Origin of the sequence: Capnocytophaga canis, assembly GCF_000827555.1 — a bacterium.
GTDB classification, from domain to species: domain Bacteria; phylum Bacteroidota; class Bacteroidia; order Flavobacteriales; family Flavobacteriaceae; genus Capnocytophaga; species Capnocytophaga canis.
The window spans coordinates 1-85,733 of record NZ_CDOI01000133.1; the positions used below are offsets into that span (position 1 = coordinate 1).

Sequence of the window (85,733 nt, forward strand, 5' to 3'; positions counted from 1 at the left end):
TTTATTACTGCCCATTTCCCAAAGAAACGGCTGTCTCGCTGTTGGGCTTTAAAATGTTCAGGGGTCATATCTTTATCTTCCGAACAAGCGAATACACCCAATAATGCGAATAAAAAATAAAGTTTTTTCATCGTACCTCTCGTATTAAATAAGTGTTACAATCCGTAAAAAGACCACTGGGTGTTACCAAAGGGCTATACCAACTGGATACATTCACACCGTATGCTTTTTTGGAACACCACCAAACCAAGGTTGTGCAAGTAAAACGTCTTGGAGCAGCCCATTTGGCAGTTGCAAACTCATACCATTTTACGTACTCTTTTCCTAAATGATGTCTTGCTTCATCGGCTAAAGCATTTGTGTTTGTCATTCGAGTTACTTCTCGGTACAATCCACTTCTAAAACCACGCCATCTCCAAACCCAGCAGGTTTTTATTGAACAAGAAGTTTTTAGCAAAATAGCTGATAATGTCAAAGCTATTGCCTTTAATTGAATTTTGGTAGTAAATCGAATCATGTTGTTTTTATTAAAATTATCCGTAAGCAAAGGTATACGGTTTATTCCAATAAAACTATTCTAATTTAGAATAATTCCATTAAAATTTAAAATAATTATAAAAATAACTTTTTATTTCATTATTTTTTTCGTATCTTCGTACAAACCTAAAAAATGACACTATGAATTACTTAACTAAAATCAAAAAAATCCGATTGGAGAAAAAAATATCCCAAGAAGATATTGCTTTTCAATTAGGTATTTCCCAATCAGCCTATGCTAAAATTGAGACAGGAAAACAAAAACTTTCAGCTGAACAACTTATTAAAATTTCTAAAATTCTTTCCATTGACTTAAAAGAGCTTAGTGATTCGTCTTCTTAACCCATATTTACGCATTAGGTTAGGGCAACGTATGAAATATTATCTTTAGAGTTACTATCCTTCAAACCACATAGGAACATAGATTTTACGCTGTGTCTCTATGTGGTTTTAGATTTAATTTACAGGGCTCTATTTCTTTACAAGTTTTTAGAGTTGGAAACTATTCAAATATATGCATTAATGATTGATAATAAGTAAATTTTGTCATGCTTTGTGTTAGTTTAATATTTTAAAAACTGACAAAAAGTCATTTTTTATCCAATGGTATATAACTTGACAATAATTGAGTGAATCTAAAAAATGTAAACGATGAATTTTAACAACTATACCATTAAATCGCAGGAGGCTATTCAAAGAGCCCAGCAAATTGCTCAAGGTTATGGGCATCAAGATTTGCAAATTGAACACATTTTCAAAGGAATTGAAGAGGTAGATAATAATGTACTTCCGTTTCTCTTGAAAAAACTGAATGTAAACGTAAGTATGCTGAATCAAAACGTTCAAAAAGCATTGGATTCTTACGCTAAAGTCAGTGGAGGTAGTATGTCGCTATCGCGTGAAAGTGCCGAAATGTTGAACAAAGCGAGTAATATCGCCAAGGAAATGAACGACGAGTACGTTTCTGTGGAGCATTTGTTATTAGCTATTTTAAAAACAAAAAATAAAGTATCGCAATCGCTGAAAGACCAAGGAGTTACCGAAAAAGAATTGGAGAAAGCCATTAGCGAACTGCGTAAGGGTGAACGGGTTACGTCTGCTTCTGCCGAAGAAACCTATAATTCGCTGAATAAATATGCTAAAAACCTAAATCAATTAGCCGATAGTGGAAAACTCGATCCTGTGATTGGTCGAGATGAGGAAATACGCCGTGTGCTACAAATCCTTTCGCGAAGAACCAAAAATAACCCTATGTTAGTCGGTGAGCCTGGAGTTGGGAAAACGGCTATCGCCGAAGGTTTGGCTCATCGTATAGTACAAGGTGATGTTCCTGAAAACCTGAAAGATAAGATTATTTTTTCTTTAGATATGGGAGCCTTGATTGCAGGAGCGAAATACAAAGGAGAATTTGAAGAAAGGCTCAAATCGGTTGTGAAAGAAGTAACAACTTCCGATGGCAATATCATCTTGTTTATTGACGAAATCCATACTTTAGTAGGTGCTGGAGGAGGCGAGGGAGCTATGGATGCTGCCAATATTTTGAAACCTGCCTTGGCACGAGGCGAACTCAGAGCCATCGGAGCTACGACTTTGGATGAATACCAAAAATATTTTGAGAAAGATAAAGCCTTAGAGCGTCGTTTCCAGAAAGTTATGGTGGAAGAACCTGATACGGAAAGTGCTATTTCTATCCTCCGAGGGATTAAAGAAAAGTATGAAACCCACCATAAAGTACGTATCAAAGACGAGGCTATAATCGCAGCGGTAGAACTCTCAGAACGATATATCACCAACCGTTTTCTGCCAGATAAAGCGATTGACCTAATGGACGAGGCAGCTTCAAAATTGCGTATGGAAATCAACTCCAAACCCGAAGAATTAGACGTGCTTGACCGAAAAATTATGCAGTTAGAAATTGAAATTGAAGCGATTAAACGTGAAAATGATACAGAAAAACTCAAAACACTTAATGCTGATTTGGCAAATTTCAAAGAGGAACGCAACCATATTTTTGCACAATGGCAAAGTGAAAAAACCTTAGTTGATGAAGTGCAAAAAGTGAAAACCAATATTGAAAATTACAAATTGGAAGCCGAAAAAGCCGAACGTGAGGGCAATTACGGAAAAGTAGCCGAACTTCGCTATGGCAAGATAAAAGAAGAACAGGACAAACTTGAAACTCTGCAAAAAGAGCTGGACAACCAAAAGGATAAAGCCCTTGTTAAAGAAGAAGTTACTCGCGAAAACATTTCAGAAGTCATCGCCAAATGGACGGGCATTCCTGTAACCAAAATGATGCAAGGAGAACGTGAAAAATTACTCCATTTGGAAGAAGAACTTCACAAACGTGTGGTTGGTCAGGAAGAGGCTATCGAAGTGGTTTCTGATGCTATTCGCCGAAGTCGTGCAGGTTTACAAGATGTTAAAAAACCGATTGGATCATTCCTTTTCTTAGGGACAACAGGAATCGGAAAAACCGAACTTGCAAAAGCTCTTGCTGAATATTTGTTCGATGATGAAAATGCTATGACCCGAATTGATATGAGCGAATACCAAGAGCGTCACTCTGTTAGCCGATTGATAGGAGCTCCTCCAGGATATGTGGGATATGACGAAGGAGGTCAACTCACTGAAGCTGTACGACGAAGACCTTATTCGGTAGTGCTGTTGGACGAAATTGAAAAAGCACATCCTGATACCTTCAACATTCTATTGCAAGTACTGGATGAGGGACGATTGACCGACAACAAAGGACGTACTGCCGATTTCAAAAATACCATCATCATCATGACTTCCAATATTGGTAGTCATCTGATTCAGGAAAGTTTCGAAAATCATAGCAAGGATATTGAAAAGGCTACTGAATTGGCTAAAAATGCTGTTTTACAGTTGCTTAAACAAAGCGTACGTCCCGAGTTTATTAATCGTATTGATGATATCGTAATGTTCACACCTCTTTCAAAGGCAAATATTAAAGAAATCGTGCAATTGCAATTCCGAAATATCATCAGGCTCGTTGCACGTGAAAATATCGTGCTAGATGCTACCCCTGAAGCAATTGATTACTTAGCTGAAAAGGGTTATGACCCTGAGTTTGGAGCAAGACCCGTAAAACGCGTATTACAAAAAGAACTGCTCAACAAACTTTCAAAAGAAATTTTACAGGGAAATATTACCACCAACAGCGTGATACTTGTAGATTCTTTCAATAGTCAATTGGTTTTTAGGAATATAAAATAAACCAGTGAGGTTATCCGAAAAGTCAGTATTTGTAAAATTTTGTCATTCCAACAAAAGGGAAAATCTTTAAAAGAAGCACAACTTATAAGGATTTATCCCATCTCAGAATGATATTACTCTGACTTTTCGGATGCCTCTATTTTCATTTATTCGATAAAAGTTATACCTTTGCTACATCGAAAAAATAATTAAATGAAAATCAGTATTCGGCAAGATTTGTATTGGTCTTTTTCCTATTTTTTAATTATTATAGGATTCGGGACTTTCATGCGATTAACACATGCACTGCCTGATTTATTTAGTTATAATTATCGATATGTTCTACATACACACTCGCATATCGCCATTTTGGGGTGGATTTACACAACCCTTACAGCCTTACTTAGCTACTCATTTATTCCCCTTGAAAAAGCTAAGCAACATCGTCGTATTTTTTATCTGACACAAATCTCTCTATTGGGGATGCTTTTCAGTTTCCCTTTCCAAGGATACGGAGCTATTTCGATTTCATTTAGTGTCTTGTTCCTTCTATTTTCATATTACTACAGTTATTTTTTCCTTAAAAATTCAAATACACAAGAGCATAAGCAGTTGATTTCATACCGGTTTGTACGAATGGGTATTTTCTATTTAATTCTTTCAAGCGTAGGTATTTGGATGATTCCTGTAGCCATTGCAATCACTGGAAAAGATTCAAACCTGTATCAAGCATCCATTTTCTTTTTCTTAGATTTTCAATATAATGGCTGGGTTTTGACAACCCTGATGGGACTTTTTCTTAAAAAAAATCATACTGATAGAATTACATCTCCTTGGATTAATAAAATTTTCTATGGCTTTCAAATTGGTGTTTTTGGGGCAATAGCTGTTTCATACATAAGTATTTTTGATAGTATATTCTTACATCTTATTGCTACAATTACCTCTCTAATTTGGATGCTTTCGATAGGAGCTGTCATCTATTTCTACATACAGAAATATCCCTTTAAAAATGTTTTAAGCAACGGGTTTCTCTTTTTGTTTATTACTAAGGTTTGTATGATGTTTTTCGCTTCTATTCCTTATTTCAAAGAGATTATTTTTTACAATAATGACTTTATAATGAGTTATTTGCACTTTAATTTCTTAGGAGTTATCAATTTTGGGTTGTTATATCTTTTGAAAGAAAATAATCTTTTGAATTTGAGTAGAATATCAATACTTGTGTACATTGCAGGATTTCTCGCTACTGAATTTTTAATTGCTTACAAAGGTATTTGTCTTTGGTTAGGTTGGGCTTTTTTTGAAAATTACTTTCTTTTACTGAGTTTGGCAAGTGGTCTTTTCTTAATTTGTGTAAGCGAATGGTTATTCAGAATAAACCGAAATTAGCTTCTAAATATTGTTATAACTAACTCTTTGTGAAAATATTAACTTTTTTTTAAGTATAACTTTTTTTTCATGTAAATAAAAGGTCTTAATTTTGCCTAAATTAAACACACCAAGCACATGAAAAAAATATTTTTTTTACTACTGATGCTGAGTACTTTTAGTATAAGAGCTCAGCAGTCTTTTTCGGGGTTCAGAGTCAGCCCGTACGGAGGTATTTATTCAATTATCAATAACCCAGCTGAGGCTGTTGGTGGAATGCACAAAAAAGGAGTTAATCTTTTATCATTTGATGGAATTTTTTCCAATAATAAGGTGCCTTTATCACTCAGTGGTTTGTCTGATAGTTTTGAAAAATTTACAAAAACAGGAGAAGGTTCCGTGTTTTCTCACAATGACCTTGATGCGGATTTCAATCTAGACATACTTGGTCCTTCCGCTTTCTTTAATATAGGGAATAAAAATGCGATTGCTATTACCTCACGAGTTCGTGCCATTGCCGATGCAAGAGGAGTAGATGCTAAAATCTTGGAATCTTATTTTTCTGACACAAATTTAATGGATTTAGCAGCTTATCCTTCTATTAAAATTGATAATCAGCATATTTTGGTAAATGCTTTCTCCGAAGTGGGAGTTTCATGGGGAAGTATTGTTTTTAGTAATGAAAAACATACAATCAAAGTTGGAGTTACCTTGAAAGCTATCCAAGGAATTATTAGTTCGCGTGCAGGTTTTGATGATTTTTCTGGAGCTATTAAGTTGGAGCAAAAAAAGGATGATGTTATTCTAAACATCTCTGGTACAGGTGATTTTAGTATCAATAACGGAGGAATTAATATTTGGGGAGAAGATTCAGACTCTAAGTTTAGACTGCAATCAAGTGCTTCAACTTTTGTTTTTGATGCTGGATTTGCATACGAATACCGAAAAGAACCTTGTCCAGATTGTGAAAAGACTCCTTACGACTTTAAGTTTGGATTAGCTTTCACCGATGCAGGAAGATTGAATTATACAACCACTGAAAATTCAAAAAAATACTCAATTAATTCGTCAGTAACATCCGTAGCATTGAACTTAGACAATTTGCAACGTGATCTGGATAGAAGCAATTTGGTTAGCCAAACTTCGTTAAAAGGGAAAACTTTTACTTCATCTCTTCCCGTGGCTTTGCGAATTTATGCGGATGCTCGTATTTTGCGAAAATTTTTCGTTGATTTTTCAGGGCAATTTGCTTCATCTGACAAGAAAGATAAAATCTACAACGCTGCCTACGCTAATAGCTTTGTACTAACACCTCGATACGAATCAAGATGGATAGGATTTTATTTACCCATTGCTAATATACAACAAGTAGGAACAACAATAGGTACAGGACTTCGTGTAGGGCCATTAGTAGTTGGTTCAAGTAGCATTATAAGTAATTTATTTTCAAACAATACCAAGGGAATCAATGTTTTTGCAGGTATAACTTACCAGTGGCATTAATTTTTTTGAGTTCAGTACTTAATTGATATATTTTTTAATGGTTCAACACTGATTTTTCAGTATTTTGGCCACTTTTCATCGGCATTGAAGATTTGGCGTTAGGAAAATCAACAAATAAAACAAAGTAAGCGAAAACTTGGAGCTTAGTATGTGGAAAATTTTCCATTGTTCGAAGCGACCGCAGAAAGCAAGTTTGGAAAAATTTGTCGGAAGCTGATTGCTTATTTTTTAATGCCCGTGCGGATCGCACTTTTGGTTCTTCTTCATCTAAGGAAAAGAACAGTGTGTGAAAATAAATAATGAACTCAAAAAAATAATTTTTAAGAATGAAAAATATAGGCTGTCCGATTTTTTATGGACAGCCTTCTTTTATAGACAATGTGGTAAAAATGGAGCTTAAAAACCTTGTAAATTATTGTTTTTTATAGATTTATAAGAGTTATAGTGAAGCCTTTTTTATTATAACTTTTTATCTCCAAGAAGAAATTAACCTTGCATAGAGGGCTTCGTTTTGGGGCTAAAAGAACTTTATAAAGTGGTACTTATATTTTAAAAATCTATAAGTATAAGTTTTTTTAGCCATAAGGGTTCATCCGATAGTTTTAATAAAAAGAAGCTGTTGGAAAAGTCTCCAACAGCTTCCTTACTATTTCCTATTATCTAAACCCTACCGCCTATTTGGACAGATACATCTTCCTTCTTCTGCACAATTCACAGAATTGGTCATGTTTGAGGTCGTCTATGAAAATAGGTTTATGTGTGGTAAAAGTTTCACCCTTCAAAAATAATCATCCAAGAGATTCCGAATTTATCTTTAAAATCTCCGAAATAGCCAAAAAATTGCTCTTCCATAGGTATTTCTATTTCGCCCCCTTCGGAAAGTGCGTGGAAAAGGCGGTCGGCTTCGGCTTTGCTATCTACGGCTATGCTCACATAGTTGTGATTGCCCGTAGTAAGTTTCTGCTCAAGCGATTCGAAAATGTCCGAACCCATTAGTTTATCGTTTTCGCCTATCGGAAGCTCAATGTACATCAAGCGGTTTTTCTCATTTTCAGCCACTTCCATCGGAGTTTCATCAGAACGAACCACCATTGTAAAATCGCCTCCGAAAGCCTTTTTGTAAAAATTGAACGCCTCTTCGCAATTCCCGTTAAAATTCAAATACGGATTGATTCTTGTTGCCATTTTTATCGTTTTTAAATTATTCTGAGCAAAGATAGTCAGAACAAATCAAAAAAATATTGCTATAAGACATTTTTTAAGGATTACAAACTGCGAATAATCATTTTAAGATTTGAAAAAATATTATAAAAGCAAAACAAATATCTTTGGATATTACGAACTCTGTTCTATTTTTTTATTCGGATTGGGTCTATAGCCTTCTATCAGTTGATTATTTTCAAAGATAAAGGGTGCGGCTGTAGGTTGGTTCCATTCCACATCGTAACGGTTCATGAGGTAATCATTAAGTTCCGTTCGGTTGTTGAATTTCAATGTTTGATAAGGCTCTTGGAAAGATAATTTTTCAATGAAAATAAGTTTTCCATTTTCAGAAGGTACCAATACCCCGATATGCCCGATAAACAAATGATTGTCTTCCTTACTAAAAAACGAATGAAAAAATACCGAAATTAAAGAAGCCTTGGTCTTATCGTTGTTATGAATAAATGAAATCCCTTTCTTTTGCCAATCTTTTTGCACCATGTCTATATGTTTTGAAATATCCTTGCCCTCTACGGTAGGAATTTGCGAAAAGAAAGCCATAAAAAGGTCTCTCTCTTTACTAGAAAACACTTTTTGAGGGTTGTTTTCTAGAGCATCTTCATCTACAAATAGATTTTTAGCATTTTCTAAAATCGGGTTTTCAATGTGAACAAAATCTCTTAACATATCAAACGAAGTAATACGACAGTTATAGCCTACAAAGACAGGATTTTTTTCTTCCCATTTTTCTTGTATTTTTACTTTATCATATTCAGGAGTTAAATTTTGTGAGGTAGCAAATCCCTCTTTTACCATTCCTACTTCGCCAACGGTCTGGTTAAAAGTACTTACATTGTCCAAAAAAGTTTGGATATTTCCCTCCTTGATTCCTGCAGCAGAGAGTGCCTTTTTTACTTCTTCTTGGCTGGCTTTATCTACCAAATTAGAATATTCTATACTGGAAATAAAAGGCTGTGAGATATTTTCTGATGCCGTTTGTGAGGTTTCGGTCTTGGGCGTGGTAGTTTTATTACAACTGCATAGTGCCGCTAAAGATAATGCAGTAATCAATATGTTTTTTTTCATCATGTTCTATTTTATTTGAAGCAAAGGTACGAAATGAATAGCGTTCTTAATAAACGCATACAAAAGAAATGATTGGAAAAAATTCCAATCATTTCATAAATTTAAAAAAGTCCTTCCACCGACCAATATCTTTCGCCGGTATCATAGTTTATGGTGAGAATGGTGGCGTTTTCAGTCAACTCATCTATTTTTTGTGCAATGGCTGCGAGAGATGCTCCTGTGGAAATTCCGGCTAAAATACCTTCTTCTTGAGCTAATTTTTGTGTAAAAGCAAAGGCATTTTCTTTACTCACCTGAAGGGTTCCGTCTAAAATTTCAGTATTGAGAACTTTGGGTACAAAACCCGCACCAATGCCTTGTATAGGGTGTGCTCCTGGATTTCCGCCACTTAGAACTGGGGAAAGCTCTGGCTCTACAGCAAAAGATTTTAACTGAGAAAATTTCTGTTTTATAATCTCCGAAATTCCTGTAATATGTCCACCTGTGCCTACGCCCGTGATGAGGTAATCAATTCCCTCTGGAAAATCATTAAGAATTTCTTGAGCAGTTGTATTACGATGAATTTCAGGGTTTGAGATGTTTTCAAACTGCTGTGGAATCCAAGTGTTTTCGTTTTGCTGTGCCAATTCCTGAGCTTTTTCAATGGCTCCTTTCATACCTAATTCTCTTGGTGTTAATACGATATTGGCACCATAGGCAGACATTAATTTTCGGCGTTCTATACTCATACTTTCAGGCATTACCAATGTTAAATGATAACCTTTTACGGCTGAAACCATGGCTAATCCTACTCCTGTATTTCCCGAAGTGGGTTCTATGATTTGAGTATTTTTATTGATTTTTCCTTCCTTTTCAGCGGTTTCTATCATTGCTAAAGCAATTCTATCTTTGATGCTTCCCCCTGGATTGCTTCGTTCTAATTTTATCCAAACATTATGTTTAGGAAAAATTTTACTCAATCTGACTACCGGCGTTTTCCCAATAGTTTCTAATACATTATTGAATTTCATATTCTGTATGATTTTAAATATTAAGAATGTTTTTTGTTATATTTTTTCCTTTTTACAGGAAAATTTATCGGTGTATCCATATCATTTAATAGGTTTATATGGAAAAATTAATCGGTTCGGGTGAATTTTCTTGGCTTCTGATGATGGTTTTGTCTTTATAATATACTAAACTATAAGGGAATATACTTTCTGTAATCCAAACATTTCCTCCGATGGTAGCCCCCTTACCAATGATGGTTTTTCCGCCTAAAATAGTAGCTCCTGCATAGATGGTTACTTCATCTTCTATAGTAGGATGTCTTTTGGTATTGGCAATGCTTTTAGATACAGCCAACGCCCCTAATGTTACATTCTGATAGATTTTTACACGATTTCCTATTTGAGTGGTCTCTCCTATTACAATTCCTGTGCCGTGATCAATAAAGAAATATTCTCCAATATTTGCCCCTGGATGAATATCTATTCCCGTTTTGCTATGGGCAAGCTCTGTCCAAATTCTTGGGATGAGTGGGACTTTCTGAAGGTACAGCTGATGTGCAAATCTATAAATTGCAATGGCATAAAATCCTGGGTATGAAACTTTAATCTCTTCTATATGCGTAGCAGCAGGATCACTTTCTAAGAAAAATTGAGCGTCTTTTTCTAATGTTTCATAAATGCTAGGAATCTCATTAAAAAAAGTTTCGCATACCTGTACGGTATTTTCTTGTTTTATATCGTTTATTATGTCTTTAAACTGATTTTTAAAACTGACAAATCGGCTTTCAATCTCCGTTTGAGAATCACATCTTTGAGGCTCTAAGAAAAATATAAACCGAAAAAAAGAATCTATAAATTGTTCTATTTTCTGTTTGTTTAAGTCATATTTTCTATCACAATAGCCTGTTTTTAAGTACTCTAAAAAATTGTTTTTCATAATATCAGATGTGAAATAAAAATGTTTTTTTTTAACGAAAGGAGTATTTTCCAAGATTTTTTCAAACTAGGCTTCAACTTAAAAAACGCCCCAATTAAGGAGCGTTTTGTTATTATTTTATTTGTTTTAATCCCACTGATTATTCGTAGATACAGCGTATTTCCCACCGCCTGTAAAGGCTAATGCCAAAGCTCCGAAGAGGAACAGCCCTACAAGTTCTGCCACCCAACCGCCGTGCTGTGTGAGGGCAAAAAGGTTGTCGTACCCTAAGAACAGAATCATCAAACCTGTGGCTGCCAATACCAATGCCGAGATACGCGTACGGAAACCAATTACGATGAGGAGCGGTGCAATAATTTCTCCTACAAAAACACCATAGCTGATAAACGCTGGTAATCCTTTGGCTTCCAAGAGCGACTGAATGTATCCCAACGCTCCTGAATTCAGTAATTTATGGATTCCGTGTGGAATCATTAGCAATCCTACGGAAAGACGAAGAATTAAAAGTCCTAAATCTTTGTTTTGAAATATGCTCATCGTAATTTAATTTTTATGGTAATTGCATTGGTACTTCCATCAATAGAATTTGTGAATCTTCAAGAGCCTCTAAATCAAATTCTGAAGTATCGTAAATTCCGTAACCATCTCTTTGGTCTAATACTTGGTCGCCTATTTTTGCTTTTCCTTTGATAACAAATACATACACTCCATTTCCTTGTTTGTTTAGTTTGTATGTTTTTGAGTTTCCTGCGGTAAAGTTTGCCATATTGAACCACGCATCTTGGTGAATCCATACGCCTGCATCATCAGGGTTAGGGGATAGGATTTGTTGGAAATCGTTGATTTTCTTATCTTTTTCGATGTCAATTTGGTCATAGCGAGGGGTAACTCCCATTTTACGAGGTAAAATCCAAATTTGCAAGAATTTCACGGTTTCACCTTGGTTACCATTCATTTCGCTGTGCATAATTCCTGTTCCGGCACTCATCACTTGGATTTCTCCTTTGCGGATAATCCCTTCGTTGCCCATACTATCACCGTGTTTCAGGTCGCCCTCCAAAGGAATACTGATGATTTCCATATCGCGGTGGGGGTGTGTTCCGAAGCCCATTCCACCTTTTACGGTATCATCATTCAATACACGAAGAACACCGAAGTTCATTCTCTGTGGGTTGTAATATTCTGCAAAGCTAAAAGTGTGGTAACTATTTAACCATCCGTGGTTTGCGTGTCCTCTGCTGTCTGCTTTATGATAAACTGCTTTCATTTGATTGTTATTTTTATTGTTTGAATTTGTTTTTTGTCCGAAACTGCAACTGCTCAAAAGAGCTACACTTAAAAAGAATAAAATTTTTCGCATCGATTTAATTTTTTAATACTTTGTTATTGATGATGCAAAGATACTACGGACATCCACTGCCAAACATTGATATAAATCAAGAAAGGATACTCTTTGAAATAACTTATCTTCTTTGTATTCTAATTTATTGAAATATAAATAATTACTTATTCGTTTTAAAAGAACAGAATTTATATGGACAAGGCAAATGTAGAGGTTTTATTGATTATATGCAAGAGTTTGTTTTATTAAAAACAATTATTGTAACTTTGTATGTTCATAAAACTCTTTAGAGAAAAATCATCATAAATGAAATTTATTGATTTATTTGCAGGGTTAGGAGGTTTTCATTTGGCATTGTCTAAACTGGGGCATCAATGCGTTTTTGCCAGTGAGCTTGACCCTGATTTAAGAAAGCTATATACTGAAAATCACGGCAATGAAATTCAAGGAGATATCAATGAAGTAAATATAAACAACATTCCAAAACACGATATTTTATGTGCAGGTTTTCCTTGTCAGCCTTTTTCACAAGCAGGTTCACAGCAAGGGTTTAATGACGAACAAGGAAGAGGAAATTTGTTTTATAGAATTATGGACATATTGGAGGCTCACAAACCTGAATTTCTGATTCTCGAAAATGTACCGAATCTAAAATCGCACGATGGGGGAAATACTTATAAAGTAATTCAAGAGTCCTTAGAAAAACATTACGAAATTGCTGATGCAATTATTTCACCACATCATTTTGGTATTCCACAACATCGTTCTAGGATTTATATTGTAGGTCGATTAAAGAAAAAAGGAGGATTAAAAGACTTTAAATTTCCTGACCATTCCGAGCGTCCAGAGTGTAGTATTAAAGATATAATAGTAGAAGACGATACTGATTATATGACTTTAAAATCTGTTACACGCAATCATTTAGAAGTATGGCAAGAGTTTTTGGATTTGATAAAAGAAAACAATGCTAAATTACCTACTTTCCCGATTTGGGCTATGGAATTTGGGGCTGAAATAGAAAAAAATAATATAAAAAATGCAGCGTAAATTATGGAATACCAATTAGTTTATCAGTTGTTTCCTCGTTCTTTTGGAATTACAGATGAAATTGCAGCAGTTATTTCTTGTTTTGAGAAAAATTACGAACAAATAAAATCTTCTGAAAATAATTTGAGTAGCGATGGTGTTTTGCGTATTGTTGGTGAAGATTTGGAGAAACTAAATTTTAGAGTTGAAAAAAGTAAAGCCAGTATAGATAAAATAAAAGTTCCTGTTCTGTTTAGTATAAATAACCGCATTGATAAGTTCTTTGATGCAGATGCGGTAAGTGCAGATGGTAAAATTGTAATAGAAGTAGAAGCAGGAAGAGCGTATCGAAACAATCAATTTTTGAAGGATATTTTTCAGGCTTGTATGATGCCAAATGTAGAATATTTGGTAATTGCAGTAAGAAATCATTATCACAATAGTGATGATTTTAAATCAATTTTTCAGTTTTTAGAAACACTTTACATCAGTGGAAGATTACAACTCCCACTAAAAGGAATAGTTTTAATTGGGTATTAAGAAATAAAATATAAAAATGCAACTGAATTATTTTCCTATCAATATTGAGTTTGAAAAATTTCAAATTCTGACAGAACCATATAATGAAGAACGTCTTAGAGAACTAAGAAATCTATATAATACCACACATTCATTTTTCAGAAGTGGCGACAGCATTTATATATCAAATAAAGATGCTGACGAAAGTGTTACAATCGGAAATATTACCGAACTAAGCACTTATGGCAATGCTAATATAACAGCTTCGCTCATTAAGCATTTATTCTTTCGCACATTTAAAGATCGTTTTCCGAAACATACTCCTCTTGATTTTTATCCGTTTCGTTTTTTTTCAGGGCAACAAAAAGACGATATTATTCACGAAGCTCTGCCTAATGAACTAAAAAACAAAATTGCTTACAAGAAACTAATTGAATTACAATTACGCTTAACTGAAATAAACGGCAAAAAACAATTCGGTTTTTTAATAAACATCAAACGCAATTGGGTTTTTACAAAATCGTGTGCTGATTTGCATACCGAAAATTACAATTTAATTGGCGTTGAAGTTTTGTATGCAGAAACATTGTCTGCACTTCATAACATACTTGCTCCTAACGAAGAATTTGTTGGAATTATAAAAGAAATTGTTGGAACAAAAGCAATAGTAAACACCAATGAAGGCGAAAAAAAATATGAGTTGAAAGAATTGTTTATTCGTAAAACAAAATTCAACATCGGCAACTATTTAACTTTTGCTACTTCGCAACAAAAAAGTGATGAAATATTAAGCATCATTGAACATAAGCGTGAAGATATTTATAATCCTAAAAAACTTTACAATGAGATTATTAAAATTGCAAATGCATTATTTTCCTATAAAGGTATACCCGTCCTCTTTCAAAATAAAGATGGTTTTTGTTTTACCATAGATACAACACCATTAACAGTAACAAATACTATTGAACTTAAAATCCCAAATTTTATTTTTGACCCTGCTGCAACAAAAATAACAAATACCTATCCTGACAAAGGACTAAATGATTTTGGTCCTTATGACAGTAATTTTTTTGATATAAAATCACCAAATATTCTTTGTATTTGTAAAAAAACAATTAGAGGTCAATTCACGCAGTTTCTTTCCAACTTAAAGAATGGTTTACCGCAGTCAAGGTATTTTAAAAAAGGGTTACTAAAAAAATATGATTTACAAAACATTAATTTTGTTATAAAAGAAACTCAAAGTAACACTTTGAGCGAATACTTAAATGTAATTCGCGAGTATGACGAAAACAAACCTCATCTAGCTATTATTGAAATTCCCGAAAGTTTCAAATTACAAGCTGACCAAAACAATAATCCGTATTATCAAATAAAAGCAAAATTATTGTCTCTTGAAATACCTGTACAATTTGTTACAACACGAATTGTAAACGAACACAATGAATATATTTTAAATTCTATGGCATTGCAAATTTACGCTAAATTGGGTGGTACACCTTGGGTTTTACCAACTCAACGTTCGGTTGATAGAGAGTTGGTAATTGGAATAGGACATAGTTGGCTTAGAAAAAATCAATATGTTGGTGCAGAAAATAATCGCGTTGTTGGCATTACCACTTTCCTTTCGAGTGATGGACAATATTTACTTGGAGACAAAGTAAAAGATGTAGCATTTGAAAACTACTTTGAAGAATTACTAAAAAGTTTGAAGAAATCCATTCAACGTCTTTCTACCGAGCAAGGTTGGAGTGATGGAGATACAGTGCGTTTGATATTTCATATTTTCAAACCAATTAAAAATGTGGAGTTTGATGTTATCAGTCAGTTGATTAAAGAAACTTCTCAATACAAAATAAAATTTGCTTTTGTTACCATTGACAATACACACCCAACAATGTTGTTTGATCCAAATCAACAAGGAGTAATATCCTATGGGAACAATACACCAAAAGGCGAATACATTCCAGTTAGAGCGAGTAATATTTTTCTTGATGCGGAAACTTGTATTATACAAATGTTAGGAGCAAACGAATTAAAAACATCAAAACACGGAATGAGTAAGCCTGTTCAAATAAAAATTCGTACACCACAAGGAAATTACCAAAATACCGAACTGAACGATATGTTGTTTTATGATTTAAGTTATATCACTCAACAAATTTTTTCATTCACTTATTTGTCGTGGCGAAGTTTCTTACCTGCGGAAGAACCTGCAACAATGAAATATTCAAACCTCATTTCAAAATTACTTGGAAAAATGCGAAATGTTCAAGGGTGGGACGCTGATAAATTAAATTATGGTTTAAAACGTAAAAAATGGTTTCTATAATTGATAGAGTTTCATATATGGCAAGAATAAATGAAAGCCTGAAATTAAAAGCATTTCATTATTTTTTGTTGGGCAAAGAAATAGCTTCTTTATCTTTTAAAAACGTTAGTGAAACTGACGAAATATTTTTAAATATTCTTACGACAATTCAAACAAATAAAAAAACAACATTTGAAGAAATTTATGCTAAAAAAAGTAAAAGAAACCCAACAAAAGAAATGCCTGCACCATTTGTAAACGATGATTATTTAATCTTTTGTTTGATTATTGGTATTAATAAATTTGATATAGATAAAACTTGGATTAAAAACATTATTTCTATTAGAAACAGAAACATCATAACAATTACTTTTGAAAATATATTAAATGAAAACTATGCAAGTACAAGTAACCAAGCAGAAGTTATTTTAGTGTATTTGCATATATACAATCAGTCAAAAATCAATAATGATTTGCTTAATACTGCATATAAAAGTATTACAGAAAATACAGCCCTACTTGAAAACAAAAATGATTTTCAAATTTTGTGTGCATTGACAGCATACGATTTAATCATTTATCATAAAGAAGCGAGTCAAGGGAACGAAGTAAGTGCATTAAAAAGTTTCAATAGTAATTTCATTGATCGTATTAAAATTTTGTCTTGGATTTTGCAAACAGTAATCTTTTTTGGGGTAATTTATGGTTTATTTAAACTTCGGATTTATACATCCGAAACAGTTACTTTTATTGAGGAATACAATTATGTATTCACGCTTTTAGGCGGTTTGGGCTTTACACTTTTAGGTAATCAAATACCTCTTTTTAAAAACAAGTCACAAGAATTATTAATGAAATTATTTGGTTATCCGAAAGCATTGTTTGAAATAAAAGAAAAACAATCTCGTTAAAAAACCAATCGTTTACAAACGAAAAAGACTATGGGACACCTGACAGAAATCATCTTTATGTAAAGTTACCTATACAAACAGTAATAGAGTTTTTGTCGAATTTCAAGTTTTCAAATATGCCTGATGCCGCAAGAAAACAAGCAACTATTCGCTATTTGAAATATCTCGCCAACAAAGAAAAATCGCCTTTGCAATACGCATACATTATTCAAATGGCATACGCAGGTGATGCTCGTGAGCGTGCTTTTGATGAAAATACAGAACGATTAAAAGAATTGCATTCAGGGCGTTCAGGGACTGCTACCTCAAATCCTTACCCTGGGGATTCTCATATAAAGTTTGAAGATTCAATTTGTATTCAAATTCACAAAGTAAAACTCAAATCCGAATCTATGAAATGGAACGGAAAAGAGGCTTATACTTTGGCTATTTATTACCCAAAAGATTTCGCTGTGGATTATGTAGCAAATGAAAATTAATGTAAATGAAAGATTCTATTTTTGAAATATTCAGAAAATTACAACAACAACCGAGTAAAACAGGTCTTTATTCGGTTGCTTCCTTGCCTTTCAGTAAAAAACACAAAATAGGCATTTCAATAGAGGGTTATCCACTATTTTTTATTTCTTGCAATGATGTGAATCCGATGATTGATGTCAATCTTGAAAAAATATCGGTTCAATTTTATCGTTCGTGTAAGTTATATGAATATGATTTTCAGTCAGAAAATGTATATTCAATCATTTCTTTAAAAACAATTAATATTGATTTTCAAAAATATTTTATTGACATTGTAGCCTTAGTCATTGCAAAACTTTCGGACGAGCCAACACACAAGCAATTAAAGTCCGAAATACAAAAGTTGGTGGAATTGTTTAGTAAATTCAGCCAACCACCACGCAAAACACTTCAAGGTCTTTGGGCAGAACTGCTTGTAATAGAACAATCCAAAAATCCCGAATATCTCATTCAGTCGTGGCATATTTCACCTCAAAGCAAATTTGATTTCAACGACGGAAAAGATAAAATAGAAGTGAAAAGCACCTCAAAGTCAAACAGAATACATAGGTTTTTATCAGAGCAACTCAACCCAAATGTTCATTCCAATTTGTGGATTGCTTCCGTTTTTGTAATAGAAACAGGACAGGGAAAAACGATTTTTGATTTGATAAACAATATTTGTAAAAGACTAAAAAGTTCTGACTTACAAATAAGATTAAAGGAAGTTGTAGCCTATACATTAAGCAATAATTTAGAAAACGCATTTGATACCTATTTTGACTATCAGCAAGGTATTGATACTTTGGCATTTTACGATTTTAAAGATGTCCCTTCGATTGACTCCAAAACCATTCCGAAAGGAGTAAATAATGTAAGATTTGATGTCGATTTGTCTTACTGTAATACATTAAAAGAGAAGCAAATATACTTTTCAGATAGTTCACTTTTTAAGAGTTTAAAAATATGAAGATAGAGAAAATTTACCCTGAAACACTAAAACAATTGATGTTGGAAGTATTAAAAAAATCATCTGATTTTCAGTTTATTAGTGGAACACAGCCTTTTTTAATGAAATTTAAAGAGGTTGAGTATTATGTATATGTAAAAAATCTATCTTCGGCATATTTTAAAGACCGCCCAGACACCACACGAGCTCAATTGCCTATTCGTGATGAATTTGATGAAATCAAAAAATCGCCAAATCCTTTTGTGTTTTTTGGTTATGACCAAAAAAATGATGTATTGGTTTGTTGGAATTTTCACATTGCTAAATCAAGATTGAACGAAAAGAAAAGTGTATCGTTCTATTCCCGTCAATTTTTTCAAGACGAAGTGGTTTTCGGAGAATTTTTACGCAAAAAACTAAAAAATAATGACGAGCCTATATTATTTAAACGTTGGGATTTAGTTTCGTTTTTTGAACAAATAGATTCGTTCTTTCCTCTTGAAAACGAATCGCCAAAACCAAAAAACACAATCGTTAAAAGTAACAAATTAGAAAAAATTACTGACCAAAAAATCATCAATCAGTTATTGCCACTCATCAAGGAAAACCGAACTCTGACAGCAATGCAATTAGTTGCAGAGTTTTACAAAAATAAATATCCAGAAATGCAACTTAGGGATTGGAGAAACTTAATTCTAAAACTATCAAAAAGTATTAGTTAATTAGTAAAAAAGTCGGTTTTTAACCGACTTTTAAACCTTACGAAACTTATACGATTTCGGTTTGTATTTCTATCTGATTGGTAAGTAGCTTGTGTATTGGGCAAGATTCCGCTACTTTGTGCAGTCTTTCGATTTGTTTTTCGTCCAGATTGCCGTTGAAATGTATTTTTCGGGTAAATACCGCTTGGCGTTCGGTGGCGTTGTTTTCTACATCTACATCTATTTCAATGCTTTCCACTTCCCATTCCTTGCGGTCTATGTACATTTTCAAAGTGGCAGCGGTGCAACTTGCCAATGAACTTGCTAACACTTCCAGCGGGTTAAAACCCTTGTTTTGTCCGCCCAAACTTACGGGCTCGTCGGTAATTATCTTATTTTCACCTGCTACAATTTCCGTATAGAAATTTGTTTTTCCTAATGTTGCTTTTACACTTGCTTTCATTTTTTTTAAACTTTGAGCTATATGCCATAAGCAATAAGCTAATTATACTAACTATTTTTATTGCTTTTTGCCTACAATTTATCGTAAGCGGGGAATTTTGGACTTACGATGCGTTTCCATTCGGGATGTTTTTGGATGAATGCAAACACATATGGGCAATAAGGCATCAGTTGTTTTCCGCTTTCTTCAATGTAGTGTAGCGTTTTTTCTACCAATGCTGCCGCAGTTCCCGTTCCTGCCAATTCCGCTGCGGCTTCGGTGTGTGTCAGGGCAATGAAATGGTCTCTTTCCTCAAATTCAATAAAGGCAAGACGACCATTATTTTCCAGTTCAAAACGATTTTTTTCATCGTTTTTTACCAATGGTAATTGCTCTAATTCAGGTTTCACTATTGTGCGATTTGTTGTTTAAAGTTTTCTATCGTATTGATATGCTCTCCTTTTAATTCAGGATTGGTAATTCCTTCGTTGGTATCAAAATTTTCACCAAACTTTGGCAAAGAAAACACTCCTTTGATATTTCCACCATAGTGAGGAAGCGTTTTTTGAGCCACATCTAAAACATTTTTTCCGCCGTATCCACCTGGTGAAGTTGCCATAATCAGCATTGGTTTGTTTTGGAAAACGCTCTTGTTAATACGCGAAGCCCAATCGAAAACATTTTTGAAAGCCGTGGCAAAATTTGAATTATGCTCTGCAAACGAGCAAACGATGGCATCGGCTTCTTCTATACACTGCAAAAATTTATGTGCCTGTTCCGGAGTCCCTTTTTTCTCCTCATCGGAAGAGTAAATCGGCATAGAATAGTCGTTTAAATCCAACAAGTTGATGTCGCTTTCCCCGAAATGCTTTAGGGTGTGTTCTACTAATTTTTTGTTGATGGAAGTAGAAGATGTACTTCCTGCAAATGCTACTATTTTCATTGTTTTAATATTAAATTTTTCAGGATGTAAAGGTACTTCTTTTCGTTAGATTTTTCATTGATATGGGTCAAGAAAGTTCTTTAGCAATATGATATACAAATTTCAAAAGCTTGTTAACGAATATAAAAATGGGTGTAAGTTTTAAGAAAAATGGATGTGAATTATCAAATTATGTTCAATACCCGAATATTTTTACCTCATTCGGCTCAATTACTTTTTCCATTTTATCAATCCTTTGTTGGTCGATTATTGGAGTACTATTTACTATATCTTTGATATCATTATTAACCCAGTTGAAATTCCATATTTCGATATTATTATCAATCAGTTTCTGACACAGTGTTTCTTGATATTTTTTTTCTTTTTCCTGATGTATTGTTAGTCTTTGAAGCCAAATTTGTAAATGTCCAACATTTGGAAGTTTATCAAATTTTTTTCAATTGAATTGAGTATTTGTTTTACAAAATTGGATTTAATGAATGTATAAATCCTGATGCATAATCCAATGATTTCTCTCCATATTATAATATATTTTTTATTAATAAATTGAAATAGACAAACTTTCATAACTTCTAAAACCATTAGCTACTAAATAATAGATTTGTGTATAGGTTTTGCAAAAATAAATATACTCTCTTACCAAAAACACTTCAATATTATAAAATGCACCAAAAATTAAAAAACCATCCCTTTCAGGACGGTTTTTAGTTAAAATTACTTACTTTTCAGCGGATAAGTAGGCAGTGGCACGAAATCGTCTTCATCGTCAATGACTTTTGGGAAGGCTTCGTGGTTTTGTTCTTTCCAGTTTTGTTTAGCTTTTTCTATTTTCTCTTTGTCGGAGCTCACGAAATTCCAAAACATAAATCGTTCTTCAGGAAAAGGCTCTCCACCGAAAATATACACCACCGAATTTTCACTCATCTCAAACTCGCATAACTTACTGTTTTTAGCCACCAACAATTGTTTAGAGCCATAGTCGTTCCCCTCAATGTTCACCGTGCCTTCCAGTACATACATTGCCGCTTCTCCGTAGAGGTCTTCGCCGATGTGGAGTTTGGTTTTCTCCTTGGCTTTCAGTTCAATGAAAAACAATGGGCTATGCACAGGCACGGGCGATTTTTTCCCAAAAGCCTCTCCAGCAACTAGTTTTACCTGTACGCCATTTTCCTCCCAATGCGGAAGCTCCTCCGCTTCGATGTGATGAAAACTTGGATCGCAATCTTCCAAATGTTTCGGTAGAGCCACCCAAATTTGGAGTCCGTGTAGTTTTTTCTCCGTATTTCTTAGGTAATCAGGTGTTCTTTCGGAATGCACCACACCTTTTCCTGCCGTCATCCAATTGACCGCTCCAGGCTGAATTTCCATTTGCGAACCGATGCTATCTCTGTGAAAAATAGACCCTTCGAACAGATAAGTGAGCGTAGAAAGCCCAATATGCGGATGCGGTGCCACATCCAAATTCTGATAATCTTTCAGGTCGGCAGGTCCCATATGGTCGATGAACACGAAAGGTCCTACTGCTCTTTTTTCGCGAAAAGGAAGTAATCTTCCTACCAAAAAATTGCCGATATCTGCTGCTTTTTCTTCTAATATAATTCCGATGTTTGACATATTTTTTTGATTTTAATCGTTCTATGATGCAAAACTAGCGTATTTTTCATTCCCAACCATTGACATAAGGCAATAACGGAAATTACATTTTTAAACCACATATAGGCATAATTTTTTCTATGTTTCTATGTGGTTTTACAAAAATAAAAACTTCGCTTTTATGGATTTTTCTTCTTTATTTCTTAGTTTGTTTGGCTCTTATACGACTTAGAGTTTCGGGAGTTACCCCCAAAAAGGAAGCGATAGAGTACTGCGGAACGCATTGTACCAATTTGGCGTATTTTTCTAAAAATCGTTCGTAGCGTTCTTGTGCGGAGAGTGCCAATACAGAATAAATTCGCTCCTGATAATTTTGCAGATGTCGTTCTAAAAGTATGCGATAAGCTCGTTCCAATTGCGGAATATCTTTGAGGAGCTGTTGTTTTTTGTTATAAGAAATGGTGTACACTTCGCTATCTTCCAAAGCCTCTACAAACATTTTACTCGGGGTACGACGATTGAAACTTTCAAAATCACCAATCCACCAATGCTCTATAGCAAAAGAAAGAATAATTTCATTGCCTTGAAAGTCGATATAATAATTTTTAAGACAGCCCTGTTTTACAAAAAATTCAGATTCACAAATCACTCCCAAACGCAAGGCAAAATCTCCTTTGGAGAAGGATTTCAGTTCAAAGCTCTTATCTATCAAGTTTTTTTCCTCTGTGGAGAGTTGCACCAACTTTGAAAAATATTCACTAACCATCATTGTCTATCAATTTTGGAGGTAAAGATAATACAAATTTGGTTAGAAATTTTCTGTTGAAACAAAAAATTAGAAAAGCTATCCGAAAAAAATCGGACAGCTTTCCTGAAAATCAGTTAGTGATTGAGTTTTGTTTATTTTAGTTTTGTTTTGCAAATTGCAATTCTCCTTCGATTCTTACTTCATCGCTTACCAAAACACCCCCTGTTTCCAAAGCGGCATTCCAGTTCAGTCCAAAATCCTTTCTGTTGATTCGTCCTCTTACAGAAAATCCTAATTTTTCATTTCCCCAAGGATCCTTGCTAATTCCTCCAAAATCTACTTCTAAATCTATCTCTTTGGTAATACCTTTTATAGTAAGGTTTCCTACCAAAGTGTACTCATCGTCCGATTTTTTGGTAAGAGAAGTTCCTTCGAATTTCATTTCTGGGAAGTTTTCTACATCGAAGAAATCGGCACTACGCAAGTGGTTGTCTCTGTCTTCGTTGTTGGTAAAAATAGAAGTAGTTTTTACCTGTGCATTTACTTTTGAAGTTGCAAAATCTTCGCCAAGAATTTCTACTGAAAAATCTTTGAAACTTCCTTTTACGTTAGAAATCATAAGGTGTTTTACCCTGAAATTCAATTCACTGTGAGCGGTATCTAATGACCATTTTACTGTTGACATATCTTGTTTATTTTTAAATTCGCTGCAAAGGTATGCGGTTTTTTCTACCCTGTCATTGATGTAAGTCAAGAAGTGATTTTTGCTTTTTATGATTGGTTAAAAGAAATTGTACTTAAGGGGTAAATGTAGTCACAACAAATAGTTTCTTGCTCATTTGGTTAATAATAAAAAACTACTGAAATTTGCACCTCAATATCCTTAGTACGTTGATATAGCCGATAAAAAAATATTTATTTATGAAAAATAACACCCTGCGAAAATTCCTTTTTTTGATACTCGCGGTATTTTCATTATCTCCTTGGGTGTCTTCGCCCATTGCTTTGGCGTTAGGAATTGCTTTTGCTTTTACACTGAAAACACCATTTCCACTGCCTAAAATCAATCCAGTCATTCATCGATTGTTAAAGTTTTCCATCATAGGATTAGGTTTTGGATTGCAACTCAATGAAGCACTCAAAGCAGGGCAAAACGGATTTTTGATTACCATTATGAGTATTGGTTTTGTACTGATACTGTGCGGATTGTTGGGTAAAATATTAAAACTCGATAAAATACTCAGCTACCTCATCGGTGTGGGGACGGCCATTTGTGGGGGTAGTGCCATTGCAGCTATTTCGCCCATTATTAAAGCCAATGGCAAGCAAATTTCGGTGGCTTTAGCGGTTATTTTTACGCTCAATTCCATTGCTCTTTTTATTTATCCTCCTGTGGGGCATTTGCTTGGACTGAGTCAGGAACAATTCGGGTTGTGGTGTGCCATAGGGATTCACGATACGAGTTCGGTGGTGGGTGCCGCTAATAATTATGGCGAAGAAGCCCTAAAAATCGCTACAACGGTAAAGTTAGCCCGAGCCCTTTGGATTATTCCGCTGAGTTTACTGACGATGTGGCTATTCAAGGGCAAAAGTAACCGAATAAAAATTCCTTGGTTTATAGGTGGTTTTGTGTTAGCTATATTGGTAAATACTTACCTTCCTATTCCCGAGGTGATTACAAATACCATTACCTTCACAGCAAAAGCAGGATTGCATCTTACGCTATTTCTTATAGGCAGTACACTCTCTTATGAAACCCTACGAAATGTAGGTGTAAAACCTCTGATTTTTTCCGTTTTACTATGGATAGGCATTAGTCTTTTAGGGCTCTTAATGGTGTATGAAATGATGTGAATATTCTGAGAAAACACGTAATCTATTCCTAAAAGAACTCCCAAATTAAGTTCTAAACCCCATAAAAACATAATAATTCTATGTTTCTATGGGGTATAGCTCAAAGGTATTATTTTCCTTTTGCTTAACTTATATGTTAACAGCGATTATTTAAAATCAGCATCAGAAACGCCTTCATTTATCTTTACGCCAGAAGTCTTGAATTCAAAAGTCATTCCTGCAGATGAAACCGAAATTGCATATGGAACTTTTACTCCTTTCACTTCACGATAATCATCATAAATAACGATATTTTCAATTTTTTGACCTCCCATTTCAACTGTGGTTTTCTCTCCTACTTTAAGTCCTGAAACTACATCATAGTACAAATTCTTTTTATCTGTCAAAGCGATAACATAGGCATCAGCTCCATTAAATGATTCAATAGCAACTAATTTTATATTGTTATTTTTCAGCATATTAATTTCTGGGAAAACACCTGATTCCATTTGAGCTATTGCCACTTCGTCATCTGAAACCGGTATTTTTTGTCCTTGAGCCTCGACCGAAACTGTTTTACCATTAACGATTTGCTTTGACAAGGTCATACCCATTCCTGTGATAAGTTGTAAAAATTTATCAGTACCACTACGTTTGATTTCAAAATCAAGAGCAATTCCCTGCATCTCACCTTTCGCTTGGATAGCAATGGTTTTAACGCTTTGTGTCTTCCCTACAGATTTTAGATAATTTTCCAATACCGTTTTAGCCGTCACACCTGCTGGAATCTCCTTAGTATATACAGCTTTAGCTGTTGGATTACCTAACTTATCGAAGTAGTACACAGGAATTGACTTCCCGTTGAAAGTAATAGCTTCTAATTTGTCTGCAACTTCACTTCCTTTACTTACTACTGTGAAACGTAAATTGTTGTTTTTGAAATATTTATTAGCTACTCGTTTAATATCTTCTTTGGTAACGGCATTAATATTTGCTACATAATTTTTGTAGAAATCAGCAGGTAGGTTTTGCGTTTTGATGTTAATCGCGTATCGAGCTATAGTTTGTGGGTTTTCTGTTGCCATGATGAAGCTACCTAAATAGCTAGCTTTCGCTTGTGCAATAAGATCATCTGCAACTTCTTCATTACGAATGCGTTGTATTTCTTTTAATATTTCAACAATAGCTTTGTCCAATACATCGTTTCCTACTTTAGTAGCACCTTCAAAATCTCCTCTTGTCCATTTATTGGCACCTACAGAAGTACTGGCTCCATAAGTAAATCCGTTTTTCTCACGCAAATTCATATTGATATAGCTTCCGAACCCTCCTCCTAAAATGTAATTAGCAATCAATACAGGAAAATAATCCTTGTCAGATATTTTCAAATCTACTAAATTGTTAAAGCGTATTTCAGATTGCACTGCATTTGGCAGATCTACAAAATTGATTTGGGTAAATTCCACATCCGAAGGAGTAGTAATAGGTTTTGGAGTAGATTTTCCTGGTTTCCATTTTTTGAAATATTTTGTAACCAAGTTCTTAGCTTCTTTGACCTTGATATTTCCTGAAACCACAATGTAGGCATTTGTAGGAACAAAGTGTTCTTTGTAGAAGGCTTTTACATCATCTAAGGTAATACTGTTGATACTTTCTTCGGTAGAAAACTCCCCATAAGGGTGATTTTTACCATAAACTAACGCTCCTTGTACACGTCCTACGATAGATTCAGCACTATTTTCGCCAAACTTAATTCCTTGGAGTAATTTCGCCTTTTCTTTTTCAAATTCTTCTTGCGTGAAGTTTGGATTCAGAGCTGCATCAGCCATTAACTCTAACACACGTGGAAAATATTTTGACAACGAAGATGCATATCCTCCACCTGCTGATAATGAAATATTTGCTGCCAAAAAGTCTACTTCTTCATTGAAAGCATCTTTCGAAATAGAAGTGGTTCCATTACCCAACAAAGATGAAGTAAGGTCTGCTATTCCCATTTTATTCCCCTCAAGCACAGGCGGTTGGTCAATACTCAGACTTATACTGACACGCGGTAATTTATTGTTTTCAACCACCAAAAGGGTCATTCCATTTGATAGTTTGTAAGTATATGGAGTTCCTAAATTAATGACAGGAGTTTTTCCCGAAGCGGGTATTTTGGATCTGTCAATTTGAGCTGTTGCCATTGTTATTATTGATGCAAATATTAACGTTATAACAAATTTTATATTCGATTTCATACGTACTCTTTTTTCAATTATTGTTTTGCATTTTCTGGTAAATAGTCAAGATCTAAACGCTGATTAGCACTTAGATATTTTTTAGCCACACGCTGAATATCCTCACGAGTGATAGAACGATAAATATCTATTTGCTTATTAATCAGATTTGTATCTTTGTAGAAAGTGTAAAAATTCGCCAATGACAACGCAATTCCTTCCATGTTAGAATTGGTGCTCACAAAACGATTTTCAATCTGATTTTGTAGTTTTTCAAACTCACGTTGCGAGATAAGACCATTTTGTAATTTTTCAATTTCTTCATCCATTTCTTTTCCAACGGTTTCAAGAGAAATTCCAGCCATTGGCAAAGCCCCCATAATGTAGGTACCGTAATCCTCTTGTGAATCGGAAAAAGCTAATACTTGCAAAGCGCTTTTATTCTCATCTACCATCTTCTTGTAGAGACGAGAACTCTTTCCTCCTGTCAAAATAGAAGAAATAAGGTCTAAAACATACGCATCCTTTTCATTCATACCTGGCGTCCGATAAGCGTATATTTTTATTGGCAACTGAATATTAGGATCATAGTCTGTTACTTTAATTGTTTGATTAATAGGCTCTTCCTCAATTTTTGTGCGTACTATTTTATCACCTGTATTTGGAATAGAAGCAAAATAATCATGAATCCATTTTTTAGTTTGAGTTTTCTCAAAATCTCCCGCAACCACCAAAACAGCATTGTTTGGATTGTAAAATTTCTTTTTGAAGGCGATAAATTCTTCCAATTTTGCAGCATCTAAATGCTCAATTTGCCCGATAACAGACTCTCCATACGGATGTTTTTTAAATAAATGTGGATTGATTCCCGTTCTATACATAATTTTTCCGTAAGGAGCATTATCCAAACGTTGTTTCTTCTCTTCCTTAACCACCGAATTTTGCGTACTCACCCCAATTTCATTTATTACGGGATGTAATAAACGCTCTGATTCCATCCAAAGTCCTAATTCTAAATTGTTTGAAGGGAATATTTCATAGTAATAGGTTTTATCCTGTGTGGTGAAAGCATTGTTTTTTCCACCGTGTGAGGAAACGATATCGAACCATTTTCCTCGCTCAATATTCTCTGTTCCTTCAAACAAAAGGTGTTCAAAAAAATGGGCGAACCCTGTACGAGAACGATCCTCATCTTTCGCTCCTACGTGATACATCACCCCCACAGCCACCACAGGTGCTGAATTATCCTGATGTAAAATGACGTGCAATCCATTGGGCAGGTCATATTCTTCAAAGGCAACTTGTTGTGCCATAGCAAAACTTCCTGAAAGCATCATTGCTGTTACAAATAATTTGTTTTTCATATATGATAAAAGTAAAAATTTCTATGAATATTTAAGAATACGTGTTAAAAAATATATTTACTAACAAATCTTTCCTGTTAGTATCAGAATATTTCATTTTGTTACAAAATAATTTGTAAAATGATTACTAGTATGGTTAAGACTTTAAATTTGTTGGTAATATATCTCCGTTTCAAGCCTTAAATTGATATTAAAATCAGATGTAAAGATTTGTATCTTAGTTTTTTATGCCTTAAATTTTAAGTATACGATATTTTTACATTATAAAATTCGATGGATTTGCTCCACAATCGTATCTAATTTGAGTATATTACAGCTCCTAAAAAACAGATAAACAAGAATTTACAATGAATTTATAATATATTTTGCTTTGTTGACTGTTTCTTTAGCAGGGATTTTCGGGATACCATATTCATCAAAGGTCTGTAAGACTTCTTCTATTTTTTCCAACGCCTGAATGTTTCCCGATTTCTTAAATTCTTCACGGAGAATACGAACTTTTTCATAATTTTGGATACCTTCAATCATTCGTTCCATACGAATAGAACTTCGACCTAAGGGATAAGTTAAATAGGTGTCGCCTGCCGCCCAACTTACAAAACGACTATCAAGAAGGGGTTCAATTGTCCAGCTATTCAATGCCCAGCGTAGGTATCCATCTAAGTTTTCTTTGGCTACAAACCAACCTAACCACTCACTTTCAGCAGGTTCACTGAACGTAAAAGTGTTTGGGTAAGGTTCAGTACAACATGTATAATAAGTAGAAATTTTACCTTGCTCTCTACGCTTGTTTTTTACATCGTCGGAGAATTTTTTCCATAGAGCTACACAATAGTCATCCAAATCGGCTTCAATTTCCTCATGCCAATCACCAGCAAAAGATACTTTGAAATTAGGATCAGCTTGTTTAATAACTTTCAGGGTTTCTAACATCACTTTCATAGGACGCTCATCCATAGAAATATACGTTTTTTCAAACCATCCCTTACCTTTTAAGTGTTTCGCAAAGGCGGTGAGCATAGCTCCCCAAACCTCGTTGTATTCAGGTTTTCCTGGTTGTGTTTCAATTTTTTGCACTTGGTTAGTAGCTTGATCAAAATACTGAAAAGACAACTTCCAAGGAACCATCGAATAGCAATTGATTTGTTTGGTTATTCCCATTTCGTGCATAAATTCGACCCATTTGTCGAACACCGCAAAATCAAAATGCCAAGAGCCATCTAGCTTTTTAAACCACGTAACCATGGAACCGAAAGCGTCGTAAGTTTGTCCTCCCCATGGCTTATGCATGATTGATGCAGTGATTGATTTTCCTCCCGCTTCCACATAGGGTTGCATCTCTATTCGCAATTTATCGAAATGCTCCTTACTCCACGGTCTTAGATTGTGATAACGAGATACTGCATACGGATTTTGCCACAAATCTAAATGAAAGTGCCAGTCTTTTGAGGCAGGTAAAACTCGGTCTAATACTTTTATTTCCAACGGAAGTTTTTGGAATACTTTTCCTTTATTTTTTACCGAAATAAATCCTTTGTAGCTTCCTGAGACTGCATTTTGAGGCACTTGCACCTTTACCCAAATTCCTCGGGAGGTTTGTGCAGGGATGACCAATTTTTTAGCGTAGTGATCAATTGCATCTGCTACAAGAGTAGAATCAAAGTTAATTGCGGTACGATAACCACAGCCTCCTTTGCCATCCTTATTGAGTTCGTCCGTCATCACATAACGAATAAAATCAGCTGAAATATGTTCTTTTTTAAGGTTATTTTTAAGTTTCGTATGCCTAAAATCACTGATGTCAACTGAAATTTCAGCATCTTTGTTGGCATTAACTACTACAATTTGTCCGGAAATACGCTCTCCTTTCCAAGCGGTTAAAGTTTGAGCCAATTTTAAGTCCTTAGCTGGAGTTTCTTTTTTATAGCGGACATCCGTAGAACCCCAACCTGCAGTTGTTCCCTTGAAGTTTTTCCACTCCTGAGGGTTGGCTTTCACAGGATTTGGCAATTCTATAAAAGTTTTTTTCGGAAAAGGAACTTGTCCTGTAAGCTGTTTGGAGTGAGTAATACCTTGATTTTCTTGAGCTTTCATCGAAAGTATAAGAAATAACCACAGAAGAAAATAACATTTTTTCATCACCTTAAATAGTATGTTTAGATGTCCACAAAGATATAATTTTTCGCTGAATTTTCATAGTAATTTAAGGCTACTCAAAATACTAAAAATCGATGTCTCCGAAGTCGTCTTTATCATTTTCCAAAGCTTCCACTTTTTTACAATCCATCGGAATTTCAATATTTTGTGGTGCAGGGAACGGTGATTTAGACACATTCAAATCTTTGTCAGCATAGCATTTTTTCATGTAATTTCCCCAAATAGGCAACGCCATAGTTGCTCCTTGCCCATAGGTAATTCCTTTGAAGTGGACGGCTCGGTCTTCACCTCCAACCCAAACACCCGTGACCAAATTTGGTACCATGCCCATAAACCAACCATCACTGTTGTTTTGCGTAGTTCCTGTTTTCCCTGCTATTGGATTGGTAAAAGCATACGGATAGCCCGTAATTACGTTTTTATACATACTGTTATAAGAATCCGCTCCTTTGGTTCTCAATCTGGCACCTGAACCATACTGTGTAACTCCTTCCATAAGGTTAACAACAGCTCTGGCTACTTCGGCACTCACCACATCGCGTGTTTGAGGCGTATTTTCAAAAAGTACGGTTCCGTTTTTATCCTCAATACGCGTTACCAATGTGGGTTTCACATATACTCCTTCATTTGCAAAAGTTCCATAAGCTCCAACCATTTCATAAACCGTAATATCTGCTGTCCCTAATGCGATGGACGGCATCTCAGGAATTTCTGCTGAAATTCCCAATTCACGAGCCAAATTAATCACAGGAACTGGTCCAACTTTATCCATCAAGTTCACCGTAATGGAGTTAATTGAGTTTGCTAAGGCATACTTCAAAGTCATCATGTCACCTGAAAATTTTCCGTTAGAGTTTCGTGGGCACCAAGCAGTCAAGTTTTGATATTTCCCTGCTTCAATACATGTCTGAATATCAGGAAGTTCATGACAAGGTGAATAGTGTAACTGGTCAATGGCGGTTGCGTACACAAAGGGCTTGAAAGTAGATCCTGTTTGTCGAGCACCTTGAATCACTTGGTCGTATTGAAAATGTTTATAATTGATTCCTCCTACCCATGCTTTGATATGTCCAGTTTGAGGCTCCATTGACATCATTCCCGTTCGCAAAAAAGCTTTATAATACAAAATAGAATCTAAAGGTGTCATAATCGTATCTCGTTCACCTTGCCATGAGAAAACACGCATTTCGGTTTTTTCTTTGAACGATTGCTCTATTTCTTTTTCGGAATAGCCCAAAGATTTCATCTTTCTCCAACGCTCCGATTGTTTCATAGCTCTATTAATCAAGGAATTAAATTCATCTTTTGACACTTCTACAAATGGAAAGGTTTTGTTTTTCTTTGGATTGTTTTCAGCATCGAATACTTTTTGCAGTCGTTGCATGTGCTCTTCTACCGCCAATTCAGCATAGGTCTGCATTTTTGAATCAATGGTGGTGTAAACTTTCAAACCGTCCAAATAAAGATTATGTTTCGTTCCATCAGGTTTGGGATTTTGGTCTATCCATGTTTTCATAAATGAGCGTAAATACTCACGAAAGTAAGTTGCTATTCCTTCATTATGACTTTCTGGAGTAAAGCGTAATTCCAAAGGCAATTTTTGCAATGAATCTTTTTCTTTCTGAGTGATATAATTATTTTTTGCCATTTGTGCCAAGACTACATTACGTCGGTTAGTAACCCCTACAGGATTTCGTACAGGATTGTAGAGCGATGAATTTTTGAACATTCCTACCAATACAGCACTCTCCTCTAAACTCAGATCCATAGGTTCTTTATCAAAGAAAATACGTGCTGCCGAACGTATTCCATCTGCTTGATATCCAAAGTCATATATATTAAAATACATTGTAAGAATCTCTTCCTTGGTATATTGTGTTTCCAAGCGAGTAGAAATTATCCACTCTTTGATTTTTTGGGTATATCGCTCCAAACCACGAGCCTTCGTACCGTGAAATAACTGTTTTGCAAGTTGTTGCGTGATTGTTGACGCTCCTCCTTTACTTCCGAGATAAGCAAAGGCACGAAGAGTTCCTCGCACATCAATTCCTGAATGGTCATAAAAACGCTCGTCTTCCGTAGCTATCAGAGCATCAACCAAATGTTTTGGCAAATCCTTATATCTTACAGGAGTTCGATTGTCATCCAAATAGAATTTTCCTAATGTTTTTCCGTCAGCGGTAACAATCTCTGTTGCCAAGTTTGTTTCTGGATTTTCCAATCGCTTGAAATCAGGCATCTCTCCTAAAAAACCCCATGAGCCAAAAGCAAAAAGTAGACACACAAACCCAATGCCTCCGAAAAATACCAACCAAAACAGTTTAACTAACTTGTTTTTACTTCCTTCTTTCGTTGTATTCTTTTTCATTATGTATTTTTGTAATATCTTGATAATTATATTTTTAAATAATAAATTCGAACATCAAATAAACTTTTTTCATTCCTTTTAAGCTAATGTCAAAATTTATCTAACAGTAGATTATCTTTCCTGAATATTTTCTATTTGCAATCCGACTTCGGTAATACCATTGAGCTGTTCCAAACCGTCTGTTTCTCCTATTTTTCGCATGGCTTGTTCTACCTTTATAGTATATGTTCCATTGGCTGAAAACACAAAGTTTTCTTTATACCACAACTTATTTTCCTTTACAGATGAATATCCATAACCTAACCATTTCCCTTCTGGGGTTGCCATTTCGTATTCCAAAGTGTCTATAATGAGCCTTCTGTCAGGCAATTCCATGTGAGTAATAAGAAATAAATTACTAAACTCATACTTTTCATTATTTCTCAGCATGATGAATATGTTTTTTTTAGCAATAGAATCGGAGTGTTGAAATTGAAACGACACAGGCGATGCCTTTTGCCAACCTTCTCCATCTGAAAGTGAAACATATTCGCTATATTCGATGTTTGACTGACAGCTACTCCACATCAGGACGGCTAAAAATAGGGTTAAAAATCTCATTATTTATTATTATCGGTGCTATTCTTATTAAAATGGTTCGATTTTCGTTTTGCATTTGGATTTTTTTCCTTCAAATGCTTTGGATTTTTTGAATTTTTCTGATTTGCGATATTATTCTTCTGTTTGTCCTTCTCGTTTTCAATAGGAATATTGTGTTTTTGAGATTGGGGCTGTGTCTTTTTAATTTTTACCTGTTGATTTGGTTTTCGCTGCTCATTTTTATGTTGAATATTTGCATCTACCTGTTTTTCAGGAATCTCTACTTTACTTTCTGATTTTCCTGTTTCATTACCATTTTGGTTCCCTGCCTTGTTACTCTTGGAACGCTTGTCATTCTTCTTTTTCTTGCGTTTGGGTTTGTCGAATCGAGTGAGACTATCCTCCGTATTTTCCTTGATCATTGTCATTCCAATTCCAGAACCTATTCCATCTGCTTCGGCTGTGATGGCATAATCTTCTAATACGACATCTTTGTCACCTGCACCATTCTTGGCAATAATTTCTTTGACACTTTCTACCGACAATTTATGCCAATTTATAGGGTCTTCGTCATAAGAATACCACATCAAACGTTTGAAAATGTCTATTTTTTGACAACTTGCTTTCCCTTTTTCCGTATGTAATTTAGTTTCTGTACGAGGGAAATCCTGCAGAGCATCCACGTAGGAATCCAGCTCAAAATTGAGACAGCATTTCAACTTTCCACACTGTCCTGCTAATTTCTGTGGATTCAGTGAAAGTTGCTGATAACGAGCCGCTGAAGTGGTTACAGTTCTAAAATCAGTGAGCCATGTTGAGCAACACAGTTCACGCCCACATGAACCGATCCCTCCTAATCGAGCCGCTTCCTGACGGAAACCTATTTGTCGCATTTCAATGCGTACCGAAAAGGCTCGTGCCATATCCTTAATCAATTGACGGAAATCGACTCGACCTTCAGCTGTATAATAAAACGTAGCCTTAGAACCATCTCCTTGGAATTCTACATCTGAAATTTTCATTTCCAATCCTAAAGCAATCGCTAATTCTCGCGAGCGTTTTTGCACTTCAATCTCTTTATCCCGAGATTCTTGCCAAATATCAATATCTCGCTGATTTGCCTTTCGGTAGACTTTAGGAATTCCTTCTCCATTCCAATCGATTTTTCGCTTTTTCATTTGCAAACGAACCAATTCACCTGTGAGGGTAACCACTCCTACGTCATGTCCTGAACTGGCTTCCGTAGCAACTACATCACCTATTTGTAACGATAATTTCTCTGTATTTTTAAAGTATTCCTTACGGCTATTCTTAAAGCGGACTTCTACGCAGTCAAAAAAATCTTGTCCCCCTGGTAAGCGCACATTTGATAGCCAATCAAAGACAGCTAATTTTCCGCTATTGCAACCTCCAGAACTACATCCTCCACTGCATCCATCACCTTTTTTATTTTTTGTTGTGCAACTATTGCAACTCATTCTTTGTTATTTATTATATTGAAAAACAAGGTTTTGAATAGATATTGTTAGAAAATAACCTTGTTCGATTAGTATTTGTCTTTTAGTCATTTGCTATTTTATACGAATAGCTTCAATTTGCAAAAATACATTTTTTATTTTTACGTACTATAAAATATAACAGATTTTTTTCTAACAGAATTTCTTTCCTAACATGAAGAAGACAAAATAAATACGGTTTAATTGATAATTACATCAACTTGTGAATTGTTAACAAAAAATAAAGTAAAGATTATAGGTCTTCTGTTTGAAATATAAAACTCATAATATCAATAATTTATATCTTATAATTATGAGATAAACTATTCAGATTAGATTGTTTTTTTATTTTACAGAGAATATAACCAAGAAAAGAAATATCATTGCTGTAATTAAATAAGCATGTCACAAGGCTGTCGAAAAGGTTTGTTTTGGGCAAAATATTAAAAATAAAATGTTTATTTTCAAGGTGTTAAGTTTTGTAAAATTACTAAAACTTGACTTTTCGGACAGCCTCGTGTTCTTAAACATAAGTTAAATGACCAGGTGCTATAATTTATAGGAGGTTATATACTTAATATTTGAATATTACTGTTGTATTTTTTCGAAGTATAATCAAATGAGGCTCTTTTATTTAGATTTTTATTTAAGAATATATTCACAAAAAAATAGAACTTTTTTTGTGTAAAAAGAAAAAAAGGTTTACCTTTACACCTCAATTTAATAATTAATCAAACAGCTTATGAAATTTAAAATTTTAACATTGTTCACGTTTGTGTTCAGTTGGTGTTTAACACTTTCTGCACAGACGGTGTCAGTAAAAGGAACTGTTACTGACGAGAGTAAAGTGCCACTACCAGGCGTAAGTGTTTTGATCAAAAACACTACTCGTGGAGTAGCTACTGATTTTGATGGTAAGTACGAAATCAAAGCAAATCAAGGAGATGTACTTGTCTTCAGTTACTTAGGTTTTGTAACACAAGAAAAAACTGTAGGGGGGGGTAGTTCGCTGACAATCAACGTATTACTTGCCGAAGAAGCTCAACAATTAGAAGATGTTGTAGTTGTTGGGTATGGAACTCAGAAAAAAGAAAACTTAACTGGTGCTATAGCTACAGTTGATGCGAAAGTACTAGAAAGTCGCCCATTAACTACCATTGGACAAGGGTTACAAGGGTTGGTGCCCAACTTAAATATTGGTGTAGGTAATGGTCGTCCTGGGTCTGGCGCTAGCTTTAATATTCGAGGTTTTACCTCTATTAATGGAGGAAGTCCATTAGTTCTTGTTGATGGTGTGCAAATGGATCCTAATCAAATTAACCCTAATGATGTAGAGAATGTAACCATACTTAAAGATGCTGCTTCTGCGGCTATTTACGGAGGGCGTGCAGCATTTGGGGTTATACTTATCACTACTAAACAAGGTAAAAAAGCAACTCCTCTTCAAGTGAATATATCTACAAATTATTCACTTACACGACCTACTCGTTTACCTAAATTGGTCAATTCATTAGAATATTTAACAATGTATTTATTGGCCGATGAAACTGGAAGTATTTCAGGAGGTTCTAGAGGTAGTCAAGGATTTGGACAAGAGGATATTGATAGAGCAAAAAAATATATTGCAGACCCACGTCCTGAAAATGCGGTTTACATCGACCCTACCAACCCAAGAAGATATCGCTACGTAGGTAATACAGATTGGATTGAAGAGATGTATCCTAGTTGGGCTCCACAGTCACAACATAACATTTCTCTTTCAGGAGGTTCTGAGAAAACTACTTATATTGCTTCTGCCGGTATGTTCGAGCAAGAAGGTCTTTTCAAAGTTTCTAAACAAAAATTCAATCGTTACAACTTGAATCTGGGTTTGACTACTGATGTTACTAAATGGCTTACTGTTGGAGTAAAGACAAGTTTGAATCGTAAGCAGAACGATCAACCTTCAAACGGGCGTAACGGTGTAGAAACAGAGCGTTTTGCAAGTGATTTAAAACCTTTGATGCCTGTATATCACCCTGATGGGAATTTTTCTGGACAAGGAAATTATACGAACCCTTTTGCTATGATTGCCACAGGAGGAAGAGATAAATATACCTCCGATGATATATGGGTAACTGGAAACTTTGTGTTAAAACCTATTAAAAACGTAAAAGTGGTAGGAGACTATACTTGGAACTCTTACAGAAATAATAGCAAAACGAACGTAAAACGTTTTAAAGAATATGGAGCTCCTACCGATGGTGTTAGCATTTTTGACCCTACAAAAGCTACCGATTTAGGTTTCTTCCCTCATACCAATACTTCCCGAGTAGATGAAAATAGTTACCATGACCTTTATAAGGCGGCTAATATTTATGCTCAATATGAAAATACCTTTGCTGAAAAACATTATTTCAAAGCAATGGTGGGATATAGCCAGGAAGAAAAACACAATGAATCTTTTTGGGCGAGTGTAAAAGATCTTATTAATCAAGATTATCCATATTTGAAGTTAAATAACGATGAAAAACCTCGTGTAGGTAGCGGAATTTCTGATTGGGCATTGATAGGTTCCTTCTTCCGTTTAAATTATATATTTGCTGAGAAATATTTATTAGAGATTAATGGACGTTATGATGGTTCTTCTAAATTCAGCAAAAATAACAGATATGTGTTCAGCCCTTCTGCTTCATTAGGATGGCGTATTTCTAAAGAAGGGTTTTTTGAACCTCTAACTCAAGTGGTAAGTGACCTGAAACTTCGTGTTTCCTATGGTGATTTACCCAACCAATACGTAGGAGGAAATTATCCATACTTAGCAACAATGGGCTACGGAGCACAAACAGGTTATTTGTTTGGTAGTGCAGGACTTCCTTACGTAAACGCTCCTGGACTAGTAAGTGATAACTTTACTTGGGAAACCGTAGAAACGCGAAATATTGGAGTAGATTACGGCTTCTTTGATAATCGTTTATCAGGTTCGTTTGACTATTACATCCGAAACACTAAAGGAATGTTGGTAAACGGAGTTCCTCTGCCAAAGGTGCTGGGAACAGGTGCACCACAACGAAATGCTGCCGATTTGGAAACCAAAGGATTTGAATTTTCTATTGGATGGAAAGATCAAGTTTCCGAAGATTTCGGTTATAACATAAGTTTTAATTTGGCTGATAGTAGAGCATTCATTACCAAATTTGACTTGAACCCAACAGGAAATATAGGGCAATACTATGTTGGTAGAGAAATTGGTGAAATATGGGGATATACTTCCAATGGCTTGTATCAAACCAATGAAGATGCTGCGAAAATTGATAACAAAAGATTAGCAGGATATAAATGGTTAGCAGGTGACGTAAAATTTGAAGATTTGAATGGTGATAATAAAATCGACTGGGGAGATTATACCCTTGAAAAACCTGGTGATTTGAGCATTATAGGGAACAACCGTTCACGTTATACTTTTGGTTTAAATATGGGAGCTAATTATAAAGGATTCGATTTTTCATTATTTTTACAAGGTACTGCAAAAAGAGATTATGCTTTGGGAGGTACTTACTTTTGGGGGTTCACCAATCAATGGGCTGTACCTACTACCGAACAATTGGATTATTGGACACCTGAAAACCCAAATGCTTATTTTCCAAGACAGCGTTTCGGAGGAGGAAACTTCCAAACCTCTACCAGATATTTGCAAGATGCCTCTTATGTACGCGTAAAACAAATCACATTGGGTTATTCCTTGCCTAAGGACGTAATGCAATCCATTGGAATGAACAATTTAAGGGTTTATGTAACAGGAGAAAACGTGATGGAGTTTACTAAACTTATTAAATCATACGACCCTGAATTGCTTAATCAGATTTACCCGCTTAACAGAGTGTTTACTTTTGGGGTACAAGCACGATTCTAATAATTTTAAAAGAACAAAACAATGAAGAATAAAATTAAACATATAGCAATAGGATTATCGGCTGTGCTGACAGTTGTTTCTTGTAAAAACGACGATTTTTTGGATAAATATCCTCCTGATGCGTTTACCGAACCTTCTTATTTTAAAACAGAACAAGAGTTGAGTTTTTTTGCTAACCGATTCTACGGAAGTTTGCCTTTGAGCATCTTACAACATAGAGATACACAATCGGATAATATGGTACCTAATAGTCCTGATAACTTCTTGTTTGGAACATATACAGTTCCTTCAGAAGGAGGAGGTTGGGATACGGGAGCTTGGAATGGTATACGAAACTGTAATTTCTTTTTAGAAAACTATCAAAAAGTTCCTGGAAATACCAAAGAAAAATATGCTGCGGAGGTTCGTTTTTTCAGAGCGTTGTACTATTGGGAAAAAGTTGTTCGTTTTGGAGATGTTCCATTAATATTGAAAAAGGTAGGAGATGCTTCACCTGAAATATATGGACCCAGAGAGCCACATAAAAAAGTAATGGATGAAGTACTGAAAGACCTTGATTTTGCTATTCAGCATCTGCCTGAAAAAGCAAGTGCCGAGGCAGGAAGATTGCATAAAGACGCTGCCCTCGCTCTCAAATCAAGAATTGCACTTTGGGAAGGGACTTTCCGTAAGTACCACAATTTGGGCGATGAACGTGTATTTTTGGAGGCAGCCGTTGACGCTAGTGAAAAGTTGATGGCAAAAGGGTATGAGATCTATTCTACAGGAAAACCAAATCAGGATTACCGAGATTTATTTATAAAGGATAATTTGGCAGGTAACAAGGAGGCTATTTTCCATAGACATTATTTACGTTCTGTTGAAACGGGAAGACATGAATACAGCCGTTATGCTAAAGGTTCTAACAATGGATGTAGTAAGGATTTTATGGAATATTATCTTTTCAAAGATGGAAAACCAATTAGTACTACGTCTTACGCATACGATGACAGCACTCCTAGTAAAGAAGCAGAAAACAGAGACCCTCGGTATGCACAAACGATAGCTACTCCTGGTTTTGTAAAAACAAGTTCTAATCCACCTTTGATTGTAAATCTTCCAGAAATAGGTACTCCAGTAACTACCACAGGATATTGGTTTATAAAAGGAATGTCAAGCGATCCAAAACAAGAAGAGGCGTACAGTAGCGATACAGATATGTTTATCTTCCGATATGCAGAGGTACTGTTAAACTATGCAGAGGCTAAATATGAATTAGGAACATTGTCTCAAGCAGATTTAGACAGAACAATCAACAAGATAAGAGACAGAGTTGCAATGCCCCATTTAACGATGGATGCAGTAGCAGATGCTAACGCTAGTGATTATGGGTATGACGTAGCTCCCATTCTTTACGAAATACGTAGAGAACGTCGTGTAGAACTTGTGGGAGAAGGATTCCGCTTTAATGATATTTTGCGTTGGAAGGCAGGAAAATTATTTAATAATCCGAAAACTATAAGAGGAATGAAATTGACAGATGAATTAAAAGCAGAATATGCTACAGATGCTGTTAAAAAATTACCTGTAGATAGTGATAAATATTTGATTGTTTATCCTGCATATCCTAACGGACGTACGTGGAATGATAAAATGTATCTATATCCAATACCAACAGATGAGTTAAAATTGGTTGGGTATAAACAAAATCCTGGATGGGACTAATTTTTTCATGAATATACACAAGATAGTGCATGGAAAAGTTTAGACAAAATTAAAACAAACTATTATCGAAAATGAGGCTGACCTTTTTGGACAGCCTCATTTTTTTGTTAGTAATAAATATTTATCAAGGAATATACAGCTAATGTCAAATAAATCGAATTTACGTATTTTTTGTAGCAAAAATGATTAGCTAACCTTAAAACTCGTAAGACCTTTCCTTATTTTTATTATTACAGAAAATATAATGTCTTTTTAAAACGAAAATTACTTTCAAAATTTGCTTTTATCTGAACAGAGCTTCGTGTTTTTTTTCAAATGTCGAAAAAAAATAGTACATTCGCAGAAAATATTTAAAATTATGGATAACCTTGCATTTAATTTACGTATTCAGAAAGCGAAAGAAAGTCGTATTAATGAAGTAGATTTTTCGAATCTACAATTCGGAAAAATTTTTTCAGATCATATGTTCGTATGCCACTACACCGATGGAATGTGGCAACAACCTGAAATTAAGCCATATTCAGCTATAACTTTAGAACCTTCAGCAAGTGTTTTTCACTACGGACAGGCTATTTTTGAAGGAATGAAAGCTTATAAAGATGATGCTGGAGACATCTTTTTGTTTCGTCCGCAAGAGAATTACAAACGAATGAATAAATCAGCGGTTCGGTTAGCAATTCCAGAGTTTCCTGAAAGTTGGTTTGACCAAGGGTTGAGAGCTTTGTTGAAAATTGATAGTGAGTGGATTCAAAAAGGGTTTGGAAATTCACTATACATCCGCCCCTTTATGATTTCTACCACATCGGGGATAAAAGCCTCTCCTGCAACGGATTACATGTTTATTATTATCACTTCGCCAGTTCAGGCCTATCATTCAGGCGACGTGAAAGTGAAAATTGCAGACTACTATAGCCGTGCTGCTAATGGAGGTTTTGGTGCTGCCAAGGCTGCTGGAAATTACGCAGGTCAGTTCTATCCAACACAATTAGCGATTGAAGAAGGCTACCAGCAAGTTATATGGACAGATGATGCTACACATGAATTTTTAGAAGAAGCAGGAATGATGAACCTATTTTTTAGAATCAATGATGTATTGATGACCTGCCCTGCAAGCGAACGTATTTTGGACGGTGTTACTCGTAAAAGCGTACTTACAATTGCTGAAAAAATGGGAATCAAAACCGAGGTACGCCCAGTAAGAGTCAAAGAGTTGATTGAAGCTGCTGAAAATGGAACTCTTCAAGAAATTTTTGGTAGTGGAACGGCAGCCGTTATAAGTCCAATTTCTGGATTTGGTTATAAAGACAAAAAATATACGTTTATACCTCCAGCTGATTTATACGCTTCAAAAATCAAAGAAGCCATTTTGAATATCCAATATAACAAAGTTGAAGACCCTTTTGGTTGGAGAGTTAAAGTCGATTAATAACGGAATATCTCTACGATTTGAAATGAAAAGAGGCTGTCAAAAAAACTAATTTCGAAGATTTAAAAGACATTTATAATCAAGATTTTATAAATATACTTTTGTTTAAAAACATTTTTTTTGACAGCTTCTATTTTTTTAGAACATTAATGAATTATTATGAGCGAACAGATGCCTGTAATTTTTCCTTGAAACGTTCTTGTAAATTGTGCATTACCTTTTCTATCTGTTTATCCGTGAGTGTTTTAAAATCATCTTGTAGGGTGAAACTAATTGCATAGCTTTTCTTGCCTGTAGGAAGTTTCTCGCCTTGGTATACATCAAACAGGCCTACATTTTTTAAGATGGATTTTTCGGTTTCAAATGCTATTCTATGAATGTCACTGAACGAAACAGCTTCATCAAGGAGTAATGCTAAGTCACGCCTTACTTCTGGGAATTTAGCAATTTCTTTGAATGTATTTTTCTGATTTTTAATGCTCTCAAGAACTATATCCCAGCAGATGTCGGCAAAAAAGATTTCTTGCTTGATACCAAATTTTTTCAATATTTTACCTTTAACAACGCCTATACTTCCAAGCAATTTTCCATTGATAATCCATTCAAATCCTTCTCGAATAAAGAGATTATTATCTAGAGGTTGCGTATGAATATTTTTTAGTTGCAATCGTTCAAAAACAGATTCAACAATTCCTTTCAAAAAGAAGAAATCTGTTTTCTGAGGAATAATGTTCCAATTTTCAGGAAGTTGATTACCTGTGATATAAACCATTAGGTGTTTATTTTCTACAAAATTATCACCTATTTTGTGATAACTTTTCCCAAATTCGAATAGTTTCAAATCGGAACGCTTTCGGTTAATGTTGTATTCAATAATCTCCAATCCAGAGGGTAGGAGATTTTTACGCATAAAATTTAAATCACTACTCAAAGGATTCAGAATTTTTACCACTTTTGTAAGATCTTCTTCAAAATCAGTAATTGTTTTTTCAGATACTAAGCTATTGGTCATTATCTCAGAAAACCCTTGTCCGGCAAGTTGGGAAGCTATTACATTTTGAACGTTGTGATCGTCAAATTTTGAAGCGTGTGACATTGAGGCATTAATTTTTTCTGAAAAATTAATGTTATTGTATCCATAGACACGCAAAATTTCCTCAATAACATCCGCTTCACGTTGTACATCTACACGATATGAAGGTACAACTAATCCTAAACCGCGCTCTGTAACTGAGTTGATTTTGATATCCAATGAATGTAATATACTTTTAATGGTGTCATTTGGAATGATTTGTCCAATAACTTTATGAACGCGTTCGAATGCTAAAAATACCTGAAAATCATCATGTTTTTTGGGGTATAAGTCGATAATATCCGATGAAATCTGTCCTCCTGCGACATTCTCAATTAAGATAGCAGCGTACATTAAAGCGTGTTTTACTTCGCTAATGTCTATTCCTCGTTCAAAGCGGAAAGAAGCATCGGAGTTGATAGCATGGCGTTTGGCGCTTTTTCGAACCGAAACAGGGTTAAAATAGGCACTTTCTAAAAAGATGTTGCGAGTGCTGCTGGTTACTCCAGAGTTGAGTCCACCCAAAACTCCTGCAATGCACAAAGGTTTTTCAGCATCACAAATCACCAGATCTTCCGCATCTAAGATTCGTTCAACACCATCTAAGGTTTTGAATTTTGTACCAGCTTCTGCCGTTTTTACGATAATTTTTTTCCCTACGATGTGATCTGCATCGAAAGCGTGTAACGGTTGTCCCAGTCCGTGGAGTACATAGTTGGTAATATCAACGATGTTGTTTTTAGGAGTAAGTCCGATGGCTTTCAGTTTGTTTTGCAACCACATGGGGGATTCGGCTACTTTTACGTTGCTGATAGTCAATCCCGTATATCGAGGTGCGAGTTCTTTGTTTTGAACATCTACATCAATTTTTGATAGTCGATTGTCAATGTGAAATTTTGTTACCGAAGGGGTTATCAACTCCAAAGAAGTACCTCTTTGTATCAATCCTGCACGTAAGTCACGCGCAACACCGTAGTGACTCATGGCGTCTGCACGATTTGGAGTTAATCCGATTTCAAAGACTTCATCGTTTTCTACTTCAAAAATTTCACTGCATAAGGTTCCAGGTTCGTACTTATCATCCAAAACCATGATTCCTTCGTGTCCTTCACCTAGTCCGAGTTCATCTTCGGCACAAATCATCCCGAAACTTTCTTCACCGCGTATTTTTCCTTTTTTGATTTCCCATAGGTTTCCGTCCTTATCAAAAAGTTTTGTTCCAATGGTCGCAACAGGTACCTTTTGCCCTTTAGCAACGTTTGGAGCTCCGCACACAATTTGCACGATGTTCCCCTGACCTATGTCTACTTTGGTAACTTTCAATCGGTCAGCGTTGGGATGTTGTTGGCACTCCAATACGTGTCCGACAACAACTCCTTTCAGTCCTCCTTTGATGCTTTCGAAAGATTCAATTCCTTCAACTTCAAGTCCTAAGTCGGTAAGTAAGGCTCCAGTTTGTTCTGAAGGTAAATCAATTTTGATGAATTTTTTAATCCAGTTGTACGAAATTTTCATAGTTTGATTACACTATATGTATGTATGATTTCAAGGTTGCAAAAATACAATTTTTACCGAAATATAATATTTTTATGTAGAAAAACTTTCTTAAAGAGTACTATACTATGCTGTACATAGTTCTTTTACATTTTAAAAGTCAGTCAAAAAGAGATTCTTACTCGGTGTTGTTTCAATGATTTATAAGTCCACATTTTGGAAAAGAGTCTTAAATTTTAGAGCGTTTAAAACTGTCAAGTTTTGTAAGAGTAGACAAGATGGCATCGTATTAGGATTAATTCTTTTTAGAAGTGTTTTTATTTTCGCAGAAAATAGAGTTCTGATGGAACTATTTTTATATTTAATTTCATACTAAAAAAGTTAAACAATGTTAAATAAACTCTCGTGAGCTCATATTTTTCATATTTCAACTGTTATTTTTTAGTTATAGAAATGTTATTCTTTTTTTTATTGGAAGGCATTTTTTTAATTTTGTCGCCTGTATACTTTATTTCCAACTTAGTGGGGAAAAAATCTTAATATAACAGTACTAACTGAAAAACTAACTAAAAACGAATACGTTATGAAAAAGTTGTTTATTTTCGTTTCGTTCATGATGCTAACAACCTCATGGATATATGCACAATGTGATTCAACTCATCCTATTAACAATTTCCAGCTTGTAACGGGTGATATTCAGTGTGAGAATCGAGGTCTCATAACATTGAATGCACCTCCAGTTTCAGCAGAACATCCTGCAGGGACGGAGTTTAGTGTTTACTGGATAAAACCAGGAGCAACTTCAGCTTCATTACGAGGTACCGTTCTTGCTGGACAATCCATGACCATTCCCAATTTGGCAGCAGGGACTTATACTTTCACATTGGAAAACGATGTAAATATGTCCTGTGAAAAGCCTGTAACAATCAATGATCTGTATCCTCCTTTTGAGATAAAGACCCTTTATGCTTTTCCTGCAACCATTCGTAGAGATCCTGTGACCAATGCCAATGTTGATGAGGGAAACGGAATTATTGTCATTGGACTTAAACGATTTACTGTGGGACAATCAAAGTTTCAGGTTCGTGTCGTATCAGCTGATACGGGGGCTGTGATAGTTAATGATAGAACTTTCTCGTCTGCAACTGCAGACCCACTATTTTTTGTCCACCCTGAACCGGGAAAACGCATTTCGCATGCTGATCATCCAAATGTGAGTGTTTTTATTAGAGAGATTCCGCCAGGAGCTTCTGATGATGATTGTCGAAATTATCCTTCACACCCACAGCAAATACCTATTCCAGAATCGGTTCATTTACCGGGAACTTATTCCTTAACTTTATCCGACTTGACGTTGAGTTTACATACTCAGGCAAGGACGATAGCAGGAGTTTCAGTGCCACAACCTACAGGCAAATTCAACTTAAGAATCCCATTACGGAGAGGTGTTGATGGTAAGTCTGTTATGGCAGGTTTTATAGGAGGGCACGCTAATCTTGATATTCCTAGGAATCATTTCAAAGGATTAGGGACTTCTAATGCAAAAGCTACTGTTCAAATCTTGAATCGAACAGTACCTATAGCGGATATTACATCAAGTTTCAATGGAGATGCTTACTCATATAATGGTGCTGATTTTCAAGAAAACGATCAGGTTCAAATTGTTGTTGATGATGGTTTAGGAAATATAGTTACTAATACGTTTACATTGACAGGCTTACATGATGTACATAATGAAACACCTACGCAAGGATTGGGTTTCTCACATAATATTTCCCCCTCTACTCCCGTTTGCCCTGGAGCACCTCTTTTTTTGCAAATTAGAACGCACCTATCAAGATCAGAGAGATTTATGCCTGTTCAAGAAGGAGGAACTCTAAAAATTAATTACAATTGGTATTTATCTAATTTGGAAGATATTTGGAATGCGACCTCTTCGACCTCTTCGTTGACATATCAGTATAAAGTTTACAAAGAAACCGCACCAAATTCGTATGGACCACCATTGACCCAAGGGACTGACTATACAATAGTGGATTATCGAACCATTGACGTACATCCCTCTGGAGCAGGTAGATATAAGATTCGTATGGAGTTTTTAAAATCCAATGGAACTGTTGTTTCTGCATTTGAACGAACTACAAATATAAATTATTTACCAACTCCGACAGATCGTTTTGCATTGATGTTTAACACTTTGCAGTCCAACTATGGAATCGCTGAAGGAACGACATCGTTTCGCATTATTAAAAGAAACGAGCTTATGTATGAAGACCCAGCCAATCCAGGGGTTTCAACAGTAACGATCTCCTTAGGTCGAGCAGATGGACAGCCTTCCGTCTCCTTTGAAACAAGGCTTCCTTTTGGACAAACCAAAACAGAAACTATTATTTTTCCGATAACAGCCACAGTAACACCTACCTACATGGGAGATCTTAATCATCATATAGGATTTGGAGACTTGCCTCCTGGGAACTATATCTTGACTATCAAGGATGCTTGTGGTAGTGCCTCAAAAACAATTACATTGGGAAATGAAATAAGATATGGAGTAACAGAAGCCGAGCGACCTTTCTATAAATTAGTACCACGATGTGGGTACTACGATTTGGAGTTTACGCATGATGCATTACATGCTAATTTCCCTGGTTTTACTCAAAGAATGTTCACAGGGTTGGTGGGAACTTATGTTGATTATTCAACAGTCCAACTTAAACGGATTCAAGGAAGAAATGGGGTGTTCACAGGATTGAAGCCTGGAGAAACATATAAAATATACACCCATGAGTTTGGTGGATATACGATTCATGATAACCTTTCTGTGGCAACAACCGTTCCATGGACATTGTTATCTACTTTTACAAATGAGATAGGACCAGGAAAGCCACATTCTGTTTATTATATGAATCGACATAGCTCTAACGGTAGTCCAGATTTGTTACGCTATTTCACAGAAATCCAAGTTCCTTCACAAACTATGGATCCTGTGGTTACGTCCATTGCTTGCGGTTCGGACGGAACATCTATGATTTTGGTGGATCTTCCGCATGATACTAATGTTGGGATCGTTGGGGATGTTACTTATGTACTGAAAAGTGTTTCGGGAACTACTGAAGCAGAGGTGGCAAGCGTAACGATGACGGGTGGACAACGAAACTACGAATTTAAAAACCTACCCGATGGAACCTATAAAGTATACGTAAAAGATGAGTGTATAGCGGGATCCCCTGTTGTTAGTGTACAGGAGATAGCCGATTCGAGTGTATTTCCAACTCCTCATATTATCAATTATGACCATCCCAATGGATTATGTCCAGGGGAAACGACTCAAATGCGATTGAGAGGAGTTTCAATAAATTCCTTTGATGCGGAGTGGTACAGAATCAATCCTGATGGTTCAAAAGTGATGGTAGCAACTAATACCCAAACTTTTGGGGAGGCAGTGTATACCAATACCACCTATGAGGTAAGAGTAAAGTTGAAAGACCGATTTGGATGTGCAACAAACGTTTGGCTAACGGCTACCTCCACATCAGTACTTGCTATTGATACGGGAGTGCCGTCAGTTACGTATTTCCCAGCTGATTTGGTTGACTATCCAAGTATAGGGGGGTGTGATGTTATGGTAACTTGGAATGAACCGAAAGTAACGGATGAAAATGTTCGTTGTGGAGTGCAACTGACTGTTACTTCCACAGTTTCAATTGATACCAATTTCAATGGAGGAAAGCAACATCAAGGAAGATTCGGTGTTGGGGTGCATTCTGTGGTATATACATTTACCGATGCTTTCGGAAATGCCGTTTCACGAACCTTGATTGTAACGATCCAAGATCCTAAGATGGAAATGCAATTAACGGAAGGGTATTCATTGAATTCATTGCAAGTAGAAAATGAATTTTATTATATCGTAAAATATAGAAATACAGGAATTGTAACCCTAACATCGGCAACTTTGGAAGTGCAATTGCCTTCTAATGCTAACGTACAACCTGATTTAAGTAAACAAATAGACTTTACAAATTCGGGAGTTTCTAATGTTACATATACCTATGATTCAGTAGCTAAGAAATATACCTTTACCTATCCCTCTGCAGCATTACCCTCTACAGGAGGTCACGAGGAAAGAAGCATAGGAATACCGTTAAAAATAGTAGGTGGATATGGTTTGGCTCAGCAACCATGTATGAACCAAGTAAATATAATCCCTACAATGGTTTACACCGGAGGAGTCGCAGGTTGTACGCTTCGTACCCAAACAGCTACAATACAGACATCAACCGTAGTAGAAATTAAAACTAACGAAAACAAACGTACTGAGATTTATTGTGTAGGCAACCCAATGACGTTGAGTGTGACACCAGGTTTTGATGAGTACAAGTGGTTCCTCAATGGAACGCCTATAGGAACCAATACAAGTACATTTGTTGCGACTACTCAAGGGGAATATCGCGTTGAAAAATATAAATTTGACTGTGGAGTCGCTACAATAGTAAGCTATGAAATTATAGACTACCATGAACCAGGAAGTTCTGCTGACCCAATTAAGGCATTGGCAGGAAATGTGGGTGTGACTTGTCGAAATGACAATAGAACGTGGACAAGCCATTTCTATCTATGCGGTGGTACATCTAAAACGATAGCGGTCAATTTTGTAAATTCAACCTTGACATGGGAGAAATTAAACCCATCAGCCAGTGGATTGAATTGTCAGCCACGTCACGAAACTTGTCCAGTGGTTATTGACGGATGTTGGGAAGAAGTGAGTAACAATACAAATACTTTCACTCTTTCACAAGGAGGACGCTATCGATTGAAAGTAGCAGGGGCAAATTGTTACGACTTCTATTATTTTGATGTGTTTGATAGTAATACTCCTGCTGCTACCGTAACTCACGGAGATGAAACGGGATATGTGGATGGATATATAAATATCAACATGTCTACACAAGGAGTTAATTATAACTATACGTATAAAAATCTTACTACAGGAGCCACAGGAGCGATGACCACCAATACTACACAGTACCGCTTTACAGGTCTGAAAGCGGGAACGTATGTAGTGGAAGTAACTTCTTCTGAGGCTTTATTATCATGTCTTGCATATACGCAAACTATAACTATACAAAAGAATACAAATTTAAAATTCACTGCGGAATTTGTTGAATGGGAAAGTTGTAACCGAGCGAAAATTAAATTTAAAGGTGAAGGCGGTAATCCTCCGTATCAATTTGCTGTATGGTCGGTAGATGGCGAGGTACTTGCTCCAGGAGGTTCTCACATGAATATTCCAGATTCAGAATGGGTAGGCAACCAAGGTGAGTTTGATGCTCACTATGAAGGGTTAATGAATCTTACTCGTATTGGTAGCTATGTATTTGTGATGAGACATCAACAAAATGGAGAACGAGCATTTTCAGCTCCAATTAACATACTACCTGTAGGAGTACACAGCGTTACTTTTGCTGTTACCGATTTGGATTGTGCAACGGCAACAGGAACAGGGGAAATTCAATTAGTATTCGAAAATTCGGCTGTTCAGCGTGAGGTTAGTTTGTACAAATTAGATGATACAGGAGCCAGAATATTACCTGCACGTTATCAAGGAAGTAATCTTTCTTTATTTACTAATTTGGAGGTAGGAAATTATGAAGTAGCTTACACAGCACAGGTAGCTTCACAAACGTGTAGTTTTGTAAAAAGACCTATAAGTATCAACCCTCCAGCCAATCCGTTACGTGCCTTTGTCGGTGTAACTAAAGATAAAACTTGCGATACTAACGGGAAATATACCGTTTCGGTAAATAATGTAATTGGAGGTTCTGGTTCTTATCAGTACGATTTTGGTACAGGATACCAAAATCAGCCGACAGCTCAAGTGGACGGGAATGTCACTGTAAAAATTAAAGATCTTTCACTTTCAGGTTGTGAGTTGACAATACCTGTAACGATGCAATCGCCACAAGCACCAACGGTGAATGTTTCTACACCTACCTATGATTGTGTTGGCTTTGGGACTGTGTCAGTTACAGCTATTGCACCACCAGGGCAGACCCATTCCTATACATATAGTGTTAATACAACTACGGGAGCTGTACAAGCGTCGGTATTTACATTATCACCAGGGGCTCACACTATTTACGTACATTACAAACCAACAGGAATTACTCCAAATATATTGTTCAAGGAAGACTTTGGTGTAGGTAATGATGTTTGTGGTAGTGATTTAGGGTATCCTACAGGGGCAAACGCTATCAATGATTTGGTTTGCGAACAAAATGTAGCTGTGGGAGCGGGTAAATATGCCATTACTAAACAAGCACATCCTGTAGGAACTTGGGTTGTTCCAAGCGATGCACAAGGAGTCAATAACGGACGTTATATGGTAGTCCAAGCATCGGTACAAAATGCTGTAGTATTCAGAAAACATATCAAAAATGTGGTGCCTAATGAACCGTTACGAGTTTCTGTGCGTCACTTTAATATGCTTACAACAGCAACTCCTCAGTTCAATGTTGAGTTGGTACCAGTAGGCGCATCATCGGGTATTTCCAAACAAATTATAGTAACGAGCACTGGAACACCTACTTGGGTACAATCATCGGCAGATTTCACAGATGTGGAAGTAACACAAAGTGAGTATATTGTTCTAATCAAAAATGTCCCTGGTAACGGTGTTGTTGCGTTGGATGCTATAGGGATTGAGCAAGATATTAAACTTTGCGATACTACAGAGTCTGTTCCTGTAGTTATAGAAGATGGTAAAAAATTAGAATTAGAGGTATTAGGAACTACTGCTGTAAGTTGTCACGGAGGTAATGATGGAAGTCTACGCATATTTGTACATAATCCACCAACGAACGTTGAGTATTCAACTGATAATGGAGTTACGTGGACACCTACAATTTTAGCTGGTGGAATTTTTACCGTAACCAATTTAGAGGCAACTCAAAGTAGAACAATCTATGTTAGAGATATTGATAAAAAAGTTTGTAAGGTAGAAACAACCTACGTCATCACACAACCTGAGGCTCCTCTTTCATTAAAAGTGGTAGAGCCTATTAATCCAGTGCGTTGTGATGCAGGAAACATAGCATCAATTACCTTTGAAGCAATTGGTGGTAACTCAGAGTATACACAATTTACGTACCAAAGCACGACCATGCCTACACCACAAGTTGTAGGAGTTTACAACGGTCGCTATTCACAGCCTATGCCTTTATCACCTGGCGTTTATACTATTACGGTTACCGATGTGAAAGGTTGTTCAACAGAGACTTCATTTGAGGTAGAGAAAAAAGAAATTGAATTTGAGGTAGTTTACAATCCTTGTCATGATGGTAATGGAACAGATGTTACGGTTAATATTTTAAATGGTAACGGAGGATATGTTGTAAATCGTTCTGGTGAAACAACTTGGCATGCCGTTTCAAATCGCGTACATACGTTTGAAGGTTTGCAGGTAGGAACTTACACCATTACATTAAATGATAACTCAGGATGTAAAACAAGTACTGTAGTCAATATTTACCCGCCATTGACTTTGACCGTTTCGCAAACATCAGTGATTTCTTGCTTGGGTTCGCCTAATTCAACCTTTGTACTAACTGCCAATGGAGGAGTGCCTGGTGATAGAACTTTTATTATCTACACCACAGACCGAGCTAATGTATACACCGAAGTAACTACTGTGGGGTCAACCTATACGTTTACTTCAACCGATTTTGGAGTCACTTATCTATTTGATGTACAATACACTGAAAAAGGACATACATGTAGTTATCAACATTCACAACCTTTCAGAGTAGCTTCAAAACCTGCATTCAATGCTACACCGTTATTTAATGTCAAAGGAGCTTACTGTGCAGATAACGGATATATCAATACGTCCGTTCCTGATATAGTGAATCAATCGACAGGAGTAGCACCGTTTAATGTTGAGGTATACGCCAACGATGGAACTGATAATCCAACAGGAGCCGCGCTCAATAATCCAATAGCTTTGGCTGCGGGTAACTATGTGGTTGTTATTACCGATGCACGAGGTTGTAAAGCTACGCGACCAGTAACCGTTCCTTCATTACCTAAGGCAACCGTAGTAACGGTAACAACAACGCCGATTGCCTGTGGAGTGTTGGCTCAAGCAAATATTGAAATCTCAGCAGGAGGTAATGCGAATAGTAATTTTTCATTGATTGTAAAAACAGCTTCGGGAACGGTGTATAGTACAACAAACATACTCTCAAGTCAGTTGCCAAGAACTATTACAGTGTCAAATTTACATTATGATGAGTATGAAGTTATCTTACAAGATATGACTTCGCCATCCTGTCAAGATATACAGACATTCAAAACAGGATTAGCCCCCGATGCCATTGTGACAGCTTCTACAACAGTTGTAGGATGTACTCCAAATTCAGGAGAACTTATTGTACAGTCATACCGAGCGGGAACAGGATTAACACATACTGGAAATTATGTAGCCATCTATAAGACTACTATAGATGTGAATGATCCTACCTCTCCAGGTTGGTACCAGTTCAATCCTCCAGTAGCTACAACTTTGCCAACTACTGGGCAAGCAGGAGAAAAGTTGGAGCATACATTTACAGGGTTAATTCCAGGAGCGTGGTACGAATTTATAATTGCAGCTCAAACCCCTTCAGGGGCTTGTACGTTACGCGGAGGAGCTACGATTCCTGTGCCTACGAGTTCAACCTTGTCTATGACTACAACGAAAGGAACCATAGCTTGTTCAGGAACATCAAGTGGAACTATTTTCTTTACTTTGAAAGATTGGAAGTCGTCTACTACTGGTATTACTTGGCAGGTCTATACCTACCCTGATTATGACCCTGTAGCAGGAGTAGGAATGTCAGGAAATATAACTGTAGGTAGCTCAATGACTTCAGTAAGTGGCAACGTAAATGGATTAGCACCAGGACGCTATGTGATTGTTTTTGAAGAGAATAATGGAGGTTGCGTTAATGCAACTCCACCTATTGCTATTCCAGGGCCGGAGCCATTGGTAGTACATCAAGTAAGCATAACAAAAGAGCATGTGTACTGTACAACAGATATTGGAGATCAGGCGGAAATCACGGTAGATAGAGTTTCAGGAGGAGTAGCAGACTATTTGTTCTTGGTGCAACCAACTTCATTTACTACACCTCCAGCGGTGGGTGATTTTACAAATCCTCGGTCAGGACAGTTTGTTTCTGCTTTAGGTTCTCAAAAAATTATCGTATCAACATCAGGAACGTATGATTTGTATGTGAAAGATTCTGGAGATTGTATTGTTAAATACCAAGGTCCAAGTTTAACGATTAAGTATGCACCACAACCAAAAATCAATAGCGTTCAAGTGCAAGTTTGTCAGGCAATTAATAACCAATATAATGTACGTTTGAATGTAACCCAAAGTCAATCGTCCTTAATCCACTTCTATAAGTTAGAACCAGGAGGATTAACACCAGTACAACAACAATATCCGTATAACGTTATTTTGTTGGAAGGATTAAATCCTGGAGTTTATACCTTGACATATTCAAATATCAGAGGTTGTGAAACATCAACGACCTTTGAGGTGAAACCTCCTGTACAGGCAGGAAATGCTAACGTAACCCGAGCATTAACCTGTTCAACGACATCCCCAGCAGAAGTCGTTATACCAAATATTACTGGAGGTACAGGTACTTACACCTACGAAGTGGTTCGTGTGGAAAGTGATGGTTCAAAAAATCAAATCATACCACAAACCACAACCACAGCCACTACCGTAACCGTAACGATTAATATGGAAGGAAATTACGAGTTTTGGTTGATGGATTCCGATATGGTGACGATGGGATGTAATTCTGATGCTATCAAACGACCGTTTGTTATAGAACCTAAGAAGTTTCCACAAGTTGTCAATGGCTCGTTGAAGGTGACAAATACCTCTTGTGGTTCTGCATCTGAAGGAAGTATCGAACTGATGGCCACCCCAATTGATATTGCTCCTATGACCTTCACTATCATTTCGATGAGAGATTTGGGAACAGGAGTAACGACCGCCACCAGCATACCACCTACATCTGTTGTGTCGAATCAAGCACGATTCACAGGTTTGTTAGGTTCAGAGGCAGGAATTGTTTATGAAATAAAAATTGAAGGAACTAACGGATGTAGTGTTACTAATAATGAGGCAATTATTAAATCACCACCACTGTTGCAAGTAGGAGCAACTGCATTGACCCCTCAGCAATTCACTTGTTCAACAAGTACAGCGTTGATAGCCTCGTTGCAGTTTGATGCTACTCAAATCACGGGAGGAGTTCCACCGTACACGTGGCAGTTTATTGATAGAACTACCAATACGGTCATAGGTGAAAATTCGAATAGTGTTTCGTTATCCGATGTTAATGGAGGTACGTATTACGTACGTGTGAAAGATAGCTCAGGAGGTTGTGCAACAGATACAACAGATGTTACCATAAATCCTGCCTTTACATTAGCAAATATGACAGTAGCAACGGTAACTCCAATGACTTGTGCTGTGGACGAAACCATAGCAGTTAGTGTTGAAGCAACGCCAATCTACATACCAGGAACGGAAATTAGGTTTACCGTAAAAAGATTGAGTGATGGATTCGTAACCAGCGCAGTGTACTCATCAACCATTGCTACAACTCACATTACTCATACCTTGCCAACTACTTTGGATACAGGAGACTATGAAATAACAGCCGAAAATATGGCTACAAGTTGTGGTAGAGCTAAAGCTACACATAAAGTAGCTGATTTGACTAATAAGTATGATATTACGATGTCTAATCAGAAGCAACCAACCTGCTATCAAGGTAATGATGGAGAGATAACCCTTACCGTTGTAGATAGAAAACCCGCTATAGGAGGAGATACATCTGCAAGTGGATTCACTTACACTGTTACCTATTCCGTTAATGGTGCTACAACCACAGGAACCATTGTTGCGGGAAGTTCATCTATAACACTTACAGGATTAAAAGAAGGAAGGTATAGTATTGAAATACAGTCTTTTGTAAATAGTTGTAAAGCAACTAGTTCATTCGTAGTACCTGTTTCGGCAGAGCAAATAAGCGTAAATGCTTATCCAGCACCAATTCCACAAGTGAGTTGTTTGAATGATAAAGGAAATATTATGGTAGAGGTAACAGGAGGACAAGCTCCGTATGAGGTTACTTTGAGTTCGTTGGCGACAACATTCACAAAAACAGTAAACAGAAATCGCGTATTATTTGATAATTTAGAGGTAGGTGTTTACTCAGTTACGGTAAGAGATGCTTTGGGCTGTATGGATTTTATAGGAACTGCAACCGCTGAGTTGGTAACTCCAGATCCGTTGACAGCATCTATCACCGTTGAAGACGTACATTGCAAGGACGAAGCTAATGGGAAAATTACCATCTCCAACATACAAGGAGGATCAGGCTCAACAGTATTCCTATTTGAGTTAGATAACGGAACAACTCCTGCAATAGAGCAATCAACCCCTGTGTTTGAGAATTTGAAAGCAGGAATTTATACCTTGAAAATTACGGATGGTATGGGATGTTGGACACAAACAACAGTTGAGGTTTGGGAACCTAACTATCTATATGCAGCAGTAGACGTATCAGGTTCTGATAGATTAATTTGTTACGGAGAAGCTGACGCAAGGGTAGCTATTACAGCTCAAGGAGGTGTACAACCCTATAAAATGGATGTGTATAGCAAGGATGGACGACGTGTAACACCAGTTTCGTACGTTTCAGGAGTACCTGCTGACCCACGTATAGCCAGTCCAGTAAGTATCGTAACCGATCCAATATTGGAAGCAGGTGAATATTATGTAACAATCATAGACGTCAACGGCTGTTCAACACAAACAGTTAAATTTACGGTTGAAGAATTCCCGAATATAGAACCACGTGAGGTATATCAAGAAAAATCTTGTGATGAAAACGTATTTACGGACGCTATTAAAGTGCGATTCCCTACACCTATTGATTTAACAAATGTGACCTATGAGTTGAAAACACAAGCAGGTGCCATTACCTCTGGAACATTGTCAAGAACTACTGATGTGACTACCATAGGTTACATCCATGACTATGACAGAACCAGTGAAACGCAGACACTAAAGGTAATCTACACCTATACTCATTCCGATGGCTCACAAACTGAACAATGCGAACAAGTCTATGTTGTGACTGATATTGAAGACATTCAAGCATTAACCGTTACTCGAGTTACTAATTTAGGATTGAATACCATTGAGGTGAAAACCACGGGCGGAGTAGAACCATATACATACTATTTCAATGGTAGAGAACAAGGATCGAATCCAGTGTATATTATGAAAATAAATGACCCTGGACGAGTAGACCCAGATTCTAGACAGATAATCAAAGAAGTAGATGTACAAGTGGTCGATGCGTTAGGCTGTACACGTACTTTAACCATTGAGGAAGTATATCACGATATCCGAGTACCTAATTTCTTTACTCCAGACGGAGATGGTATTAATGATACTTGGAAGCCTATTAATATAGAAAACTATCCAAAAGCGGTGATTTATATTTTCGACCGAAACGGAAGAAAAATAACAACTTTGACACCTATGGACTCATGGGATGGTATTTACGATAAAAAGCACATGCCATCAGGAGATTATTGGTATATCTTAGAATTCAATACGTTAGAAGATACACGTAAATTCTACGGAAACTTTACTTTGTATCGATAGTTTCCATGTACAGTAGAAGGGGTTGGTTCAAAGACTAATCCCTTTTACTGTTTTTATACAAGAATAATTTTTTTTTCTGAATTTATACCATATTAAAAACATTGAAAATGATATTTAAACATTGTCCGAACTGCACATCAACCAACGTGGAATTTCCAAATAACGTACGTTTTTTTTGTCACGACTGTCAGTTCACCTACTTTCATAATATAGCAGCAGCCGTGGCAGTTCTATTTACGTACGAACAAAAAATATTATTCACAGTCCGAAATGTTGACCCTGACAAAGGAAAATTAGATCTTCCAGGAGGGTTTATCGATCCTAAAGAAAATGCAGAGGAGGCGGCTTGTCGCGAAATAAAAGAAGAGTTAGGGATAGACGTTCTGCCATCGCAATTAAAGTACATAGGAACACATCCAAATGATTATCTTTACAAAAATGTTCCTTACAGAACCATAGACATATTTTTTGAATGTCCACTAACCAATTCACAAGTGTCGGTAGCGGCAACCGATGAGATCGAAGCTCTCCGTTGGTTGTCAGTCCATACAATCAACTTTGATGAAATAGGATTTGTTTCCATTCGTAATATGGTAAGGAAATATTGTCAAGACCTATTTTCCAAATAAAAGATTATTTATCTATTGATTTACAATGTTTTGTGTCGAAATGATAAGTATTTCTTATCTATCATAACATTTTTTTATACGAAACAAAATGAAAAAAAACAACTTTTCTTTTGAATTTCAAAAAAAAGTTATAACTTTGTCCTATGTAATACATATATGAGATGAATAGTTTAATCGCTGCGACGTATGCTCCTATGGATTCGAAAGGGGCAGTATCAACAAAGATTGTTCCTAAGTATGCTGATTTTTTAAAGAGAAACGGAGTTTCTGGTATTTTCGCTAATGGCTCCACAGGTGATTTTGCTTCTCTTTCAGTGGAAGAACGCAAAGAAATTATAGAGGCTTGGGCAGAACAAAAGTCGCCAGATTTTTTCATCACTAACCATGTTGGGGATATCAGTTTGAATCATGCAGTTGATTTGGCGAAACATTCAGCGGATAAAGTAGATGCTATAGCTACTTTGGCTCCTTTCTACTTTAAACCTAACTTAGAAAAATTAGTTACTTACTGCAAAACCATAGCTGAGGCTGCTCCAAATATTCCATTTTATTATTATCACATACCAGATCTCACAGGAGCTAATTTTGATATGTGTCAGTTTATGGAAAAGGCAAAACAGGAGATACCTAACTTTGCAGGGTTAAAATTTACTCAGAATAATATGATTCATTTTACTCAAGCAAAGTTGTGTAACAATCAGGAATTTAATGTTCTTTTTGGGGTAGATGAAGCTTTTTTAGCAAGTTTACCATTAGGTGCAACAGGTTGGGTAGGAAGTACTTATAATCATTTGGCTAAGTTGTATTTAACAATTAAAGAACTTTTTGAAAAAGGTAATTATCAGGAGGCTGCTGATTTACAACATAAGGCAATTGAGTTCGTTAATATTGTTGCTTCTTACGGAGGGTTTAATGGTGGAGGAAAGAGTTTTATGAGATTATTAGGTGTTGATTGTGGAGTAGCAAGATATCCTCACACGACGCTTACCGATGCCCAATTAAAAGAAATAGAATCGAAATTAGAGAAATTGGGTATAACGAGCTACCTATCAAAATAAGATATAAAATTAATTTTTTCATAATTTTTATTTTTAAGTTTTCTTTTTTATTATTTTAAAAAACGATTGATGTGAATCAATCGTTTTTTTTTGTAAAATTATTTTTGGAATCTTAGCTGTTTATTACTACCTTTGCGTAGTTAAATTATTAAAAATAAAAAAACAATGAGAAAAGTATTTTTTATTGCGACGCTATTTGTAGCGTTTTTAGTGACCTCTTGTTCAAATAATTCACCCAAATCGGTAGCTGAAAAATTTTTAACTTCTATGGAAAATTCTGATTTTGAAGAAGCTAAAAAATATGCTGACGATTCGATGCAACAGATGTTAGGTATGTTAAGTGGAATGGGAAAAGAACTTCCCAAAGGAAATGAGAAAAAGAAAGTAACAATAACTAAGGTTGAAGAAGATGGTGATAATGCCAAAGCGTTCTATAAAGTCGAGGGTGAAGAGGAAGAAAAAAGTATAGACCTTAAAAAGGTAGATGGTAAATGGAAAGTTACGTTCAACAAAGAAAATTCAAATAAGGAAAATATGCCAAATATGGATGACGTTGAATTAGGAGAAAGTTCTTTAGAAGAAGTTAATGAAGAAGTACAGGAAGCTGTAGGTCAATAGATTAAATTATTGATAACTAGTGTTTTATTTAGATAAATCCCAAGATGAAGAACATATCCGTTAAGATAGTGATTTATTTTGGGATTTTTTTGTTATTTCTTTTAGGAGGGTTTCATCTGTTTTTTTGGGTGGATCGAAAACAGGAAGTCAAACTTGTGAAACGAAACAGACAAGTGGCACGACTAACTCGCCAAGACATAGCTAAGATCAAAGAAGGAGATATTATTCTCCGCAGAGGCTATGGTTTTTTTAGTGATTTGATTGCTGAGCGCTTGAATGATTCTGTCTATGATGTTACTCATTCAGGAATTTTGTACCTAAAAGACAATGAATGGTGGGTAATTCATTCTCTTTCGGCAGATGCCAGTGATACAGATGGAATGCAAGAGCAACCACTACGCGAATTTTTGACCTATTCCATGCCTGAAAAGATGATGATTGTCCGTACGAAAAATACTTCTGAAGTACAGGGCAAGAAAATAGTGGAACGGGCAAAATATTATTTAGCTAAACGAGTGCCTTTCGATAGGGTAGGGGAGATCGACGAACCTTCAAAAATGTATTGCACCGAAATGATTTGGCAAATTTTGGACGTAGATCTAAAACTAATCGTATTACCCAAAAATCCAGAAGAGCGTAAACGTGTATTTTATTCTATGGTAGGGATGTATGACCCAACATATTTTGATATAATTATTAATAAATATCCTGTCAACAGTGCTGATTAGCTATTCATAGTTGAGAATAGGATATATGTGTTGTCAAGTATAAGACTATATAATTTTCCTTAATCTGTTGCTTTGTAGGGAGTGTATTTTTTAAGTATTTAAATAATCGACAATTATATTTAAACTATAGTTATGACTTTAGAAATCTGATAATGAGTTAGATAAAAGAAGTAAAGTTATTTTTTCTTTTTAAATTTTAAGAGTTAGGAAATGAATGTTCAGGTGTTAGATATCTGTATTTTCTATTTTTTTTTGTTTTTCAATTTATAAAATTTGTCAATTCAAAAAAAAGTACTACCTTTGCCCCACTTATTAGGTAGAGAAAAATAGTTTTTATTTAAAATAAGATTTTTAAAGATTTAGGACAATGAAAAGAACATTTCAACCATCAAAAAGAAAGAGAAGAAATAAACACGGTTTCAGAGAGCGTATGGCTACTGCAAACGGAAGAAAAGTGTTAGCAAGAAGAAGAGCTAAAGGAAGAAAAAAATTAACAGTTTCTTCAGAACCAAGACATAAAAAATAAGTCGATGGTTGATTTTTATAATATATAAAGGTGTTATCTTTTTTAGGTAACACCTTTTTTTAAAATTTTAAAAAATAATACTTATCTGAATATTATGCCAAAGCGTAAAGATTTAAATTGTGTATTGTTAATTGGTTCAGGACCAATCATTATCGGACAAGCTTGTGAGTTTGACTATTCGGGTTCGCAGTCGTTGCGTTCGCTACGTGAGGACGGCATCGAAACGGTGCTTATCAACAGCAATCCTGCTACCATTATGACTGACCCTTCAATGGCTGACCACGTTTATTTGAAGCCTTTGACTACCAAATCCATAGTTGAAATTCTGAAAAAACATCCCAATATTGATGCCGTTTTGCCTACAATGGGAGGGCAAACTGCCTTAAATCTTTGCATTGAAGCCGCTGAAAAAGGAATTTGGAAAGATTTTGGTGTGGAAATCATCGGGGTGGATATCGATGCCATCCAAATTACCGAAGACCGAGAGAAATTCCGTGTGCTTTTGGACAAAATTGGCATTCCGATGGCTCCGTCCGAAACGGCAAATTCCTTCCTTCGAGGAAAAGAAATCGCTCAGAAATTCGGTTTTCCTTTGGTGATTCGTCCGTCGTTTACATTGGGCGGAACAGGAGCTTCTGTGGTGTACAAAAAGGAGGATTTCGACACGCTTCTCACACGCGGTTTGGAGGCTTCTCCCATTCACGAAGTGTTGATTGACAAGGCGTTAATGGGTTGGAAAGAATACGAATTGGAACTTCTTCGTGATAAAAACGACAATGTGGTAATTATCTGTACCATTGAAAATATGGATCCAATGGGTATCCACACGGGCGACTCCATTACCGTTGCTCCTGCGATGACGCTTTCCGACAGAACGTTCCAACGTATGCGTGATATGGCAATCAAAATGATGCGAAGCATCGGCGATTTTGCGGGAGGTTGCAACGTACAATTTGCCGTTTCTCCTGACGAAAAAGAAGATATTATCGCCATAGAAATCAATCCGCGTGTGTCACGTTCTTCGGCTTTGGCTTCCAAAGCGACAGGCTATCCGATTGCCAAAATTGCAACAAAATTGGCTATCGGTTATAACTTGGACGAACTTTCTAACCAAATCACTAAGTCCACTTCAGCACTTTTTGAACCTACGTTGGATTATGTTATCGTAAAAATTCCGCGTTGGAACTTTGATAAATTTGAAGGTTCAGACCGCACTATCGGTCTGCAAATGAAATCGGTAGGAGAAGTAATGGGTATCGGTCGCTCGTTCCAAGAGGCGCTTCATAAAGCTACGCAATCACTTGAAATCAAACGCAATGGATTGGGAGCAGATGGCAAAGGATACAAAAATTATGAGCAAATCATCGACAAACTTACCAACCCAAGTTGGGATAGAGTCTTTGTGATTTACGACGCCATCGCGATGGGCATTTCGCTTTCGAGAATTCACGAAATCACTAAGATAGATATGTGGTTCTTGAAACAATACGAAGAACTATACAGCATTGAGAAAGAAATTTCAACCTATAAAATAGAAACACTTCCGAAAGATTTACTATTGGAAGCCAAACAAAAAGGCTTTGCCGACCGCCAAATCGCCCATATGTTGGGATGTTGGGAAAGTGAAGTCTATAAAAAACGTGAAGAATTGGGTATCAACCGCGTATATAAGTTGGTAGATACGTGTGCTGCCGAGTTTAAAGCACAAACACCGTATTATTACTCTACGTTTGAAGCTCCAATTCGTGATGCGAACGGCAATCTTTTCACAGCGAACGATAGTATCGTTTCCGACCGCAAAAAAGTAGTTGTGTTAGGCTCAGGCCCCAACCGTATCGGGCAGGGAATTGAGTTCGATTACTGTTGTGTTCACGGAGTGCTTTCGGCTGCCGAGTGCGGTTATGAAACCATTATGATTAACTGCAACCCTGAAACGGTTTCTACGGATTTTGACACGGCAGACAAGCTCTACTTTGAGCCTGTTTTTTGGGAACATATTTACGACATTATTCGTCACGAAAAACCCGAAGGTGTTATCGTTCAGTTGGGTGGGCAAACCGCTTTGAAATTGGCTGAAAAACTTCATAAATATGGCATTAAAATCATCGGAACAAGTTTTGACGCGTTGGATTTGGCAGAAGACCGAGGGCGTTTTTCTACTTTATTGAAAGAATTGGGCATTCCGTATCCGAAATTTGGTGTTGCCGAAACTGCCGACGAAGCCTTAAAGTTAGCCGATGAGTTGGACTTCCCGCTTTTGGTACGTCCGTCGTACGTGTTGGGTGGACAAGGAATGAAAATCGTTATCAACAAGCACGAATTGGAAGAACACGTGGTGGATTTGCTTCGTAAAATTCCGAATAATAAACTTTTGCTCGACCATTATTTAGATGGAGCTATCGAAGCCGAAGCCGATGCTATTTGCGATGGCGAAAACGTGTACATCATCGGAATTATGGAACACATCGAGCCGTGTGGGGTGCATTCGGGGGATAGTAACGCCACACTGCCGCCGTTTAACATCGGTGAGTTTGTGATGCAACAAATCAAAGACCATACGCACAAAATAGCGAAAGCCTTGAACACGGTGGGACTGATAAACATTCAGTTTGCCATTAAGGACGACACGGTGTACATCATCGAAGCCAACCCGAGGGCGTCGCGTACCGTTCCGTTTATCGCCAAAGCCTACGGGGAGCCGTACGTGAACTACGCTACCAAAGTGATGCTCGGTGAGAAGAAAGTAACCGACTTTAACTTCCAACCGAAATTGGACGGATTTGCTATCAAACAACCTGTGTTTTCGTTTAACAAGTTCCCGAACGTGGATAAGCGTTTAGGACCCGAAATGAAATCTACCGGCGAGAGCATTCTTTTCATAGACGACCTCAAAGACGACCAATTCTATGAACTCTATGCAAGAAGGAAAATGTATCTGTCCAAATAGGCAATAGGAATTAGCAAATAGAAAATAGTAAGGGCGAATTATAATTCGCCCTTTTTGATAAAAATAATCAAAATAAGTTTACAGAAATAATGGGGAAAACAACTTATATTTTAGGAGCTGGCTTTTCGATAGAAGCGGGTGCTCCGTCGCAAGAAAAATTGATTGGAGAAATATTCGATACATATAAAGAGAAGTCGGATTTTTTTAATAAATCGTTGTTTGATAAGTTTGATAAGTTTCTGACTAATACATTGGGTATTTCAGAGGAAGAAAAAACGAAAGTCCCTTTGGAAGATATTTTTACGCCTATTGATCGTGCTATCCTTGATAATATTGTTTTCAGAGATTTATCTGTTGATAAGTTGCGAGATGTTAGAGGAGCGATGCAATACGTAATTTCTAGAACATTCGATCTTATTTTGACAGATTGTAATAAGGACTATATTGAGGATTTCGCTAGGTTTATTGTAGAAAGATGTTCCAAACGAGCAAATGGTAAATACAAGAATAACCCTAACCTCGATAGCGTTGCTATTTTAAGTACAAACTGGGATATATTGTTAGATAATTCTATAAAGGATGTATTAGAACATAGCCATACAGAACCCAAGGGGGTTGTTGATTACTGTTGTTATATCAGTTCTTATGAAGAAAATGATAATTCAATTAAACCTGGTTTGGAAGTTTTAGGAGAAGGAGGATTTAATGTTAAGTTATTAAAGTTACACGGGTCACTAAACTGGCTTCAATGTCCAAGATGCCAAAGATTGTATGTGGCATTCAATCAAAAAATTGCAATAAACGAAAATCCTGAGCTTTGTCGGCATTGTGAGAAGAATTTTGGTGATGGAGATTCTCACAAGTTGATTTCAAACTTGATAATGCCTACTTTCTTAAAAGATTTATCCAATCCTCAGTATAAAATAATTTGGCAAAATGCAGGTATAGAACTTTCAGAATCCGATCATATCGTTTTTATTGGTTATTCATTACCATTTGCCGATTTTGAGATGAGACAATTGTTATCAAGAATGGTACGAAAAGACGCTGAAATTACAGTAGTTGGTTATAGAAGCAAGGATTCAAAAGAAGTTGAAGATATGAAATCACGTTATAAAATTTTCTTTGGTAATAGGGATATCAAATTTCGTTTGGAGGGAGCAAAAGCTTATATTAGCTCAATAGTTAATAACCCAAAGTCATAGAAATTATACTTATATTGATTTTCACAGACGCCCCCACGGCGTCTTTTGTTTTTAACAGCATTTTAATACTAATCCGCTGAATTTTTACCACTTACGGCACGGATATTGCTGCGTATATCATAAGAACTCCCTGCAAGTGATGAGTATTTACCCACAGGATTTTGATAATTTCTGTACAGAAAAGCATTCTAACAGCAGAGAAGTAAGGTTTGACCTACATTATATAAGTTCTGACCCATAAGAAATCAATATTTACCAACAGGAAATGAATTCTGACTAACAAGAAATCAATCTTGACCAACAATAAATGGATTCTGACTGATAGGAAATGAATTTTGACTGACAAGAAATGGATTCTGACCGGTAAAAATCCATTTCCTGCAAGTAAAAATCTATAAAATCAATAGAAAATTAAAAGTTTAACACCAAAAACACAATTATTATGAACGAGAATTTACATCAGAACGAACAAAACTTGAATCAGAATGACCAAAATCTGAATCAGAATGAGCAAACATCAACTCCAAAGAAGCGAAACGTACATATTTCAATGGAGGAATGGATTCAGCGAATGCGATTGGCGTTTTCTAACGGGAAATTGCCTAACATTCAGGAGCAGATGGGGCTGTTGGGCTATACTACCGAAAAACTTGATGAGCTTTTAACAAAAGTGGTGCGTTTGGAAGAGTTACACCAAATCCAAAAGACGGAATACGCCGAGCAATATGCCGAAACAGAGAAATTCGACCAAAAGTTTTCCGAAATCAATGATTTGTATACCAAGCATTTGGCTTTCTGTAAAATCCTTTTTAAGGGCGATACGTTAGCAGGTGCTTCGCTCGACTTTGCAGGGAAACGCAAAACGGCATATAGCGATTGGTTGGTGCAAGTGGGGAACTTCTATTCGCAATTGCTTAAAAACCCATCGTTTTTAACTAAGTTGCAGTCTATCAACATCAAAGAAGAAGATTTGAAAGCGGTACAAAATAAACTCACAGAAGTCATCGCCCTGAAAGAAAGTCAGAAAAAAGAAACCGCCGAGGCTCAAAAAGCCACCGAAGTTCGCGACAAATTCTTCGATGAGCTTTACCCGCAGTACAGTGAGTTTGTGGCTTACGCCAAAGTTGTGTTTGCTCATAGTCAGGAGCTTGAGGCTTTGGGCATTGTGACCAAAAAAGCATAAGAAATTGAAATATTATCGGTAAGGACGTCCGTTGGGGCGTCTTTACTTTTTTTATGTTCGTAGTGGATTGAAATATGTTTGATTTTTATTTCTTTGTACTTTTCAATCAAAAATGTCTATTAAGCCAAAAAGTCAGATGTTAATGACTTTTAGTACAATCGCATTTAATATTTTAACCACTTTAAAATTTCTTTGTACGTAGGTTTCTTGCCGTACATTAGTATACCAATACGGTAAATTTTGGCAGCAATTCCGATAAAAAGGAAGAAAGTAGCATACAGAATTACAACTGAAATTAGTAATTCCCACCACGAGACTCCAAAGGGAACTCGCATCAGCATGACTACAGGCGAGGTCAAGGGAATATACGAAAACACAACTGAAACAGTGCCATGAGGTTCTTCGATAACACTGAAAAATCCGATGTAAACTGCTAAAATCAAGGGGATAAGGACAGGCATCAGGAACTGTTGCGTGTCCGTTTCGTTATCCACCATAGCTCCTATGGTAGCATAAATAGAACTGTACAGAAGATATCCTCCGATGAAATATAATAGGAAAGCTCCAAACATTTCCATAAACGGAAATTGGAAAAATGCAACCAGAATTTCGGAAGTAATTCTATCCATTCCCGATTTAGTCATCACAATTTCGTTGGTTGATGATGGACTGATGCCTAAAAAATTTGTTGTAATAGTCATCAAAAGTCCACCGAAAACCATCCAGATTAAAAACTGTGTAAGTCCCGCTAATGAAGTGCCAAAAATTTTCCCTAACATCAATTCAAAGGGTTTTACAGAAGAGATGATAATTTCTACAATCCGATTGCTTTTCTCTTCGATGACGCTTCGCATAATCATATTTCCATAGATGATAATAAACATAAAAATCAAATATCCTGCGATGCCTCCGATAGCGATTTTGATGATACTACTCAGTTCAGAACTTTTTTCTCCACTGAAATTTGATAAAGAAATGTGTATGCTTTCACGAGCATTGTCGATTTCATTTTTGTTCATTCCTTTGTCAGTTAGATTTAATTCAAAAAGAGCATCCTCTAATGTGTTTGATAATTGATTAAGAAGGGTAATATTTGGAGTTTCTTCACTGAAAAATTCGATGTTTTCTTTCCATTTAGGTGTTGTTTTTGAGGGGATATGCAGTAATCCGTATGAATTTTCAGTTAAAACATTTAATTTTGCATCCGAAAGAGTTATGTTTTCAAGAAAAGTATACTTTATTGTTTCAGAATCTTTGAAACTGTCCATAAAAAAACCACTTTCATCTAAAATAGTGATTTTTTTTACGTTACTTGTGCTATTGATTGTTGTTAGATATCCTATCAAAGTTCCAAAAACCACCACTATTAGTGGACTTACAAATGTCATTATGATGAATGATTTATTGCGTATTTTATTGAGATATTCTCGTTTGGTAATAATTCCTATGTGTTTCATTAGATATTTCTACGTTTAATTTTTTGTGTGCAGTGATACATTTGTACTAATCAGAGTTTGGTGTTGATATTCTCGCTTCTCTTTCTTTGATGGATTTAATGAAAATCTCATCCATAGAGGGTATAGATTCAACAAAATGAGTTACTTCAGCTTTTGTTTGTAAGAAATGTAGTAACTCTCCTGTGGATTGTTCGTCCTTCTTGTGTATATTGATTTTCAAGTCGTCGTATAAGCTCTTAAAATTAGCTTCTGAAACGGAAAAATATTGTTTTAAGTCTTCTAAAATGGCTTTTTTTCGATTTTCATCGATTTTTAAACCAACTTCATATGTGTTATTTTTGAATTTTCGCTTTACATCAATTAATTTTCCTTCCAAAATCTTTTCTGATTTATTAATCAATGCGATGTGATCACATATTTCTTCTACAGACTCCATACGATGAGTGGAAAAAATGATAGTTGCTCCTTTTTCACGTAGATATAGGATTTCGTCTTTGATAATATTTGCATTGATAGGGTCGAATCCACTGAAAGGCTCATCAAAAATCAGTAATTTTGGCTCGTGAAGTACGGTAACCATAAATTGTATTTTCTGAGCCATTCCTTTAGAGAGTTCTTGTACTTTTTTATTCCACCAATCACCGATATTTAGCCGATCAAACCAAAATTTAAGTCTCTGTTTAGCTTCTATTTTTGATAAACCTTTAAGTTGAGCTAAATACATCACTTGTTCGCCTACTTTCATTGTTTTGTAAAGCCCTCGTTCTTCGGGTAAATATCCAATTTGGTATATGTGTTTATTTTGTAGCGGTTCACCATCGAAAAAAACTTTTCCCGAATCTGGGAATGTAATTTGATTAAGGATTCGAATCAAGGATGTTTTACCTGCCCCATTTGGGCCTAATAACCCAAAAATGCTCCCTTTTGGAACATGTAGTGAAACATCATTTAATGCTATGTGCGAACCGTAGGTTTTACAAATATTTTCTGTAATAATCATATATATCGGCTATTTTCAGTATTTTTTTTAGTGTTTTATGAGTTTAAGTTGTCTTTCAAATTTTGTTTGAAGAATTTCAGTGTAGTATCAGATGCAATTAAACAAATGACATAAATACAGACATTTTGAGATTAAAGATGCTCCAAACGAGCTAAATAATCAAAATTTTCTCCTTCTGCAATGAGTTCGCAATTCAATCCAACAGAATGAGCAACGTTTTGTAGGGTGTTGTAATCCACATATAACCACGGAAAAGGAGGTTCTTTCTCGCCTTTATATTTTACTAAATACATTAGTTCCCCGTAGTAATCAAACTCTAAAGGTACGTCGTAGGAGCCATCCGCATTTTGGTCGAACATATATATGATGTCAGACGAATCAGTCAATATTTGTCCTTTTGGAGCTAAAAGGCTTTTGATTTTAGCAAAAAAAGTTCCCATTTTGCGAAGTCGTCCACACATCCCAGCTCCATTCATCAGTAGTAAGATGGTATCAAATTGCCCTTCAAAGGTCATTATATCTCCAACATAAGCATTTTGTAGACCTCGTAATTTACAGACTTCAATGGCTTTGGGTGATATATCAACCGAATGAACTTCCAATCCTCGTTCATTTTGCAGATAGAGTCCATGAGTTCCTGCACCACATCCTATATCCAGCACTTTTCCTTTCGCTAATTGTAGAGCTTTCTTCTCTAACGGAGGCATCTCTGAAAAAGAACGAAATAGATAGGGCAAAGGCAATACATCTTCCTCTGAAATAGAAGTTTCCGTTTTGATGTCTTCCGTATAATTTCCTTGTTGATAGTCTAATAATGCTTGTCCAAATAAGTCCTTCATTATGCTTATTTTAGTAGATTTTCGAGATTTGGAATAAGTTTTTTGTGGTCAATATTTCGAGCTACGATAATTCCGTTTTCGTCAATTAACATAGCTGTCGGCAACCAACGGATAGCGTATGTCTTTATCGGTTCTGCTTTCCACGCACCTTCAACGAATCCGTGTGTCCAAGTTAGTCCGTCGGTCGCAATCGCGGTTTTCCAATCGTCTTTTTTTCGGTCAAACGACACGCCTAATATGGTAAAATTTTTGTCCTTATATTGATTGTAGAGTTTCACCAGTTCAGGGTTTTCCTTACGACAGTCGGGACACCACGAAGCCCAGAAATCGATAAGTATCACTTTCCCTCTCAAATCACTCAAGCAAATGGTGTTTCCTTCTAAGTCTTCCATCACAATCTCAGGAGCAACTTGTCCAGGTTGTATTTTTTCCAATTGAGTGATAGCTCCATCAAGTTCTTCAATATAAGTGTTTCTTGATAAATTTTGATTTATCCTTTTTCGAAGTAAAATTAAAGATTCGTAGTCATATAAATAGGCATTTCTTGCTAAAAAATAGGCTATAACAGGCGAACTGTTGTCTTTTTGGAGTAAACTGTCCAAATTTATACGTTTTGTCGCATTCAAATCATCATACTTCTTGAATAATTCAGTATTTTCACTGCCAAAGGCTTCTGAAATTTGCCAATTATCGTTGAGAGTTATGGAGATATCAGCGTTTTCTAAGAAAAAATTAGCCCTTTTTCCTGAATTTCCTAATCGAATAGCGTGCACTAAAGGTTCTTGTAACTTTCCTTTAAACGTAAAGGTTTGATTTTTCGCTTCTACCGAGTCTACAACGGTATATTCACGGTTTTTATACTCCAATAAATATACTTTTTCATTTACGTTTGTAGGTAACTTTCCGTTTAGTGTAAACGAATCGGATTCTTGCTTCATAGTATTATTACAAGAAAAAATACTTCCTAATATACTTACTAACAGTATTTTATGTTTATTGTTCATACAGAATGTTTTTTAGATAGCTACAAAGATATATTATTAATTCATAAATGACAAATTTGGGAACGTTCTAAACTAACTTTAAAAGAGCGAGAGTTAAAAACTTTTCTCTATTTTTGCCGACTGAGAAGCAGTATCTTTATAAAATTCGGACGTATGATACAAATAGGGGAGACCATTATATCAGAGGATATAATTGAAAATGAGTTTGTTTGCAACTTGAACGCTTGTAAAGGGGCTTGTTGTATTGAGGGGGATGCAGGAGCTCCAATAGAGGATGAAGAATTGAAAATTTTAGAGCGTATCTACCCAGAAGTAGCTCCTTATCTAACGGAAAAGGGACGAGAATCTATTGAGAATCAAGGTGTATACATCAAAGGTGAAGATGGAGAATGGGAAACTCCTCTTATTGACAATGCCGATTGTGCTTATGTGGTTCGCAATGAAAAAGGCTGGGCATTATGTGCCATTGAACAGGCGTACAACGATGGTAAAATTGACTGGAAAAAACCAATTTCGTGTCATTTGTATCCAATTCGATTACAAAAATACACTTCGTTTACGGCGGTAAACTACAATCGTTGGCATATCTGTAGTGACGCTTGTAGTTTAGGAAAGGAGTTACAAGTTCCTGTATATAAGTTTGTTAAAAATGCACTCATCCGTAAATTCGGAGAAGCATGGTACGAAGAATTGGAACTGGTCGTAGCTCATTTGAAAAGAAAATAAAATCTACAAAAAAGCAGACCTCGCAAAGAAAGTTAGTTTTCTTGAATAGTTTAAGTCAAGAGGAAGACATTATTTCACAGCTAAAAATTCGAAATGAAAAGGATTAAAATCATTTTTTAAAACTTCAAAAAATGATTCGCCATATTCTAAGTATAGTTCCGAAAAGTTAGTAAAACGTTCCTGTAACGATCCATTTGGAAACAATTCGCTTTGCAACGTTGTCAAACGCTCTAATTTTTCGGAAAGTTGTCTTTTTTGAGCTTTTAACAAGCGTTTTTCCAGATTATTTAATCCTTTCAATTGCTTAATTTCTTGTGATTTGACAGCGTTTAAAAAAGTTTTATCTGTTTTTTCTGCCAGTACATACAAATTTGCAAATTGGTTTTGTAGTGCTTTTCTTTGTTCTGAGAAATCAATTGGAAATTCGCTTAATTTTTGAACATATATGTTCTTAAGATTCTCTGATTTAAGGAATAAATCAGCAATTTTCATTTCTGCTTTTTTTATTCTATTGTGTTGTTTATCAGTTATAAAAACAGCTGAATTTCGTAACATCAGTATAGGAAAAACAATTTTTTCACTATCAAAAAAGCTTTTTAATTCCAACCAGTAAGCAATTTCGCCACCTCCTCCAACATAAGCCAAATTTGGCAATATAACCTCTTGGTACAGAGGACGCATGATCACATTAGGAGAAAAACGCTCAGGATGATTTTCGAGTTCATTAAGTAATTCTTTTTCAGTGAAGTACATTTCTGTTTCGTGGACTCCATAACCATTTTCGGTTATTACAATTCTATTACGGCCTTTTTCTGTTAGGTAAAATAAATTGATTTCACGAGGATTTACCTGTGTTGGATATATTTTATCTAATTCCTGAATTTGTATTATTGTTTTTTTAACTTCTTGATATGCAGTGTTTTTTAGTATGTCATTTCGCATAAAAGAAGCGAACGATTTCTTTAACTTTGAATCATTTCCATCGATAATCACCAAGCCGTAGTTTTCAAAAAGAGTATTCACTAAAGATCGAGTAGCAGATGCTAAATCCTTGTTTTTTAGGTAACTATTCTCAAAAAGTTGTTTTAGAAACTCAGCGTTTTTACCCACTCCCAGATTCGAAATAAAGGATGAAAATACAGCGTCCAATGTTGTTGTATCAAAATTTCCTGTCATCCCTGTTTGTGAACTATTCCAACGAAAGGTTTGCTGTTTAAAATGAAAGTGATTAATTTCCTCAAAATCATGGTCTTCGGTAGCCATCCAATAGATGGGAACAAAATGATAGTCAGGGTATTTTTTTGATAGTATTTCACATGTGTTGATGACGGAAATGATTTTATAAATGAAATATAAAGGGCCTGTAAATAAACTCAATTGATGTCCAGTTGTGATAGTGAACGTGTTTCTATCCCCTAATTTAGCGATGTTTTTTTGTACTTTATCCGATGTTTTGAGAGAAGCATACTGTTCCCTTAAGGAGTTTACCAATAGCACTCGAGCTTCATCTGAAAATTGTTGCTGTTTCTCAAGAATCTGTTTTTCGAAGTTTTCCACTGATGGAAAACGGTGGTACAATGTACGTAAGGTTTCTTTTTCACTTACGTAGTCACTTATGAATGAAGAAAAAAAACGGATTTGGTCAAATGGGATACAATCAACTATCATAATAAAAACGTATATGAATGCAAAAGTAAAAAATATAATCGGTATCATAATCATTTTTGTATTGTTTTTTACCTGGGCATAGGTGTTGTATATGCCAAAATAATTCGTATTTTTGCAACTTTGTTCCCTATTTTCATGGGATTGAATAGGATGAGGTTAGGTGTTTGGAGACGTCTTTCTCAATTTGAATTTGGATAAAAATCACATAATTTTCACTTAAAATAAAACGCTTAAATATTTGAAAATAAACACGTTAATCTTTTCAAAGAAAATTATATTTGTATATAATATTTTTTTTGCTTATCTTTGGGACTCTAACATGGCTAATTAGTTTATTTTCAACACTTAAAATATTATTTGTATGAAAGATCTTAACATTTACGTGGAGGAATTGCTTTACAAGCATCCTTGTGTTATAATTCCTAAATTTGGGGCTTTTATTTCTAACAGAAAGTCCGCAAAGTTGTTTGAAGATAAAACATTTTCACCCCCAAAAAGAGAGCTCACTTTTAATGCAAGTTTGAACTCTAACGATGGGTTATTGCTTAAACATATTTCAGAAACATCAGGAGTTGATTATAAATTGGTTGAAGAATATGTAAATTCCACAGTGGACTCTTGGAAAAAGGCTTTGACCCGTGGTGAGAATCTTTCGTTGAAAAATATAGGTCTTTTTAGGCAAACCCCGGAGGGAAAAGTTTCCTTTGAGGCATTTGAAGATGTAAATTATCTCACGGATTCATTTGGTATGTCGCCTTTTGTTCCGCACGAAATTAATGAAATGTCCAATAAAAAAATCGCTGAAAATCAGGTATCTCCTACCATAGACCCTGTGGTGCCCAAACCGAGTATTGAACCTACAGTGCCAGAGAACAGAGAAGAAGCTGAAGATTCAGAGCAGCAACCTGTTAAAAAAGGGAAAAAACGTTCGTTCGTTAAATATACCGCAGTTGCAGTTGTTGGTCTTATTTTGTTGACTGTTGGTGTAATCACTTTCTTTGGAGAGCCTTTGGAAAACAATGAAGAGATGATGCTTGCTGAAAATCAGATTGAAGAAAAAGTACAACAAAAATTGAGTGAAGCTACTTTAAATATTCCGATGAGTTTTTCAGCTATTCCTGTGGAAGTAACAAAAGTAGATGCTTTAAAACCAAAAGATAATGATGTTTCTCAGTCTTCTGCTTCTCAAAATGTTGCAACTTCAAAGCCGACAAACCAGAATAAGACAGAAGTAAAAACGAATAAGAAAGAGACTACTCCTGTGGCAACAACTACACCTAAGGAGACGACTAAAAAAACGAATGCTAACTCATCAGCCAAAGTAAAAAAATATCAAGTGATAGCTGGTGCTTTTAAAGAAGAGAAAAACGCAAATACCAAAGTTGCTCAATTAAAAAAATTAGGTTTTAAAAATGCTGCTGTTATTGGAATCAATGCCAAAGGATTATATCAAGTGAGTTATGCTGGATTTGACAGCATGGCAGAAGCAGAGGCTTTGAAACAACAAATCAAAGCAGAAAAAGACACTAAGAAATTGGAAGGAGGCTGGATTTTAACAAACGAATAATTTTCACATCACATAATAACTACATGCAGAAAAAAACACCTTCTCAATCGCGTACAATATTAACGGATTTAGTTCTCACAGGGGAAACTAACCACTTGAATCATATGTTTGGAGGAGAGCTTTTAGCACGAATGGACAGGGCAGCGAGTATTGCGGCTCAACGACATTCACTTCGTCCGACGGTGACAGCTTCGGTGAACCACGTGGCTTTTAATCACAGCATTCAATTAGGTAGTGTTGTTACGGTTGAAGCGTCTATTTCAAGAGCTTTTTCCACCTCTATGGAGGTATATATTGATGTTTGGGTTGAGGATTTTGACAATGGAACACGTCTCAAAGCCAATGAAGCTATTTACACATTTGTAGCCATTGACGATGAAGGAAGACCTACCAAAGTTCCTGAAATTCAGCCAGAGACAGAACTTGAGAAGGTTCGTTATGAAGGGGCTTTACGTCGAAGACAGCTCAGTTTGGTGCTTGCAGGAAAAATCAAGCCTCATGATGCTACAGAATTGAAAGCTTTGTTTATGGAATTAGAAAACGAATAAATCGATTTAAAGAATTAAACCGTCCATGTTGGTTTTACTATATTTTGAAAACCGCTATGGACGGATTTTTTATAAAAAATCAAAATCAATGACCCTATCCGAAGAAAATTACTTGAAAACAATTTTCCACCTTTTTAATGAAGAGGAAGAAGAAGTGAGCACCAATGCCATAGCCGAGGTAATGAATACAAAGGCTTCTTCTGTGACTGATATGTTGAAAAAATTGGCTGATAAAAAGCTGATTAACTATAAAAAATACCAAGGAGTTACTTTGACTACAGAGGGGAGAAATAAAGCCATCTACATAGTGAGAAAGCATCGTTTGTGGGAAGTCTTTTTGGTCGAAAAATTAGATTTTTCTTGGGATGAAGTTCATGAAATTGCCGAAGAATTAGAGCATATTGAATCTGAAAAACTTATAGAACGGTTGGATGCTTTTTTAGGATTTCCAGAAAAAGATCCGCATGGTGACCCAATTCCTAACAAACACGGTTTCTATGAAAAAACAACAAAAACACTGCTTAGTGAACTTGATAAAAATGAAAAAGGAATCTGTATAGCAGTGAAAAATACTTCTAAAGATTTTCTTCGCTATTTGAGTAAAGTTTCGATTACTTTAGGCGATGAAATTATTGTGAAAAGTAAAGAAAAGTTTGATAATTCTATGATTGTTTCAATTCATAATAAAGAGATCAACCTTTCTGCTATGGTTTGTAGGAACTTGTATGTGCAGAAAGAAAAATAAATTCAATATTACACGGGTATGAAAAAATATATTGCTATCATTTTAGGAATTCTTTTGACGGCTTGTTCATCTGAACCTAAATTTACAGAGAAAGTAATTGAGCATACTAATGAAAATTGTATGGATAATTGCCTTTCTGTTACTATAAATTATTTAGTTTGTAAAAAACCAACAGCCTTTGCTGACTTTTTCAACCGTGAAATTGAGGAACAGGTAATTAACTTTCTATTGAGCAATCAGATAGATTCTTTGGCGACTAATGTTTCGTCAGTTTCTGAAGCTGTAAAGCTTTTTGTCGATGACTATAATAAATTACATGAACATTTTCCTGATATTCCTGCTTTTGAATTGAACTTGAGCGATAGTATTTCCTTTCAGAATAAAAAAATCATTTCTTTGGTTTCGGATAGATATGCCTATACTGGAGGAGCTCATGAGCTTTTGACAACTATTTTTTTGAATTTTGATATCGAAACAAAAACACTTATTGCCAATGAAAATTTATTTTCAGATATTGAAAAAGTATCTGAAATTGCTGAAATACACTTCAATGAACAGCGAAAAATTGTTTCTGCCACCAATCCAACTGAAAATGATTTTTGGTTTGATGATAATAAATTTACTTTTCCCGAGAATATTGGCTTTACGAAAGAATATTTAATTTTGCTTTATAATCCCTATGAAATAGCTTCGTACGTTAATGGAGCATTTCAGGTCAAAATACCAATAGAGGAGGTTAAACCTTATCTTAATATTGGAGATTTATAGTTTGTTTGAGTCTAAAAAAATCGGTATAGATCATACACATCCAAGTTTCATTTTTTCCTACTGTGAAGAGTGTAGCTTGGATTTGTTGTTCATAAAAGTTTAATAAGAAAAGTCTATCAGTAAACCTTTTGCAATTCAAGGTCTATATTCCTATAAACTTCATCTATTTGTCAAGTATAAAAATACACTTTAATAATTTAAAATAAATCTAAATAAATTTTGTAATTTCAAAAAAACCTATTATATTTGCCTCGTTGTTAGTAGTTGTTATTTGCAAAGGGAATTAATTTAGTAGTGTTTTTTATATTTCATTTGCAGTTCAAATTATGTAAAGAAGTTTGCAAATTATTTCTTTCATAAGTGAATAGTTAGTTTTAAGCGGAAAGTCTGTCATAATTGGCAGACTTTTTTGTTTTGGAGAGATTGATTGAGTAGTTAAAGTAGAGAAGTATTTATTTGATTTTCAGTAGTAATTTGGGTATTTCAGTTTTATGTATCATCTAAATTTTATCCAATAAAAAACTATCCAAAATGTTTTTTACTTTTGATAAGAATATTTATAAAACACTCAAAATCAATTCGTAAAACATTTTTGGATAGTTCAATAAAGCTAAAATAAAGAATTACTTCACATTAAATGCTTTTTCTTGTGGGAAATACGCTACCAATCCTAATTCTTCTTCAATGCGAATCAATTGGTTGTATTTTGCCATACGGTCAGAACGTGAAGCTGAACCTGTTTTGATTTGTCCTGTATTCAATGCAACAGCCAAATCAGCGATAGTGTTGTCTTCAGTTTCTCCTGAACGGTGTGACATCACCGAAGTGTAACCTGCTCTGTGAGCCATTTCCACTGCTGCAATCGTTTCAGAAAGTGTACCGATTTGGTTTACTTTGATAAGGATGGAGTTAGCAACCCCTTTTTCAATTCCTCTTTCAAGGATAGAAACGTTTGTTACAAACAAATCATCTCCAACTAATTGTACTTTGTGTCCGATTTTTTCGGTAAGCATTTTCCAACCTTCCCAGTCGTTTTGGTCCATACCATCTTCGATTGAGATAATTGGATATTTTTCAACTAATTCAGCTAAGTAATCAACTTGTTCTTGTCTTGTACGAACTTTTCCAGAAGCTCCTTCAAATTTAGAATAATCGTATTTTCCGTCAGCATAGAATTCTGATGAAGCACAATCCAAAGCGATTTTAATTTCTTCGCCCCATTTGTAACCTGCATTTTCTACTGCTTTTTTGATAGAATCTAACGCGTCTTCTGTTCCTTCAAAAGTTGGAGCAAAACCTCCTTCGTCACCCACAGCAGTGCTTAATCCTCTGTCGTGCAGTACTTTTTTCAAGTTATGGAAAACTTCTGCTCCCATTTGGATAGCTTGAGAGAAGTTTTTTGCTTTTACAGGCATAATCATAAACTCTTGGAAAGCAATCGGAGCATCAGAGTGAGAACCTCCATTGATGATGTTCATCATAGGAACAGGCAATGTGTGTGCACTAACTCCACCTACATAACGATACAAAGGTAAATCCAATTCAGCAGCAGCAGCTTTTGCAACAGCCAAAGAAACACCTAAGATTGCATTAGCTCCTAATTTTGATTTGTTTGGTGTTCCATCAAGTTCAATCATTGTTCTGTCGATAAGATTTTGCTCGAAAACACTCATTCCAATAATTTCCTCAGCAATGATTTCGTTAACGTTAGCAACGGCTTTCAATACACCTTTACCCATATAATCTTTCCCTCCGTCACGAAGCTCAACTGCTTCATATTCACCAGTTGAAGCTCCTGAAGGAACAGCTGCTCTTCCAAGATGTCCGTTTTCTGTTATAACATCAACTTCTACTGTTGGATTTCCTCTTGAATCCAAAATTTGTCGTGCGTGTACGCCTACAATAATACTCATATTTTCTATTATTTAATTAAAATTTCTTTTTATCGATTAATAATTTTTAATGAAGAATGATTTAACTCAAATCGTTCTTTGCAAAATTCTTATCTGCTAATTATTTTTCATCATTTCCGCAAATTGGTCAAACAGATAAGTAGCATCGTTTGGTCCTGGTCCTGCTTCAGGGTGATACTGAACGCTAAAGCATTTTTTGCCTTTAACACGAATTCCCATAATGGTATCATCATTGAGGTGAACGTGCGTAATTTCAATATTTTTATTAGCTTCTGCTTGTTCTCTATCTACCGCAAAACCGTGATTTTGAGAGGTGATTTCTCCTTTTCCTGTAAGTAAGTTTTTTACAGGGTGATTAATTCCTCTGTGTCCGTTATGCATTTTAAAAGTTGGGACGTCGTTTGCCAAAGCAATGATTTGATGTCCTAAGCAAATCCCGAACAAAGGCAAATCCTCTGCTATCATTTGTTTCACTTTTGCAATAACTTCTGTTAGAGGCTCAGGGTCTCCTGGTCCGTTTGATAGAAAATATCCATCAGGATTCCATTTCTTTAACTCTTCCAGAGGAGTGTCATACGGAAAAACCTTTATGTACATATCGCGTTTTGCCATATTTCTCAAAATGTTTTTCTTTATTCCAAAGTCAAGAGCGGCAACCTTGTATTTGGCGTTTTCATTACCAAAAAAATAAGGTTCAGTAACTGACACTTTCGAAGCCAATTCTAAACCTTTCATATCAGGAATTTGTTTTAATTTTTCTTTAAGAAACTCTAAATCATCGGTTTGAGTTGAAATAACGGCGTTCATTGAACCATTATCACGAATGTGAGCTACTAATGCACGAGTGTCTACATCGCAAATGGCTACTAAGTTGGTTTTATCGAAAAAATCTTTCAATGAACCAGAAGCACTTGGTCTGGAGTGATCATAGCTAAAATTACGACAAACCAAGCCCGTAATTTTGATGCCATCGGACTCATTTTCGTCCTCATTAATTCCGTAGTTTCCAATATGGGCGTTGGCTGTTACCATGATCTGCCCAAAGTAGGAGGGATCTGTAAAAATTTCTTGATAGCCTGTCATTCCCGTGTTGAAGCATACTTCTCCAAAAACAGTACCGTCGTTTCCTACGCTTTTTCCGTAGAAAGCGGTGCCATCAGCAAGTAAAATAACCGCTTTTTTCTTTTCTTGATATTTCATTAAAAGTTCTTTTTTGGTTTTAATTTCCAAAGGACAAAGGTACAAAAACCAGAAGAAAGAAACAAATTTTTTATGGCCATATTCTGTGTTAAAAAAAAGAAAAATTGATTGAGACAAACTAGGATAAATCAAGTTATTATCAAACCAAATTGGCTGATAATTAAAAGAAGATATAACAAATTTTAAACTAAAATTCTGTAATCAAAGTGTACCTGTTTCGGATATTTTGCAATTTCATCCGTAGTATTTGGGATAAATAAACTCTTTCTTTTAACAAAGTTTATTTTCGACGAAAAAATAAATGAGGAAATAATTTTTCAGGTTCTTTTTTGTACAAAAATAATTTTGTAGTAGCTCTGAAAAAACCAAATCCATAGCTAAAAAACTGTACTAAAATCGCCCATATAGTCAAAAATCCAATTTTTGTGCTTTTGTTTTCCCTTGAACTGTGAAGCAGAACTATGATGAAATAACTACAGTAGATGTATAATCCTTCCAATCTTCCTATGAAAGCAACTGATAAAGAGAAGATTAATCCTGTTGAAAATAGAAAAGGTAACCAAAAAGTTATTTTCTTCGTTTGTGGATACCAATGATTTAAAATAGCTCGTGTTTGTCCGAATTTGCAGACTTGCTCTTTGAATTTTTTCCACGAAATACGACGTTTGTGATAGACAAACGCTTCTTCAATAAATGCCGTTTGATACCCTTTTTGCCATAATCGAATTACTAAATCAGGATCTTCTCCAGGATGTATTCTTCCAAAACCCCCACTACTTTCAAAAGCCTTGCGTGAAAGCCCCATATTGAAACTTCGGGGTTGGAATTTCCCTATTCCATTTTTATTGCCACGAATGCCTCCTGTGGTGAGTAAAGAGGTCATGGCATAATTGATTGCTTTTTGAATGTCCGTAAAGCTTTCATCAGCAGCATCGGCGCCACCAAAGCAATCTACATACTGTCTTTTCAGAAAATCATCTACGGATTCTAAATAATGTTCGGGTAGTAGGCAATCGGAATCTAAAATTATAAAATAGTCATAATGAGCTTTTTGCATACCATAGTTACGAGAATCTCCAGGGCCAGAATTGGGCTTGTATAAGTAGGTAATATGCAGCCTATCTGCATATTTATCACAAATCTCCTTGGATTGAAGGGTTGAACCATCTTCGATGACTACGACCTCGAAATCCCCTTCAAAAGATTGATTTGCAATAGTTTCTAATAATTCATCGACTTCAATAGGGCGATTGTAAACAGGTATTATAAATGAATAACTCATGTTCTGACACTTTTTTAAAATACTCATGGGGTAGACTCTACTATCTAAATGATGTGCTTTTCGGTGGTTGTTGTAGATTATATTATTTTATTTATCTCTGTAAATCAGATATTTATTTCTTATTTCTTTGAATTTAGTCAAATCTTTTTGCCATGTTTCACGAATTTCGGTTTCGCTTTTTCCTTGGATAATTTGTTCCTTAAGTTTCTTATTTCCTGCGAGTTTGTTGAAAAAGTTATTAAAAAAATCTATTTTCACGCCTTTCGATTGCTCAAACGCTTTTTGTAACCAAGACAAATTCAAGGCTGACATTCGTGGATGATTGGTTAAATTTTCCCCATAACACACTTTTCCTTTGAATTTAGGATTTTTATCTCCCAGATTTGGTTGTGGTGTAAACTGAAAGTTAGTTTTCTCTAAATAAGGAGATCCATAAATTTGAAATTGAGATGAAGTTCCTCGTCCCATGCTTACATTTGTACCTTCGAAGAAACACAAACTTGGGTATAAATTTATGGCAACATCGTTAGGTAGATTTGGCGAAGGTCTTACGGGTAAACTATATGGGGTTTGGTGTGTATAATTAGATAAAGGAATCACTTTTAAATTTGCAACTATTTGATTTTTAAGCCATTTTTCTCCATTTATCATTTGTGCATATTCTCCAATGGTCATTCCGTAGACTACAGGAACTGGGTGCATACCTACAAAACTATGTTGTTCCATTTCTAGAACAGGCCCATCAATATAGTGTGCGTTAGGGTTTGGTCGATCCAGTACGATTACAGGAATATTTAGTTCGGCACAAGCCTCCATCACGTAGTGTAGAGTTGAAATATACGTGTAGAATCGGACACCTACATCTTGCAAATCAAATAAAATTACATCAATATTTTTCAGGTGTTCAGGAGAAGGTTTTTTATTTTTTCCGTAGAGTGAAATGATGGGAATACCCGTTTTTGAGTCTTTACCATCTTTGACGATTTCTCCGGCATCGTCTTCACCACGAAATCCGTGTTCAGGGACATATATTTTGTGGATGTCTATTTTGCGACTGATTAGCGAATCGACCAGGTGAGTGTATTCTCCTTTTTTGTTTTTGATGATTCCTGTTTGGTTCGTTACAATACCAATTTTTTTATTTTGTAAGTCGTTTATATATAGCCATATACGGTTACTTGCCAATACAATTTCTTTTTCAGAAATTCCGTTACTTGTGTTTTTTTGGCTATAATTTTTACAAGAAGTGATTAAAAATAGCAAAAAAAACGTATTTTTGACCATTCTTAAAATAAACAGACCATTGAATTTTCCCTTTTTCATAGCGAAACGAATTATATTTTCAAAATCGGGTAAAAGTACGATTTCTTCTCCAATTATCAAAATGGCGATTACGGCAATTGCCTTAGGAATGGTTATGATGTTGATTGCTATTGCCACAGGAGGTGGGTTGCAACGAAAAATACGTGAAAAAATTGTTACTTTTCAAGGGCATATCCAAATTTATAATTATGACAATAATGCTTCAGAAGTATCAATAAAACCAATTTCAATCCATCAAGATTTTTATCCTCAATTTACCGAAATACCCTCAATTGTGCATTTACAAGCAGTAGCAACAAAAGGAGGAATTATCCGAACGGAAACCACTTATGAAGCTATTTTAGCAAAAGGAGTAGGGGAGGATTATCGTTGGGAGGTCATGCATGAATTCCTCAAAGAGGGGCGTATTCCCGATTTCACGACGGATGAAATCAGTAACGAGATTCTTATTTCGGAATATTTGGCTAATCGTTTGCAACTTCGTTTGGGAGACCATTGCCATACTATTTTTCTTAAAGATGAAACCTCACAAGTCCCAAATCAACGAAATTTTAAAATTGTAGGTATCTATAATAGTGGTTTTCAGGAATTTGATGCTTCTTATGTTTTTGTTGATATTCGCCAAATTCAACGCATCAATCAATGGAAAAAGGATGAAGTTGGGATGTTTGAAGTTTTTGTTGATGACTTTGATAAGATAGAGTCAGTCGGTGATCAGGTGTATGATAAAACTATGGCGACACTTGATTCGCAGACTATTATGCAGAAATATCCATTTATTTTTGAATGGTTGGGGATGTTTGATTTTAATATTTATCTCATCATAGGAATTATGATAGTCGTGGGAGGTTTTAATATGATTACTGCCATTTTAGTGCTTATTTTGGAGAAAACTCCCATGATTGGCATATTAAAAAGTTTAGGCACTTCCGACCGTAGTATACGCAGTATATTTTTGTATAATGCAGCCTACATCATCACACAAGGATTGTTTTGGGGAAATATTCTCGGGTTTTTATTACTGTTTTTACAACAAAAATACAGTATTATCAAATTAGATCCAGCTACTTATTACGTTACTGAAGTGCCTATTCACATTGATGTTTTCTCTGTTATTTTCCTTAATATTGGGGTGTTGATACTGTGTTTATTGATGCTTTTAGTGCCTACTTATGTCGTTACAAAAATATCACCAACCAAATCGATGAAGTTTTCGTAAAAAGTTTTGTATATTTGCAGAAGGTTAAAGTTCTGAATATAACAAACTAAATAATTCATATAGCTCACAATATGGATATTATGCAATTTTTTTTCAAATTGAAATTTGATGGATATTTAGTGAAGCATTTGGGCAAAAGAGCCATATTTCACGGCTGAGATTTATATGTTCTGTTTTTAAGCAACAAGCAGAAATTTTTTTCATGTCAGTGTAAGTGATTGAAAAACAATAAATAAAAACAAAATTATGAAATATATATTATTTTTACTTGTATCATTTTTCGTAGCTTGTAGTACACAAAATGTACCTTTACCTGAAAAAGAGGAAAATACAGAGATTCCTGAAGAAGACCCAAATTTTCAAAATGTTAAATTCAATATTCCTAAGGAATTACAGGCGTACTATAAGAATATTGATTTTTCAAAAAAAAACTCAGATTTATACAACGATTTGGCTACTTTGACCATTGAAAAGCACGAAAATATTTTACAGTATTACGACAGACATAAATATTTATACCAAGCCGATAAGTCGGAAAATGACCCTCAAAAAGTGGTGTTGCTTTACACAGGAGAAATTCGTTTTTGGAAAGAATATGAAGGGAATAAAGGATACAAACCTCAGACGTTCAATACTGAACACGTTTATCCACGTTCAAAATTAGGATTGGTTGCCATCGCCGATTTACATCACTTACGGGTGTGCGACTCGCGAGTGAACACACTTCGGGGCAATTATCCATTTACGGAAGGTAGTGGCTCAGCAAGATTAATCAATGGCAGTTGGTATCCAGGAGATGAATGGAAAGGTGATGTAGCTCGAATGATTCTGTACCTTAATTTGCGATATAACGAAAGTCTTGGCAAGGATATTTCAACTGGAGGGGTTGATTTACTACTGAAATGGAATGCTGAAGACCCCGTTTCAACCATTGAAAAGAATCGCAATAACGTTATTGAACAAGCTCAAGGAAATCGTAATCCTTTCATAGACAATCCTTTTTTAGCTACCCTATTATGGGGAAAATACAAGGCTGAAAATAGATGGAAATAATTCAAGGGTTTACTTTTTTGCATACAGCTCTTGCCATAAAATTTCGGCTCTGTTCAGAGTTACCCCTTGTTAAATCTTTCATTGATGAAAATACAGATGATTCTGAAAAAACAATTTTGTAAATTCTAGTATAAAAACAAACATGAAAAATATTCCGTTTTACACCAAAAAAGGCTCAGGAAAACCATTGATGTTACTCCACGGATTTTTAGAAAGTAGTGAAATTTGGGAACATTTTGCAGAAATTCTACAGTCGGATTTTTGTGTCATTACTACTGATTTGTTAGGACATGGGAAAACTCCTGTCGAAGCGGAAATTCATACTATGGAAATGATGGCAGAAGCTGTAAATCGTATTCTAGAAATCGAAAAAATAGATACTTGTTTGTTTGTAGGGCATTCCATGGGAGGATATGTATCACTCGCTTTTGCAGAGAAATATCCTGATAAAGTTAATGGATTAATTTTGATGAACTCAACAACAGTCGCTGATTCGGATGAAAAAAAGGCAAACCGACTTCGAGTCTTGGAAGTTATTGATAAAGATAAATCGTTTTTCATACGTACGGCGGTAAATAACTTGTTTAGTTCAGAAAATCGTATCGAGATGAAGCAAAAAGTGGACAAGGTTATCAAAATTGCGATGGAAATTCCTAACGAGGGAATCAAAGCAGCTTCTTTGGGAATGAAAGATAGACCCGACCGAACACATATTTTTGAAGGATTACAGGTTCCTAAACATATCATAATTGGTGAAAATGACGAACTGATTCCCGCAGAGAATTTAGTAGAACTGGCTCAAAAAACAAAAGCGTCATATAGTCGTTTGATTGGGGGACATATGTCGTACATTGAGAATGAAACTGAAACTGTGGATATTATCAAAAGAATAGGCTATGAGATATAGTTTTCTGAGTATGCTCTGCATTTTTATTCTTTTGGGGTGTAACGACAGACCTCAAAAGGCAAATAATTCATTGGAGAGTGTTGAAAATAATAAAGAGGTCACGGAAGAGAACTTAGTTAAAGAGGACAAATCAGAAAAGGAACAAGAAATATTTGAACCGTTGACCACCCAAAGTGCAATTCCTTTTTTGTTCGAATATGAAAAAAGACACAAAGAGCGTTACGTTCGTATTATTACTGACTACGGGAATATTGATATTGAGTTGTTTGTAGAAACACCATATCACCGAGCAAATTTCATTTTGTTGACCAAGGAAAAATATTTCGATGGTTCAGTTTTCCATCGCGTGGTAAAAAATTTTGTGATTCAAGGAGGGAATTCGGATAGTTGGGCTATCCATAAAAAACGACATCGGATAGGACAGTATTTATTGCCTCCCG

General features: G+C 35.7%; 62 protein-coding genes. 33 read left to right on the top strand and 29 right to left on the bottom strand.

Translation table 11 applies throughout. From position 1 onward, the window contains the following. Positions 1-127: 127 nt before the first annotated feature. Entirely contained in the window at positions 128-517 is a 390-nt protein-coding gene (locus tag CCAND38_RS03740) for a hypothetical protein (RefSeq protein ID WP_042343940.1), read from the bottom strand. 161 nt (positions 518-678) lie between these two features. Between CCAND38_RS03740 and CCAND38_RS03745 the strand changes: the two genes are divergently transcribed. The 4 genes from CCAND38_RS03745 to CCAND38_RS03760 all read left to right on the top strand — a co-directional run bounded on the left by CCAND38_RS03745 (position 679) and on the right by CCAND38_RS03760 (position 6,630). Then, entirely contained in the window at positions 679-879 is a 201-nt protein-coding gene (locus tag CCAND38_RS03745; protein ID WP_042005567.1) for a helix-turn-helix domain-containing protein, read from the top strand. 309 nt (positions 880-1,188) lie between these two features. Beyond that, positions 1,189-3,777, top strand: a complete 2,589-nt coding sequence (gene clpB / locus CCAND38_RS03750) for an ATP-dependent chaperone ClpB (RefSeq protein WP_042343941.1) — start codon at positions 1,189-1,191, stop codon at positions 3,775-3,777. A 192-nt stretch (positions 3,778-3,969) separates the two neighbouring features. Further along, positions 3,970-5,148, top strand: coding sequence for a hypothetical protein (locus CCAND38_RS03755; protein ID WP_042343942.1), 1,179 nt, complete (start codon positions 3,970-3,972; stop codon positions 5,146-5,148). A 117-nt stretch (positions 5,149-5,265) separates the two neighbouring features. Next, positions 5,266-6,630, top strand: a complete 1,365-nt coding sequence (locus tag CCAND38_RS03760) for a DUF5723 family protein (protein ID WP_042343943.1) — start codon at positions 5,266-5,268, stop codon at positions 6,628-6,630. A 771-nt stretch (positions 6,631-7,401) separates the two neighbouring features. Here the strand turns inward: CCAND38_RS03760 and CCAND38_RS03765 are convergent. The 6 genes from CCAND38_RS03765 to CCAND38_RS03790 form a co-directional block, all read right to left on the bottom strand. Continuing rightward, entirely contained in the window at positions 7,402-7,815 is a 414-nt protein-coding gene (locus tag CCAND38_RS03765; protein WP_042343944.1) for a VOC family protein, read from the bottom strand. A 150-nt stretch (positions 7,816-7,965) separates the two neighbouring features. Continuing rightward, positions 7,966-8,919 carry a DUF4300 family protein gene (locus CCAND38_RS03770; protein WP_042343945.1) on the bottom strand — a complete coding sequence of 318 codons (954 nt, stop codon included), beginning with the start codon at positions 8,917-8,919 and terminating at the stop codon, positions 7,966-7,968. A gap of 101 nt (positions 8,920-9,020) precedes the next feature. Further along, a complete protein-coding gene (gene cysK, locus CCAND38_RS03775; protein WP_042343946.1) occupies positions 9,021-9,929 on the bottom strand; it encodes a cysteine synthase A in 909 nt (302 codons plus the stop codon). A gap of 94 nt (positions 9,930-10,023) precedes the next feature. Further along, the gene (gene epsC, locus CCAND38_RS03780) at positions 10,024-10,845 is read right to left on the bottom strand and encodes a serine O-acetyltransferase EpsC (RefSeq protein WP_042343981.1); all 822 of its coding nucleotides are present in this window, start codon (positions 10,843-10,845) and stop codon (positions 10,024-10,026) included. A 126-nt stretch (positions 10,846-10,971) separates the two neighbouring features. Next, a complete protein-coding gene (locus CCAND38_RS03785; RefSeq protein ID WP_042343947.1) occupies positions 10,972-11,382 on the bottom strand; it encodes a DoxX family protein in 411 nt (136 codons plus the stop codon). A 13-nt stretch (positions 11,383-11,395) separates the two neighbouring features. Then, positions 11,396-12,112: a pirin family protein gene (locus CCAND38_RS03790; protein ID WP_042343982.1), complete on the bottom strand. Its 717-nt coding sequence runs from the start codon at positions 12,110-12,112 to the stop codon at positions 11,396-11,398. Between the two features lie 381 nt (positions 12,113-12,493). On the opposite strand from CCAND38_RS03790, the gene CCAND38_RS03795 reads away from it, so the two are divergent. From CCAND38_RS03795 to CCAND38_RS03825, 7 genes are all read left to right on the top strand, one after another. Beyond that, positions 12,494-13,234: a DNA cytosine methyltransferase gene (locus CCAND38_RS03795; protein WP_082024945.1), complete on the top strand. Its 741-nt coding sequence runs from the start codon at positions 12,494-12,496 to the stop codon at positions 13,232-13,234. Between the two features lie 3 nt (positions 13,235-13,237). Next, positions 13,238-13,753, top strand: coding sequence for a hypothetical protein (locus CCAND38_RS03800; protein ID WP_042343948.1), 516 nt, complete (start codon positions 13,238-13,240; stop codon positions 13,751-13,753). Between the two features lie 16 nt (positions 13,754-13,769). Continuing rightward, on the top strand, positions 13,770-16,064 hold the full coding sequence (locus CCAND38_RS03805) for a Piwi domain-containing protein (protein WP_042343949.1): 2,295 nt from the start codon (positions 13,770-13,772) through the stop codon (positions 16,062-16,064). Further along, complete coding sequence (locus CCAND38_RS03810) at positions 16,052-16,954, top strand: hypothetical protein (protein ID WP_042343950.1); 903 nt, start codon at positions 16,052-16,054, stop codon at positions 16,952-16,954. Before CCAND38_RS03805 ends, CCAND38_RS03810 begins: the two co-directional genes overlap by 13 nt. Positions 16,955-17,046: 92 nt before the next feature. Beyond that, positions 17,047-17,433 (top strand): hypothetical protein, encoded by a 387-nt coding sequence (locus tag CCAND38_RS03815; protein WP_197066324.1) that lies wholly within the window; start codon positions 17,047-17,049, stop codon positions 17,431-17,433. 5 nt (positions 17,434-17,438) lie between these two features. Further along, entirely contained in the window at positions 17,439-18,422 is a 984-nt protein-coding gene (locus CCAND38_RS03820) for a PD-(D/E)XK motif protein (RefSeq protein ID WP_042343952.1), read from the top strand. Beyond that, on the top strand, positions 18,419-19,123 hold the full coding sequence (locus CCAND38_RS03825; protein WP_042343953.1) for a hypothetical protein: 705 nt from the start codon (positions 18,419-18,421) through the stop codon (positions 19,121-19,123). Before CCAND38_RS03820 ends, CCAND38_RS03825 begins: the two co-directional genes overlap by 4 nt. Before the next feature lie 46 nt (positions 19,124-19,169). Here the strand turns inward: CCAND38_RS03825 and CCAND38_RS03830 are convergent, their stop codons facing one another. The 6 genes from CCAND38_RS03830 to CCAND38_RS03860 all read right to left on the bottom strand — a co-directional run bounded on the left by CCAND38_RS03830 (position 19,170) and on the right by CCAND38_RS03860 (position 23,513). Beyond that, positions 19,170-19,565 carry an OsmC family protein gene (locus tag CCAND38_RS03830; protein WP_042343954.1) on the bottom strand — a complete coding sequence of 132 codons (396 nt, stop codon included), beginning with the start codon at positions 19,563-19,565 and terminating at the stop codon, positions 19,170-19,172. Between the two features lie 71 nt (positions 19,566-19,636). Next, the gene (locus CCAND38_RS03835; protein WP_042343955.1) at positions 19,637-19,954 is read right to left on the bottom strand and encodes a GNAT family N-acetyltransferase; all 318 of its coding nucleotides are present in this window, start codon (positions 19,952-19,954) and stop codon (positions 19,637-19,639) included. Then, positions 19,954-20,487, bottom strand: a complete 534-nt coding sequence (locus CCAND38_RS03840) for an NADPH-dependent FMN reductase (RefSeq protein ID WP_042343956.1) — start codon at positions 20,485-20,487, stop codon at positions 19,954-19,956. The genes CCAND38_RS03835 and CCAND38_RS03840 overlap by 1 nt, the downstream gene beginning before the upstream one ends. Before the next feature lie 714 nt (positions 20,488-21,201). Next, positions 21,202-22,101, bottom strand: a complete 900-nt coding sequence (locus CCAND38_RS03850) for a pirin family protein (RefSeq protein ID WP_034985589.1) — start codon at positions 22,099-22,101, stop codon at positions 21,202-21,204. A 175-nt stretch (positions 22,102-22,276) separates the two neighbouring features. Further along, positions 22,277-22,849, bottom strand: a complete 573-nt coding sequence (locus CCAND38_RS03855) for a Crp/Fnr family transcriptional regulator (protein ID WP_042343958.1) — start codon at positions 22,847-22,849, stop codon at positions 22,277-22,279. A gap of 136 nt (positions 22,850-22,985) precedes the next feature. Next, positions 22,986-23,513, bottom strand: coding sequence for a YceI family protein (locus CCAND38_RS03860; RefSeq protein WP_042009522.1), 528 nt, complete (start codon positions 23,511-23,513; stop codon positions 22,986-22,988). Between the two features lie 236 nt (positions 23,514-23,749). Here CCAND38_RS03860 and CCAND38_RS03865 point away from each other — a divergent pair, with 236 nt between their 5' ends. After that, positions 23,750-24,682 (top strand): YeiH family protein, encoded by a 933-nt coding sequence (locus CCAND38_RS03865; RefSeq protein ID WP_042343959.1) that lies wholly within the window; start codon positions 23,750-23,752, stop codon positions 24,680-24,682. A gap of 146 nt (positions 24,683-24,828) precedes the next feature. On the opposite strand, the gene CCAND38_RS03870 is transcribed toward CCAND38_RS03865, so the two are convergent. The 6 genes from CCAND38_RS03870 to CCAND38_RS03895 form a co-directional block, all read right to left on the bottom strand. Continuing rightward, the gene (locus CCAND38_RS03870; RefSeq protein ID WP_082024946.1) at positions 24,829-26,847 is read right to left on the bottom strand and encodes a M16 family metallopeptidase; all 2,019 of its coding nucleotides are present in this window, start codon (positions 26,845-26,847) and stop codon (positions 24,829-24,831) included. Between the two features lie 71 nt (positions 26,848-26,918). Then, positions 26,919-28,193, bottom strand: a complete 1,275-nt coding sequence (locus CCAND38_RS03875) for a M16 family metallopeptidase (protein ID WP_042009540.1) — start codon at positions 28,191-28,193, stop codon at positions 26,919-26,921. Between the two features lie 393 nt (positions 28,194-28,586). Next, entirely contained in the window at positions 28,587-30,383 is a 1,797-nt protein-coding gene (locus tag CCAND38_RS03880) for a DUF4091 domain-containing protein (RefSeq protein ID WP_052458108.1), read from the bottom strand. An 82-nt stretch (positions 30,384-30,465) separates the two neighbouring features. Further along, entirely contained in the window at positions 30,466-32,769 is a 2,304-nt protein-coding gene (locus tag CCAND38_RS03885; protein ID WP_042343961.1) for a penicillin-binding protein 1A, read from the bottom strand. A gap of 111 nt (positions 32,770-32,880) precedes the next feature. After that, positions 32,881-33,369: a gliding motility lipoprotein GldH gene (locus CCAND38_RS03890; protein ID WP_042009516.1), complete on the bottom strand. Its 489-nt coding sequence runs from the start codon at positions 33,367-33,369 to the stop codon at positions 32,881-32,883. Beyond that, positions 33,369-34,826, bottom strand: coding sequence for a PSP1 domain-containing protein (locus CCAND38_RS03895; RefSeq protein WP_082024947.1), 1,458 nt, complete (start codon positions 34,824-34,826; stop codon positions 33,369-33,371). The genes CCAND38_RS03890 and CCAND38_RS03895 overlap by 1 nt, the downstream gene beginning before the upstream one ends. Positions 34,827-35,586: 760 nt before the next feature. Here CCAND38_RS03895 and CCAND38_RS03900 point away from each other — a divergent pair. The 3 genes from CCAND38_RS03900 to CCAND38_RS03910 all read left to right on the top strand — a co-directional run bounded on the left by CCAND38_RS03900 (position 35,587) and on the right by CCAND38_RS03910 (position 41,866). Next, positions 35,587-38,736: a SusC/RagA family TonB-linked outer membrane protein gene (locus CCAND38_RS03900; protein ID WP_052458110.1), complete on the top strand. Its 3,150-nt coding sequence runs from the start codon at positions 35,587-35,589 to the stop codon at positions 38,734-38,736. A gap of 21 nt (positions 38,737-38,757) precedes the next feature. Further along, on the top strand, positions 38,758-40,440 hold the full coding sequence (locus CCAND38_RS03905; protein WP_042343962.1) for a RagB/SusD family nutrient uptake outer membrane protein: 1,683 nt from the start codon (positions 38,758-38,760) through the stop codon (positions 40,438-40,440). 358 nt (positions 40,441-40,798) lie between these two features. After that, positions 40,799-41,866: a branched-chain amino acid aminotransferase gene (locus CCAND38_RS03910; RefSeq protein WP_042343987.1), complete on the top strand. Its 1,068-nt coding sequence runs from the start codon at positions 40,799-40,801 to the stop codon at positions 41,864-41,866. Between the two features lie 157 nt (positions 41,867-42,023). Here the strand turns inward: CCAND38_RS03910 and pheT are convergent, their stop codons facing one another. Further along, positions 42,024-44,453 carry a phenylalanine--tRNA ligase subunit beta gene (pheT, locus tag CCAND38_RS03915; protein WP_042343963.1) on the bottom strand — a complete coding sequence of 810 codons (2,430 nt, stop codon included), beginning with the start codon at positions 44,451-44,453 and terminating at the stop codon, positions 42,024-42,026. Between the two features lie 562 nt (positions 44,454-45,015). Between pheT and CCAND38_RS03920 the strand changes: the two genes are divergently transcribed. The 9 genes from CCAND38_RS03920 (at position 45,016) to CCAND38_RS03960 (ending at position 66,074) form a co-directional block, all read left to right on the top strand. Continuing rightward, a complete protein-coding gene (locus CCAND38_RS03920; protein WP_156129760.1) occupies positions 45,016-57,180 on the top strand; it encodes a T9SS type B sorting domain-containing protein in 12,165 nt (4,054 codons plus the stop codon). Positions 57,181-57,281: 101 nt separating this feature from the next. Further along, the gene (locus CCAND38_RS03925; RefSeq protein ID WP_042343965.1) at positions 57,282-57,809 is read left to right on the top strand and encodes an NUDIX hydrolase; all 528 of its coding nucleotides are present in this window, start codon (positions 57,282-57,284) and stop codon (positions 57,807-57,809) included. A 161-nt stretch (positions 57,810-57,970) separates the two neighbouring features. Continuing rightward, positions 57,971-58,867 (top strand): dihydrodipicolinate synthase family protein, encoded by an 897-nt coding sequence (locus CCAND38_RS03930; RefSeq protein ID WP_042343966.1) that lies wholly within the window; start codon positions 57,971-57,973, stop codon positions 58,865-58,867. Positions 58,868-59,032: 165 nt separating this feature from the next. After that, positions 59,033-59,485, top strand: a complete 453-nt coding sequence (locus CCAND38_RS03935; protein WP_042343967.1) for a nuclear transport factor 2 family protein — start codon at positions 59,033-59,035, stop codon at positions 59,483-59,485. Between the two features lie 44 nt (positions 59,486-59,529). Further along, positions 59,530-60,213 (top strand): YiiX/YebB-like N1pC/P60 family cysteine hydrolase, encoded by a 684-nt coding sequence (locus tag CCAND38_RS03940; RefSeq protein ID WP_042343968.1) that lies wholly within the window; start codon positions 59,530-59,532, stop codon positions 60,211-60,213. Positions 60,214-60,580: 367 nt separating this feature from the next. Next, on the top strand, positions 60,581-60,739 hold the full coding sequence (gene rpmH, locus CCAND38_RS03945; protein WP_002669412.1) for a 50S ribosomal protein L34: 159 nt from the start codon (positions 60,581-60,583) through the stop codon (positions 60,737-60,739). A 94-nt stretch (positions 60,740-60,833) separates the two neighbouring features. After that, on the top strand, positions 60,834-63,686 hold the full coding sequence (carB, locus tag CCAND38_RS03950; protein WP_042343969.1) for a carbamoyl-phosphate synthase large subunit: 2,853 nt from the start codon (positions 60,834-60,836) through the stop codon (positions 63,684-63,686). A gap of 89 nt (positions 63,687-63,775) precedes the next feature. Beyond that, a complete protein-coding gene (locus CCAND38_RS03955) occupies positions 63,776-64,891 on the top strand; it encodes an SIR2 family protein (protein ID WP_042343970.1) in 1,116 nt (371 codons plus the stop codon). 442 nt (positions 64,892-65,333) lie between these two features. Further along, positions 65,334-66,074 carry a PQLLE family protein gene (locus CCAND38_RS03960; protein WP_197066325.1) on the top strand — a complete coding sequence of 247 codons (741 nt, stop codon included), beginning with the start codon at positions 65,334-65,336 and terminating at the stop codon, positions 66,072-66,074. Positions 66,075-66,238: 164 nt separating this feature from the next. Here CCAND38_RS03960 and CCAND38_RS03965 read toward each other — a convergent pair whose 3' ends face one another. The 4 genes from CCAND38_RS03965 to CCAND38_RS03980 all read right to left on the bottom strand — a co-directional run bounded on the left by CCAND38_RS03965 (position 66,239) and on the right by CCAND38_RS03980 (position 70,374). Then, positions 66,239-67,531: an ABC transporter permease gene (locus tag CCAND38_RS03965; RefSeq protein WP_042343971.1), complete on the bottom strand. Its 1,293-nt coding sequence runs from the start codon at positions 67,529-67,531 to the stop codon at positions 66,239-66,241. Positions 67,532-67,577: 46 nt separating this feature from the next. Next, a complete protein-coding gene (locus CCAND38_RS03970) occupies positions 67,578-68,531 on the bottom strand; it encodes an ABC transporter ATP-binding protein (RefSeq protein ID WP_042343972.1) in 954 nt (317 codons plus the stop codon). A gap of 131 nt (positions 68,532-68,662) precedes the next feature. Beyond that, a complete protein-coding gene (locus CCAND38_RS03975) occupies positions 68,663-69,370 on the bottom strand; it encodes a class I SAM-dependent methyltransferase (protein ID WP_042009495.1) in 708 nt (235 codons plus the stop codon). A gap of 5 nt (positions 69,371-69,375) precedes the next feature. Further along, positions 69,376-70,374 carry a TlpA disulfide reductase family protein gene (locus CCAND38_RS03980; RefSeq protein WP_042343973.1) on the bottom strand — a complete coding sequence of 333 codons (999 nt, stop codon included), beginning with the start codon at positions 70,372-70,374 and terminating at the stop codon, positions 69,376-69,378. 153 nt (positions 70,375-70,527) lie between these two features. Here CCAND38_RS03980 and CCAND38_RS03985 point away from each other — a divergent pair, with 153 nt between their 5' ends. Continuing rightward, on the top strand, positions 70,528-71,100 hold the full coding sequence (locus CCAND38_RS03985) for a DUF3109 family protein (RefSeq protein ID WP_042009493.1): 573 nt from the start codon (positions 70,528-70,530) through the stop codon (positions 71,098-71,100). A 69-nt stretch (positions 71,101-71,169) separates the two neighbouring features. On the opposite strand, the gene bshC is transcribed toward CCAND38_RS03985, so the two are convergent. Next, a complete protein-coding gene (bshC, locus tag CCAND38_RS03990; RefSeq protein ID WP_042343974.1) occupies positions 71,170-72,768 on the bottom strand; it encodes a bacillithiol biosynthesis cysteine-adding enzyme BshC in 1,599 nt (532 codons plus the stop codon). Positions 72,769-73,129: 361 nt separating this feature from the next. Between bshC and CCAND38_RS03995 the strand changes: the two genes are divergently transcribed. From CCAND38_RS03995 to CCAND38_RS04010, 4 genes are all read left to right on the top strand, one after another. Continuing rightward, on the top strand, positions 73,130-74,335 hold the full coding sequence (locus tag CCAND38_RS03995; protein WP_042343975.1) for an HU domain-containing protein: 1,206 nt from the start codon (positions 73,130-73,132) through the stop codon (positions 74,333-74,335). A gap of 23 nt (positions 74,336-74,358) precedes the next feature. Then, positions 74,359-74,883 (top strand): acyl-CoA thioesterase, encoded by a 525-nt coding sequence (locus CCAND38_RS04000; RefSeq protein WP_042343976.1) that lies wholly within the window; start codon positions 74,359-74,361, stop codon positions 74,881-74,883. Between the two features lie 88 nt (positions 74,884-74,971). After that, on the top strand, positions 74,972-75,628 hold the full coding sequence (locus CCAND38_RS04005; RefSeq protein ID WP_042009534.1) for a metal-dependent transcriptional regulator: 657 nt from the start codon (positions 74,972-74,974) through the stop codon (positions 75,626-75,628). An 18-nt stretch (positions 75,629-75,646) separates the two neighbouring features. Further along, the gene (locus tag CCAND38_RS04010; RefSeq protein WP_042343977.1) at positions 75,647-76,396 is read left to right on the top strand and encodes a DUF3298 and DUF4163 domain-containing protein; all 750 of its coding nucleotides are present in this window, start codon (positions 75,647-75,649) and stop codon (positions 76,394-76,396) included. A 623-nt stretch (positions 76,397-77,019) separates the two neighbouring features. On the opposite strand, the gene eno is transcribed toward CCAND38_RS04010, so the two are convergent. From eno to CCAND38_RS04030, 4 genes are all read right to left on the bottom strand, one after another. Further along, entirely contained in the window at positions 77,020-78,309 is a 1,290-nt protein-coding gene (eno, locus tag CCAND38_RS04015; RefSeq protein ID WP_041994254.1) for a phosphopyruvate hydratase, read from the bottom strand. Between the two features lie 96 nt (positions 78,310-78,405). Then, entirely contained in the window at positions 78,406-79,509 is a 1,104-nt protein-coding gene (gene carA / locus CCAND38_RS04020) for a glutamine-hydrolyzing carbamoyl-phosphate synthase small subunit (protein ID WP_042343989.1), read from the bottom strand. A 280-nt stretch (positions 79,510-79,789) separates the two neighbouring features. Continuing rightward, positions 79,790-80,791: a glycosyltransferase family 2 protein gene (locus CCAND38_RS04025; RefSeq protein ID WP_042009531.1), complete on the bottom strand. Its 1,002-nt coding sequence runs from the start codon at positions 80,789-80,791 to the stop codon at positions 79,790-79,792. A gap of 87 nt (positions 80,792-80,878) precedes the next feature. Next, positions 80,879-82,075, bottom strand: coding sequence for an exo-beta-N-acetylmuramidase NamZ family protein (locus tag CCAND38_RS04030; RefSeq protein ID WP_082024948.1), 1,197 nt, complete (start codon positions 82,073-82,075; stop codon positions 80,879-80,881). 100 nt (positions 82,076-82,175) lie between these two features. Here CCAND38_RS04030 and CCAND38_RS04035 point away from each other — a divergent pair, with 100 nt between their 5' ends. The 4 genes from CCAND38_RS04035 to CCAND38_RS11490 form a co-directional block, all read left to right on the top strand. Continuing rightward, the gene (locus tag CCAND38_RS04035) at positions 82,176-83,333 is read left to right on the top strand and encodes an ABC transporter permease (protein WP_042343978.1); all 1,158 of its coding nucleotides are present in this window, start codon (positions 82,176-82,178) and stop codon (positions 83,331-83,333) included. A gap of 246 nt (positions 83,334-83,579) precedes the next feature. After that, a complete protein-coding gene (locus tag CCAND38_RS04040) occupies positions 83,580-84,386 on the top strand; it encodes an endonuclease I family protein (protein ID WP_042343979.1) in 807 nt (268 codons plus the stop codon). 142 nt (positions 84,387-84,528) lie between these two features. Further along, complete coding sequence (locus tag CCAND38_RS04045) at positions 84,529-85,293, top strand: alpha/beta fold hydrolase (protein WP_042343980.1); 765 nt, start codon at positions 84,529-84,531, stop codon at positions 85,291-85,293. Next, a partial coding sequence (locus CCAND38_RS11490) for a peptidylprolyl isomerase (protein ID WP_042343991.1) occupies positions 85,283-85,733 on the top strand: 451 nt, incomplete at its 3' end. The genes CCAND38_RS04045 and CCAND38_RS11490, both read left to right, overlap by 11 nt.

Excerpts from the sequence above, each read along its gene's own strand:
- CCAND38_RS03740 (WP_042343940.1), bottom strand. The coding sequence starts at position 517 with ATGATTCGATTTACTACCAAAATTCAATTAAAGGCAATAGCTTTGACA.
- CCAND38_RS03745 (WP_042005567.1), top strand. The coding sequence starts at position 679 with ATGAATTACTTAACTAAAATCAAAAAAATCCGATTGGAGAAAAAAATA.
- clpB (WP_042343941.1), top strand. The coding sequence starts at position 1,189 with ATGAATTTTAACAACTATACCATTAAATCGCAGGAGGCTATTCAAAGA.
- CCAND38_RS03755 (WP_042343942.1), top strand. The coding sequence starts at position 3,970 with ATGAAAATCAGTATTCGGCAAGATTTGTATTGGTCTTTTTCCTATTTT.
- CCAND38_RS03760 (WP_042343943.1), top strand. The coding sequence starts at position 5,266 with ATGAAAAAAATATTTTTTTTACTACTGATGCTGAGTACTTTTAGTATA.
- CCAND38_RS03765 (WP_042343944.1), bottom strand. The coding sequence starts at position 7,815 with ATGGCAACAAGAATCAATCCGTATTTGAATTTTAACGGGAATTGCGAA.
- CCAND38_RS03770 (WP_042343945.1), bottom strand. The coding sequence starts at position 8,919 with ATGAAAAAAAACATATTGATTACTGCATTATCTTTAGCGGCACTATGC.
- cysK (WP_042343946.1), bottom strand. The coding sequence starts at position 9,929 with ATGAAATTCAATAATGTATTAGAAACTATTGGGAAAACGCCGGTAGTC.
- epsC (WP_042343981.1), bottom strand. The coding sequence starts at position 10,845 with ATGAAAAACAATTTTTTAGAGTACTTAAAAACAGGCTATTGTGATAGA.
- CCAND38_RS03785 (WP_042343947.1), bottom strand. The coding sequence starts at position 11,382 with ATGAGCATATTTCAAAACAAAGATTTAGGACTTTTAATTCTTCGTCTT.
- CCAND38_RS03790 (WP_042343982.1), bottom strand. The coding sequence starts at position 12,112 with ATGAAAGCAGTTTATCATAAAGCAGACAGCAGAGGACACGCAAACCAC.
- CCAND38_RS03795 (WP_082024945.1), top strand. The coding sequence starts at position 12,494 with ATGAAATTTATTGATTTATTTGCAGGGTTAGGAGGTTTTCATTTGGCA.
- CCAND38_RS03800 (WP_042343948.1), top strand. The coding sequence starts at position 13,238 with ATGGAATACCAATTAGTTTATCAGTTGTTTCCTCGTTCTTTTGGAATT.
- CCAND38_RS03805 (WP_042343949.1), top strand. The coding sequence starts at position 13,770 with ATGCAACTGAATTATTTTCCTATCAATATTGAGTTTGAAAAATTTCAA.
- CCAND38_RS03810 (WP_042343950.1), top strand. The coding sequence starts at position 16,052 with ATGGTTTCTATAATTGATAGAGTTTCATATATGGCAAGAATAAATGAA.
- CCAND38_RS03820 (WP_042343952.1), top strand. The coding sequence starts at position 17,439 with ATGAAAGATTCTATTTTTGAAATATTCAGAAAATTACAACAACAACCG.
- CCAND38_RS03825 (WP_042343953.1), top strand. The coding sequence starts at position 18,419 with ATGAAGATAGAGAAAATTTACCCTGAAACACTAAAACAATTGATGTTG.
- CCAND38_RS03830 (WP_042343954.1), bottom strand. The coding sequence starts at position 19,565 with ATGAAAGCAAGTGTAAAAGCAACATTAGGAAAAACAAATTTCTATACG.
- CCAND38_RS03840 (WP_042343956.1), bottom strand. The coding sequence starts at position 20,487 with ATGAAAATAGTAGCATTTGCAGGAAGTACATCTTCTACTTCCATCAAC.
- CCAND38_RS03850 (WP_034985589.1), bottom strand. The coding sequence starts at position 22,101 with ATGTCAAACATCGGAATTATATTAGAAGAAAAAGCAGCAGATATCGGC.
- CCAND38_RS03855 (WP_042343958.1), bottom strand. The coding sequence starts at position 22,849 with ATGATGGTTAGTGAATATTTTTCAAAGTTGGTGCAACTCTCCACAGAG.
- CCAND38_RS03860 (WP_042009522.1), bottom strand. The coding sequence starts at position 23,513 with ATGTCAACAGTAAAATGGTCATTAGATACCGCTCACAGTGAATTGAAT.
- CCAND38_RS03865 (WP_042343959.1), top strand. The coding sequence starts at position 23,750 with ATGAAAAATAACACCCTGCGAAAATTCCTTTTTTTGATACTCGCGGTA.
- CCAND38_RS03870 (WP_082024946.1), bottom strand. The coding sequence starts at position 26,847 with ATGGCAACAGCTCAAATTGACAGATCCAAAATACCCGCTTCGGGAAAA.
- CCAND38_RS03875 (WP_042009540.1), bottom strand. The coding sequence starts at position 28,193 with ATGGCACAACAAGTTGCCTTTGAAGAATATGACCTGCCCAATGGATTG.
- CCAND38_RS03880 (WP_052458108.1), bottom strand. The coding sequence starts at position 30,383 with ATGAAAAAATGTTATTTTCTTCTGTGGTTATTTCTTATACTTTCGATG.
- CCAND38_RS03885 (WP_042343961.1), bottom strand. The coding sequence starts at position 32,769 with ATGAAAAAGAATACAACGAAAGAAGGAAGTAAAAACAAGTTAGTTAAA.
- CCAND38_RS03890 (WP_042009516.1), bottom strand. The coding sequence starts at position 33,369 with ATGAGATTTTTAACCCTATTTTTAGCCGTCCTGATGTGGAGTAGCTGT.
- CCAND38_RS03895 (WP_082024947.1), bottom strand. The coding sequence starts at position 34,826 with ATGAGTTGCAATAGTTGCACAACAAAAAATAAAAAAGGTGATGGATGC.
- CCAND38_RS03900 (WP_052458110.1), top strand. The coding sequence starts at position 35,587 with ATGAAATTTAAAATTTTAACATTGTTCACGTTTGTGTTCAGTTGGTGT.
- CCAND38_RS03905 (WP_042343962.1), top strand. The coding sequence starts at position 38,758 with ATGAAGAATAAAATTAAACATATAGCAATAGGATTATCGGCTGTGCTG.
- CCAND38_RS03910 (WP_042343987.1), top strand. The coding sequence starts at position 40,799 with ATGGATAACCTTGCATTTAATTTACGTATTCAGAAAGCGAAAGAAAGT.
- pheT (WP_042343963.1), bottom strand. The coding sequence starts at position 44,453 with ATGAAAATTTCGTACAACTGGATTAAAAAATTCATCAAAATTGATTTA.
- CCAND38_RS03920 (WP_156129760.1), top strand. The coding sequence starts at position 45,016 with ATGAAAAAGTTGTTTATTTTCGTTTCGTTCATGATGCTAACAACCTCA.
- CCAND38_RS03930 (WP_042343966.1), top strand. The coding sequence starts at position 57,971 with ATGAATAGTTTAATCGCTGCGACGTATGCTCCTATGGATTCGAAAGGG.
- CCAND38_RS03935 (WP_042343967.1), top strand. The coding sequence starts at position 59,033 with ATGAGAAAAGTATTTTTTATTGCGACGCTATTTGTAGCGTTTTTAGTG.
- CCAND38_RS03940 (WP_042343968.1), top strand. The coding sequence starts at position 59,530 with ATGAAGAACATATCCGTTAAGATAGTGATTTATTTTGGGATTTTTTTG.
- rpmH (WP_002669412.1), top strand. The coding sequence starts at position 60,581 with ATGAAAAGAACATTTCAACCATCAAAAAGAAAGAGAAGAAATAAACAC.
- carB (WP_042343969.1), top strand. The coding sequence starts at position 60,834 with ATGCCAAAGCGTAAAGATTTAAATTGTGTATTGTTAATTGGTTCAGGA.
- CCAND38_RS03955 (WP_042343970.1), top strand. The coding sequence starts at position 63,776 with ATGGGGAAAACAACTTATATTTTAGGAGCTGGCTTTTCGATAGAAGCG.
- CCAND38_RS03960 (WP_197066325.1), top strand. The coding sequence starts at position 65,334 with ATGAACGAGAATTTACATCAGAACGAACAAAACTTGAATCAGAATGAC.
- CCAND38_RS03965 (WP_042343971.1), bottom strand. The coding sequence starts at position 67,531 with ATGAAACACATAGGAATTATTACCAAACGAGAATATCTCAATAAAATA.
- CCAND38_RS03970 (WP_042343972.1), bottom strand. The coding sequence starts at position 68,531 with ATGATTATTACAGAAAATATTTGTAAAACCTACGGTTCGCACATAGCA.
- CCAND38_RS03975 (WP_042009495.1), bottom strand. The coding sequence starts at position 69,370 with ATGAAGGACTTATTTGGACAAGCATTATTAGACTATCAACAAGGAAAT.
- CCAND38_RS03980 (WP_042343973.1), bottom strand. The coding sequence starts at position 70,374 with ATGAACAATAAACATAAAATACTGTTAGTAAGTATATTAGGAAGTATT.
- CCAND38_RS03985 (WP_042009493.1), top strand. The coding sequence starts at position 70,528 with ATGATACAAATAGGGGAGACCATTATATCAGAGGATATAATTGAAAAT.
- bshC (WP_042343974.1), bottom strand. The coding sequence starts at position 72,768 with ATGATAGTTGATTGTATCCCATTTGACCAAATCCGTTTTTTTTCTTCA.
- CCAND38_RS03995 (WP_042343975.1), top strand. The coding sequence starts at position 73,130 with ATGAAAGATCTTAACATTTACGTGGAGGAATTGCTTTACAAGCATCCT.
- CCAND38_RS04000 (WP_042343976.1), top strand. The coding sequence starts at position 74,359 with ATGCAGAAAAAAACACCTTCTCAATCGCGTACAATATTAACGGATTTA.
- CCAND38_RS04005 (WP_042009534.1), top strand. The coding sequence starts at position 74,972 with ATGACCCTATCCGAAGAAAATTACTTGAAAACAATTTTCCACCTTTTT.
- CCAND38_RS04010 (WP_042343977.1), top strand. The coding sequence starts at position 75,647 with ATGAAAAAATATATTGCTATCATTTTAGGAATTCTTTTGACGGCTTGT.
- eno (WP_041994254.1), bottom strand. The coding sequence starts at position 78,309 with ATGAGTATTATTGTAGGCGTACACGCACGACAAATTTTGGATTCAAGA.
- carA (WP_042343989.1), bottom strand. The coding sequence starts at position 79,509 with ATGAAATATCAAGAAAAGAAAAAAGCGGTTATTTTACTTGCTGATGGC.
- CCAND38_RS04025 (WP_042009531.1), bottom strand. The coding sequence starts at position 80,791 with ATGAGTTATTCATTTATAATACCTGTTTACAATCGCCCTATTGAAGTC.
- CCAND38_RS04030 (WP_082024948.1), bottom strand. The coding sequence starts at position 82,075 with ATGGTCAAAAATACGTTTTTTTTGCTATTTTTAATCACTTCTTGTAAA.
- CCAND38_RS04035 (WP_042343978.1), top strand. The coding sequence starts at position 82,176 with ATGGCGATTACGGCAATTGCCTTAGGAATGGTTATGATGTTGATTGCT.
- CCAND38_RS04040 (WP_042343979.1), top strand. The coding sequence starts at position 83,580 with ATGAAATATATATTATTTTTACTTGTATCATTTTTCGTAGCTTGTAGT.
- CCAND38_RS04045 (WP_042343980.1), top strand. The coding sequence starts at position 84,529 with ATGAAAAATATTCCGTTTTACACCAAAAAAGGCTCAGGAAAACCATTG.